Below are 96,750 nucleotides of genomic sequence, written 5' to 3' on the forward strand. Positions count from 1 at the left end.
GGAATAGACGCTTGAACGCGATCCGTATAGACTCTGCGCGCTTCCGGAACAAACTCCGCTGCGATTCGGGAGGCCTGCTCCTCCGGCAGATCACTGCACAGCCCAGTACGGACTACGGATTCGGGCGGCTTTGTGCCAGCCGTTTTTAAGAGGATCGGCATAATGATCCTCTGTGGAAACGGAAGCGCCGAAACAAACGAACCACCGCGCTTAGGAATGGCCGCACCGATGGCAATAAACCCGGCAACACGGCCTGTGAACCGGGATGCCAGTTCGATAGCCAAAACCCCGCCCAGGGAATGCGCAACAATGACAAACTTGTTCGTCCCCCACGCTCTCACCTGCTCCGCCATATGGTTTACGTAATCCTCCAGTCCCAAATGATGTCCGGATATCTCAGACCCGTACCGCAATGGGTAATCCACTTTCAAACACGGATGACCCAGCCCTTCCACAACGAAATCCCATATGCCTCCGTTCAATCCTGCTCCATGAATAAAAACAAATCCTAGCTCTTCTTTAAACTTGTCTTGTTTCATCCTATATTCTCCTCCCATGATAGCCCCTGTCCCAAGGATTCATCGTGAACCCTTGCTTCTTGAGAACATCATATCCTTTAAATAAGACAAATCTTGTCTTGTTTAGAGAATAAGATAAAATAAATGATACGAGATGGAGGTCGTTCTATGCAGAAATCCCAACGTCTGATTCAATTAATGATGATGATCAATGCAAAAAAGTCATTTACCGTAAAAGAGCTGGCCGATGAATTCGGTCTGTCCGTCAGGACCCTTTCGAGGGATTTGGATGAGCTGAGCGGGCTCGGCGTTCCCATCTACTCTGTGCAAGGTCGAGGCGGCGGCTACAGATTGCTGCAGGAACGGATGCTGCCGCCGATCAGTTTCACGGAAAGCGAAGCAATCGCCATCTTTTTTGCCTGTCAATCCTTAAGCTATTTCAGCACCCTGCCATTCGGTGATGGAGCCGCCACGGCACTCCACAAGTTCTATCATTATTTGCCGGCAGATACGAAGGAGCAGATCGACCGTCTTAAGGATCGCGTCATGATTCACAGTCCATTCCGTGCGATGTCGACCGAGATTTTACAAACGCTAATGGAAGCCGTCATGGTTCGGCAAGCGGTCACCATCTCCTATCGTGCATCCGCCGGAAGCAGTCAGCGGCATATTCAGCCTATCGGTTTGTATGCAAGCTCAGGCTATTGGTATTGTCCGGCCTACTGTTTCACTCAAGAGGATATCAGACAGTTCAGAGTCGACCGGATCATTGCGGCCAGTCCCAATGCGTCCATCACGATCCGTGAAGATATCGCTAACCAAACGCTGCGTGACATACCGGAAACCGGGAATGGGGAAATGAAGCCGTTTGAGGTACAATTAACTTCTAAAGGGGTTTGGCTGCTTGAAACAGATACTCGCCTCGGTCCCCACATCCATAAGAACAAAGATGGCAGCGGAGTCGTTCAGCTCGAAATACCAGCAACCAACGTCACCTTCTATTCGGAATATGTGTGGCGTCTCGGAGAGGAAGCAACCATCATCTCCCCAGCTGAAGCGGTTCAATGGACCCGAGAGAAAATTGAATCCATGAGGCTGAGATATACATAATGGTAAATCGATTCCGTATAAAATATATAAAGAAGGAGAACATACATGACTTCACAAATTGATTCTTTAATCCAGCGAATAACAGAAGAACTTCAAGAGGTGCCCGGCGTCATAGGGGTCGTACTGGGTGGATCCAGAGCTAAAGGAACCGCCAAACCGGATTCCGATATCGATATCGGCATTTATTACGATGAATCATTAGGATTCAAGGTGGAGAACATCGCTAGGGTGGCGAAGAAATTAGATGACGAGCATCGGGATGGGATTATCACTTCATTAGGTGAATGGGGTGCCTGGGTTAACGGGGGTGGGTGGTTAGTGATCGAGGGGTATCATGTGGATTTCTTATTCCGTGATGTACACCGCGTGTCCAGCATCATCGACGACTGTTCCGCAGGCTTGGTATCCGCTCATTACCAAACCGGACATCCGCATGCTTATCTGAATGTGATGTATATGGGGGAAATCGCGATTTCTCGCATACTGTGGGATTCGGATAACCGAATACAGACTCTGAAAGCCAGAACGGCTCCTTATCCAAAAGCATTAAAGGATGCAATGGTCGGCTTCTTTACCTTCGAGGCATCCTTCTCCTTAATGTTTGCGGATAAAACAGCTGCCAGCGATGATATCACCTATGTAACCGGTCACTGCTTCCGCTGCATTTCGTGCTTGAATCAGGTGTTATTTGCCAAAAATGAGTTGTACTGCATCAATGAGAAGCGTGCGGTGGCCATGATCGAAACCTTTCCCATCAAGCCGGCAAATTACAAGCAACGCTTGGACCAAGTAATCACACTGCTCTCATCAGATACAGAAAAAACAAAACAAGCCACTGCGCTGCTTCAGGAGCTTGTTGCCGAAACGGAAGCGTTATAGCTCTGCAGCCGTTATTTCTTATTCATCCATTTGTAAGACACGCGGTCTGCAAACCTTGGAAACAGCTGATACAGCCTGATGCCAAAGGAGGCAAGCCTCGGAAGATTGAGTTCTTCCTTGCGCTTTCTCACCAGCTTCACAACCTGATCCGCAACATATTCGGCCTTCATCATGAACCAGCTCACATTGTTGACATAACCGCCTGTCGGATCTGCCAAGGAAAAGAACGGGGTATCGATAGGACCCGGGTTTACCGTAGACACGATTATGCCCGTATTCCGCAGCTCCTGCCGGAGTGAATTGCTAAATCCAAGTACAGCATGCTTGGTAGCCGAATAGGCCGTGGATTTGGCCGTTCCGATTTTTCCGGCCATGGATGCAATGTTCACGATGTGGCCGTCAGCCCGCTTCAGCATCCCTGGCAGAACGGCTTGCGTACAGCGCACGATGCCCATATAATTAACGTCCATCATGTCTTGAAACTCTTCTTGGCGCATGTCCATAACAGCTTCGAACTTGCCGTATCCGGCATTGTTAATGAGCACGTCGATTCTGCCATGGCGACTAAGAAGGTCCTCCATGACAGACTGCACCTGCTCAGGGCTCTGAACATCCATGGTTGCAAGCTCATGGGGGCCCGGCATTCGCGTACCCACCGCCTGCAGACGTTCTACCGAACGGGCGCACAGCACCACGTATGCTCCTTCCGCAGAAAGCTTCTCTGCGATCAAAGCGCCAATTCCGCTGGATGCTCCCGTTACGACGACAACTTTATTTTTCAGCATGATTTCATATCCCTTTCTTTGCCGGCACAGCTCTTGATTCCTCATCAATTACAGAGCCTTATATACACGGCCATTGGGTTCATTACTCCTATTTTATGAAATCATGACTTGAATATCCAGCTCTCCGATTCCTTCCATTCTCAGCGGAATACAAAGTGCCTTCTTCTGAATAAGAGTAGATGTGCTATCCGACTTCATGACTTTGGGAGGTGTAATATCCACGCTGACTCCCTGGTTCGATAAAATGGTGCTGGCATTGCCGCTGATCATGTTGCCGAGCTCTGAAATTGCACTTTGTCCCATTTCATCCATCTCGGTAATGACATAGCCGCCCATCATCACTGATACCATCTGCAAGGCTACCTGCTCCTGAATCCCAAATACAATGTCACCGTTCATTTGGCCTGTCATGCCGATTTGGATCCAGATATGATTCTCCAAATATCCGATCTCTTTGACCCCAAGATTCCCCGTGGAAGGTGAAACCTGTATGACTTGTTCGATCACGTGTCGTGCGGACTCTAAAAAAGGATTGATGACTTCCGCTTTCATTCCTCATTACGCCCCTTTCACTGGGTTGTTGGTCAGGGTCCCAAAGTCCCACCTATATATTTAAACATTATAATGGATACCTTGTAATAAATCATCACAAAATAGCGACAGCCCTCATTCCAACAACTGTCTTGCCATGTCAGCTATCGCTTGAAACGCTTTAGTACGAAGATATTCCTTTCGCTTAAACGGGCCTTTGGTCTCACCTTTGTTCTATGTCTACTTTACTATTATCGGAAGGATTCCCCATCTTTTAATAATAATTAAATGGAAATTAAAATGTTTTTCATTTTTTCGGCCGAAAACGACCAGGTTTGCTCCCTTCGTTGCTCCACCGGGAAGAATAACCTATAATTTAAATAATACAGATTGCACGCGATAGATGAGCGGAAGAATATATCAAGTAAGGAGGAAGGCTATGAACATCAGCCAATTGGAAACACTTATTACCATCTCCAAAACGATGAGCTTTCGCAAAGCGGGAGAGCTTCTTAATCTGACACAACCGGCGGTATCCGCCCAGATCAAGAGCCTAGAAGAAGAATTTAAAACGGTGCTGGTGGACCGGAGTCAGCCCGTAACGTTAACCGACCGGGGGCAGGTCTTCGTGGACCATGCCGAACAAATCCTCGGGATCGTGGATGAGCTGAAGCAGCGGCTATCCGACCTTGATCAAACTCCCCAGGGTCATATTCAGCTGGGTACAACCACTTCCATAGCGATTCAGATCCTGCCACGGGTACTTTCCTACTTTCAGGATCAATTCCCTCATATTAAAACAACCATTCAATCCATGGCCTCATCACAAATCTATCACAGCGTAGAGAACGGGCTCATCGACATCGGGATCGGTTATCTGATTGAACGCAATCCCAACTTGAGCACATCCATTCTGTACTACGATACCTTTGAGCTTGTCGTATCCCCTCAACACCCACTAGCCAAACTCTCTACGGCAAGCATGGATGTGCTAGGTGGAACCCCCCTTATTCTGCTAACACGTGACACCGTCGGCCGCCGCTTCGCAGATGACGTAATGAAAAAGCACGGCATTGAGCCGCAGGTTGTCATGGAACTGTCAAGCAGTGAAGAAATTAAACGGATGGTCGAGATCAATTTGGGCGCAGCCATTATATCGAAGCAGTCCGTCGCGACGGAGCTTCGCAACGGCACCCTGCAGATTGTTCCCCTGAGCGAGCTTGAAGTTAGCCACCCTGTCGGCGTAATCTATAAGAGCGGACGATACGTCAGCTCCGCTATGCGTCAATTCCTCAGTGATCTGAAGGGCATGCCCGAGACACAGTTCATCAGCAGCGAATAACGCCCCATCAAACCTAGAATAATAACCAATCAAGCGATATGAAGGAGGTCAACATGAAATTTGATCTGCACACCCATCATTTCCGCTGCGGCCACGCAGACGGCAACATTCGAGATTATATCGAGGCTGCGATTGCGGCAGATTTACAGGTGATTGGAATCTCGGACCACACTCCATACTTCGGGAGCCCGGAAGAGCAGCCCTTCCCAGCCATCTCCATGGCAAAAGCGGACTTTGCGAAGTACGTACAAGAAGTTCTGGACTTAAAGCGGGAATATGAAGGTAAAATCAAAGTCCTGCTGGGCATTGAGTCCGATTATTTTCCGAATCATGCTCAGGTGTATCAGCAGGCGTTAACGGCCTACCCTTTTGACTATATCATCGGCTCCATCCATCACGTCAGGGATGTCAGCATCTTCAATAAAAACCGCTGGAAGAACCTGACGCCGCAGCAGCAGATTGCCGATAAAGAGGAATACTTCAATCTGATCCGCCAATCCGCACGAAGCGGAATGTTCCAGATCATCGCCCATATGGATGCCATGAAGGGCAATTATCCGCTGTTCTCCGAAATCAAGGCCGACGAAGCGATCGAGGAAACGTTGAAAGTCATCGCGGAATCGGGCCTGGCGATTGAGATCAACACTTCCGGCAAAACCAAGCTGTGCGGCGGCTGGTATCCATCGAGCGCCATCTTGGAGGTCGCGCACCATCACGGCGTTGACGTCACCTTCGGCTCCGACGCCCACAAGCCGTCACGGGTCGGAGATGAATTTGACGAAGTGGCCAAAGTGCTCAAAGAAATCGGATACACGGAATGGGTATATTTCGAACAAAAACAGAAAGTGACCGTACCTCTTTAAGAGGTTGTTCAAAAGGTCCGATTTTGATAAGAAAACCTGATCGATGTCAGTTCAAGGATGAGCGACCGCGATTCAAAGGTAGGCTTTCTTGTGATATAGAATTTCATCAGCTCTGCTGATAACGTATAATTTCTATATCTAACATGAAGTGAATCAAGAAGCAACTCGGCATCGAATCTTGAATTCAGCCGGGCCTTCCGGTGCTCACGTACAAACTACGTACGCTCCGCTCCTCACTCCCTAGCTTCATCCAACTCAAGCGTTTTGTAAAAACGCACGTCGGAAGCATAAGCTTCGGTGCTGAAAACCGACCTTTTTGAACACGTACTTTAATGGGGTACTTCCTTCTGTTTTTTTGCATTTACGTACGGGGTGCAGCAAAAAAGGGCAAAAAAAAGTGGACCCGTTACCGGGTCCAAAACATAATATATATTCTCAAAAGGGGGTCATGTGATAAGTTTAACCCGCGGCTGTTAGAGTTTGATAACAGGTATATTTCATTTGTGTAACAAATTCCAAGTGAGCCTTTCATCTTGACATGTTCAGATCACCGATTTCATTCCCTTCATGCCATTGAGCGCAAGGTGAGCACGGTAAGCTCCGGTTTGCATAAGAAACGAAAAGGCAGCTGCGTCATGCCAATTCCCCTGTTTACATAGAGCAGCATTCCATCCGAACCGATGGTATATAGACCTTGCACATAACGCTTTGCCCCGGGCGGCGTGATCACCTCTCCTATCCAGGGCAAACGGATCTGGCCCCCATGGCTGTGTCCCGATAGCTGGAGATGGAATGAATGGGCTGCCGTTGTGTCAGCATAATCCGGCTCGTGCATCAGCAGCAGCTTGAACATCCCGTCGGGTAAATCTTGAATGGCCGCTGCCGGATCCGGCTTGCCCCAGAAAACATCGTCCAAACCTGCCACTGCGATAACAGCACCATCCCGCCTTAGCTTCACGGCGGTGTTCCGCAGCACCTGAAATCCGGCCTCTTCCTCCATAGAAATCAGTGTCTCCACATCTTTGTAATCATGGTTACCCAATATAGAGAATAAGCCGAGAGGGGCCTTCAACTCGTTGAACGGTTGAATGGCAGCCCTCATATCCTCAGTGTTACCGTCCACCATATCCCCTGTGAAACAGATCATGTCCGGTTTCTCATGTTGAATCGCTTGTACCACACGGGCCACGTCTTTTACCCCGGTGTGAAAGCCCAGATGCAAATCGCTAAACTGAACGACCTTCATCCCATCAAAAGCCTTAGGAAGTGAAGGAAGCGCCAATGTCCGTCTCGTAATGTCCAATTGATGAGGCTCCCATAAAGACGCGTAAGCCCCGCCTGCAGCGCCAACACCAACCACGGCGGAAACACCGATCTTCAGAAATTGGCGGCGTGACATCTTCGTCTGCATGACGTCTCGCTTTGCCGCGTCATGGGCTGTACCATGGGGAGTCGACGAGGATGGATTTCTCATAGGTGGACTTCCTCCTATATAATAATAAAAGTGTACAAGTTTTAACGGCCTTACGGTTATTCATATATATGGAATAGCAAGAGAAAGGGGTTTACGTATGACTGATAACGATTCAATCACAGCATTAGTTTCAGCTCAGCGGCGTTTTTTTCATAAAGACATCACCAAGGAAGTGGATTTCCGACTGCAGCAGTTGACCAAGCTCCGCCAAGTTCTGATTGCCAGGGAAAACGATATCATGGAGGCCCTTCGCAAAGACTTGAACAAAAGCGAGCAGGAGGCCTTTACAACTGAGATCGGGATTGTCTATAAGGAGCTTTCCTTTGTCATAAAGAATCTGAAGCGCTGGGCCAAGCCACAGCGTGTCAAAACCGCGCTGACGCATGTAGGCAGCAAGGGAATGGTCTACGCTGAGCCCTACGGGACGGTACTGATTATTGCTCCCTGGAATTATCCTTGGCAATTGGCCATCTCTCCGCTGATCGGAGCTTTAGCCGCTGGGAACACCGCGATTGTGAAGCCCTCCGAGCTGACACCTAACGTATCCGGACTCATTACGTCCATCATCACGGAGACGTTTGAGCCGCAATATGTGGCTTCGGTGGAGGGAGGACCCGAGGTAAGCACGATCCTGCTGGAGCAGCCGATGGATTATATCTTCTTTACCGGCAGTACCCATGTCGGCAAAATTGTCATGGAAGCCGCCGCCAAGCAGTTGATCCCGGTAACGCTGGAGCTTGGAGGCAAAAGCCCCTGTATCGTCCACGAGGATGCCCCCCTGGCCCTGGCGGCTTCACGTATCGCATTCGGCAAATATACAAATGCCGGCCAAACCTGCGTCGCGCCGGATTATGTTCTGGTACACAGCAAGGTCAAGGAGAAGTTCATCGCGCACCTGAAGGACGCCATCACTTCGTTCTACGGCGAGAACCCGCTAACCAATCCCGACTATGGGCGCATTGTTTCGGAGAAGCATTTTGACCGGCTGTCCGGCTTTCTGAACAACGGAACCCTGCGCCATGGCGGGAACAGTTCAAAGGATCGTTTGCTCATCGAGCCGACCGTGCTGGACGATATCACTTGGGATATGCCAGTTATGGAGGAAGAGATTTTCGGCCCTCTGTGTCCGATCCTGACTTACGAGAATGTACACGAAGCTGTCCAGGCGATCAATCACCGCCCCAAACCGCTCGCCCTTTACTTGTTCACGGAGAATGAAGACGTTCAGGATTACGTACTCTCCTCGGTTTCTTTTGGCGGGGGATGTGTTAACGATACGCTGATGCATCTGGCCACTCCCTTCCTTCCATTCGGGGGTGTCGGTGAGAGCGGAATGGGTGCTTACCACGGGGAATACAGCTTCCAGACCTTCTCCCATAAGAAGAGCGTGCTGAAGCAAACCAATCGGTTCGATTTTAAATTCCGTTACCCTTCCAAGAATGGGCTCGGCATTATGAAAAAACTGATGAAACCGTAGCTGGAACTAAGACTTCACTGACTTGCCGTTTACTAAAATAAAGTTGGGGAACCACTCTCATGGCTTCCCCCTTATCGAACCGCACGTGCCCTACTGAGGCATAGTCCGGTGGGCTCTGAATTTCTGAGATTTCTTTGATCTGAATCTGATAAGTTCTGAACTTCTGAGGCATTCTTTTCTGGTTCATGGCTGCTACATCCCTAAAATTCCCGATTTTGCAGCTCTCGCTTAGCCGTTTCCTGAGAAAACACGCCTTCAGAGGTGATGATCTTCATCGGCAGTTCCTTGCCCTCCATTAAATCCCGCACGGCTTTCATAAGCTGGGGTCCGAGCAGCGGGTTGCATTCGACAGCCATATTCAATTTACCCGTAACCATCGCTTGGAACGCCGGACGCGTCGCATCGATAGAAATGATGACCATGTCCTTTCCCGGACGAAGCCCGTATTCTTCGATCGCTTGAATGGCACCCAGCGCCATGTCATCATTATGCGCGTACACGACATCAATAAGATTGCCGTGCTCACGCAATGCGGTCTCCATCATCTTCTTGCCGTCCTTGAAGGTATAATCTCCGCTATACGACTCCAAAATTTCGAAATTGTCGTACTGACGGATCACTTCCTCGAAGCCTTTCTTACGGCCTACCGCGGGTGCAGACTTCTCTGTGCCCTGCAGTTCAACGATGTGATAACGTTGCTGCCCAGTCAGTTCGCCTGTGAGCCAGTGTGCCGCCCTTCGTCCCTCATCGATCATGTCCGAGCCGATATAAGCCGTCCAAAGCGTATCGTCGCGTACATTCACTTCCCTGTCGGACAGTATAACCGGAATACCGGCTTCCTTCGCTTCCTGCAGCACTTCCTCCCAGCCGGTCTCGGTCTTCGGCGAGAAGGCGATGACATCTACTTTTTGTTTAATGAACCGGCGAATAATCTCGATTTGCTTCTCTTGCGACTGCTCCGCATTATCGTATATCAGATCAATCCCCGCCTCCTTGGCGGCGGCAATTACCGATTTCGTATTCGCCAGCCTCCAGCTGCTTTCGGTACCGACCTGGGCAAAGCCAAGCACAATAGACTTCCCCTCATCCTGCTTCTTCGTTTCACGTTTCTCCAGATTACTTCGATCTTTAGCCGAATCTGAATTTTTTGCCGACGTGGGTGTCTGGGCGGTAATTTTCTGGCTCCGCAATATCACTTTCTTCGGAATTCCTTTCTCTTTGTTCAAAATGTCAATGCCATAATTAACTGCTTCTTTGCCTCCGGTAGGACTTGTGAATGTACCCGTCAACCGATTTTCCGAAATTAACTTGAAGCTGCCATTTTCTGAATTGACTCCGTCGATCCCTATGATATCCATATTTCCCAGGCCTGCATGATGTGCGGCGCGATAAGCGCCTAACGCCATCGCTTCATTATGCGCAAACACCATATCGACCCCGCGATTTGCAGCGAACCACTCCGACAACAGATCCTCAGCTTTGTCGCGCTGCCAATCCGCATTAAATGTTGCGATGACGTCGATGTTCGTGGTTTCCTCCAGCGCTTCGCGAAACCCTTGGCTGCGCTCCTCAACGCTGGGCGATCCTTTTAGCCCCTGCACCTCGATGATTTTCCCGCCGGCCGGGCCCAATGTTTCAAGGGCAAATTCCCCCGCTTTTTTGCCAATCATCTCGTTATCCGTTCCGATATAAAGCGTATAATCGTAACCGGTTACTCCCCGGCCCATCACAATGACCGGGATTTTGCGATAAACATCGCTAATCGTCGGCGTTAATGCCACCGGATCGTCAAGCGAAACGATGAGCAGATCGATGCCGTATTCGAGCAGATTCTTCACATCCTCGGCCTGCTGACTGCTGCTCTGGCCGGCATCTGTGAAGATCACGCGAACATCGCTTCGCTGTTCAACCTCCTTGCGGATTTCATCATTCATTACCACACGCCAGGGCTCGGATAGATTCGGCTGGGAAACGCCGATTAAGTATCGAACATCGTTGCCTGCTTCCCTGCCGCTTACCTGTATGGAGTGCCAGATTAAAATACACAACAAAACGATCCCAAACCATATGCCGCAGGTCCACAAAGAAAGTTTCATCAGCGCTTCCCTTTCCGGAATATTAGCGGTGTGGATCCGGTCACTTTTTTAAAGGTATTGCTGAAATAATGCTGACTGCTGTAACCGACCATTTCGGCGATCTCGTAGACTTTTGCCGCAGGATCGTTCAACAACTGAATGGCCTTTTTAATCCGGACTTTGGTCAAATAATCGATAAAGGACAATCCCAACTCCCGCTTCAATTGTTTGCTTAAATACGCAGGACTCACCTGCACCCCGTTCGCCACTTCACTTAAGGACAGCTCCGGCTGGTGATAATTGCGGTCAATGAACTTTTTTGCCAGCACAACGACCGGAGATAAACTTCCTTTCGTTGTTAACTCATCGCACAGTCTCCGGTATGCTGCTGGAACTCCGGCAATTCCATCGTCTACTGCAGATTGATCCAACAAAACCACCTTTTCGAATATCGCTTCGAGCCTTTGTTGAATTTTATCGCCAAGCTCAGACCAATCCGTTGTTTCGGTTATCGTAACGAGTACGACGATGTGACCTTTCGCATCGTTGAAGACAGCTGCGGAATCAGATCGGACCACGTCTTCGGCCACATTTCTCGCGGCAAATTCCAGCAGTTCCCGGTCCCAAGCTCGGTGTGTGCCGCCGGTATCCAGATGGCTCATCACTTTCAGCAGCACGATGCCGAGGGTTGGTCTGAGCTGCAGCCCGAAAAAATCAAGGTTCTTCCGCACCTCATCCTCATCCATCAAATGATCGATCCATTTCACCAGAAACTTATCGCGAATAAGGATGGAGTTCGATTTCAGCTGATCATCCACCCATTGGTGATGCTCCTCATATTGCCTGGTATTCTCTAATGTTTCAATCGCCCTGGCTACTACCGATTCCAGTTGGTTCCTTACCACTGGCTTCAATATATAGTCGAACACTTTCAGCTTTAAAGCCTGCTGGGCGTAAGCAAACTCGTCATGGCCGGTAATTACGATCACTACGCAGCGCTCCAGCACTTGCTTCATTTTCTCTAACAGATCCAGTCCGTTCAAAAAGGGCATATTGATATCGACAAACAAAATATCCGGTTTCTGCTGATGGATCAAATCGAGTGCTTGCCGTCCGTCCTCGGCTTCCCCAACGACCTGGATATTCAGATCCTCCCAGGGCAGAACTTTCTTTAATCCTCTGCGAATTTTCGGTTCATCATCGGCGATTAACAGCTTCCACACGACCCTATCCCCCATCTAAATATTCACTAATGGTAGCCTTACTTCAACGACAGTTCCTTGTTCAGGAACGCTATGTATGGATATTCCGTATTCGGGACCGTGAGTCAGTTTGATTCTTTCGTTCACATTAAATAGTCCATAACCCCGCTCCCTTTCGGTTTGCCGCGTAACTCGCATATCTTCCCTCAACTGGATCAGCTTATCTTCCGGCAAGCCCACCCCGTCATCCTCAACAATCAATCGCAAAGCATTGTCATCCCTGAAGCCGCGTATCACGATTTTCCCCTTGCCTGGTTTGGTCTTGATGCCGTGGTAGATTGCATTCTCCACAAGCGGCTGCAAAATAATTTTCAACACACGGTATCGTTTGATTTCATCGGGAACCAGAATCTCATAATCCAGCTTATCTTCATACCTCGCCATCTGGATCACCAAATAACTTTCGACATGCTGCAGCTCATCCGTTAACGGAATAATCTCATTTCCTTTGCTAAGGCCAATCCGAAAAAGATTCGTTAGCGCAACGATCAATTCGACGATATCCTGGGCGTCTCGATCCTGCGCCATCCATTGAATGGTATCCAGTGTATTGTAGAGAAAGTGTGGTTTAATTTGGGCTTGAAGCGCTTTCAATTCTGCTTCACGCTTTTCTTTTTGTTCCGTATAAACCATGTTGATCAAATTTTCGATTTCTTCTACCATTTTGTTGAAACTGTTGCCGAGCTGTCCAATTTCATCATTTGTCTTAAAAGGAAATCTTAAATTCAATTCCCCTTCTTCAACTTTTCGCATCAAGCTGCGCAGCTTGCCGACAGGCCGTACAATCGAATTGGTAAAAAACCATGATGCGATAAAAGCCAAAAACAAAGTCACCATCGCAATGATCACGGTAACGGTTTGTAAATCAGACACGACTTTAAGTGATTCGCTGAGTGGAATGACTCCGACGATTCTCCAGCCGATATCCGGGAACGTGTTATAGATGATTTGATAATTACGGCCAAAGATCGGTTTGACCAGACTGCCTGTCGTACCACCCAGCCACTCGCCTGTAATTCGATAGACGATTCGGTTTACCGGTGAATATACGACCCCATTTTTTTCATCCATAATAAAAATAAATCCGCTTTTGCCAAGAGACACTGACTCGACGATACCCCGGATGAATTCAAGCTTCATATCGATCATCACGACGCCGATGATTTCATCCGTTACCGGGTCCTTCACCGCCTTCGCAACGGTCAGTACCTGATCCGCGCTTATGTTTTGCTTGAGTTTGATATTCCGTCCGATCGGATGGCTGAATAAGTGAAGGGTATCGGGATTACCCACCGCGGCTTGATACCAACGTTCTTCCGTCAGCGGGTCGCGCTGAATCCGCTCCATCGTATTGCTGGCTGAGGCATTATTCCGATTGACGGCCAGGATACCCGCAATCTCGGGACGTTGTCTTTCGAAAATCGCTTCCCTCCGCTCTACCTCGGCGCCCGTTTCAGCCAATGTTGCCCGATCTTGTTCGCCTGCCCGCATAAATTCAATAACGGCTTCTTCGGCTGCCAGATAATCAACGATGTTATCCATCTCTTTCAAATAGACCTCGATGTGATGTTTGACTTGATTCATCATCTGGATCGTATGGGAATTCGTCTCTTCTTCAATCGATTTCTTATAGAGATAACTCCCCAAAAAACCTAAGGTCAAGATAGACAGTGAAATAATAAAGATGAAATAAAGGAGCAGTTTGAATCGTATGCTTCGATTGGCAATGAAACCAATACGCAAAAGCATCAGCCCAATCTATCAAAATATGTAAAAAGGTTTGATCCTTATCATAAAGCAAAATGTGAAAATGCAAAAGAGTCAATCGCTCTTTTGCAGCTTCACATAGAGATTATTCATAAATAGTAATGAAAGAACGCTAGTATTTGCGGTTTGGCAGAGCATCGATCGCCTTTTGTCCGAAATATACGTCTTCTTCAGACTTAATCCATCGTGGAAGTTCTTTGCCTTCTTTATAATCCAATATCGCTTGCTTCAATTGCGGTCCAAGCAGCGGATTGCATTCGATCGTAACGTTCATTTTCCCTTGGGAAATCGCTTCGAAAGCCCCTTTAACGCCATCGACGCCGATGATCTTGATGTCGCTACCCGGCTTCAGACCTGCTTCTTCGATGGCTTGAACCGCGCCAAGCGCCATATCGTCGTTGTGTGCATATACGACTTGAATGTTCTTATCTTTTTTCAGATAAGCTTCCATCACTTCCTTGCCTTTGGCCCTGGTAAAATCACCGGTTTGGGAGTAAACGATTTTGTACCCTGCATGGCTTGCAATCGCCTCTTCAAAACCCTTTTTACGATCATTCGCCGCACTCGCGCCGACGGTGCCTTCAAGCTGTACGATATTTACTTGCGTGTCTGCGCCTAACTCGTCAAGCATCCATTTGGCCGCGTTTTGGCCTTCAAGCACAAAGTCGGAGCCTATAAAGGAGGTATACAAATCTTCATGACCTGCCGTGATGCTGCGGTCGAGTAGGAATACCGGAATACGAGCGTCTTTGGCTTCTTTTAACACCGTTTCCCAGCCGGATTCAACAACCGGAGCGAGCCCGATGGCATCTACTTTTTGAGCGATAAAAGAACGGATCGCCTTGATTTGATTCTCTTGTTTTTGCTGCGCATCGGAAAATTTCAATTCAAAGTTCGGGTCATTTTCAAACGTTTCCTTGATAGATGCCGTCTCGGCGTCACGCCAGCCGCTCTCTGCACCAATTTGTGCGAAACCCAGGACGATCTTTTTTCCCGCGGGTTTATCCGCTGGCGCTGCATTCGCAGGCTCGTTCGCAGGAGCACTGTTCCCTCCATTGGCGTCTTTCCCCGAATTGTTACTGCTGCAGCCCGCAAAGATGGAAGCAACCATTACCATCATAAGCAAGGTGAGCAGAAGGCTTCTTCTGTTTGTTTTCATATTCCAAGTTCCTCCCCTAAGATTAAGTTCTGATGCAACTTCACTATAACGATTTGAATTTGGGGTGTATTTACATTTTCGCGTCATTCTTTGCAATTTTCCGATCTATCTTGATCTTGCCTCCGGCTGCCGTTTCCTTCTTCATCACAATCAGTCTTTGCAAGGCCATGAAGAGAAACAGGAGGAACCCGACGGCAATTTTCGTCCACCACGAGCTGAGCGTTCCCTGAAAGATAATCATCGTCTGAATGATACCCGTACAGAGCACGCCCAGCGTTGGACCGACCAAATAACCGAATCCGCCGGTCAGTAAAATCCCGCCGATGACGCAGGCCGCTATGGCATCCATCTCCATCCCCATCAAATGCAGGGAGTTGCCTGACAACATATAAAAAGTAAATACGATGCCGCCAAGCGCAGAACAAAAACCGCTTAACGTGTAAACTACGATGGTAATACCGGCTGCTGGAAGGCCCATCAATACAGCCGAGCGTTCGCTGCCGCCAAGCGCGTAAACTGCCCTGCCGAAACCGGTGTAACGGCCGACGAATATTGCTATAAGAACGAATAACAGCGCGAGCACGACACTGATCGAAATAAAACTGTCCCCCAACAAGCGAATTTTATAACTGGAGATTTGCGTATAGATCTCGTTGGAAATGACGATACTTTTCGTCCCAATCAAATAAGCGATCCCACGGCCCAAAAACATTCCGGCAAGCGTAACGATCCACGGATGGAGCTCAAATCTGCTGATAAGATACCCTTGGCCGGCGCCAAACGCGATCCCGATCAAAAGCGAAATGACCATGACCAGATACGCGTTCATGCCTTGATTTAGCAGTGTAGCGGATATCATACTGACCAGCGCGACGACGGAGGCTACCGATAAATCGATGCCGCCAGTAATAATGACGAAAGCCATACCAGTGGCTATGATGATTAAGTACGCATTATCAATAAACAAGTTTAGAAATACTTGCAAGGAGAAAAAACCGTTATACATCATCGATCCTGTGCCATACAGCATGACCAGAAGGAGCAGCGTCGCCAATACAATGACATTGTTGCTGCCGATACGAAACCGGAACGAATTCACGACGCTGTCACCTTCCTTTTGACCGAAGTAAGCTTCTGTCTGAACACATCGGATTGGATCAAACATACAAGAATGACGACGATCGCCTTGACAAGCAAGATCGATTCCGGTGGAACGCCAAGGGAATAGATGGTCGTCGTCAAGCTTTGAATAAAAATGGCGCCCACCACGGTGCCGCCGAGATAAAATCGCCCACCGCGCATGGAAGTGCCGCCGATGACAACCGCCAGAATGGCGTCAAGCTCGTACCATAAGCCAGCGTTATTCGCATCTGCACTGCTCAGGTTGGAGCTGTAGATGATACCGGCTGCGGCCGCCAGTAATCCGCTAATTGCGTAAGCCGTCATAAAAATCACCCGCGGTTTGACACCGGCAAACTCGCTGGATTTCCGATTGGCCCCGGTGGATTCCAAAAATAATCCGAACGCTGTTTTTGTTTTGAGCAGGTACACCAGAATGAACACAGCGGCAGCAATGTAAACTGCAAAGGGAATGCCAAACAGATACCCTTTGCCGATGTATTCATAACGATCATTTGTCGTTGATAGAATTTGTCCATTGGTAATCAGCTGCGCGATCCCCCGGCCGACCGTAAGCAGAATGAGGGTCGCCACCATCGGCTGGATACCTAGAATCGATACCAGGATCCCGTTCCATAAACCGCACAGCAATCCAATCCCGAGTGCAGTCAGTATGGCCACCCATAGGGGACTGCCTTCCAGCATGAAGATGGCCATGGAGCCGGCGATAGCCAGCACCGAACCGACGGAGATATCGATCCCCTCTGTGGCAATCACAAGCGTCATTCCGATAGCCATAATGATAAGCGGCGTACCACGATTAAGTACGTCCACGAGATTGCCATACAGGTGGCCGTCGATGATATCAACTTTGAAAAAGCCGGGCATAACGATCAAATTGATCAAGTACAGGATAACAAGAGCTAAAAGCGGCCACATGATTTTGTGGCGTGTCGCTTTACGCGCCGGCGCTGCCAGATTTCGCAAATACTTCAGCTCCTTCCGCGATCATTTGCATAATTCGGTTCGCCTTCATCTCTGCACCGGTAACTTCGCCAATTTGAACGCGGTCGCGCAGGACCATAACCCTGTCACAGCAATTGACCAATTCTTCCAGTTCAGCGGAAATAATTAAGATAGAAATGCCGGAAGCGGCCAGCCGGAAGATCAGTTTACGAATTTCTGTTTTCGAACCCACATCGATGCCCCGGGTCGGCTCATCAAGAATAAGCAGCTTGGGCCCAGTCGCCAGCCATCGCGCGAGAACCACCTTTTGCTGATTGCCCCCGCTCAAGGTATCGATCCTTTGCTCCGTACCAGGCGTTTTGATATTGAGCATGTCGATGTACTCCTGGGCAATCTCTCTTTGCTTTTTGACCGGGATAAAAGAGAACAATCCTTTTTGGGCTTGCATGGCCAAGGCGATATTCTCACGAATGGTAAGCTCCCCAACGATCCCTTCTACCTTGCGGTCCTCCGGCAAGAACCCGAGTCCGCGTTGAATCGCTTTCTGGGCATACATCGCGGTGATCTTCTCTCCTTCGAGTTCCAGTACCCCGGTGTCGCTCTTGTCGATCCCGAATATCAAACGCGCTACCTCCGTCCGGCCTGATCCAAGCAATCCGGCGAGACCAAGCACCTCTCCTTTATGAATGGTCAGGTCAAACGGCTGGATAGAGCCCTTTTTGCTAAGTCCCCTCGCCTGAAGGAATACGTTAGTCTGATTTGGTTTATCGGCTTTTTCCCCTGACAGTTCCCCTGGATCCCATTCCCGGCCGATCATATGAGAAACGAGCTGTGTTTTGGGCAATGCCTCCGTCTTGAATTCTCCGACCAACGTTCCGTTTCGGAGAACCGTGATGCGATCCGTTACTTCATAAACCTGGTCGAGGAAGTGGGTGACAAACAGGACGCCCATACCTTCCTCTTTCAGCCTGCGCATAGCGGCAAACAACTGCTTCACTTCGTTCGCATCCAAGCTTGAGGTCGGTTCGTCTAAAATCAAAATGCCGCTGGAAATATCCACTGCGCGGGCAATGGCCACCATCTGCTGCACGGCAACCGAATACGCAGACAATGACTGTCTGACATCAATATGCAAATCAAGCCTTGCAAGCAGTTCCTCGCTAAGCCGGTACATCGTATTCCAGTCAATCCTGCCCCATTTGCGGGGCTGCCTTCCAATAAAGATATTTTCCGCAACGGACAAGTTCGGGCAAAGATTAATCTCCTGATAAACCGTACTGATTCCGAGCTGTTGAGCTTCCAGTGGGGATTTGGGATGAATCTCCCGTTCCCGAAGTTTGATCGTCCCGGCATCCTTTTTATGAACCCCGGTCAGCACTTTGATTAAGGTGGATTTACCCGCGCCGTTTTCTCCCATCAGCGCGTGAATCTCCCCTTTCCGCAAGAAGAAGTCTACATCCGATAAAGCTGCCACGCCGGGAAATTCTTTCTTGATTCCTTCCATTGCTAAAAGAATATCGGAACCCATATGCTCACCCTCTTTCTATACTCACGATCTAATTTTAGAAAGTCAGGGGTCTGATTGTATTTAGATTAATGAGTCTTTTTTTAAGCATTTCGGTCTTTCGTCGTCTTGTATTGCATACGGAGCAAAAGTACTGAGTGAAGGCTTTGCTTACCCAAATGCAAAAAAAAAGGAACCATGCATAAAAAGCATGATTCCATCGCATTGCATTATGGATTTTGTCCCTTCTGCGTACCGATTAATTTTTGATGTGCTTGCGCAAGACGTTTGAAATCCGCTTTCTCCACCTTGCGGTCATAAGAGAGCAAGCCGTTAATCTCCATTTCAACATCGGTGATTTGGGTATACACCGCAGCGCTAAGACCCGATTGCTTCAGTTCTTCCAGCTGCTTAATGAAGCTGATATAGCGATTGGTCAGTTTTGCTACGCTCTCCTGCTCCTCATAATTGAATACATTGGAATTCCATTCATGTCCAGGCACTTTCAGACCCAGTCCCCCGTATTCTCCGAGCACGGCTGCCCGTGTATCTGTTGGCTGCGGCATCGTCGGTGCCGGATAATTATGCGCGTCGATGAAATGACCCACGTTCTTATCTGTCCAACCGCTTGCATTATTAATGAGACGTGTCGGATCGTAATTCATCGCCCAATTGGTTAATCGCTCCGTATCATACTGCCCCCAACCCTCATTGAACACCGTCCAGACGACGATCGAAGGGTGATTGCGGAACTGGTCCATCATTTCCTTGAATTCCTTCTCTAAGTGGGTGCGGTTGTCTTCTGAGTCTCCAAATTTGCTCACCTGGTCCTGCCACACGACAACACCCAGCTTATCGGCCCAATAATACCAGCGATCCGGCTCCACTTTCATATGCTTCCGAATCATATTCATGCCGAGCCGTTTCACCGCTTCAATATCGTACTTCATGGCCTCATCGGTCGGCGCCGTGTATAACCCGTCCGGCCAATAACCTTGATCCAGCGGTCCAATTTGGAAAATAAACTTGCCATTAATGAGCGGACGTGTGACGCCGTCAACTTTGCCCAGTTTCATTTCCCGCATACCGAAATAGCTGGACACTTCGTCGACTTTAGTAGTCCCTTTCACCAAGTTCACCTTGAGATCATACAAAAACGGATCATCCGGCCACCATAGTTTCGGATTCGGAATCTGGATGGAGAATTCCTCACCGACGGCTCCGGACGCACGGGCTACTTCCTTCCCACCCTCCAAGACAATGGCTTCAACCGCTTCATCGGTGACCCCTTCACTTCCCGTTATCTTCATTTTCAGCGAATTGCTCGCAAGATCCGGCGTCATATCCAATTTATCAATGGACGCAGGAGCCACGGGTTCCAACCATACCGTTTGCCAAATTCCGGATACTGAGGTGTACCAGATGCCGCTTGGATTGTTTCGTTGCTTACCAATCGTATATCCGCCATCATCCGTCGGATCACTGACATATACGATTAATTCATTCTCACCAGCCAAGAGTTGCTCCGTAATATCGAAGCTAAAGCCTGTGTATCCGCCGCGGTGTTTTCCAACTTCGTGTCCATTAACATATACCGTTGCATCAAAATCAACCGCACCGAAGTGAAGCTGAACCTGCTTGCCATCCCAATCGGATGGCAGGGTAAACTGACGTTTGTACCACATCTTGTCTTCATGGCGCTCAAGTCCTGACAGCTGAGACTCGACGGCAAATGGCACAAGGATTTTCTCGCTTAACGTCTTACCCGTCGGAGGCGTCGTTTGCTTACTGGCGCTCTCAAACTCCCATTCACCGTTCAGATTGAGCCACTGGTCACGGACCAGCTGCGGACGCGGATATTCAGGCAGTACATTATTTTTGTCTACTTCGTCTGCCCAAGGGGATTTAATTAAAAATTCAGAGTTATTCGTCACCTTCGTCCCGACGAACGCGGATAAAGACTGACCGCCCGCATTCTTAATTTTGCCTTGCCCGTCATAGGTCACGATGATGGATTTATCCGGCTTATAGACAGGAACATCCCACTTCAATTGAAGAATAGACGGGTCATCTGATTTCAAGGTGGCACTCGTCGGAATATGACTGCGGCGACCTGCGATCATCGTGAAGTGCTTCGCTGCCCCCTTAGGAACTTTCTGCAGCTTACTGTTGAACTGCAGCTCAGCTTGCAGGCCGTCTTGCAGAATCATGCTGTGCTTCGGACTGTGGTTCACATATCCTGTTGGTAATAGAAAGGCCTCCTCAGGTACTGCTTGCTTTTGTAACGTGGAGTTGGACCATTTCAATTGGATATATGCCCCACCATAGTCCTGAAAGTACTCTAATTTAAAGCTAACCTTCTTGCCGGCCTCCAAATGAATGGGGGCACTCACCTGCTCGTTGTCCCAATCATTCACCCAATGGTCGATTGCCAGCTTATCATCTACCCATAAGCGGAATCCGTTGTCTCCCTTAATATAGAACTTGTAATCATCCGTTGTCGGTGCCATTAGTTGCCCTGTCCAACGGACGGCATTATATTCCTCCTGCCCTGTAAGCGCTTTTAAGATCGGTGTGATATCATCAAAATCAATATTGGCATCAACCGTTGTCATCTTAAGCTCTTTGAAATCAAATTGTCCTCTTCCTGAGGTTGTGTAATACTCCGCTTTTAAACCTTGGCTTTCCGAATTATCGCTTGGTTGATCGTTTCCTGCAAAAACCGAGGACACGCTGAAAACCTGCAAGATCATGATCAAGGACATCATAAGTGAAACAGTACGCTTTCTCATATGTTTCAGCTTCCTTTCCTGATTCTTGATTTGACGTGCAATGCCAATAACATGACGCTCATCATTTGGCTACGTTGATTCCCCCCTTCCTGTAAAAAGTATTTTACTAGGAAACGGATGGAATGTATTTGTAAAATTAGGTTAATAGTTGCAATTTTCCGCAGTGTTTTTTAATCGCCTACAGTCGCCGACTTATCCTGCCGCTGTGCTTCACGCTTACGCATTTGAGTCTGCTCATCCGACCTATGGGTCTCGCGATTTTTGCCCTAGATAAAGCTTCTCAAGCCGCACCAGAATGCTTGAGGAGGGAATCTTGTCCTCTAGGAAACATCCTTAACTCGCTAAAGTTACGACTGCCCGTCGCACATAAAAAGACGCACCGAAATAGTGCGTCTTTTTCACATAGAAGAATGTTTTCTTCGATGCGGTTTATTGGCCTTCGACTTCTCTTCCTTGTCATCCATCTCCAAGCCGTCATCGCCGGGCTTAAAGATCCGGCGCAGCGTCCCCAGCATGGACAGCGCATACGCAACGGTAATGAAACTGAAGGCAATCTCCATCACCACGACAAGCCGGGACGTATTATCGATTGGGGCTACATCACCATACCCGACCGTGACAAACGTCGCCATACTGAAATACAGGAAAGTAATGAACTGGCTCAGCAAATCCTGTCCGATATTCTCGCCTTCGAAGGAAGTGCCTCCGAACAGCTTATAAATTGACATATATACCATCGTGAAAAACAAAATGCACATCCCTGCGGCCATGCTGATCCGAACCAGGGTTGTTTTCATATCAACATGCTGATGGACGGAGTCTGCAATCTTGTCGAAAATATACAGCACATAGAAAATAACGGAGCATAATGCAAACAACAGGATCAGAGCGCGCATGCCGCCTTCGCCGGGCACCACGTTCATCAGATCGATCCACCCCAGCAAATCTTCAACCGATACCAGGACATAAATGAGCAGTGGAGCAAGCAGCAAAGGCCTGCTGGACCACTTCTTGTCCATACTGTAGAACAAATAAATCAACAGCAGGAAGCCCGTCAAATTGAGCAGCCACATCCACCATGACATCTTCAAGTCCCTCCTTTGGCTTGTGGCCCTCAAACGGCAGCCCGTACCATTACGTCTTTATTACCCTCGTAACGGTATTTATGCACCTGAAGGTCGCTGGTAGTCGGCCCCTGCTCGCTTTAAACTACATTCATCTCCACCTGATTTTTTGTTAAAAATAGCCCCAAAACACGTATATCGAGTCGAACGAAAGCTGTCCGACTGCTTGCTTTAGCATCTAACGGTTCTTCTCCAACCACTGCGCGGCATGATCCACCATGGCCCGTTGTTCTGCCAATACGCAGACTGCCTTTCCTACACGACCATGCTGATATGCATCGGGGCATTGCGCTTCAAACGAGGCTCCAATCGCTTCAAAATCGTCGGAATGATAGTTGATATCCTGGAATGCCTCCCACTCTGTTGTTCCCTGCAGCCTGCGTACTGGCGCGTGGGCCGTTACCACCTTCTTGCCTGCCCAATCCGCGCGGTATTCGCTAAGGTGAAAGGAAGTATTATTGCCATAGCTGCTGCCCAGCATAAGCACGTAAGCACCCGCTTCATATAATCGTGCTAGCGGCGAGGCTTCGCCCAAGCTATGATCGAGCGGATGGGATTGCATAAGTACCTTTGCGTCCCTGCCGCGAGCTGCAAACGAAACATGCGGATGACGGCTTCGGATAACCCCTTCTTGTTTACGAAACACTTCCGGAATAATCCCCATCCCTGATGTGATGGTCAGATCCGGATCATAGGGAGGCATGCCCTCACGGATCAAATCCCACCATTTCGGGTCGGCCGGCGGATTTCCCCATGTCTTCGGATCGGTTAAGTTCGCGGACTGCGTTGGCATTACCAGCGTCCCTTCTTCGCCTAACACGTCTTCCAGCGCCAATATAACCGCCTCAGGCCCCCCGACAATCCATCCGCCCACGCTCTTGAGCGAGGAATGGACGAGCAGGATCATTCCCTTCCGTACGCCCAGAGCGACCAGGTCATTACTTATATCCTTTATCGTAATCGGTCTTTCGATGATCAAGTGACTCATCTCCATTTTTAATTTCCTAATAAACACATGATTTATATCATACAACAAAAAAAAGCGCCTGTCCGAAGCCATGCCCCGGTCAGACGCCCTGGTGTTGAAGCTAAACCGATTAAACGCCAAGCCAGCGCTTAAACAGATGTTTGGTTGTGTCCTTGTTCATTTCCGCAATGGACGTCGTCAGCGGAATGCCCTTCGGACAAGAACGCACGCAGTTCTGCGAGTTGCCGCAGCCCTCGATGCCTCCGTCCTGCATCAGCGCTTCCAGACGCTCTTCCTTGTTCATCTCACCTGTCGGGTGAGCATTGAACAAGCGAACTTGGGAAATGGCGGCGGGTCCGATAAAGTCCGTTTTTTCGTTGACGTTCGGGCAAGCCTCAAGACATACGCCGCATGTCATACATTTGGACAGCTCGTAAGCCCACTGGCGCTTCTTCTCCGCCATTTTAGGTCCGGGGCCAAGGTCGTAGGTGCCATCGATCGGAATCCACGCCTTCACGCGCTTGAGGGCCGTGAACATACGACTGCGGTCGATAACCAAGTCTCTTACAACCGGGAACGTCTTCATCGGCTGAATCCGGATCGGCTGTTCCAGCTTATCGATCAGTGCCGCACACGCTTGGCGCGGCTTGCCGTTAATAACCATGGAGCAAGCTCCGCACACTTCTTCAAGGCAGTTGGAGTCCCAGCATACAGGTGCGGTGGTTTGACCCTGTGCATTTTTGGGATTGCGCTGAATTTCCATCAGCGCACTAATGACGTTCATGCCGGGACGGTACGGAATTTCGAATTCCTCAGTATAGGATTTCGTCTCCGGATTGTCCTGACGTGTAATGATAAATTTAACACTCTTTGAGGCGGCTGCCGTTTGAGACATCGTAAATCCCCCTTCCTTCTTACTTGTCTTTCGAATAGTCACGAATACGCGGCGGGATTAAGGAAACATCCACTTCTTCGTACGAAATCTGCGGTCCATCAGGCGTCCAGGTTGCTTTGGTTGTCTTGAGGAACTCTTCATCGTTGCGATCAGGGAAATCCGGCTTGTAGTGAGCGCCCCGGCTTTCGTTCCGGAGAAGCGCGCCCAGCGTCATGGCCTCGGACAACTCCAGCATGTTCCACAGCTGGCGTGTGAACGCCACTCCCTGGTTGTTCCAGCGGGAGGTATCCGTCATATTGATATTGCGGTAACGCTGCTTCAATTCCTTGATTTTGCCGATGGTAGCTTCAAGCTTGTCGTTGTAGCGAACAACCGTCATGTTGTTGGTCATCCATTCCCCGAGCTCTTTATGGATCACATAAGCATTCTCGGTTCCTTCCATTTTGAGCAGGCCTTCGTACTTGGTCGTTTGCTCTTTCGCTACGCGGTCAAATACGGTGGAGGAAACATCCTCAGCGGACTTCTTCAAGCCTTTGACATATTCAATCGCCTTCGGTCCGGCCACCATACCGCCGTAAATGGCGGAGACCAGGGAGTTCGCTCCCAAACGGTTCGCACCGTGATATTGATACTCGCATTCTCCGGCTGCAAACAGCCCGGGAATGTTCGTCATTTGGTTGTAATCGACCCACATGCCGCCCATGGAATAATGGACTGCCGGGAAGATCTTCATCGGGATTTTACGCGGATCGTCGCCCATGAATTTCTCATAGATCTCGATGATACCGCCAAGCTTTACGTCCAGTTCTTTCGGATCTTTATGGGAGAGGTCCAGGTAGACCATGTTCTCGCCATTGATCCCAAGTCCCATATCGACGCAGACGGAGAAGATTTCACGTGTAGCGATGTCACGCGGCACCAGGTTTCCGTAAGCAGGGTATTTCTCTTCGAGGAAATACCAAGGCTTGCCGTCTTTATAGGTCCAGATCCGTCCGCCTTCACCACGTGCCGATTCCGACATCAAGCGCAGCTTGTCATCGCCTGGAATAGCTGTCGGGTGAATCTGGATAAACTCGCCGTTCGCATAATGAACGCCTTGCTGATAAACGGCACTGGCCGCTGTTCCCGTATTGATCACCGAGTTGGTCGTTTTTCCGAAAATAATACCAGGACCACCGCTTGCGAGAATGACGGCTTCAGCTTTGAACGCCTTAATCTCCATCGAGCGCAGATCCTGGGCAGCGATACCGCGGCATACGCCTTCGTCGTCGATGATCGCATTCAGGAACTCCCAGTTCTCGTACTTGGTCACAAGACCCGCGGTTTCCCAGCGGCGAACCTGCTCGTCAAGCGCATAGAGCAGCTGCTGTCCGGTGGTTGCGCCGGCGAATGCCGTCCGGTGACGCTTCGTTCCCCCGAAACGGCGGAAATCGAGCAGACCTTCCGGCGTACGGTTAAACATAACGCCCATGCGGTCCATCAAGTGGATAATGCCTGGAGCCGCTTCACACATCGCTTTGACCGGAGGCTGATTCGCAAGGAAGTCGCCGCCGTATACCGTATCGTCAAAGTGCTCCCAAGGAGAGTCACCCTCACCTTTCGTATTGACGGCTCCATTGATGCCGCCTTGCGCGCACACGGAGTGAGAGCGTTTAACAGGTACAAGTGAGAATAGATGAACGTGAGCTCCTGCTTCTGCCGCTTTGATGGTTGCCATCAGCCCGGCGAGGCCGCCGCCCACTACAATAATATTAGATGCCATTTTTCGTTCACTCCCCTTAACTTAAGACTGTCTTAACTACATCGATCGCTGCTGTCGCCGCCTCGAATTCGGAACTGCGGAATGCTGTCATCGCCAGAACGAACAACACGCTCATCAATACGAACAAGCCCATGCAGATGTAAGTGGATACCTTCTGCGCGCGCGGACCGACGGTGATGCCCCAGCTAACGAGGAACGCCCACAGGCCGTTTGTAAAGTGGAAGACTGCCGACACAACACCGATTACGTACAGAGTAAACAGAATCGGATTGTTCATGATGCCGTGCATGGTCGCGCCCAAATCGTCATGCGTGATTTTGCCGATCATGATTTGGAAACGCGTATCGTACATATGCCAGATAACAAAAACGAACGTAATAACGCCGGTGATCCGTTGGATGGTGAAGCGGATGTTCCGTTCATAGTTGTAATTGCCTACGTTGTTATTCGCCTGGTAAGCGATGTATAACCCGTAGACGCCGTGATATAGCAGTGGCAGCCAGATCAGGAACAGCTCGAGGAAAAATATCAGCGGCATGCTGTTCAAAAAATGGACCGCGCTTGCAAAGCCTTCCTTTCCACCCTCGAAAGCCTTAAAGTTGGAAATCATATGGCTGAGCAAAAATGCTCCAAGCGGTATGACACCGAGCAAAGAATGCAGCTTTCTGGAATAATACCCTTTCATCAGTTGACGTTCCCCTTTCCAATGTGCAGCGTTTTCATTTTCAATCTTTCCTATTTTCAGAACAATTACACTTACCCTGTCCTAAAACCGATGCAACGACAAAAAGCTGCCTATTTCGGCAATCGTGTGAACAACTTGTGTCATGTTTCATGTTACTCCTTTTTTTCTTATAATGGAATTGCAATATAATTATTAATCGTTATAATCTATACGCATAAGCAATGTTTTGCACGCATGTCTATTTTATATAGGAGGAATTCCATGTTTGAAGAACTGGACATGTTCGCCGTCGTTGTAGAGCAATCCAGCATAAACCAAGCCTCCAAGCTGCTTAACTTGTCACAGCCAGCCCTGTCCAGGAAAATAGCCAAGCTGGAGGACCAACTCGGGCTGCAGCTGTTCAACCGCCGCGGCAAACGGCTGGAGCTTACCTCCATCGGACAGATTGTGTACACCTTTGCCTTGGAGCAGCGACAGCAGCAGATCAAATTCATGCAGACTTTGGCCCATTACCGGGAGGGGGATCAGATCTCGATCAACCTGGGGGCCAGCCTAACCACCCTTCAGACCACCTTGCCTCCACTCGTTAACGCATTCATGGAGCGTCATCCCGCGGCCGAAATCAAGCTGATCACGGGCAAGACCCATGAGATCGTTTCTTATGTAAGAGATAAACGGGTCGATGTCGGCATTGTCGCCTCCTCCATCAACCAGCCCGGTTTAAACTGCATTCCGCTGTTTGATGACCATCTTGAGCTTGTCATCCCATCTTCACACCCGCTGGCGGAGATCGAGGATGTCGGCATCGAGCAGCTTCAAGGCTTGCCGATGATCATTTTCTCAACCGGAACCTGGTACCGCAAGTTGACGGATGACCTGTTCCACCGCTGGGGCATTATGCCGGATATTCGGATGGAGATCGATTCCTTCGAAGCGATCGTCAGGCTCATCCCGACCTGCAAGGCAGCCGCGCTTCTGCCCAAATCCTATCTGAGGCCGCAGTTATTGTCCGATAACGGGCTTGTCGACATCCATATTCCGGCACTCATTGAAACCCGGCGCACAACTTCGCTGATCTACGGCCAAGCCTCGGAACTGAGCAAGGCGGCCAGCCGCTGGATTAACGAAACGGAAATCCTGTTCCGTAAGCTGGAGGAGGATAAAACGAAGAAAACCTGACGATAAACATGGGGACTGACCCCATGACCGTCAGGTTTTTTTCTTCTATATTTATTAGTTTTCGAGCATATTCACGACCTCAGACTCAAAGCGATCCACATTATCATTGGAGCCGATAACGACCATAATGTCGCCGGAGTTCACCACATCCATGGCTGTCGGCGCTACGATGATGCCGGATTGTTTATTCAGGGCCACCACGCTAACACCGTAGCGAACCCTCGTATTGAGCTCGCTAAGCGTTTTTCCGTCCATGCAGTCTGTGACCGTCATCTCCACAATCAGATAGTCCTTGGATAATTCGATATAGTCGAGCAAATTGGGCGTGACAAGCTGGTGAGCTACCCGGATCCCCATATCCCGTTCCGGAAAGATCACCCGGTCCACGCCCAGTTTCTCCAGCGCCCGGCCGTGCAGCACCGAAATCGCCTTGGCAACGACCATGGTGACACCAAGCTCTTTCAACAAGATGGCGGATAAGATGCTCATCTGAATATCGTTCCCGATCGCCACAATTCCGCAGTCGAAGTTACGGATACCGAGCGATTTAAGCACCTCTTCATCCGTAGCATCCGCCACCACCGTGTGCGTCAGCAGCTCGCTCATATCCTCAACCACCTCTTCACTTCGGTCGATGCCGAGCACCTCATATCCCTGTTCCATCAGTTCAAGCGCCAGGCTGGCGCCAAATCGTCCCAAACCGATGATTGCAAATTGCTTTGGTTTCATGTCTCTCCTGTACTCCTTATCCAATAATCATTTTGCCTTCCGGATGACGATATAATTCTTTACCCTTTTTTGGCCCTAATGCATAAGCAAGCGTCAAAGGCCCCAATCGCCCTGCAAACATCGTAATGCTGATCAAAATCTTCCCGAACCCCGTCAGATCAGGCGTTAAACCCATGGAGAGACCCACCGTACCGAAGGCGGATGTCGTTTCGAATAGGATCTCCAGGAAGCTCCCTTCCTCTGTCGTTGACAGAATCATCGATACGGTTAGAACGAGCAGCAAGGCCAGTAATGCAATGGTCAGTGCCTTCAGCACCCGTTCCTGGGCCAGGCGATAACGAAACATAACGATATCTTCACGCCCGCGCATCATGGCAATGACCGCCCCCACCATAATGGTGAAGGTTGTTGTTTTGATACCGCCCCCGGTTGACCCTGGCGATGCTCCGATAAACATCAAAATCACGATAAAAAATTGCGTGGCCTGTCTAAGCCCCGTAATATCTATAGTATTCGCGCCAGCTGTACGCGGCGTTACGGACTGGAATAACGCGCCGAAGAATTTTCCGCCCCAATTCAGGGAGCCGAGCGTCCTCGGATTGGTGAATTCAAATATAAGAATGACGATAAATCCAACCAGCAGCAAGGTAGCCGTCATGGTGAGCACCACTTTGGAGTGCAAGGAAAGTCTCCGCTGTTTCCGGAAATCAATCAGATCGGATAATACGATAAAGCCAATGCCGCCTGAGACAATCAAAAACATCACAACAAAGTTGACTACAGGATCGTAAACATACCCGGTCAAACTCCGAAAATCACCAAACAAATCGAAACCGGCGTTGTTAAACATCGTGACCGCATGAAAAGCGCCATAATAAATCGCTTGGCCGATCGGCATATCAAACGCCCAGCGGATCGATAGAATGACGGCACCGCAGGCCTCGATGATGAGAGAGTACAGCAACACTCTGCGAATCAGCCTTACGATTCCTTCCATCGAGGACTGATTCATCGCTTCTTGCAGAATGAGGCGATCCTTGAGCGATATGCGCCTTTTCAGAGCCAAGGCAAATAAAGTAGCCATCGTCATGAATCCGAGCCCGCCGATCTGGATCAGCATCATGATCACGACTTCTCCGAAGGAACTGAATGTCGTTCCTGTGTCCACCACAACCAGACCCGTTACACATGTTGCCGATGTCGAAGTGAACAAGGCATCGATAAATTCCAGCGGTTCACCTGTACTTGTGGAAATCGGCAGCATTAACAGCGCCGTCCCGATGAAGATAATAGCCGCAAAACCAAGCACGAGAATCTGCGGCGGAGACAACCTGAGCCAGTTCAATTTAGAGTTCAATCGGTCACCTTCTTAAAAAAAATCAAGAAAAAAAGACACTGGAAAACGCAGTGCCCTTTACGGTCTGGTTCCTGTGCAACAGCCTACGAGGTTAGCTGACGGATTCGGGCATTTCCACAGGTCGCCCTATTCATTATTCTAGGAATAATGAAATTCACCCCAATTACATGGTTCCCCCATTTTCAGTACGAAATTCGGCTGGAATATTCGGTTCCTTGAAGCATGATGTGATTATAACGCAATCCGGTACGTAACCCAATGCCGTTTTTCACCCAAAAAATCTTTAAAAGAGCGCGAATTGGGCATATTCAAGAATACAAGCATAGGGTTCTCTAACGTTTTCGAAACCTTTCATTCATTTTCATCGATTTGTTTCATTATTCCGGATATTGGGATAAGCTGCTTATGACTTTCATAACTATGTTATATTGACTCTATGCGTTCTTAATCAGGCATATCGAATACCAGTGGGAGTATAAAACTTTCCTAGAGGAGGAATTTCATGAATCGTGCAAGAGAGCCCTTGAAGCTGAAGCCCAATCTGAAGCAGCTCATCGCGCCTGCCGCAGTCGGCCTGATTCTGTTCCTATTATTTCAGGTGTTTCCGTCAACGAATCCGGATTCCGAGATGGCATCTCCGAATATCATATCCAAGGAGCAGGCTCGGCAAGCGGCTTCAAGCTTTGCTCAGGAGCATTTGCAGTTTACGGCTGCAAAAACGGATGACACATTGGTTACATATCAATCCAAATCGGAACTTTACGGATATCTGGCGAAGGAAAAGAAACTTTCGGAATACAACAAAACCTATGAAGCCAAATATCCCTATGACGTATACCGTGTTCGCTTTAGCGATCCGGGAGGCGATGCACTCAATGTGGACGTGCACATGCAAAATTCAGGCATCGTCGGCTTCTCTTATGATTTTGCCCGCTCCAGTTATGACCGGATTGAACTGAACAAGGGTAAAGTGCAGAAACAAATGCTCCTTGTCGTAGAGGACGGCATGACTTTGGCCGATAAGCAGCAGCTTGCCGAGCCTTGGCTCAAGCGTGCAGGCTATGACCTGTCGAGCCTTGAGCTGGTTACGCGGGAAGGGGAACCCCGGCTCCGATATGTGGACCCGGAATCCAAGATCGGCGATTCCCGATTGGAGCACCGTTTCACCTTCGAACATGGGAAATTACGCTCCTATGAGCCATCCTTCTCAGTCCCAGCCGCCCATTCCGCCTATGTCAACAAGCAGACTCAGGATGCAACGCTGCTGACACTCGTAGGGTATGGCCTGTTCACCCTCATCCTTGGCATTCTTGCGATTGTGTACAGCGTGAAGACCAGAGCTTATACGTCGTTTAAGCGCGGCCTGTTCCTATCGGTGCTGCTGTTTATCATTCAGATGCTGAATACGTATAATCTGATTCCCGTTTTCAAATCCGAGGGGATGTCGCAAACCGGTATACTCGGGATGATGATTTTCTATGCGGTCTATTCGCTCATCTTCTCTGCCCTGCTCTATTTCTCCCTGGTCGGGGGCAACGGGCTATGGCAAAAAGAAGACGGGCTCAATCCATGGCCACGCGCCAAAGAACCCGGATACGGACATTATGTACTGGACAGCATGAAGCTGGGATATATGTGGGCTTTCATCCTGCTTGGGGTCCAATCCATTATCTTTATCGTTCTGGGCTTAACCTTAAATACATGGTCCACCACGGATGCCACACAGTCTCCTTACAACATGCTCTATCCTTGGCTGTTTCCGCTGATGGCCTGGCTGGCCGGCATATCCGAGGAGGCCGTCTATCGACTGTTCGGTATCAAAATGGTGAAAAAGATCGTCCGCAATACGTTTGTGGCCAGTTTGATTACCTCGCTCATCTGGGCGCTCGGGCATACGCTTTATCCGATATACCCTGTAATTTCTCGGCCCATTGAACTGGTTATCATCGGCTTGCTGTTCAGCTACATCTTTTTGAAATACGGGTACTTGGCAGCCATGTTCTCCCATGTCATCTTTAATAGCATCTTGATGGGCATAAGCCTGGTCCTGCTCAAGGACACCACCAACTTGCTGATCGGTGCTTTTTACATGGTGCTTCCTGCGCTTGTCGCCTATGCGATTTACCGTTTCAATCCAACAAAAAAAGAGAAGCCGTATGTCACGACTCCTCCTCACGAAGTGCCTTAAGAATTTCCGTTGCTAATTTCTCACCGATTGAAAGGGGCTTGAAGTCTTCGACTGAAGCCTCTTTTATTTTTTTGACCGAGCCAAAATGCTTCAACAGCAGCTTCCGGCGCTTCTCTCCAATGCCCGGGATGGAATCCAGCTTGGAGGATACCATCGATTTGCCGCGCTGTTCGCGGTGGAAGGAAATCGCAAAACGGTGAACCTCATCTTGAATACGCTGCAGCAAATAGAACTCCTGGCTGTCCCGGGGCAGCGTAACCGGCTCCGCCGGGTCTCCGACCATGAGCTGCGCTGTTTTATGCTTGGCATCCTTTACAAGCCCGCAGACCGGGATAAACAATCCTAGCTCATTCTCCAGCACGTCGATGGCGGCGGAAATCTGTCCCTTCCCTCCATCGACTACAATCAGATCAGGAAGCGGCAAGTTCTCCTTCAAGACGCGCTCGTACCGCCGCCGAATCACTTCACGCATCGTATCATAATCGTCCGGTCCCAGCACGGTACGGATCTTGTACTTCCGGTATTCCTTCTTGTCCGGTTTCCCATTGGTGAATACGACCATGGCCGATACCGGGTTGGTCCCCTGGATGTTCGAGTTATCAAAAGCTTCGATCCGGTTCAACGACTGGAGGCCGATCACTTCGCCCAGATTCGCTGCTGCGACCGAGGTGCGTTCTTCATCGCGCTCAATCAAGCGGAATTTCTCGTCTAAGGATACCTTTGCATTATCCGACGCCATGCCTACCATCTGTTTCTTCAAACCACGCTGCGGCACATGCACCTTCACGCCGAGCCATTCCTGCAGGGCGGCAGCCCCTCCGGCTGCATCCACGATGCCCGCAGCTTCGGCCTGCTGCTCCTGTGCCTGGGCAAGGGCTGCCTGCTGCTCATCAGTTGTTCCTGTGGAAAGCGTATTCGCCGAATCCACGGCTTCCTCTGCGCTTAGCACACCTTCATCCGCAGCCGTTCCAGCAACCGACTCTGGAGCAGCCTCGTCTATCGACAGGGGCTCAGGCAGCAGAATTTCCTGCGGCAATGCAGGATTATCACTGTAATACTGGGCAATAAAAGACATGAAATCACTGTGCGCATCACCGTAGAACGGAAAAACGGACTTGTTGCGCTGTACCATTTTCCCTTGGCGCATGTACAGAATCTGTACGCACATCCAGCCTTTATCCACAGCATAACCGAATACGTCGCGGTCCCGCGTATCCGTCGTCGTAATCTTCTGCTTCTCCATTAGCGTATCGATATGGATGATCTGATCCCGCAATTCTTTGGCACGCTCGAAATACAAATCCTCCGCGGCCTCCTGCATCTTGCGCTGCAGTTCCTTCTTGATCTCCTCATGCCCACCGCTCAGGAATGAATTAATCTCCCCCGTGATCTGTTCATAAGCAGACTTTGGAATTTCCTTCACACATGGAGCCAAGCATTGTCCCATATGATAGTACAAGCACACTTCCTTTGGCATGACGCCGCATTTGCGTAAAGGGTACATCCGGTCCAGCAATTTTTTGGTCTGCTGTGCCGCATACGCATTCGGGTAGGGGCCAAAGTATTTGGCTTTATCTTTAAGCACCCTTCTGGTTACTTCCAGACGGGGATGCTCTTCATTCGTTATTTTAAGATATGGATAGGTTTTATCATCCTTCAGCAGCACATTGAATCTCGGCTGATGGGTTTTGATCAGGTTGCACTCCAGAATCAAGGCTTCCATGTTGCTGCCGGTCACAATATATTCGAAATCGCGGATTTCCGAAACAAGCATCTGGGTCTTCCCGTTATGGCTTCCGGTAAAATAAGAGCGTACCCGATTCTTCAGCACTTTAGCCTTGCCCACATAAATAATCGTGCCTTCATCATTCTTCATCAGGTAACAGCCGGGCTGGTCTGGCAGCAATGCCAGCTTGTGGCGGATATTCTCCATCGCCTTCTCCTGCTCCTGAAGCTGCTTGGCAAAATCGTCCATGCTATTCCTCCTCTCCAAGGAGATTATATAGTATTAACCATAAATATAAACCATTATAAATAACCACACAAAGCGCCTCCGGGTTTCACCGAAGGCGCTTTATGAAAGCAGATTGCAGTCTCTGACCCATCCTGCTTATTGATGTTTTGCAATGATGCCCTTCAAGGCTTCTTTGGAGTTCAAACCTACCACTTTATCGACAGGCTGGCCGTCTTTAAAGAAAATCATAGTCGGAATGCTCATCACGCCGAAACGTGCTGCGGATTCCGGATTCTCATCCACGTTCACCTTTGCAATTTTTACAGCATCACCAAGATCTGCGGACAGCTCTTCCAAAATCGGGGCAAGCATTTTACAAGGACCGCACCATGGCGCCCAGAAATCAACTACAACCGTTCCTTGACCTTCCACTTCACTTACGAAGGATTGATCGGTAACGTTTACGATAGCCATTATATTCTCCTCCTCACGGATAATTTTACATATAGTACGAACATCATTGTCGAACGGGTCGACGAATTTAGTATACCACAATCGGTCGGAAAAAGTGAAATATACTCACCTAAAGAAAGAGGATTTCAAGGGTTTTTTATGCAATCTTTACAAATGATTTGCGCATTGGGTATACTATCAGTAACAAGTCGGGTGACTGTCAAGTTTTTCGTGTTGGCACGGCATGTTCACCTTTTGAGGAGGCAAGCACCATGGATGTAAACGTACGCGTTAACGATCCACGGGAGCACATCAATGAAGAACCACGCAATGACTTTGGCGATTTGATGATGGGCTTCGTGGGGATGTTTGGTTTCATGACCATCATCTTTTTCGGATTCGTCATTATCAAGTTCTTGGTTGGCTAATTATTGATGACTCCTTGTGCGCAAATAAAAAGTCTGATCCTGCAGCGTTCCATACGCTAACGGGATCAGACTTTTTACAATTCAGGGAAAGCTTGTCCATAGGAAGTTTGCTTGCCATGCTAGAATTTCCCTCTCTGGTTCTCGCCGAATAAATGAACGACATCGACAAAAGGCGCAATTCGGTTCATCAACCGCTGCCCTTTGTGAGCCTCCTCCCCATCCTTGCTCGTGAAGCTCAGATGCTGTTCAAGCCCGTCGAGCGGGTAGTTCGACGTATAGAAGGTCGGCAGCCGGTTCATCCGGAAATTCAGAATGGAACCGAGGACATGATCCCGAACCCACGGATTCAAATTCTCCGCTCCGATATCGTCAAAGATCAGGAGATCGCAATGCTTCATCGTCTCCACCATGTCCTTCAGCTTCTGGCCGTCCTGCATCATCGTCTTCAGATCTTCCACGAAATCAGGCATATACACGATAACGCCCGAATGGCCCGCTTTCGCGAGCTCATGCATCAGGTAGCCCATCAGGTAGGTCTTACCCGTACCAAACGAACCGGTGAGATATAGACCGCGCGGGGACAAGCCATTCTCCTTCGTTTCCCGGATGTACTTAAAGACCTGGTGCACCGCCGGTGCCCGCAAGCGGTCCTTCGCCATAATCTCCATGTTGTCATAACCTTCGTTCAAGGCATGCTCATCGACATAAAAGCTGCGAATCCGTTTTTTGATCTGATCCTCATTGGTCTTCGCAATCTGCAGGGAACAGGGCGCCTTACGCTCATAGATCTCCACGGTTCCGTTCGTCCGCTGGATATCCAGCTTGCTGAAATGTCCTTGGAAATCATTCGGACACCGGTCCAGACCAGGACACGCCTTGCAGTGGGCCTGATCTCCCGCATATTGATACAGTTTGCTTAAATTCAATCGTATGACCCGATCATCGATCTCCGGGTATTCGCTCCGCAATGCTTGAATCAGAGGATTCCTAAGCAAATCTTCCGTAATCTGTTCGGTTCTGCGCCGCAGCGCAGGACTTTTCATGCTTTCCAGCAGTTCACCAAGGGACTCCATCTCTTGTTCCCTCCTCTCTTCAGCAGGATTTCTTTATCCGCCCTTCTTGTTGCCAGCCTGCATTTCTGCCGCAAATCGCATCATTTCTTCGAATTCCTCATCCGATACGGCTTCCGCCTGATCGGACTCCAGAGCCACTGGAATTTCCGGCTTCACCTTTCCGCCTTTAGCGTATGTACGCGTACGTTGTGTGGTTGCCTTCTGCTTGCCTTTCATCTTAGCTTGATCACGTATATACTGAACAGCTTTCTCATAGCTGTTAATCTGCTTCAGCAGCATATTGGAAGCAATGGCCTCCACGAAATTACGGTTGATGCGCTGCTCGCCGCCTGCGGCCATGAGTGACATTAAATAATGAATGAGCACGTTGATGACTTCACCCGGCAGCTTATAGCTCAGGTCGATCTTTTCGAAGATGTCCAGGAATTGCGCTGGGACCGAGCCCGGAAAGAAGGTCTGCAGCAGCCGGGTATACGGCTCGTTGCGGAGCATCATATTATATTGGTGAATATCGCATTTCGATTGGAACTGGGCAGGAACTTCTACATAGTATTCCATCTCTACCGCATGCTCCTGTGCAGGCTCTTCCGGATCAGTCGTCATCTCCTGATGCAGGGCAACGACCTTGCCCGCCGTAATCTGCCGCTTCTCCTGCATCTTCATTCCCTGCCTAAAGTGAAGGCTGGCCTTGTGCTGCAGATCATCCAGCACGACCTCGCCATGCTCGGTAAATATGCCGTCCTCATCCAACAGGCGGCATAAATCTTGCGTGCTGAGATCGTATTTGCGCACCACGTAATTCACAATGCCCATCTGTTCATGGTCGTAGCGAAGACGCTCCACAAAGACCCGATTACGGGATTCACGCGGGAAACGGAGAATAATGTCCGCATAGTTCAGACCCTCTCCTTGCGGATTTGGCGGCACCACGGACTTTCGTGACACCGCGACCTCTTCCAGCGCTTGCTCCAGTTCATAATCAATGACATGCGTGTTCAGCTCAAAAATATCATAAAAGGGAACCGAAATGTTCTCCTTGTTGAAGGAAATACCGGACCATTCATGGGGTTCCTTGCTCCAGAGCTCTTCTCTTAACGATAGAACGGCGAATTTCCCCACCTTGTCGCGAAGCAGAAGCGTCAGATGCTGGGTGTTGAAGAACTCCGCTGGACTGAGCGGTGCTTGCAGCTCATATTCATAGATATGGTCGTCCGTTTCCGGGACAAACATCCGGCTTGTCTGCAGTAAACCTACCGCTTCCAGCTTGGAGGTTTGCTCGATGAGAAAGCGGCGTCCTTTTTCACTAGGCTCAAGTCCTAATGTCAGAAATAATCTTCGCTGCTGTTCAATAGCCGAGTAACCCACCTTCTCCACCGGCACATGCGATACGAGAAGACGGTACAGACTGATCGCAAACGCGCCAACCATCGGTTGATATATCGAACCAAGCATTTTGTCATCCAGGCCGCTTAAGCAGAAGTCACGGTATACGCAGTAACGGTGGTTCTCGGTAAAATGTAAAAAATTAGTCATGCGCATCGTTTATGCTCCCCCTGTCGCCCAAAAATAGACTTCCTCTATTCTATCATAAATCCGTCGTTTCGAAGTCGGTTCTTTCGCATCAAAAATTCTGGAATTCATGCGCCTACCATTTGCATGCTTTCACAAAATAATAAATGACGGCCCCCAGATATTGCAGAGCCGCCATCAACACTACATTCAATTTGCGCCAAGCGCGTTAAAACATTCTAAAGCCTTTAATACGCAATGTCTTAATGGTCCATCCGCTCATGTAGGCACCAATCAGACCAGCAACTCCCGTTAAGTAATCCACCAATTGGAATGATCCGACGTGAGTCCAAAACGACATGTGGCCCCGATCCCACAAGCTGTATACAACGACCGGCAAAATGACAATCACGAACAGATAGCAAGGAAACCAAGTCGTCTTCATCAACATATTGAGGATAAAACCGATACCGAACATCATGACAAAAAACAAAATCATCAGCACGAGCACAGGAATAAATTGAAGCATGATCGCTGTTTTCACCTCTTCTTTATCACCTACGCGTAGCAGCTATTCTACTTTATTGCAGCAAGAAACAGCACACCAAGCTTTAGCTAATAGCTAGTTTACTAAAAATAATGTCACAGATCAACGAACAATCGTGAAATCATTGTGTCGGCGTTTGCCCTTCCGACTGCGCTTACAGTACAATATAAGAAGTTAATGCAAGCGGCCATCCGCTTCTATAATAACGAACATAACGTTTAGGAGTGATCACATGAACGAAGCTGCAATGACGCTTGAGGGCTGGTATGCGCTGCATGATTTCCGCACCATCAATTGGCCGGCCTGGAAAGCTGCAGATGAAGAAGTACGTGCTTTTGCGCTGGACGAGCTGAATGCGTTCCTCGAGGAATGGGATGCCGTCGAAGCTGCCCAGAAAGGCAGTACCGCTGTATATACCATCGTCGGTCAGAAAGCCGATTTCGTATTCATGCTTTTGCGCGAGACGCTGGAAGAGCTGAACGCGATCGAGAACGCCTTTAACAAAACAACGTTTGCCCAGTTCACCACCAAGGCTTATTCGTATGTAAGCATTGTCGAGCTGAGCAACTACCTGGCCGGCTCCTCCGATGAGGATCCGATGCAGAATCCGCATGTCATTGCCCGTCTGAAGCCGGCTCTGCCAAAATCAAAGCATATTTGCTTCTATCCGATGAACAAAAAGCGGGATTTGTCGGACAACTGGTACATGCTGAGCATGGATGAACGCAAATCCATGATGAAGAGCCATGGGATGATTGGCCGCGGATATGCCGGCAAGGTCAAACAGATCATCACCGGTTCCGTTGGATTCGACGATTGGGAATGGGGCGTAACCCTGTTCAGTGACGACGCGCTTCAGTTCAAGAAGCTCGTGTACGAAATGAGATTTGACGAGGTAAGTGCGCGTTTCGGCGAGTTTGGTCCGTTCTATGTTGGCAACCTGCTCGATCAGGCTTCGTTTACAGATTTAATGAAGGTATAATTCCTTCTAACGCATAGATAACATGTACAAAAAAGGGATGCTCTCTTCCATGAGAGCATCCCTTCTTCTATTACTCACTGTCGTCCATATTTTGCTCTTGCTTGCGCAAGGTTTCAAGATATTCAGCCGTCGCCCGGTCCCGGGCACGTCCCTTATCCTTGAGCCGCTCAATAGCAGGAAGTATGAGAATGTCGACCTCCTGCTGAATGGTGTAAGCCAGATCGTACCGCTCTTGCGACTCCAAATAGGAGCCGACCTCCATCAGCGCGTTATAACGATCCAGCTCATCTCTTGTGAGCAGCCCCCGTACTTGAACGCTGCAGTGTCTCATTTATAGAAACCTACCTTTTTTCAGGACGAGCGGAATCCCTCCAATAATGAAGAGGTAGCGCAGATCAACCAATTTTTTTAGCTGAGCCGCTTTCCATCCCTGATATTTCTTATCGCCGACAACCGCAATGCCTTCGCCCCGGCCGAGGGAAGCAACCGTGCCTTTATTATGGAACTCGAATTTGCGCATGGACTTGTCCCGAATCGCCGCAACGATATTTTGGGCACAACACACACCCTGCTGCATCGCCATTTGAGCGGTCGGCGGATAAGGTCTACCTTCCTCATTAAAAATCAGGGAGTTATCGCCGATAATATAAATGTTCTCATATCCGGGAGCGCGCAAATATTCATCCACCTTGACGCGGCCTCTCATCGTTTCGAAACCGGCTGCTTCCACCAGACGGTTCCCACGGATGCCGCCGGTCCATACCACCGTTGCCGCTCTAATCTCTTCACCATTGTTCAGAACGACACCCCCTGGGAGGCATTCCTTAATCGCAATGCCCATCTTGAAGGTAACGCCTTTCTTCTCAAGAACGTTCATGGCGTACTCCACCAGCTCCGGTGCAAACCCAGGTAACGCGGCAGGCGCGGCTTCAACATTATAGATATTCACCAGCGTCGGATCCACGTCATATTCCTTGCATAGTCTCGGAATGCGGTCCGCCAGCTCGGCTACAAACTCGATGCCGCTGAATCCGGCCCCGCCAACCACAAAGTTAATGCGCTCTTGCGGTCTGCGCTCATTTTTATATAAAGCAAATTGATACTCAATATGCTCACGAATCAATCGTACCGAGTTGATGCTTCGGATCGTCATCGCATGCTCTGCGAGTCCTGGAATGCCAAAGGTTTCCGGCTCTCCGCCGAGTCCAATGACAAGATAGTCATAGGATAACGTTCCATCTTCAAGAATAACCTTCTTATCGTGAAGGCGGATTTCCTGAACCGAGGATTTGACCAGGTCGATTTTGAATTCGTCTATCAACTTGGATATGGATACCCGGGTGTTCTCAATGCTGTCTGTTCCTGCTGCCGGCATATGCAAATGCGTTGTAATATAATGATAATCATGGCGATTCACCAATGTAACATCGGCCTCATTATAATTCAGCTCTTTTTGCAGCCGCTGCGCTGTCAATATGCCCCCGTAACCCGCGCCAAGGATTACGATCTTCGGTATGCTGCTCATTCTATTGCTCCTTCCAGCTTACTCTTTATATATACAGTATGGTACACATGTTAACATTCTGTGAAAATGCATCCAAAAAAAGAGAAGAGCCCTTATCAGAGCCCGTTTCATCATTTGACCTGAAGGTTCATTAAGGTTCAAAAACAGCTGAAACACTAAGTTTCCTTACTGCTGCTGCAGTTGATAATATATGGGACTACCCTGTAATGAACACAAGTTATCACGTTAATCATATGCATAAACTATGCAAATATCAAGATTTTTTTTGCCATATAATGTCCAAATAATTCCGGCATTTATCCTCCTACTTACTAAGTAAGCGCATCCATTCCAATGTTAGGTATTTTAACTGGATTCTCGTCTTTTCATGCCGCTTCGGGGCGATTATAATAGGAAAGGAATTCATGAATCAGCTTTATCCGGACAAGAACGTCTGTCTGATTCGAATATAAACTCATTTTATGGAGGTGCTTACCGCATGACAACGATGCCACAAGACAGCAATATGACGGATCTTTTGATTATCGGTGGCGGACCTGCAGGTATGTTTGCTGCTTTTTACGGCGGAATGCGCCAAGCTTCGGTAAAACTTATCGAGAGCATGCCTCAGCTTGGAGGCCAATTGGCTGCGCTGTATCCTGAGAAATATATTTATGACGTAGCAGGCTTTCCGAAAGTAACCGCTCAAGAGCTTGTGAACAATCTGTCTGCTCAAATGGAGCTCTTTAAAACGGACATTCGTCTTGAAGAGAAAGTACAGGCTGTGGAAAAACTCGAAGAACGTCATTTTGTCGTAAAAACGAATCTGGGTGAACACCACGCCAAAGCTGTCATCATTACAGCCGGTGTAGGAGCGTTCCAACCCCGTCGACTGGAGATTGAAGGGGCAGAAGCATACGAAAAGTCCAACCTTCATTATTTCGTCAACGATCTTAGCCGCTTTAGAGGCAAGAAGGTTCTCATCAGCGGCGGCGGCGACTCTGCGGTAGACTGGGCGCTTATGATCGAGCCGATCGCCGAGCAGGTTACACTGGTTCATCGCCGTGACAAATTCCGTGCCCATGAGCATAGTGTTGAACAGCTGATGGCATCGAAGGTGAACATCATTACGCCAACCGAGATCACCGAATTGCATGGTGATGATACCATTACGAAGGTTACGCTTTCGCATATTAAGACCAAAGAGACGCAAGAGATTGAAGTGGACGATGTCATTGTCAATTTCGGGTTTGTGTCCTCCCTCGGTCCGATCTCCGAATGGGGCATCGCCATCGAAAGCAACTCCATTGTGGTAGATTCCCGTATGGAAACAAGTATCCCGGGTATTTTTGCAGCCGGCGACATCACCACCTATCCGGGCAAGGTCAAACTGATCGCTGTTGGATTTGGCGAAGCACCTACCGCTGTAAACAATGCCAAAGTTTACTTCGATCCTGAGGCCAGATTGGCTCCGGGCCACAGCAGTAATATGAAATTGTAGAGCCGTTCGGATTTTAACTTCATTTACATCTATATCCATAGAAAAAAAGGTATCTTCATTCCGAGGGGGTATGCACCGCCCCGGAATCGAAGATACCTTTTCTATTCTTCAAACCATATGTAGAACTTGGTTGAAAGCTCCCACATTATATACGTATCATGTCGTAAGTTATCTATTCTATATACGAAAAATCTGATTAATGCAGGATGCTGCCGGAATCGGTGTCCAAGTTCCGTTTATGAATTTCGGCTAGCAGTAGAGTGATGAACTCTCGCTCCAACTTCAACTCAATAGCCATATGATAGGAATCGAGAAGCATTTCATCCGTCAACATAGCCATCCCTCTCACACCCCTTCCTCAAATTTCCTGAATCTATCATATCAGACATGCCAAAGCGGAACAACTGTTCGCTTATCCACAACCTCTTGTGGAAATCCTGTGTATAATTTGTTGGTAAGTGTAAAAAACAGGGTCATATCAAAGTGGATTATGGGGATAAATGTTATACACAGGATATGGGGGAAATCTACCATAAAAAAAATTGATCAATTATAATATCGGTAGATTATGGTTATTTTTTTATTACCCTATTAAAAAATCATATAAACGGCTGCATTTGGGAATATTAAACAAAAATTCAGCTTGGTCTTGTATTAACCTCCAAAATCCAAATCTTGCCCTCATTGTCTAATCCGTAATCAAATCCCAGTTCGCCGATCCCTGGAAAACGGGCTTCCAGTATTCCAATGCACTGTCTGGTTACTTGGCGCATTTCATCGCGCTTTTCCTTCGCATTAATATGGGGCAGTGACAGCCGGAGTGCATGACCACAACGAAGCAGCGTCCCTCCTTTACAAATATTCGTCACAAAAAGCCCTGGACTCGCGAGCTTCCCAAGCATGGCCCGGAATTCCCATCTCCCTCGATTCTTGACCACCTTTACACGGTAATCCAGCGGACGTCCCTGAATTTTAGCCAAATGAATACCCTGCTGTATCATGTAGCGCCGTCTCAGTTTTATTCTGCTCAGTACGTATAACAGGGAATTCAATGTATCTACATGAACAGTACGCCTCTTATGGGTTACCAAATATCCCGTTCCGTCTTTCTGTATTCGGATGACTCCGTTACCACCGGTTCCTACAATCGGCTTGATCACGACCATTTCGTGTTCGGCCAGCATTGAGACCAGGGTATCCCCTCCATACGACTGAGTAGCCGGAATGTAGGGAGCAACCTGCGGATCGGTCAGCAGCGCTTCCGTTTTCAACCACTTGCTGGCCAGTTGTCTTCCCGCCATGCTGCTTTCGCCTCCTTTTATTCATGACATACGTTATCCTATTCCCCTATCCGCACTTTGTCTTGGATGATTGTCCGTGATGGTATGCCTAATAATTGGGGTTCTTGCGGCCTCAAGGCAGCCTCCCTTTGCAAATGGTGTGATCTATCGTATAGTAAGAACAGAGCTTTGTCCGTAATAAATCCATCACCTTGGATAACGATAAAGGAGGCTTTGTCACCTTGGCAGCATTGTTTGAAGTTTTATACTGGATCGCCATTGTCGGCATGTCGATTGCCCTTGCAGCCGTAACCGTTCTTATCTTTGCCATGGGCTTCAAGTTCATCAAGGATAAGCGCAGAGGGCTCGGAGCGGGCTGCATCGTATTTTCGCTTGTGGCCGCCGGCATGATCGTGCTGATGCTGAATGATACCTTCTTCTTCCCGGTCTGAATAGGAAGAACCCAAAAAAAGCAGCCCTCCCTTATCGCGGAGTTGGCTGCTTTTTTGGTTTCATATAGCTATAGCGGATGTTCCCGATAACGCAAAAAAGACCTCTCCGACAAGATTGTCGGGAGAGGTCTTTCACTGTTGGACTCAGGCTTTAACCCTTGAGAGAGTTCTTATTAGCAAGGCTCCTCGTTCGGTTTGCCCGCATCCGTTGCCGTACGGAATGACGAACCGCAGCCGCACGTTACGGTGGCGTTCGGATTGTGGATGGTGAAGCCGCCAGTCATGCCGGATTCCTCAAAATCAATCTCAAGACCATTCAGGTATTTCAAATCGTCCTTCTCAACAACGACCTTCATATCCTGCAGATCCATATATACGTCAGCTTCCGTTTCATTATCGTCAAAGCCCATTGCATATGAAAAACCACTGCAACCGCCGGCAGTGACACCCAGTCGAAGGAACATATTGGGCGTTTCCTGTTCAGCAAGCATTTCTTTCAAACGTTCTGCAGCTGAGTCGCTGATTGTAATCATAGGTCACCCTCCTTTTCGTTCACTCCTTAAGTATACTCCTCTTCGCGAATTCGCTCAAGGTTGTTATGATGGCTTTTGATACGTAATGAATAACCTATTTTCAATTCCTCTATTTGTATTGCTACCCCGCGGGGTCAGGTTTATAATAGGGAAGGAACATGGGCGGCAACTGTTGGATAATTGTCACATCCCTCAGCTAAAAAGCGGCAAAGGTTATGGCTGGTCCACAGTTGTATATTTTTTCACAAACTTATTTATTTATTCAGCCCATTATTGATGCTTGTTGTTATACCACTATAAACGGACCGTTCCCTTAGGGGAGTGATTCACTTTATGATCGCTTTTTCTGCAGAATCTTCTAAGCAGATCAAGTGTGAACAGGAGGATTGAACATGTCCACAATTGTGACACCATTTACCGATCAGAGAATGGCTGAGATCGTTGCGAAAGTCCAAAGCGGCGAACGCCTGAATCTTGAAGACGGTGTGTATTTGTACCAAACCGATGACCTGCTGACCCTCGGGCAGTTGGCTAATGAAGCAAATTTGCGCAAGAACGGGAAAAAAGTTTACTTCATTGAGAACATGAGTCTCTATTTCACGAATGTATGCGAATCCTACTGCGCTTTTTGCAATTTCCGAAAAGATCAAGGCGAGGAAGGCTCCTATACCCTCTCTGGCGCTGAGATGATTGAGTATGTCGAGCAGCATATTCATCCCGGCATTCGTGAATTTCACATCGTTGGCGGACATAATAACCATGTGCCGTTCCAGTACTATGTAGATTCCCTGAAGGCATTGAACGAGCGTTTCCCAGAAGTAACGCTAAAAGCGTATACGGCGGCGGAGATTGAATTCTTCACTCGAATTAGCGGACTTAGCACAAAGGAAGTGCTCCAGGAACTGCAGAAAGCAGGTCTTCAATCCTTAACAGGCGGCGGCGCCGAGATTCTGTCTGACCAATATCGTCAGAAGATGAAGGTGGACAAAGCCAACGTGGATCAATACCTCGACGTTCACCGTACCGCGCATAAGCTTGGCATGAAGACACACACCACCATGCTGTACGGATCAATCGAGAGCCACGAGGACCGGATCCGCCATATGCTGCAAATTCGGGATCTTCAAGATGAAACGAACGGATTCATGGTATTCATTCCTCTATCCATGCAGCCGAAGAATAAGAATGCAGGCATCATGCGCCGCAATTCGGCCTACGAAGATTTGAAAACCATTGCCATCAGCCGTTTGATGCTCGATAATATCGATCACATCAAAGCGTACTTCATTAATATCGGGGCGCAATTAACTCAAGTTGCTCTCAGCTTCGGCGCTTCCGACGTCCATGGTACGATCCTCAAGGAACGTATTAGCCATGCAGCGGGAGCTTTAACACCGGAAGGGCTGACACGCAAAGAGCTCGTCTGGCTCATCCAAGGCGCAGGCCGGATTCCGGTTGAACGCGATACCTTCTACAACGAGATCAAGGTTTACGAATAAATCTTACCAGCAGGGAATTAAGCAAACGAGAGACGTTCCAAAAAACGGAAAACAGGTTAAAGAGATAATATAGCGTGGGTAACCTAAGCCGCTTCTAGCGGCGTTTTTCTTGCGAATCGGCGCTCACCTTCTTATCTCTTGAGAAAGGAAGAAATTTATGAAAAAGCTCGTCATTCTCGGCGGAGGCTATGGTGGTCTTGCCCTAATTCAAGAATTATTCAGCGGCTATCTTCCTCCGGACGTGGAGGTCGTGCTCATCGACCGCATGCCATACCAAGGACTCAAAACCGAATATTACGCGCTGGCAGCAGGCACCGTGGCCGATACCGCCGTTCGTGTTAAATTCCCGGTGTATGACCGCCTCCAAATTGTATATGGTGAAGTCACATCCATTGATCTAGAGAAGAGGCTTGTTAACCTGACGAACAACGATCCCGTGGAATACGATCAACTCGCCATTGCTCTGGGATGTACGGACCGTTACCACGGAGTACCGGGCGCTGAAGAATTCACGTTCAGCCTGCAATCTTTCTCTGCATCCCGGGAAACCTATTTGCACCTGAACAACCTCAGACCTTATGGTCATGTTCATATCATTGGCGGAGGCTTAAGCGGCATCGAGCTCGCTGCCGATCTTCGTGAAAGCCGGCCTGACCTTAATATCGCCATCTTGGACCGAGGACAACGGGTACTTTCTTCTTTTCCTAACCGTTTGTCTGCTTATATTCATCGCTGGTTTGAGGAACACCATGTGGATATCCACAGCGGCGTTTCCGTATCCCGAGTTGAGAAGGATGCCGTATACAATCTGGATGTGCCAATCGCAACCGACCTGGCTGTATGGACGGCGGGCATTCAGCCCGTAAAGGTCGTACAGGATCTGGATCTGCCAAAAGACCGCAGCGGACGCATTCTGCTAAACGAGTGGTATCAGGTTCCATCCCATCCGGAAGTGTACGTGATCGGCGACTGCGCCAGCCTCCCGTTTGTCCCAAGCGCGCAAGCGGCCGGGGCTCAAGCCGAGCAAGTGGGACATGTCATGAAAGCTTTATGGCGGGATGATACACCAAAGGTATCTCCGCTGAAGCTCAAGGGAACCCTCGGCTCCCTTGGCAAACATGCAGGCTTTGGACTCATGGGCAGCACTTCGGTGCTGGGCCGGGTACCAAGGATATTGAAGAGCGGCGTTCTCTGGAAATCCAAGCGTCACTACTAGCACTGAGCAGGCTGCAGACGGGTTGTAGATCCTAACGTAATATGCCAGTCGTCAGCTTTCCTCTTCGCTGTCCTGAAAGCTTTCCAGTTTGCGTATGACAACGTCAAGCAGCTCTTCAGCCGTGGGGGCCTCGACCCATTCGCCATCCACATAAGCGAAGGGCATCAGGTAGCACTGGCCGCAGCTGGTTAGGCAGCCGTATTCGATGACTTGACAATCATACTTGACTTCAAGCGTCTGTAGAACTTTATCCGTGCCGAAATAGGAATTGCTTGTGCAAAACTCAATGATAATGGACATTGTGATTAGACCTGCCTTAAGATTGGCATTTTATTTTGCCGGTTTATGTACTATAATATAGGGAGGAAAGGAGTTGAACAAGATGAGTGAAAACACGCAAACCACTGTATATGATGAAGTGGCTGAAGTGCTTGATAAACTTCGTCCGTTCCTGCAGCGCGACGGCGGTGACGTGGAACTGGTTGACGTTGAAGACGGCATCGTTAAGCTGAAATTGATGGGTGCATGCGGTAGCTGCCCTAGCTCCACCATTACTCTGAAGGCAGGGATTGAACGCGCCCTGGTTGAAGAAGTAGAAGGCATTCAAGAAGTAGTTCAAGTATTCTAAATCTTCTTTAACTATAAAGAGTCTTGGTTTCCCTCGTGGAACCAAGACTCTTTTTTTTGAGATAAAAGCATGTATAAGTTTTCAGCGAAGCGTAAGCCATTCTTTAATCGCGTTTATATGTTTTGGGGTCCCCGCAAAGTATTTGGAATAAGCATCGAAGCATAGACTCCACTTTGTGGGGGTATTTTAGGTTATTCCGGCTTAATCAACGGGCGGATCGGGTCCAGCCCACCGGATATATCCATGATATTGCCGGTAATGAAATCCGAATTATCCAGGCATAAATATTCGATCACCCTGGCGATGTCCTCCCCGCTTCCCGATCGTCCGCGCGGGGTCAACCCATCTTGAATGCCCGAAACTTCATCGATGGTCTTCTCTTTATTGGCTCCGCGGATGTCCCCCGGACAGATCATATTCACAGTGATTCCATATGGTGCTTCTTCCACCGCAAGCGTCTTCGTAAAGGAGACCAGGCCCACTTTAGCAGCCGCGTAGGCTGAACGCTGAGGCCACGCGCGGGCTTCTCCCGCATGTCCGAATCCAAAGTGGATGATGCGTCCCCACTTCTTCTCCCGCATGGCAGGCAGAACGCGGTGGTCCAGCAGCATGACGCCGGTTAAATTGCCATTCACCATATGGACGATTTCGTCGCGGCTATACTCTGAGAACAGACGACGCTCCCGAATGAACGGGCCCGCGTTGTTCACCAGGATATCGACGCTTCCGAGCTGCTCCTCCGTCTGATCCACCAATGAATACAGCTCACGCTCGCTGGCGATATCGGCTTTAATCGCCATAGACTTCACGCCAAACCCCTCGATTTCACGGGAGAGCGCCTCCGCTTCATCCTTGCTGTTTACATAATTTATAGCCAAATGACATCCCTGCCGGGCTAACGACAGCGCCGTCATTTTCCCCAAACCTGTCGCACTGCCTGTAATCAGCGCCACTTTTCCCTTCAAGGCTTTCCCTCCTCAGATGGATATCCTTCCTTCAGTATAAAAGATTTGATAGGGCCTAACAACTTGAAACCCAGCATAGATGGCCACCACACAAAAAAAGAAAGGGTTTATCCATAAAGACCCACGGTCTTTTGAATAATGCCCTCTCTTCACGGATACGATGAACTAATCTACAGCATCATCGACCCTTTGGTCCTAGAATTAGAATGCCGGAATTACAGCACCTTTGTATTCTTCTTCGATAAAGGTCTTCACGTCCTCGGAAGTCAGTGCCTTCGCCAATTTTTGAATGGCGTCGGAATCCTTGTTATCCGGACGAGCTACCAGCAGGTTGGCATAAGGGTTCTCTTTGTCTTCGATAAAGAGCGCATCCTTTGTTGGGTCCAGTCCCGCTTCAAGCGCGTAGTTCGTGTTGATGACAGCCAGATCCAGCTCATCCAGCATACGCGGCAGCATGGCGGCTTCAACTTCCTTGAACTCCAGGTTCTTCGGATTTTCCACGATATCCTTAGCGGTAGCTTCAAGTTTCGTTTCATCCGCCAGCTTAATTATGCCATTCTTGGATAGCAAGGACAGTGCACGGCCCCCATTCGAAGGATCATTCGGGATAGCTACAACAGCTCCGTCCTTCAGCTCATCCACAGATTTAATCGTTTTGGAGTAAGCACCCAGCGGTTCTACATGAACCGCGATTACGGATTCAAGATTCAATTTACGCTCTTTGATTTGGTTGTCCAGGTAAGGCTTGTGCTGGAAGAAATTCGCGTCGATTTCTTTGGAGTCCACTTGCGTATTTGGCAGAACATAATCCGAGAATTCCACGATTTCCAGGTTCACGCCCTCTTTTTCAAGGGCTGGTTTAACATGCTCCAAAATTTTGGCGTGAGGTGAAGGCGAAGCGCCTACTTTCAAGGTTACGGACTCTTGAGTGCCGCCTCCTGTTGTTCCCCCTGGCTCAGCGGCTTTATCCGCAGGCTTGCTGCCGCAGGCAGCCAGCACCGTAACCAATGTCAAGCTGATCAATGCCAATGTCCATTTTTTCATTCTAAAAACTCTCCCTCCGAAAATATATTTTTTTATATTGTCTTCCTTGATGCCTCATCCATCCCGTTATTTTCTTGTAAAATGTCGGACCAGACGATCTCCTGCCATTTGCAGCAGCTGTACCAGTACAATCATTAATACAACGGCCAGAATCATGATCTCGGTCTCATAACGGTAATACCCATACTTGATGGCCAAATCCCCCAAACCCCCGCCGCCGACTTGACCGGACATCGCGGTATACGATACCAGGGTTACAATCGTGATGGTCATCCCAGCCAGCAAGCCCGGACGAGCCTCCGGGAGGAGAACCCTCCAGATGATCTGGCCTGTCGAGGAGCCCATGGCATGAGCCGCTTCAATGACCCCTTTGTCCACCTCATTCAAGGCGGTTTCCACAAGTCTGGCGAAGAATGGTGCCGCGCCGATCACGAGCGGTGGAATGGTTCCCAGCACGCCATACGAAACACCCACAAGCGATTTCGTAATCGGGATCATCGCAACGATCAGGATAATGAACGGAATCGAACGCAGGATGTTCACAATGAACGACAGGATCGAGTAACCGAAGCGTACGAGGCCGGATGTGGATCTAGCGGCCATGTAGAGCAGCACGCCAATCGGTAGTCCGATAATGAAGCTGAACAATGCCGATGCCCCCAGCATCCGAAGGGTATCCAAGGTTGCCGTCCATATTTCTTTCCAATCGATCTGGGTAAAATCGAGTTCGAACATTAATGAATCACCTCCACGTCTAATCCTTGTTCAAGCAGCTTCCGGATCGTATCTTCAATGGCGCCCTCTGCCCCTTCAAAACGGACAATGAGTTGGCCGTACGGCGTTTCTTTGATCGTGGAAATCGTGCCCTGCAGAATCGCAAAATTCACGCCCGTCTCATGGACGGTATGGGACAGAATCGATTCGTAAGTTTTTGATCCAAGGAACGTAATCTGCACCGCCCTTGAAGGTCCGTTCACCTGGCCCTGAATGGCCAGACGGAAAGCTTCGCCGCTGTCCATCTCCTGCCGGATAAATTCCTGGGTCACTTCATGTTTCGGCTTCAGAAACACTTCCGTTACCGGCCCTTGCTCCACAATGCCGCCCTGATGAATGACTGCGACCTTGTCGCATATACTCTGAATCACGTGCATCTCATGGGTAATGAGTACGATCGTTAGATGAAACTTTTTGTTAATGTCCAGCAGCAGGCGCAGGATCGAATCCGTGGTCTGCGGGTCAAGCGCCGAAGTCGCTTCGTCGCACAGCAGCACTTCCGGATCGCTTGCAAGCGCTCTGGCTATGCCGACCCGCTGCTTTTGACCGCCTGATAGCTGGGACGGGTATTTATCCCGATGCGCTTCCAAGCCGACCAAAGCCAGCAGTTCGGATACTTTGCGTTCCATTTCATCCTTCGGCGTCTTGGTCAGACGGAGCGGAAATGCAATGTTATCGTACACGCTAGCGGAAGACAGCAGGTTAAAGTGCTGAAAAATCATGCCGATTTTGCGGCGTTCCGCCTGAAGCTGCTTCTTGCCAAGCGACGTTAAGTTCTTACCGTTCACCCACACCTCGCCCGAGGTGGGACGCTCCAACAAATTGATACAACGGATCAATGTACTTTTACCTGCACCGGAATGTCCGATCACTCCGAAAATTTCTCCTTTTTCAATCGACAAATCCAATTTGGACAACGCAGTTGTTAAGGTTCGGGCTTTTCCGTACTGCTTCGTCAATTGCTTGAGCTCAATCAATCCGATAATCCTCCTTTTTCCATAGCCTCATATCTATTTACCCAAAAGAAAAGAGCCTCTTTTTGTAGAATCAAAAAGGGCTCTCTTTACGTAAAAGTCAACGCCTTTTCTCATCTGTCAAAGCTAAAGGATATCCTGTAGCTTTGAAGGAATTAGCACCATGTCACTCCATGCGTCATTGCGTTAAGCAATGATACGCTGGAGTCGGTTGCCGGGCTTCATCGGGCCTGTCCCTCCGCCTCTCTCGATAAGAAAACATCGATATGAAATTTTTCCGATTAATTTGATCTGATTTAATAACATTTAATGAATGCAATAGTTAGTATAGATTCTTTTCAGGTTTTTGTCAAAAGGAATTTCATGGCGATTTTGTGCCTAGGCCCTGACTCCATTTTTCGTCCAAAGCTCGTTTGTATATTTATACGAAGCCGCCAGGCTCCGGCATACCATATCAACGCCCTGTTTGAGTTCGTCCAGGTGCTGACCGATATCCTCCAGCTCGATTTTGTCCGACAGCCCTTGATGACGCTGCCATAAATCATCCTGCATCTCGGAATTCATGTAATGGATTTCGGCGTTGCGCCGTTTCCGGAGCGAGTTCAGCGGCGTTTTGTAACGATCTTTGATCGCTTCCAGCTCTTTGGCCAGCTCTCCGTGCGCCTTCAGGAATTTAAACTGCCGCAGGACCGTAAAATATGAGAAATGCGCCTTCACTTTGGAGGTATGAAGATCGTACAAATCGTTCAAAACCGTCCCCAGCTTGTCAAGAATCGAGAATACGCGAATGAAGCCGTTTTTGTAAAAATACACATACCGTTGATATTCCCCTTGCTCCTGAATCGACATGTCATCGATGTAACCCGATTGGATCGACTGACTGAAATGTCTGGCCGCATTCCAGCTCTGTTCCAGCTCATCCAGGGAAACGATCAGCCCCCGGGTCCAAATCTCAAGCTTGCGAAAGTCATGCGTCGGATCCTGATTTTTCTCCATTTCCTTCTGCAGCAGCCGGGTTGTCTTGACCATCGACTCGATGGCTACCTCAAGCAGGCCGTTATTTTGCCGGGGCTGTTCCCCAAGTAACATACGAAGCATGGCGGTACCCCCTCGCGTCATCAGATTAACCTTGGTTCTTGGATCGCTATTTGCCAAAATTATGATTCCACTGCGTTTCAACCGTCTTCACGATATCCTCACGCAGGAATAGCTCTTCCCGGGTATCCTGGTTTCATTCGTGTTTCAATGACCAGAGGATTGTTCTTATAGGATGCCCCCGAAACGACCAGACAACCCTCACAGAATGGAGCGACTTGAGATATCCTTGGGATATCGCCTTCGTCATAACAGCGGCGACAGCTTGCGAATTCGAATGGCTGATTGATTCCCATAATCACGCCTTACTGCGATGATTGAGTTCGCCTGTATAGTCCATGCGATGTCTCAATAAATATAACCTAATCTGTTGCCGGATCAAACCTTTTCAATACTGCTCCCAGCGTCTCCTTGATATCGGACAGGTCGAGCGGATCGTTTGGCTATCATCGTCTCCCCTCCTCACTATACAACGAAGCCCTCGAACGCTGGTTCGGGGACTTTGCATAAACGCTGTTGCCTTAAATTCGATCTTTTTGGTTAATGATTTTCGCTTCTTTCTTATACAATCTTTTCACGAGACACGCTATGATCCGTTTGCATTTCAGCTTTAACCGGCTTGCTGAGCTGCCATACCCTGACACTTAAATAACAGAGTACGCCGAATAAGGCCGAGATCAGCAGTGTATGTCCCAGTGCGGAGAATACGTAAACCTCCTCGTTATGCATCGTTGCCATAATGAGGGCACCGCTAAACACTTGCAGCAAGCAGAGCACGGTTGCCGAGATGCCCAGCATCTGTATCTCCCGGTTATCGCGGTTACGCCAATATGCAAAATGCCCCATCACCGCAACCACGAACAGCAGGAGAAGCGCTGCCACCCGGTGCATAAAGGCGATGCCGACCCCACCGCCCAGCTCCGGGATCACTTCCCCGTTACACAGCGGCCAGCCCGAGCAGCCTTCCCGGGAATCGGTATGGCTGACGAATGCGCCAATATAAACAACGATGTAGCTATACAGGGTTGTACCCCAGACTAAATTGCGGAAACACTTGCTTACCCGGGGCAGACGTTCCAAGTCTGCGGGCCCCTTCGCCTGTTCTACCCGCCGCATTCCCAGAGCCAGCATGACGGAGCTAGCAAAAGCAATCAGCGAGAAGCCAAAATGCAGCGCCATAATCGCAGCCGATTGAGGCTTAACCACCGCAAGCGCACCCATGATCGCCTGCACTACAACGAATACCGAGGTCCCGATAACATAAGCCATCAAATCCCGGCGATCCCGCTTGTACTTCCAGAACGCAATCAGCGAAGCCAGCGCGGCCAACCCCGCCATTCCGCTGACAGCCCGGTGGGAATACTCAATCATGGAGGATATCGTGTAAGCGGGAACAAATTTACCGTTACACAGCGGCCATTCCTGGCCGCAACCGAGGCCCGAGCCCGTCTTTGTCACAACCATGCCCCCGAACGTCGCGCAGAACATAATTAAGCATGTTATGTAACTCAGCCATTTTAATTGTTTATCATTCACTTATCTCACCTGCTGCTCATAATCATTCACTATTTAAACCTTTACAGGATCGCATCGTACACAGTCCACATTTCATTATACCTGATTCTACCGCTACGGTCACTTGAGCGATTGTGACAAAATGTTCAAAAATGAGAAAAACCTTCATGATACAGGTACTTGACTTCTTCACCCTACCTCGAACTGATATGTAAAACAACACCGCCGCCAGTTATAGATCAAGGCGGCGGTGCTATAGTCACTCTTACTTATGAATCGTACTGTATACGTCCACGGCACGCTGCAGGAAATCTTCAATCTCCTGGCGCGATTTGCGGAGTTTGTTAACGTAGCGAACCAGCTCGCGTCCATCGGAATATGCAACAAAGCTAGGGATACCCATAATATTTTGCTGCTGACTCACGTCACCGACAGCATCGACGTCAACCTCTACCAGAGTCAATTGGTTTGAGAACTTTGTCTCAACCTCAGGCATGAATGGATCGATAAACTTGCAATCGCCGCACCAGTCTGCTTTAAATACGGCAACAGTCAGTCGCGGAGACTGGATTGCAACCTGAAATTCTGCTTCTGAAGTGATTTTTTCCATTGATTATCTCCCCTTTACGTCGAGTTCCTTCACCCTTAGTGAATCAAAATGTTGAGTGGAAGTCAAATTTTAGAGCATACTGACATTATGATGCTCACAGACTGGGATTAACCATCAGAAAGTGCAGGTGACCCCCCAATGCACTCGAATGGAGTCAATGATAAAAAAAACCGGGGCAAGGATGTATGGTCATGGACGGCAACCATTCCGCAAGCCCTGACCGAATCATGGTCGGGGATGATCGCGTCGTGGCGATTCTCTTTAAAGCTCCGGACTAGCAGACACGAATTGCGTTGGGACTACACAACCGTTAGAACAATTCGCAGGCAGCTCAAGGACATCCTCTCCTCCCATCCCTATCTGCAGCAGAGCGTTTCCCCGTTTCCGCTCCCTTCCATGCAAGGGTATAGCGATATTCGGATTCATGAGCCCGGTGCAGATGTTCAGCTATCTCCAGAAGAGCAGGAATTGATTCATCATATTCAAGAGGCCACAGCTGCAGCCAACCGGAGTAACGTAACCCGTACGCAAGCCTATTGGGACTGCTATGTATCACATCCTGAGCTGCATTGGGCCTTTCTGGCCCACATGGTATCGCGTAATGCCGGGTGGAATATGAGTGATCTGAAGGGCGGATTGATGTCGGATCTTATGGATCCGACATTTAAGAACAACCTGTATCGCTTCCTGGAGCGCTGTAATGCACTGATCTTCCAGGACGCCTACCCCCAACTGCTGCTCTATATACACAGTCGAAAAAAAGGTAAGCCCCTATTTCATTTGCTCCCCCACTTTCATATTTCAACGTTCATGACACCGTTCTGGGAGCAGTTCTGGCAGGATCGGAGCAGTTCGCTGCTTACGGTTGCCCTCATCATTAATGAGCAGAACTATATTGAGGGGCGTGTGGCGAGACATCCTTTTTACCAACAGCATATTCTAAAGGATCCTTTCTTTCGGATGCATGAGCTGACCCGGTTGAATCAAATCGTGTTTCCGCTGGGTCAAGTCTATCGAACAGAGTCGGGCGAAAGCCCTTCCCAGAAGCCCCAATCCCCAGCCAGGCCGCTGGTCGGACTTACCCTACCCAAGTTTGACGACCTGTCCATTCGGATCAAGGCAGGCCGTTCGCTGTATGCTTTATTGTTTGGGTATGAGGAGATATACCGCGCCGTGCTGGCATTCGCACGATCCACCAAGCACCTGGGATCGCGCGCCGAATATTGGCCGGCCTTATTTACGCCGACCCTTGAGCAAGCCATGAATCATGGCCACGCGGGATCTGACCTCATCACATCAGAATGGCTGCCCGATGGTCAGCGTATGTACAGCCCTTATCTTGAGGAGATCTGGGAGGATGAGACCCCCGAGCCGATTCCCCGGTACGACTGGTATCAGGGCCGGGCTATGTTTAGGCACATTCGTAAGCCAATACGACCGCTGCTGCCGGATATAACCCACGCCCATCGGGCCGCTCTGGAGAAAACCTCTATCGTGCATGATGTGTCTGATCTGTTCCATCGGCATTAAAATGGAAAGAGACCGTCCCAATACTGCAAGGAGGGTCTCCGTTCCGTTCTATTCACACGATAAGTAAAACTATATGTCTTTATCCCCGCTCCCGCATACGTGCAGGCTGCAGTCTCATAAGCGGACGGAACACTTTCTGCAAAAGGCGCGGGTAACTGCTCAGCTCCGATTGCCGCAATACGCCAAACACCACCAGCAGGACAAGATATATAATGACCACGGCCACGCCTACAACCAGGCAAGTCAGCAGGAAGGCCAACCGTGCCGGCATGATATCGACCATTTGAATACCGGCCAGATTCAGGCCATATCCGATTCCTCCGGCGGCAATCACCGTCAATACGAAGCCCGTCCAGCGTTTGCCTAGGATGGAGAAGGATACAATCGCTTTAATCGATCTTATATTGAGTATCGTAATGACAAGGAAACAGAGCGCCGTGCTCCCTATGATCCCGTAGATCCCAAAGAACGGAGCAAGCAGGAAGCTGGCTGCTAGCTTGATCGCAACCCCGATCATCACATGAATCATCGAGAGTTTGGCCTTGCCGATTCCAAGAAGAATGGAATTTGTAGTCATCATCGTGATCTGGAAAATCGTACCGAACGTCAGAAATCCAATAATCCCGCTGCCGCCCAAGGAACTAAACAGCAAACCATTAATGGAATAGGATGCCACGCATAGCGCGATCACCATCGGCATGCCCGTCAATATGGCTATACGCATCGCCAGCGATACTTGCTGTTCCAAATGCTCCTGATCCTTCTTCGCAAAAGCCGCAGAGATGATCGGAATGAGCGAGGTGCTGAGAGCAATGGCTAGAATCGGCGGAATCCCCGCCACGCTTTGGGCCCGGTTTCCCAGCACCGCGAGGGCTGCTGTCGCCTGATCCAAACCAATCTGCCCGATCAACAGCGGCTTCACGATGGAGCTGTCAATGAAGTTAACAGCCGGAACCGCCAGGGAAGACAGCACAATCGGTATAGACAGCGTGAATATATCCCGGTATATCCCGCCAAGCGGAATAGAGCGGTCCGCCGCCGGCATCTTGAGCTCACGATCACTTCGGCGAAGTTTTACCGTAAAGTACAACATGACTGCAAATGCGCCGATACTGCCGAGTACGCCACCGAAGGAAGCTCCGGCCGCAATCCAGGTATCGTCGTATCCCATCCGCAGCAGCACATAGGCCAAGCCGATCGCTGTCACAACCCGTGCGATCTGCTCGATGATCTGCGATATGCCACCAGCCACCATGTTATTACGTCCCTGGAAGTATCCCCGCATCATCGCGATGGCCGGAAACAGCAGCAGCGCTGGAGCCAATGCCTGAATGGCCGCGGCTGCCTCCGGCTGCTTAGAAATATGGGTAGCATAAAAAGGAGCTCCGAAATAAAGCAGCAGCGTCATGATAACGCCTGCTGCGCAGGCAAAAATAAGTGCAGCATGATAGACACGCCGAGCCTCCGCAGGCTTATTTAAAGCATGACGTTCTGATACCATTTTGCTGAGTGTGCTGGGAATGCCTGCCGTTGCTACCGTTAACAGCATTAAATATACGTTATTGGCGATCGTAAATGAGGCATCCCCTATATCGTTCAGCATATGCTCCAGCGGCACCCGCTGGACAAGACCCAGCACGCGGGCTACCAGAGCAGCAGCGGCCAAGATGATCGTGCCTTTAATAAATGACTCTTTCTTTGACAAAACCGTACCCTTCTTTCTCCTCCAAAGCGCCTCTTACAGCGATTCCTAAGCGTCTATTAGAAAATCCAAATGAAGAAAATAATAATCATCGCAAGCTGTAAAATAATCTTCACCGCAATGCTGCTGAACAATCCTAAGACTGATCCGAAACCAACCTTCATGGATTTGCTTGGTCCCGAGCCTGCCAGCATTTCACCCAGAAATGCCCCGAGGAATGGTCCAATTATCAATCCAAAAGCGGGAATAACGAACGGTCCGATAATCAGTCCGATGGTGCTGCCCCATATCGAGGCTTTGGAACCACCAAGCTTCTTAACTCCCCAGGCGTTAACCGCATAATCGGCAATGAAGAGCACCACCAGAATGATGGTCTGGATTATCCAGAACCATGCATTGTAATGCTCGAACGTAAAGAACCAGCCGTAAACGAACAGCGCCAGGTAAATGGCGATAACCCCCGGCAGAATAGGGTATATCGCCCCGGCCATCCCAATGATAAACAGAGCGATGACGATAATCCAGCCCAATATGTCCATCAACATCTCACCCTTCGATCAAAATATGATCCCTGATGACTTCGACAATACCGTCCTCATTGTTGCTGGAAACCACAAGGTCCGCTTCATCCTTTACGGTCTGCTGGGCATTCCCCATGGCCACGCCGAGGCCGGCCTGTTGAATCACAGCCAGGTCGTTCAAGCTGTCTCCCACGGCTACGACTTCGGACATGCTAATGCCGAGCAGCTCACACACCTGTCCGATTCCGGTCGCTTTGTTAACGCCCTGCGGATTGATTTCCAGGTTATCCGGCGAGGAGTTCGTGATCTCCAGTCCGCCCATATCCTGCAGTCGCATCATGATATTGTGGCGTACCTCATGATCATTCGTGTTGTAACCGAATTTCAGCCATTCCTGATTCGCAACATCGTCGGTCCAGTTCTCAGAGTTATACAATCTTTCTACTGAATACGCCCAGAACCATGATCCGGTTTCAATCGCGAGTGCATGCATTTGTTCCACGAGTTTGCTGTCGAGCAGCGCGCGGCGATGCAATTCATATGGCGCACGCCATACTTCGCCGCCGTTCACCGTTACCATCGGCGTCGTCAGTTCAAGCTGCTTGGCATACGGATAGGCATCCTGAAACGGCCGACCTGTCGAGAGGCAGACGTGAATGCCGTGCCGTACCGCTTCCTTGATCCACTTCACCGTTTCCTCCGACACCTCATGATCGTCCTGCAGCAGCGTACCGTCCATATCCAGTGCCAACAACCGATATTTATTATTCATGGTATTAACCCCCTTACGAATTGCGAGCAAACATAACGACATTTTACCACAAAAGGAAGGGCGCCAAAACACTCCCCCGTATCGACGGCCCCTAACAGATCAAAACTGAGGAAAAGCCTAAGCCTTAAGCAAGTCTTCCCAGGCACTCGAACAAACACATGGCACTTGATATAAATGAGCAATGTATAAGAAAAAATATGATTTCCTTTATGCTACGATGTTTACTGAAGACAACCCCGAAAGGAGTCATGAATCATATGACCAAGCTCAATGAGAACCCCGTCGTAACGGCTGAGATGCTGATTCGAAGACCGGTTTCGGAAGTATTCGAGGCTTTTATCGACCCTGAGATTACAACCAAGTTCTGGTTTACCAAAAGCAGCGGCAAGCTTGAGGAAGGCCATCATATCCGCTGGGATTGGGAGATGTATGGAGTACATGATGACGTGTACGTTCAACATATTGAAGTGAATCGCCGCATCACGATCGAGTCTTCAGACCGGACCCAAACCGAATGGACATTCACGCCACGGGGCGATCATGAGACCTTCGTAACCATTACCCACTCCGGCTTTACAGGCAGTGATGATGAGAATGTACAGCAGGCTATTGATTCCATGGGCGGTTATACCATGGTGCTCTGCGGCCTCAAAGCGCTGCTGGAGTTTAACGTCGTCTTGAATCTGGTAGCGGACAAAGCCCCTGACGCCCATGTGTAATGGATAAAAAACGGCAGCCACCCCATCGAGGGCTCTTGGCTGCCGTTTTAGCAAATATCCTCTTATTGGTTACTGCCATCCCCATTCTCACCCTCGGTTTTTTTAGGGTGAGGCGTACCGTCCAGTCCGTAAATCTCGTCATACGCGTCGAAAATTTTACGAGCAACCGGCGCGGCACTCTGGGAACCGAAGCCTGCTTCCGGAATGACCACGGCGACGGCCAGCTTCGGATTTTGCCGTGGAGCAAAGGCAATAAACACCCCGTTTTCTACCCTGATCCGAGAACCGTTTTTATAAATATCCTGCTCGGATGTTCCTGTTTTCCGTGCAAAATCATATTTAAAATCTTCAAAAGCTCGAAGTCCCTGCGTATTCATCCCTGCAATGACTTCATTCCAGTACTGCTGCGGGAATTCCTCTTTATTTAATACTTCGCGTTTGAATTCCTTGATCACCTTGCCGTCCTGATCCACAATCTTGCTCGCAAGCTGCGGCCGGATGCGTTCTCCCCGATTGGCAAGCGTGCTGGCATACTGAGCCAATTGGAGCGTCGTATATTTACCGGATTGCCCGAAAGAAGCGTATGCCATGGCCGCCAGATAACTTCCCGCCTGCTCGATATTGGTATACTCGATGATTCCTTTATGCTCCTTCGGCAGACCGGATTCAGTAGATACCCCGAGCCCGAATTTCCTCATGTATTCATCCCATACATCAACGGATTTGGAGCCGTATTTGTTATACAGTCGTTCCCCGATCCAGTCAACCATAAAGGCATTGGAGGAGTGCTCAATCGCTTGTCTCGCATTCAGGGATCCGTAGGCTCTACCGCCCGAGTTCCGGACTCTCGTATTATCCTTACCGAAGAATGCTGCACCGCTATCATAATAATAATCGTTCGGCCCAAACAATTTTTCATTAAGTCCAATTAATACCGTCAAAGGCTTCATAGTGGAACCGAGCAGCACAACCGATTCCAGATTGTTGCCGGATCGACCGGAACTGTATGGAGAGATCGTCCCGTTGCCGTAATACTTCATGACGGTTTCCCAATTAGTATCATCGGTCCCATTCTCCCACACATTCGGGTCATAATCCGGCATACTGGCCATGGCAACAATGTTTCCGGTGTCCACTTCCATCGCTACGGCATAACCGGTTTGCGCATTCGGATGCGTTTTACCGGAAACCGTATTGGTATGAAGCCACTTCAGCTGATCCATGATCGCCTGCTGCGTAACCTTCTGAATATCCTTGTGGATCGTCGTATGAATATTGTAGCCCTTCTCCGGGGCGATCATGGTTGGCACCCCGTCCGCCATGTTCTGCGGATTAATCGGAATCCCGATATATCCGTTCTTGCCACGCAGCTCATCCTGGAACATCATTTCAAGTCCGTCTACACCAACCTTCTCCTGCTCCGTGTAGATGAGTCCCGGATCTTTTTGTTTCTTGTTCTGCTCATCGATCTGTTTATATTTATCCAGTGTCTTATTTCCGCGGAATTCTTTCAAATAACCAATCGTTTGAACGGCGATTTTGTCCGGGTTGTATTGACGCTGGCTCTCTTCGACAACCTCGACTCCAGGATATTCATTCTTATGCTCCATAAAGTAAGCCACTTCTTTAGTCGAGAGATCTGCCTTAATGCGTCTCGGCTCATAACCCGGCTGCTTGTTGAATTCCAGGTCCATCGCTTTGAGCACATCATCCACCGTCAACTTTTCGGCTTTTGGATCACCATGTTGTTCGAAAACCTTGACCATTTCCTCGGCCAGCTTTTCGATCTCCGGACGGTTCTTCTTCCCTCGTTCGGATGAACTGTAATCCTTTAACAGCGTTAAATACAGTGCTTGGGAGGGTGTCGAGTAGGCAAGCGGCGTTCCGGAAGCATCAACGATGCTGCCCCGGATCGGTTGAAGCGGGAAATTTTTAACCTGCCCACCGGTTTCGAGTTCTTTTAGCTCAGGTCCTTCAACAAACTGCAGTATAGCAAGACGTATAATAACGACACAGAATATGATAAAAGTGCTGAAAAAAAATAGATTAACCCGCAAGTTAAACTGACTGCCGGCATCTCGTTCTTCTTGTTTGCGCTTATCCGGCCTAAACCCTTTCACGTATGCTTCTCCCCTTTATCCACAATCACATAAACCCATATTAACATAAACGCCCCCCCACTTCATCTGGAAGGCCCCTCCTGACGGGCAAGGGCGAACTTCCCTTGCTCAAAGTCCGCCCTTCTCCGTATCAACACATCTATCAAAACACCTGCTCTTTAATATGCGTCTCATTGAAGCGCGGCGGGTTAAACCAGTTTCCGCTCTGTGCCCAGGTCGGGTCCAGCGGTATCCATCGCTTCTCTTCACTCAAGTAGACCTCATTCCAGGCATGGGGACCATAACCACCCTGACCATTATATCCTCTGCCGGTTACGACCCGGACTTTCATATCCTGAGACCGGGCCATCATGGCGTACAGCCGGGCATAATCAATGCATACGCCTAATCTGGTATCGTACGTATCCTGTGGTGTCTGCTCTTTCCATATCCGCTGCTCTTCATACAAGGTCACTTTATCGTGATCGTACGTAATCCGGCTGCCAACCCAATCATAGAGTTTTCGGGCTTTCTCTTCATCGGTTGACGCACCCTTCACGACATGGGCTGCCGACTGCTCAATGCCCTCGGGAATCTTATGGTCGATGACCTCATACTTCCGCTGAATGATCCCATTCAGTTCTTCCTGAACCGATTGGGTAAAGACCGGCAGCTTCTCGCGGACGAGAGAACCCGACAAAGGCTCTATTACAGCCCTCGCTCCCTGCTGATAAACCGGTGAAGCCTCAACGTACCGGCTAAAGCCGTGATCGGGATTCAGACTGACGTAGATGAATAAGATCGCAATCACAATAATGCTCCGCGCTGCACCCATGATGACGCCAATTCCCGCACCTGTTAGGCGGCTCAGCAGCGATGCCGATGTATCCTTTCTCGTTCCGAAGAGTCCCAGCCTCCCTCCCATGATCAGGGAAACGAGCAGACGCAGCATAAATACGATAAGGGCGTAACTTAACATAAAGAGCACCGCAAACCGCAGCAGCGGGAAATCCGCCAGCGATTTGACGGCTGTATAATAAATCTGTTCCCAGAAGCGCAGCTCTCGATTCGGTAAAGTGGAGACCGTACCCAGCCAATCGCCTGCCTTAGGTGATAACCATAATGTAAAAGGAACGGAGATCGCTAGCCCGACCAGGCGCAGCACCGCATCCCCCAGAAAAAAAACAAGCTTCCCGGCTGACCGGGAGGCTCCGCGTCTCCATCCCTGCAATAATGAAAAAGCCACAATCAGCAGCAGCAAGATGGTGATTCCGTTCCCATCAAGCACACTATCCTTCCATGCCGACATCAACGGTATCCCCTCCTCTCCCATGATGTCTTGTCAACCGATGTAATCGAGCTGCAGCACGACAACGCTGCGCTCTCGTGCATTCGGATCCGATTGCGTTTCTTTTATTTAGAGGCCGTATTGCTCTTGGCATCGTCGATAAAACTCTGAATCGTATCGTTGATATCCCACTTGCCTACCGAAACTCCTCGGAAAGTGACTTCAACCTCTTCGGAACCGGCACTTCCTTTCAGCTCCAGATTGGGAGCTTTAATGGAGTAGGTACCGTCCCCATTCGAAGTATATTTTGCTTCCTTCGCTTCTTTCATCATCATGTTCAGCGCTTCTTTTTTTATCGTGTCCACCGTTTCTTCCTTCACCGTGGTTACAACCTCGCCGATTTTATCCAATGAAATTCCGCTATACACCAACAATCCCACGATGATGAGTACAGCTAGCGCCCACTTAATGACGGTTCTCACCACATTCAGCACAATAAACAAGATAATTAAGGCGATGGCAATGACCAGCCAGTTTTGTTTAAGAAATTCGATCCAGACCTGAGTATCCAATTCAATTCACTCCCGTTCATCGTTTCAAAAGCGGCGGTTCATGGCCGTCTTATTAATTATACATGATACCCCGCAAAGCTGTCAGCCAACCTGGTCTTTTCACAAAAAGGTATAAGCTTGCCCTTTCGAACGTACAAGTAGTAGTACCATATCAACTTTTGCCGGATAGGAGGGTGCCATATTGAAAACCGCTTTATGGCTCTATATGTTTTTGTTTCTGGCGTTTTTTGATTTGCATGCTCAGTATCCAGTACTGACGCCCTTTGCCATCTCCCTTGGCGCAGCCCCTACGTTTATCGGCTGGATGATGGGCATTTATGCTTTAACCCATCTGCCTGGCAATCTGCTTGCAGGCAATCTGATCGATCGGCACGGCAGCAGACGCTACATTATTTTCAGCTTAACTGCCGCTGGTGTTATCCTGCTGCTCCAGGCTCATGTCCAACTGCCCTGGCAGCTGCTCGTGCTCCGCTCGATCAGCGGCTTCGTCTTGGCCTTTTTGTCACCTGCCTGTCTGGCGCTGCTTGCGTCTCTCTCCCGGGATCCTGTTACGCAAGGCAAATATATGTCCGGTCATGGCGTGATACACACCCTTGCCTCTGTCTTGTCCCCGGCCGCCGGCGCTTTCATTGTAGCCAAAGCAGGATTTTCCGGTACATTCCAGAGTCTGGGCTGGCTTTTGATCTTCACCGGCTTGATGGCGTTTCTCAGTCTCCCGAAACCTCTGTCAGCCACCGCTAAAGATAAAGGGCAGGCTGTTCCGGTCAACAGCGGAACACCGGCGCGGCTTCCTTTTAGCTTGCGCTTATATCTGATTCCCTTTGCTATCGCATGCTCTCAAGGAATCCTGTTCTTTGAAATACCGCTGCGGGAAAGCGGGCTGGCAAGCATTATGTCCACCGGGCTTCTATTCTCCGTCATTAGTCTTGGAGCTTTGGTCACATTAAGCATGCTGTTTCTCAATCGTTATGCGCCCTATATCAGGGTAACCATCGGCGTATTGGGTTTGGCTATATGCTTCTATGCCCTGGCTGCAGCGGACCATGTACCGATTACGATCATCCTGTTTGCACTCGGGCTTGCTAAAGGGTTGCTGTTTCCGGCATTATCCTCACTGTTTATTGAGCTAAGCGGCGGAGGCAGGCTCGGGAAAGTGTTCTCATTGCAATCCATTGCCATGTCGCTGGGCTCCTTTGTAGGCCCTATTGCGGCAGGACAGCTCCGGACGGTGGTGTCTCCTTATTTTATCGCGTTTTTGATGCTGATGACCGTGCTGCTGCTGCTCCCCAAACGCAATCGTGAAGCACCTTTAACAGCCGTCTCACCAGAAACCCCAATCTCACCCGTCTAAGATAGCTGTACCGGGCTAAAGCCAGCGCCCAAAAGGATGCAAATGGGCCAATGCACAATCCATATGGGTAAAACCACATAAGATACAGTGTGGCAAATGACCACGTACATCTAACCAAGGGGTGAAGTTATCATGAGTCATGTTCATCATAAACATTGCCATGGGGGCTATGGAAATTCAGTCGGAATGATTCTTGTATTGTATATTCTGCTCGTCATTATCTTGAGCTGTTTCTAGAAAACACGGGTTAACTTTGTTACGGCCATCCAAATGGATGGCCGTTTATTTTGCCCGCTTTGCATGATCGGTAAAAAACAAGTTACACTATACATACACCATTCGACGCAACCATCATTCGACGGCAGATTATCATTTCCCGGGGAATGCTGCCAAAGATCTCCGTATCATGACAGAGGTGAAAAAAATGCCGATATTCCTCATTGTAGAGGGCAAGAACGACCGGAGCCGACTACGCCGATTGCTGACATCGGATATTACCATCCTGTGCACATTTGGAACGCTAAACACCGCCAAGCTGGAAAGCCTTCATAAACAGGTGAAGGATCAAGAGGTGTATCTTTTTATGGATAACGACAGCTCCGGCAAGAAAATTCGCGGTGCCCTGCGCGACATCTTCCCTGATGCCGAACAGATCTATACGCGCCGGGGATACGCCGGTGTTGAAGGAACCCCTGACGAATATCTGATTGCCCAGTTAGAGAAGGCCGGGCTGGAAGAGTTCATCATTTACCCGCCTCCTGCTATAAACAACGCAGATCAGAAATCGTTATTTTAAATAAAAAAGGCGTCCTCCATCTTTAACGATAGAGCGCGCCTTTTGGTTTTACCTATAGGTTTATTCCTTAATTAAGGTCTTAATATCCTTCACAATATCCTCGGTCTTCACTTGGGCCGGGTCCGCTGCATTATAGGTCTTCCGAATATTGTTATTCCGGTCAACCAATGCAATGGAATTGCCATGCGTGAAATTCGTCGAGTTATTGCCGAGCAGCGGGATTTTGAAAGAGTCCTGCATCAGCTTCCGTGTTTCCTCCTGATCTCCACGAAGGAAGTACCAGCCGTTATAATCCGCATAGAAACGGTCCCCGAACTCCTTAATTTTCTCTTTTGTATCGGTTTCCGGGTCAAAGGAGATGGACACGAAGTTAACTTCTTTACCGAAGATGCCCTCTTTCTTCAAGTCTTCCTGTATTTGCGAAAGAACCAGTGTCGTAATCGGGCATACATCCGGACAGCTGGTGAAATAGAAGTACATGAGCTTCACCTTGCCCTTGGTATCGTCCGATGTGATCGTCTTTCCATCCACATTTTCCATGGAGTAAGCGGCTACCTCACGAACGATTGGAAACTTTTCTTTTCCGAATCCTAATGAGTTGAATACCAGGTAAATAGCTGCTATTACGCAGACAGCGAGTAATACCCAAGTCCATTTGTAACGTTTGAATGCATTCATGACCTTCCCCGTTCTCCCTTCGTCTCAGGCAATCCCTGTTCTTGCCAGGTTTAGTGCAGCGTTAAAGCCCTTCCACCTATTAAAAAGTGGTATTGAGTATGAGAACGATCAGGCTCAAGGTCAAGTAATTGATGGAGATAATAAATACTTTTTTGGACCAAGCTTCATCGTCCTTAGCACGGAAACCTTGGAGCGCGGCGTAGAGCCACCAAACAGCCAGAAGGAGTCCGATAACCAGAAAGAATATACCGGCGTATCCATACGTGTACATCAGGATGGGGATCGGTATAAGCAGTACCAGATAAGGGATCATCTGATACTTCGTGCGTTTAATTCCTTTAACTACCGGCAATAACGGAAAACCCGCTGCACGATATTCTTCAACCCGGCGAATGCCCAGTGCCCAGAAATGAGGCGGCTGCCAGAGAAACAGAAGAGCGAACAGCAAAACCGCAGCCATATCTACGGTTCCTGTCACGGCAACATAGCCGATCACAGGAGGCATCGCTCCGGAAATAGCGCCTACCGATGTGCTCCATGTTGATGAACGCTTTAACCATAATGTGTATACCACAACGTATACGAACATTCCGATCGCTCCGAATATACCTGCCAATACCCCTGAGAACAGGAATAACATGGCTAGTCCAACGACCCCAAGAATGATGGCATACCAAAGAACAACCTTTGGTGTCAGCCGTCCGGTTGGAAGTGAGCGGTTCCGTGTACGCTCCATCTTCATGTCAAGCTCTCTGTCGAAATAGTTATTGAAAACACAGGACGAAGCCATAACGAGCACGGTTCCGAGAAGTGTCATAATCATCAATCCGAATTGGATATCCCAACGCGATGCTAGCCAAAATCCGGCAAAAGCCGCTATCAAATTTGACCGGATGATTCCGGGCTTCGTTACCGTGATAAAATCTTTCCAAGTCCCCGCCTTATCGGGAGGTGCAGGCGCTGCCGAGGCAAGTGCTGCGGATTCTGAAGGAGCTTGGTATCTCAAGTGATTATCCACGTGTAAACGTTCCTCCTTGTATCTGTCGTTATGGAGGAAGTACTGCCTCCGCTATAAAGTTTATCATATCATTAGTAAAAAGTGTTTAGCAATCCTTCGGAATTCGTTCCATCTATATGACAATTCAGTGACATTTGGATGCGATATATTCTTGACGTTATGCCGTTGTTTAAGGCACAATTTGTCTATGTAGCAAAGATGGGTGTCGATCCCTTAATATGAATACAAAGCCCGGAGCGCAATGATAGCGCTCCGGGCTTCCATACTCACGTTATGAGAAAAAGATTACAGCGTGCGGCCAGACCCCTGAAGAGCCTGTTCTGCTTGCTGTACCAAACGTTTTGTAATGTATCCACCCAGGGATCCTGTTTCACGGGAAGTATAGTTACCATAGTAACCGTCCTGAGGAATCGTTACGCCTAGTTCTTGAGCAGCCTCGAGTTTCAAACGTTGTAATGCTGCAGTTGCTTGAGGTACAACCAAATTGTTGCTGCGGCGTGCCATATTAAATATCTCCCTTCACTGAATGTCTGTTATTCCAGTGCAAGCTTGCAAACTTATTATGGCTCCTTCTTGCAACGTTATACGTATTTTTTCAATTTTTATCTTTGGAGGTTTTTTTCATATGAGTAAAGGCTTATCCCTATGGTTTGCGGTCTCTTCGATCGTCCTGCTGACCGCATCGGCCATATCCATCAGTTACAACGGATTTCTGGCCGTCGGTCTGGCTCTGCTCTCCATTCTCAACATAGGCTGGGGATTCATTATCAAATCCAAACGCAAGCCTTCTTAGGAAGAACCCTGCTTATTTACGAGCCAGAAAGCCCATCTTGTCCTTGACGCCATCCAGTATTTGAGTTGCAGTCCTCTGTGCCTGCTCTGCTCCCTTGGCCAGAATGTCATGGATTTCACCGGTTTGGCGAATTTCGTAGTATCTGTTTTGGAGTGGCTCCAGAGCGGCTACTACAACTTCGCCAAGCTCCTTCTTGAATGCCCCGTACATCTTCCCTTCAAAACGCGCCTGTACTTCCTGCAAGGACACACCAGCACACTCCGAATAGATGCTCATCAGATTGCTAACTTCTGGTTTAGCGGACGGGTCATAGACCACTTCGGCCCCGGAATCAGTTGTAGCTCTACTGATTTTCTTGCGGATTTGGTCCGGCGTATCCAGCATAGCAATATAACTGCCCTCAACCGGATTACTTTTGCTCATCTTTTTAGAAGCATCATCCAGCGACATAATTCGTGCTCCTACTTCCGGAATGAACGGTTCCGGCATATTGAAATAGGAACCGAACCGATGATTGAACCGTGCAGCTAAATCGCGCGTGATTTCCAAATGCTGCTTTTGGTCATCTCCTACCGGTACCAGATTGGCATTATATAGCAATATATCTGCAGCCATAAGCGCTGGATAGACAAACAAACCGGCTCCTACGGAATCTTTGCCTTCCGATTTGTCCTTAAATTGTGTCATCCGTTCCAATTCGCCCATATTCACCATCGTTGTCATGATCCATCCCAGTTCGGCATGCTGAGGAACATGGGATTGCAGAAAAATATTAGCACGATTCGGGTCGATTCCGGCTGCTACGTACAGTGCCGCAACCGATTCGGAGCGATCTCGGAGCGAGCTTGGCTCCTGCGGTACCGTAATGGCGTGCAGATCGACGACCATAAAGTAACAATCATGCTCGTCTTGAAGCTTAACAAAATTTTTAATGGCTCCAATGTAGTTGCCCAGTGTCAAATTACCGCTCGGCTGAATTCCCGATAATACTGTTTTCATGACTAACCCTCCATTTATTTAAACATTCTTTAATCCAAAGTCTGCCCCGCTCAAGGGAACATATATGAACGCAAAAAGGCCTCACATCCGCAAGGGACGTGAGACCGTGGTGCCACCCTTATTCGCTGCAGTAACTCTAATACTTAAGCTGCAGCCTTCCATTCTTGTAACGGAGAATACCCGGCCGGCATATTAAGGAATAACAAAATAATCCCTGTTCAGCCTGGCACTCAAAGGTCCATTCAGCAAAGCGGATCCACCGGTTCACATCAACCACCGGCTTTCTGAAGGATGGGCCGCACCTGCTTACTTGTCCTTGTCATCGTGTTTCAATCATTTTGGATCACTATTACATGCAATGATAAAACTCTTGCTCTGCCTTGTCAATTCCATTTTGGAATCAAGCCGTCCAATGTTTTGAAGCATTTCTTTTACCCTTTCCGCAAAAATCTGTTATGATGTGGTTAATCGTCAAGACCATGATTTCTGTTAGTAAAGGAGCATCGATATGAATCAAGTGACCAAAGGCCAGTGGAATGGTTACGACACCTATATTTTAAACAGCGGCCGTCTTGAAGTGACTCTCCTTCCTCGTCTAGGTAACAATGTCATTGGAATCAAAGACCTTAAAAACTCACGCGAAATCCTTCGAAAACCAGATGAAAGTGAGCTTGCATTCTATCTTCAGAAGCCCTACCACTTCGGCATCCCGATGCTCATTCCGCCAGGCCGGATTTCCAAAGGCCAGTTTGAGTATGGCGGAACATCGTATCAATTTGATCAAAATACAGCGAACGACAATCATATCCACGGTCTCCACCGATCACAGGCTTGGTGTGTCAGCGACATAGAGGAAGATGATGATGGGTGCGCCGTTTCGACAGAGTTCATATCATCGGATGATCCGAAATGGATTGCCCAATTCCCAGTACCGCTGAAACTGGAAATGACCTTCCGTCTTCAGGGTACCCGCTTATCGCAGAGTCTTCGTGCAACGAATCTGGGTTCCAGCCCTGTGCCGTTCGGTATGGGTTACCATACGTGGTTCCTGCTTGATGGTGAGCCGCATCGCTGGACGCTGGATCTGCCTGTAGAGGGAATCTATACCTTGAATAATGAACTGATTCCAACCGGAGATCTTTCACCGCTTGGCCATCTGGAACAATTGAATTCCGGACTCAACCTGAAGGAAGCCGACCTCGATACGATATTGAAAATCCCGGAGGGCAAACCAGCCGAAGCCATGCTTCAACGGGATGATGGTTATCAAATTCATTATTCGGCAGACCGCGCCTTTTTCAAGCACTGGGTGCTCTATACAAAAGGCGATGCAGAGGAATTCCTCTGCATCGAGCCGTATACCTGGCTTCCGAACGCGCCCAATTTGAATCTGCCGAACGAAGAAACCGGCCTGATTCATCTGGAACCGGGACAGACCGTGAACCTGAATACCCAGATCAGCGTCCAAAAAACGTCACCGGAGGCAGAGCAAGGGTAGTTAAGCCATTTCATGTGAGCCATAAGATCTTTATATACTTAATGTTTCAACAAGAGCAGCCCTTTGAAATCAAAGGGCTGCTCTTGTTTGTCTAAGATAACGGCCATTCCAGCGATACGGATAATTTTACCATCAAATGATCTGCCACAAGCACGAATGAGATTCCTAGGATTCAGTCATAATATCCATATACAACATCAAAGGAGGTGACATGACATGGCTCAAGGTCGTTCTTCTAACAATCTTGTCGTACCTCAAGCAACTGCAGCTCTTCAACAATTGAAAGTAGAAGCAGCTCAAGAACTGGGTGTAACGCTTCCTCAAGACGGTTACATGGGTAACTATACTTCCCGTGAAACCGGTTCTTTGGGAGGTTACATCACCAAACGTCTGGTACAATTGGCTGAGCAGCAATTATCGGGTCGTTCGAACCAGTAATTCGCATCTCTTCCCTCCAGCCGTAATTAGAAAGAGGCGATCTTCTCCCCAAAGATCGCCTCTTTCGTTATATATTCTATATGATAAATGATTTCAGGATTCCGAAGCAGCTTCGGCATATGTATTACGAGGGTACCGAATCATCAAGTTGGCCATGTTATAGTTGGATTCAAGTATAGCATCTACAACGACAATGCCTTGTCGTACCATAAATTCATAACTGATTTCGCCGTGTGTCCAGTGGCGTTTATGTTTCAGACTTTCAAGCGCCATCGTACGAAAAGAGAGTTGTTGAGCTTCACTTAGCCCCTCCTCAAGTGGAGCTATGACCCCGTTACGCCCAGCCAATGGATTATGCCGTATGCCAAATTTACCAATTACATTGTTTCGTATTTGTACAAATACTGTCCCTGAACTTAGACCTCCCAACTCTTCTTCCAGCTCTTTAAAAACGATGTCCAATTGTCTAGCCAGTGATAATTGATCTAGTTTTACCATCTCTTCTCCCTCCTTTATTAGTAAATTATCCCTATTACTAGGGCTTATGACTCATTATAGGGTAAAGGAATCAATGTATCAACAATATTCAACACATTTGGGTATTTATTACTAAAATTGCACAAATAATTTAGTTTTCAGCTCCTTTATTGTGTCAACTTTCATTCTTTTACGACAAAAAAAGAAGCCCAAGCGGGCTTCTTCATAGGTTGGAATTTGCATATACTGGGGAGGCAAAATCCTCTAGCAAATTCTTTTATCTGTTATTCCGATGAAAATCAACAAATCACGCCATATGTTCCGTCATTTGCAAGAATTGTCTAATATCAGATACGCAAGAGTCGGCTGCACTTTGCCAGAATTCGCGCTGGGTCAGATCCACGTTCAGATGTTTCCTTGCCAGATTCTCCACGGACATCACGCCGGTGTCACGAAGTAGGGCATCATATTTATCTGCAAAGGTCGGACCTTCTTCCAATGCCCGAACATAAAGGCCGGTACTGAACATATAACCGAAGGTATATGGGAAATTGTAGAACGGCGTCCCTGTGATATAGAAATGAAGCTTGGATGCCCAGAAATGCGGATGGTATGATGTCAGAGCATCACAGTAGGCTTCCTTCTGCGCCTCCACCATCAATTCCGAAATTTCCTCGCTGCTGAGCAGACCGCTCTTCCGTTTGTCATAGAAGCGGGTTTCGAACAAGAAACGGGCATGAATATTCATAAAGAAAGCTACGCTGTTCTGAATTTTCTCTTCCAGCAGTGCCAGCTTTTCTTCTTCGCTGCCGGCACCCTTCACCATGGCATCAAAAACAATCATTTCAGCAAAAGTAGATGCCGTCTCGGCAACATTCATCGCATACTTTTGGTTAAGCACCGGAATTCCGCCCATCAGATGCTGATGGTAGGCATGGCCCAGTTCATGCGCCAGGGTCGAAACGTTCGAGGCTGTTCCGCCAAACGTCATGAAGATTCGGGTCTGGCCGCTAGCCGGGAAGGAAGTGCAGAAACCACCCGGTCGCTTGCCGGCGCGATCTTCGACCTCAATCCAGCTCTTATCAAACGCCATTTGCGAGAAATCCGCCAATCTCGGGCTAAACTTACGGAACTGCTTCACAATGTTAACAGCGGCATCGTCATATGAGATTTTGGTTGCGGAAGTACGCAGCGGGGCATCTACATCAGTCCAAGACAAGCCTTCCAGACCAAGCAGCTTCGCTTTACGGTTTAGGTACTCCACAAGCACCGACTTGGTGTCCTGGATAACAGCCCACATGGTATCAAGCGTCTCACGGCTCATACGGCCAATCGCTAGCGGCTCCTTCAAGATATCATCCCAGCCGCGATTTTCGTACAGCTTCAGGCGGTAGCCGGATAAATGGTTAAGGGTATCCGCACAGTAATCAGCGGAGTCTCCCCATGCCTGCTCCCACTTTTCGAACATGGATTGGCGTACTTCCCGGCGAGGATCATGCATTTTATTGAATGCCTGTCCTGCGGACAACATGACCGTCTTACCGTCTTCCTCATACGGAATCTGGATTTTCTTAACGATGGTATCGTAGAACTCTCCCCATCCATGATAACCGTCTACGCCAAGCGATAGAGCTAAGCTCTCTAACTCAGGGCTCATCTTATCCTTTGCGAGATTACGGCTTTCGTTCAATACGAAATCGAGCTCGGACACCTTATCCGTACCGGTCCATGCGGTCCAGACCTCATCGTTCATTCCGCGAAGCACGTTATCGAATTGGTTCTTAACCGATTGCAGGGTCGCGGACAACGACGTTACCCGTCCGGATAATTGAACGGCCTTCTTGTCATTCACATTTTGCGCGGTCAGGCAACCCACGAATGCAGAGACTTCACGGATACGGGCATAGGCGCTCTGGAACTGCTCAAGGAAGCGTTCAAGGCTGGAGGCGCCCTCCATGGTTTCCGGAACGGTCAATGCTTTAACGGCTTGCTGAAGATTATGTACATCCTGCTCAAGAGACTCAAGAAAGCTGACGAGCTGCGGTGAGGAAGAACCTCCGGGAAATATCGATTCCAAATCCCAAGTTTGTTGAAGTGCCATCGAACATTCATCACCTTTCAAAATAAAATATGAATTCAAGCGGATTACCATTTGTGTGGACTTAGGGAAAAGTGTATAACTATATATAACTCAATTTATGTTATCCCTGCTACAACCAATTTACTGCTGAAGGAGCCAAAAGCCATGAGACCTTTGCAAATATCACCGGAGACGGCCGTTACACTATCCAAGCAGCTGGGCGTTCCGCTGGAACAGCTGATGCATATGCCTCAGCATATATTAATGCAGAAAATTGCCGAGCTTGCCAAGAATGAGGAAGCGAAAGCAGCGAAACAAGATGATGAGTCCCCATCATCGGAGAACTCATGATTCCTTTTTCCAATACTTGGCCTTATGATGTCGTTGGAAACGATGTGTATGTACACAGCTGCCCATTCTGCGGAACCGACAATGTATTGCTGCCGATGAAACCCAAGGAACTAATAAGCGTAAGGGAAGGGAAAAAGAAGCTGCTGATCTTCCCCTGCTGCCACAACAAAGTAACCGTGCTGGACAGCGACATCGACTACTTGCTCACGGATCAGCGATTACGCTGACTTCACCGTAGAGCATGAGTTCAGCCTATTCGTGTTTATCCAAATAGCCTGCTGACCCACCCTTCAGCGGGCTATTTGCATTAGGACATTAGGACTCTGCCTGAAGTGCCGTGTTCTTCTGCTCCCGAATCTGCTCGGATATCAGCTTCCACTGCTCTCTGGATGCGCGTATCATCGCGGCATCCATAATCTTGTCATCCTGGACCACTCTGGAGAACCATTGAACCGCCTCCTGAAACTGTCCCAGCCTTCTGTGGATCTCCCCGATCAGATACAGCAGCCTTGCATCATTCGCCCCTACCCCTTCCAGCTCAAACACTCGGACATAGGATTCCAGGCTATAACTCAAGAACCGCTTCTCTTGATCCTCGTTGCCCTGATAACGGTACAGCCAAGCGATATGATGCAGCAGGCTGGCCACAATACGATCCCGCTCCCCGATCACTTGCGCACAGAGGAGAGCCAGCTTGTACGACTCGAGAGCATCCTCCAGATTGCGCGAGCCGCTCATATCCCTCTTCTCCCAGCGGCATCCGACTTGCTTATAAAAGAGCGCCTTCTGCCGTTCGTTCAATTTCAGGGTCGAGTTTTCCGTGGAGGCAAAACCGCATTCAGGACAGATCCGCACCACGTAAAAATCGGGATTTTCCGATTTATAGTAAGCGCAAAAATCCGTATCTGTACGGTATGCCTTTTTAAAGCTGGGTCTCACCCTGGACGTTACATATTCATGCTCACAGTGCGCACAAATCACCTTGATGGAATACAAGGGTTCCAATTTCACGCCATTCGCCATCCCTTCATTCGTGTCTAATTCCTGTTAGATGTAGGTATATGGCACTAAGGAGTATTCACGAAATGGTGGGCGGGGCCGGACAGTCGCTGCAGCACAAAATCACGTAATTCATCCTCCACGCCAATTTCGATTAGGGCTCCTCCCATGCAGCCAAGCCATTCTTCGGCATGGCGATCCGTAATCGGGAATTTCATGTGCCTGGCCCGCATCATCGGATGTCCGAATGCTTCCGAGAACAAGGCTGGCCCTCCAAAAAACTGGCTCAAGAACATATATTGCTTCTCCATCACCGGCATAATGTCTTCCGGAAACAATGGCGAGAGCAGCTCATTTTGCTGCACTCTCGGATAAAAAGCTTCGACGAGCGAACGTACACCCTCGGCACCCCCGAGGTTATCATAGATGCTTAAGTTCGGATCCATATCCGCTAATTCTCCCATCTGTTTTTATGATTCGCTTTCGATTGGATGTACCTATCCATTATACCAAAAAACAACAAAAAAAGGCGCTAAGCAATGGTTAGCACCTTTTAGAACTTATTAATAACTGCGCCAGTCCTCTTCACTCTGGACGAGAGAAGCACGTATGACATAAACGAAGGCGCATACTAGGATACCTGCGACTATGCTCATGATCATCACTCCATCCAAACATAATACGAAAGATGTGCTTTGATGTTTTTTATTATAGCACAATATCCCCGAAAATAAAGCATTAATGTAACCGCTTTCTCGTGTTTTTTTATACTGTTTGTCCTATATCCTGCATAGATTTTTAACAACGGACCTATATTTCTATCATTCACATCGATGCCAGGGGGCGTATTCCTTATTATGACCATGAAAAAAATGGGCTGGCTCTTGCTTGTGACGGCACTGCTCAGCGTAATTGTCCTAATGGCTTTATTTCCCGAAGCGGCGCTTCAATCTGCACTCCGTGGCCTTTCGATATGGTGGGACGTGCTGTTCCCTTCCCTATTCCCGTTCTTTGTTATTTCAGAGGTGCTGCTGGGGTTTGGTGTAGTCCACCTGATTGGCACGCTCCTAGACCCTATGATGAGACCTTTGTTCCGTATTCCGGGGGCAGGCGGATTCGTTGCAGCGATGGGATATGTTTCAGGATACCCGGTCGGTGCCAAATTAACCGCCAAACTATGGGAACAAAAAATGGTAAACCGGGAGGAAGGTGAGCGGCTGGTTGCCTTCACCACCTCTTCTGACCCTATATTTCTAATTGGAGCGGTCTCTATCGGCTTCTTTCATGACCACAAGATTGGTTTGATCCTTGCCTTGTCCCATTATGGCGGAGGTTTCCTGGTGGGTTTGATCATGAGATTTCATGGCAGGCATGAATCCAAAACAGCAACCGATTCACTCCGCCTGTCCCAGGCTAAAACGAGCAGACTCAAGTCCGCCCTTCATGCCATGCATGCGGCGCGTGAGCAGGATGGCCGGGACCTCGGCACCTTGGTAAGACAAGCGATACAGTCATCGCTTCAACTCATTATCGTTGTCGGCGGGCTCGTTGTTTTCTTCTCCGTATTTCTTGAACTCTGGACCCGGGCCGGCGCCATGCCAGCGCTAACAGAAGTCATCAGTTTGCTGTTATCTCTGGTTGGGATGCCTGAATCCTTATCCACTGCCATCGTAGGCGGATTGTTTGAGGTTACACTCGGTGCTCGATATGCCGGCGAAGCGGGGGCGGCAATTCCATTGCCATACAAAGCGGCTGCGGCTGCCTTTATATTGTCATGGGGCGGCTTGTCCGTTCATGCCCAGATCATCAGCATCCTGAACTCTACCAACCTTAGATATTTCCCTTTTGTCATTGCCAGATTGATACATGGTGTGATTGCCGCGACCGCTGTATTATTGCTGTGGAGAAGTGTCATGGGATCTTCGATACCGACCATGGCCTTGCCGGCTGTTTCGGATTCTGCCCTAAACGGGTATACCCATATTATGACGGTTTTCTGCATCCTGCTCGGTTTCCTGATTGCGGTTGCGTTGTTTATTCAGATCATTCGAGGACTGCAGCAGAAAATCCGCAAATTCCCAAGGTGAACATTGTGTTCTTCTCCAAGATTGATTATCATCTTTATATAACCTTACAAAGGAGCTTATCAACTTGAGATATTATGTTCTGGACCGCGGTGACCCATTGTCTGTCGAGCTGACCCAGCAATTTCACAAGCTGGCGGAACAGCGGGGGTTTGTGCTGGATGCAGAATCTCCGGAGATTGTGGTCTCAATCGGCGGAGACGGTACGATGCTGCATGCTTTCCATACTTTTATTGACCGTATTCCTGACCTCGCTTTTGTCGGTGTCCACACGGGCCACTTGGGATTCTATGCTGATTGGAAGGCCGATGAACTGACAGAGCTAATTGATCATATGAGCGGAGAAGGCGAATACGGCAACGTGAAGCCGCGCCTCGTCAAGTACCCCCTGGTTCAACTGGAAATTCATAAGAAATCAGGAACGTCCTCTTACATTGCCTTAAACGAATTTACGCTTAAAGGCGTTGACGGTACCGTTGTCGCGCAGATTGACATCAACGACGTAACCTTTGAGATGTTCAGGGGAGACGGAATCTGCGTGTCCACGCCGTCCGGCAGCACAGCCTATAACAAAAGTGTCGGCGGAGCGATGGTTCATCCTTCCATCGATGCTCTGCAGATCGCGGAAATCGCCTCGATTAACAATCGGATTTTCCGTACGCTGGGCTCACCGCTGCTTCTGCCTAAGCATCATCATTGTGATATATTCTCGCGTAAAGAACAGCGTTTGCTGCTTACTATCGATCATGTGAATATCTCGATTGACGACCTCGTATCCGTACGCTGTCAAGTGGCGGAACAGCAGGTCAGTTTTGCACGCTATCGGCCGTTCCCGTTCTGGAATCGTGTCCGTGATGCATTTCTTGGCTAAAAAAAGAAGAACGGCCACCTGGCTTACTGGTGACCGTTCTTTTTTATTGCGGCTGTTCAGCCGGAGGATTAGGCTCCTTGGAAGGCTTTGCTTCCTTCTCTTTGGACTCCTTAGCATCCTTAGGATCACGTGGCTCGCGTCTGGAATCCTTCGCTTCGCGCCGCTCGCGTTGGTCCTTGGGCTCCTTGCCCGGATTAGGCTCCTCCTGCAAGGCTTCCTTACTTCCCTTCGCTTCCCCCTCACCCTTGGTTTCCTTGGGGGATAATTCACGAATCTCCACAGGCTCTTTGGAACTGGATTGCTCTTTGCCATCCTTCTGCTCCTTGGTTTTCTGAAGCACGAAGTGAGCACAACCAAAATTGCAGTATTCGTTAATGTAATCGGACATGCTGGAGAAGGTAGAATCCTTGGCAGCCTTAGGATGATTATCCCGATAGAAACCTTTAAGCCGAAGCTGATTGTAACCCCAGTCTCCCACGATGTAGTCATAACGGTCCAGCACCTCACTGTACCGCTCCCGGAAAGCTTCCAGATTCCAGCCGTTTCGATGGTCCTTTAACACTTCATAACTCTTGTTTCCGATAACGATCATTGAAAGCTTCCCCTGCCTTTCCAAAGGTTAAGACTGTACGGCCTCTTCCTTGTTGCGTTCCGCAGATTTCACTTGCTCGTGTGCATGATAGGAGCTGCGCACCAGAGGACCGGACTCCACGTGGCTGAATCCGCGCTTCATTCCCTCTTCCTTCAAGATCGCAAACTCTTCCGGCGTATAGTATTTTTCCACATTCAGATGCTTCGGCGAAGGCTGCAAATATTGGCCGATTGTCATGATATCGCAACCCACGGAACGCAGGTCGTCCATTGCTTCCAAAATCTCATCCCATTGTTCGCCGACACCCAGCATAATGCTGGATTTGGTTGGAATATCAGGCTGCATGGCCTTGGCATTCTGCAGCAATTGCAATGAACGGGTGTACTTGGCTTTGGCGCGAACCCGATCCGACATTCGCTCCACCGTCTCAATGTTATGGTTCAGGATGTCCGGTTTCACATCCATGACGATCTTAAGTGCTTCTTCGCTTCCCATAAAATCCGGAATCAGCACTTCCACCGAGCAAAGCGGCAGACGTCTGCGAATGGCTTTAACCGTTTCAGCGAATATGTAGGCTCCGCCATCTTTCAGATCATCCCGTGCCACGCTTGTTACAACGCAATGACGCAGGTTCATCTGTTCCGCCGCTTCCGCTACGCGTTCCGGCTCCTGAAGATCCAGTTCCGTTGGAAGTCCCGTATTGACAGCGCAGAATCGGCAGGCGCGAGTACAAATATCACCCAGAATCATAAAGGTTGCGGTACGATTAGCCCAACATTCATAAATATTCGGACAGCGAGCCTCTTCACACACCGTGTGTAGTGTCTTGGATCGCATCATGCTTTTGATTTCTTTATAATTATCGCCAGTAGTCAGCTTGATTCGAATCCAGTCAGGTTTTGGCTGTTTGGTTTTAGACAAAGAAAAAACCTTCTTTCGAATTTATTGATGTAACTCAAGACATACCCCATCGTTTGCTGTCCCATATTATATCATGAAAACCATCATATTACTTGTTTCGCATCGATATGAGATTGATCTAGTTGCGGCATGGATAAAAATCCTTGTTTTGATTCACCCTACAGTGTAGGCATGACTGTCCGTCCTTAATTATGACAATCCAAAAGGAAGGAGAAGGACACATTGAGGATTTTTCAACCATTGAGCGCAAGCGGCATCATGATTCGCTGCACTGCTGCAGCTGTGGCTGCCTTGACAGCTGCCTGCTGCATGTGCGGGCCTGTGTCCGCATCCGCCTCAATTTCGGTCAGCGCCGCTGACGATACGGTAAAAACAATGGATGCTAGCGCCATTTTCGCAGATCGGAAGTCGTTATACGATGAGATTTCCACCGTTACCCAAATTCCTTGGTATCGCCTGGCTGCCATTGACCAATATGAGCGGACACTAACTAGAGTCCATCCCAAGGATCGCAAGCATCCGGACCGGACGCTCAGCATCTTCATCCCCTCCACAAGATGGGCCGGGGCGTTAAATCCCAATCAGGAGGATGTAAATCCGATGTCGATCAGCGTGTTTTCCGGCATTGGGTTGGATGGTGATGGGGATGGCAAGGCAGACCGGAATAATGATATCGACCTGCTATATACCGTTGCGGCAAGGCTCTCCCCCTACGGACATGCCGCTGATGATTTCAGCATCGGGCTCTGGTCATACTACCAGAACACGCGGGCTGTACAGCGTGTCATGCAATATGCCAAATTGTATGAAACCTATGAGAAGCTGGACTTGTTTGACCATGCATTTCCTCTCCCGGTCAACAGCAACTACTCCTACCGAAGCACATTCGGAATGGGACGCAATTGGGGAGGAAGAAGAGTTCATGAAGGAACGGACTTGTTTGCCAATTATGGAGTCCCTGTCCGGAGTACGTGTTACGGCGTTGTCGAAATTAAAGGCTGGAATAAATATGGCGGGTGGCGCATCGGCATCCGTGATCTGAACAATCATTATCACTATTACGCCCATCTGCAAGGCTTTGACAAAGGGATCTCGCTCGGGGATGTCGTTACACCGGGTCAAACCCTCGGCTGGGTTGGCAGCTCCGGTTATGGCAAGCCGGGAACCCAGGGCAAATTCCCTCCACACCTCCATTACGGCATCTACCGGGATACCGGATTGAACGAATGGGCATTCGATCCTTACCCGCTGCTGAAGCACTGGGAAATGGAAGAAAAACGCTCGAAAAAAACGCGCCCCTGAGGTCAACCCAAGGGCGCGTTTTCTCCGTAAGGCTACATAACTGGCCAACTGAATCATGGTGCAGGCTTCCATACGCTGGCGCCAAAATGGAATTAAACAGGGACTCTTAGCCTCCGGTGTTGTTTCCCCCCGTTTGTCCGGATAAGTCCGCTGCGCCAGGTGAAGGTTCAAGAGGGGGTGTTGTTCCGTCTGGAGGATGATCCGGCGTTGTTGCAGGCGGGATTTCCTGCTGTGTATTATGGCTGTTCTCATTCGTAACGGGAGGCGGTATCGCTATGCTCGGCGCACTTGCCTTGTTCTCACCGACGGCCTTTCCTTGCCCGTCATAATAATACATCGGCACATCGCCGACCACGAGCAGATAAGAGATGGGAATATCGGTTTCCACAATCTGCGGTTCCATGTCAAAAGGAACAACAACCGCTACTTCCGTTACAATGTGGACGAATACCTCCACCAGAATCATGTTGATGCCTGCACCCTGCTGCCTGGTGTCCAGTTGAACCTTCACCGCTCCCTGCGGCTCGATCTTTAATGGAATTTGCGGACCGAATGACGCGATGATTGGGCTTTTTAACACCTGACCAAGCGGAATATGCTCCTTCCGCTTATGGATATCGTCCAATGTGCTCTGAACAACCTCCGTTGTATGGGACGTGATTTTTAAATGCTCGGCATAATTCAGCATGAATCCCGTCACTTTGCCGGAGCTATCCGTTTTCCAATTGACCAGATTATCAAAATCCTTGCCCTGCGTCACCTGCGAGGTGATCGCTTTATTAATGGCTTCAGTGGCAATCTGTTTGACCCTGATTTGGGCTAAATGCATGATCGGCGGCCGCAGATTCTGTTCAATATACATAAAAAACTCAACGATCCCAAACACAAGGAGCAAAGCGCCGATGAGCCACCATTTTTTCACGCTGCGTCGTTTGGCAACCTGAGGACGCCCTCGGCTCTGCGGTACGGGCCGGAAACCTCTGCGCGGTGGTTTATAAGCTCTCCTTGGTTTGGGCCATGACAGGGACGGAAAGGATAAACGTCTGCTTCCCCATCTCTTTCGTCTCATGCTGGGTCCCCCCTATTTACTCCCAGAGGAGCATGTTTACCATGGCAAGCTATCCTTGTATAGAGGGTATGCGGACAAACGTCAAAAAAGAAGAGCAAGGTTGGCTTATCCTCACTCTTCTTCCTTATAGATACTCATTACGAAGAAAGACTGCATCAAGAATCTACTTATCGTTCTTTGGATGGTCTTCTTGATCTTCCACATAATATTTCAGCATCGACAGCTTATTCTCCCAGAAGCGGTCGAAATAAGCCAGCCAATCCTTTAACTCCTGAAGCGGCTCTACATCCAGCCGATAGCGGGTTTCGCGTCCAACCTTGCGGTCCTGCACAAGTCCCGCTTCCTCCAGAATTCGGAGATGCTTGGAGACAGCGGTCCGCGTCATGGAGAAGTGCCCTGTAATTTCTTTAACCGGCATTTCCTTATCACTTAACAAGCCAAGCAGCTTACGGCGTGTCGGATCTGCGATCGCTTGATAAACATCATGCTTCGGAGCAGCTTGCGACATAGATTAGGCCTCGACGTATCCCACAAGCTTCTGAACAATGCCTGCCCAGCCTTTGTCCATACGGCCCCGTACGATATCGTGAGCTTCCCCGAACTCGGTCACTTGATCCGCTGTCCATCCGCCGTGAATGAGCGTGAATTCCGTATGATCTCCCTGCTGAATCAGTTCGAACGTAACACTCCAATCCTTGCCCCAGTTAAAAGACAAACGGTTAGGCTCGTCAATAAGCGTGACCTTGCATGGAGAATTCCCCCATGGGCCTGCATTCAATTGAAACTCAAAGCCTTCCACTGGCTCAAAATTGTTAGGCATAAACCAGGCTGAAATCCCTTCAGCCGTTGCTACGGCTTCCCACACCTTCTCGATGGGCGCTTTCAGCACAAGCGTATGGCGAATATCCGGCAGCTTGCCGTTTGATGGGTTGTCCATATCACATTAACCTCGCTTATGTTTAAATTATGAAACCATTTGGTTTCCCTTATTGCATTATAGGACACCAAATGGTTTTACGTCAAATACCAATATTCACCTTATACCCATTCCGCGCACCCTAAGTCCAGCTTCCCTTAAAGCCAGGCAAACCAGACATCTTGCCAACATCTCATGACTTGAACTCACTAGGTCTGATCCGGGTAAGTCTTGTTCAAGAAGGCGATCGATTCCCGAATCAGCTGCATTAGGACCTCCATATCAATGTCCGCCACTTTATTAATATACACGCAGCCTTTTCCCGCCGTATGTTTACCGAAACTCGTCAACAGCTCCTCCCGCTGCTCATCGCCCGGCGCAAAATACAAACTGATCTTCGCTTTGCGCGGCGAAAAACCTACAAACGGCGCATCTCCTTCATGCCCGGTAGCGTAGCGGTAATGGTAGGAGCCAAAGCCGATGATGCTGGGTCCCCACATCTTAGCCGGAAAACCGCTCGTCTCCTCAAAGACCTCCAGCAAACGATAAGCATCCTCCCGTTTTTTTGACGAATCCACTTGCTCTATAAACTCCACCACGCTGTGATCGGTTTCTTTTGTTTTTTGCTCGTACATGGGGTTTTACTCCTTTCGAACACTCTGTTATTATTACCAGCCTTATCAAAAATAAGAAAAACGTCATCGACGTATTTGCATAGAAGACAGACCGCATTTAGCGGAAGTTTTTCTTGCGAGATAAGGAGGTTAAGCCTGTAAGCCCCTGAAGTTTATGCTTTCTTATCTCTTAAATAAAAAAAGCCGGATATGATTAGCAATTGCTTTCTAATCACTTCCAGCCTTGTCGAGCCGCTCCTGTCTTTATTGACCGGCGTACTCTCTTTGCCGTAAAGCCTCATACATCAATACTGAAGCAGCCATAGCGGCATTCAACGATTCGGCTTTTCCCGGCATGGGAATACGAATCGCATCGTCCACAAGTTCCGCAACCTCAGGTGAGACACCGCGCCCTTCGCTTCCGATCACGATCCAGCTTGTCCCTTGGAAATCATACTCGAAGCAGGAGCGATTCCCTTCCAGCATGGTTGTGACCAATCGAGCTCCCCGTTCCCTGGCTTCCGGCAAAATGCTCAGCAGATCACCCTCCAGCACCGGTAGATGAAACAGGGATCCCATGGTAGAGCGCAGCGTCTTGGGGTTATACAAATCCGCACAGCCGTGTCCCAGAACCACGCCTGCAGCCCCTACAGCATCTGCGCTTCGTATGATGGTTCCCACATTCCCCGGGTCCTGAAGACCGTCCAGAACAACAACCAAACCGTTCTCGCGCAGGATTAGATCCTGCCATTGACGTGCTTCTTTGCGAACCACGGCAAACACCTGCTGCGGTGACGGCGTATCACTGACCTTCGAGATGACGGCATGGGATACGCCAATCCATTCGGCGCCTTGTCCTGTATCCGATATATGACGGAGTTCTTGAGGAATGCCCTTCTCCACATCATAAGCAACACACTCGATGTCCGCTCCGGATGACAGTGCTTCCTGTACGAGATGAATGCCTTCGACCACATACTTGTTCTGCTTGTCTCGATGTTTTTTTTCCTGCAGCTGTGCCCAGCCCTTCACTTTGGCATTCTGCGGCGATAGTATCTCCATGGTAATCCATCCGTTCTTTACTTATATATAAAACCGAGTCCCGCTCAACCCAGCATACCTGCTAGCGGACAGCATTACTTCGGATAAGCAAGCTCCAGCTTCGTCAAGTCGTTCTTGTGCCCCACAATAATGAGAATATCGCCTTCCTCAATCCGGTCATCCGGACTTGGCGAAATGTTCATGTCCGCATCACGTCGAATCGCCATGACATTGCAGCCGAACCGTGCCCGAATATCCAGCTCTATCAGATTATGACCGACCAGATCGCCTGTAGCAAGCATCTCCATAATGCTGTAGTCGTCCGACAAATCGATGTAGTCCAAAATATTCGGTGACACCAGATGATGGGCAACCCGCAGCCCCATATCCCGCTCAGGGAAAATCACCTTATCTGCACCGATTTTGTTCAGCACTTTTCCGTGCAGCTCATTCTTCGCTTTCACGATAATGGCCGGAACGCCAAGATCCTTCAAGATCAGCGTAGTCAAAATGCTGGATTGAATATCCTCCCCGATCGCCACGACAACCACATCAAAATTCCGTATGCCCAGCGCCCGAAGCGCTTCTTCATCGGTTGAATCCGCCGATACGGCATGCGTGACCATACTCGCGATTTCCTGAATGCGCTGTTCGCTCGCGTCTACGGCTAATACATCAAATCCCATGCTGCTCAATTCCTTGGCAACACTCGTGCCAAAACGCCCCATACCGATTACTGCGTACTGCTTCTTAGCCATTTATATATCCCCCCACGAGCCTAGGTCATCCATCATCATAATGATAACAGTATATCATACTGTCCCAAATACTTGAATGTAACTGCCCTGGAACGGGTACATTACACAATGACCCTTTCATAACAAGGAGGAACATGTCCATGTCCATATTGTTAGATCTAAGGCAGGCCGTCATTCATAAAGTCCACAATCAGGACGAAGAAGAGCTGCGCTCCATGATCGAGGGTTCCGTTGACGGGCCTGAAGCTGCCCTGCCGGGACTTGGTGTAATGTTTGAAATGATGTGGAAAGACATGAATGCTTCCCAGCAGAACAGCCTTGTCTCTTCCCTGCATGATCATTTGAAAACCGTTACGCCTGGCAAACTTCAAGGATAATCCCATAGTCAACAAAAAAGAACAATCCCCTAAGCTGTGAAGCTTAAGGGATTGTTCTTTACATTGCATATTTATAACATCGCTTACGGAGCGGTCTCAAGAAACTGAGCGGTTGGATTCTTGTCGATAGCGGTTCTCATCGCATACTCATTTTCGAACAAGACAACATAGTTATCCTTCTTGTCTTTGACCAGTGTTGAGTTAATCCGGAACTTGGACGGATCAATATTGTCATCCACGATCCACCGAGCGAACTGATACGGCATCCGTTGAAGCTGGACATCGACGCCGTATTCTCCCTTCATCCGGTACTCGAAGACTTCGAACTGGAGCTGTCCCACAACCCCGAGAATGGTCTCATCGAAACTCACGGTACGGAATACCTGAATGGTCCCCTCTTCCGTCAGCTGATCAATCCCCTTCTGATACTGCTTATGCTTCAGTGCATTCTTCACCGTTACTTTGGCAAAGATTTCCGGTGAGAATGTTGGAAGCTCGTCGAATACAACTTCACGCCCTTGACTGAGCGAGTCCCCAATCCGGAAAATGCCCGGGTCAAACAGACCGATAATATCGCCAGGGTATGCCTCCTGCACAATATCTCGATCCTGCGCCAAAAACTGCTGCGGCTGCGCCAGCTTGATTTCCTTGCCTACCCGAACATGCTTCACGCTCATACCGCGTTCAAACTTGCCCGATACGATTCGCAGGAAAGCGATACGATCCCGGTGAGCCGGATTCATATTGGCTTGAATCTTAAAGACGTATCCGGAGAACTTCTCTTCGGTGGGTTCCACCAAACCGTCCTTACTATGGCGCGGCTCCGGCTTCGGCGCAAGCTGAAGAAAGTTCTCTAGGAAGGTCTGGACGCCGAAATTATTGATCGCACTGCCGAAGAATACAGGTGTTAACTGACCCTGCATAACTTTCTCCAGATCAAATTGGTCTCCGGCAACATCCAGCAGCTCGAGGTCTTGACATAACTGATCATGCAGGTAATCGCCTGCCATCTCGCGAATGATTGGATCCTCATAGCCCTCGACCTTCTGTACTTTAATCGTGGAATGGTCGTCGCCCTGGAACAATTCAACTTGATTCTTAACCCGGTCGTACACGCCGCACAGGTCACGCCCGGAGCCGATCGGCCAATTCATCGGTACAGAGCGGATGCCGAGAACCTGTTCAAGCTCCTCCATCAGATCAAACGGGCTGCGCCCTTCGCGGTCGAGTTTGTTGATAAAGGTAAAGATCGGAATGCCCCGCTTCGCACACACCTGGAATAATTTAATCGTTTGAGCCTCGACCCCTTTGGCTACGTCAATCAACATGACGGCGCTATCAGCAGCTGTCAGCGTACGATAGGTATCCTCACTGAAGTCTTGGTGACCCGGCGTATCCAATATATTAATTCGATGCCCTAAATAATCAAATTGCATAACAGACGAGGTAACCGAGATTCCCCGCTGCTTCTCGATCTCCATCCAGTCACTCGTTGCATGCTTGCTCGCTTTACGAGCTTTAACCGATCCAGCCAGACGAATGGCGCCCCCGAACAAGAGCAGCTTCTCGGTCAGTGTTGTTTTACCGGCGTCAGGGTGGGAAATAATCGCGAACGTACGGCGCTTATCCACTTCCTGCTGCAGTTCATCTATTAGCTTTGCCATTTCACTTATCCCTTCGTAACTAAAGTCATGTATATCATTGTACCACAATTCATACGCAAATCATCCCCATGCGCCGTGCGCATGAGGATGATTTTTAATACGTAAATTTTAGAAAATGATCTTAGTTTTTCAACCACACCACATTATCCTCGAGCTGCCCGTTAACCGGCCACCAGTGGAATCCGTCTTCCTTCAACAGCTCATCTGCCTTGGCAGGTCCCCACGAACCCGCAGGATACGATTCCAGCTCGCCCTGGTTCTCTCTCCACGCGCTGGCAATACGATCCACGAAGGACCATGCCGAAGCCACTTCGTCCCAGCGTGTAAAGTAAGTGGAATCCCCACGAGCAGCATCATGCAGTAGACGCTCATACGCTTCAGGAGAGTTAATGCCCACGATGCAGCTTTGGCAGAAATCCATCGCTACAGGAGCGATCTCGGATTCAGATCCTGGCTTTTTCGCATTTATCTTCACGTAAATGCCTTCCATCGGATTCACGCGGATGACAAGCAGGTTAGGCTCCAGGGAATGCTTTTGGCCCAAGTATACGTTGGTTGGCATCCGTTTGAACTCGACAACCACCTCGGTTGTCTTAACCGGCAGACGTTTGCCCGTGCGGATATAGAACGGTACGCCCGCCCAGCGGAAGTTGTCCACGAATACTCTGGCCGCAAAATAGGTTTCCGTATTGGATTCCGGATTAACCTTGTCCTCTTCACGGTAAGCCGGCAGATCTTTACCGCCCGCTGAACCGCTTGTATACTGACCACGAACTACGTTGTTCTTCACTTCTTCATGTGTGGCATACGGACGCAAGGAACGAAGCACTTTTACCTTCTCGTCGCGAATATCCTCTGCGAGCAGACGGCTAGGCGGTTCCATCGCAATCATGGTTAGCAGCTGCAGCATATGGTTTTGACCCATATCCCTTAGTGCACCGGCATGATCATAGTATCCGCCGCGCTCCTCGACACCAACCGTCTCACCAAGCGTGATTTGGATATTGGCGATATGCTTGTTGTTCCACAGCGGCTCAAAGAAAGCATTCGCAAAACGCATAACTTCGATGTTCTGTACCATTTCTTTGCCAAGATAATGGTCAATCCGGTAGACCTCTTCTTCCTTGAATACTTTACGGATTTCTTCGTTCAGCTTGGCAGCCGATTCCAAATCGTAGCCGAATGGCTTCTCGATCACAAGACGGTTCCAGCCTTCTCCGTCGAGCATACCGCCCTTCATCAGGTTAAACGATACGCTGCCGAACAATTCCGGTGCAAGTGCCAGATAAAACAAGCGATTACCCGGTATATTAAATTTCGTTTCCAATTGCTCCGTTTGTTCACGAAGCTCACGGAAACCGTCAATATTGTTAATATCTAAAGATTTATATTCAAAATGCTGTGCAAATGCATTCCATTCACTATCCTGTTCCGAACTGTATCGGCAGAATTCCTGAATCGAACGATACACGTCCTCACGAAACTCTTCCTGTGTACGCGGACGCCGCGCCACGCCGATTACCGCAAAATCCTCATCCAGTTTTCCTTCACGATAAAGACTGTAGATCGCCGGAAACAACTTACGTCTTGCCAAATCACCAGTCGCCCCAAAGATGAAAAATACAGCTCCCGGTGTCTTCATTGTATCTAGATTTTGATTTTCAGCCATGGCTCCTCATTCTTTCTATGAATTATAGTGTATTTTTATGCATCGTCACATAACTCGATGTGATGACATTTTAGCATATTCATTTCAAGTATGCTATCTCATTCCGCATTTTTTCATCGGACTTTCAGAAATCATTTTCAGTATTCTATTGTAATGACGGGAAATCCGATCGTTATTCTACTACTTTTCTTCATCGAATCTTCATGCACTGCGATCTGCATATGAATCGACGTATCGCCACTCATCACAAAAGCACCCAGTGAAGGAACCTCATAAGAACGGCTTTGTGTTTTGTCATCTGCATAATCCTCAACAGAGCGAAGCGGGAGTTTTTGGGCTACAGCCTCTTCTACCTGAGCCATCGTCGCATCAACGCTTGCGGTCTCCGTTGCATACCCTTGAATGGAGGCATTCCATGTGTTCGGTACGCCTGCTTGCTTCATCATTTCTTGAATCTGCTGCTGTAGGGCCATCATTTCCCGGGTCTGCCCAGCCGCTTCTCCAACAAGCATGGCTCTGATATAACTATGTTCCTCCTTTGTGAGGGCCCAATCCAGTTGCACGGATACACCTGAGAGCACGCCTTCTGCTTGGAACACTTCATTTCCTTGAAGTTGGGACGTCGTAATTCCGGAGAGCCCCATTGTACGAGCCAACTGCTCAGCTGCTTTCTTAGCTTGATCCTTAGGAATAGAATTTATCATTTCACCTTGAATTTTTACCGTGAGCTTTGCTGAAGGCTCCATATGCTCTTGCCCGAGCACTGTCAGAAGCGTTAGATCGCTTTCTTCTGCAGCTAGCCGGACTCCAGTTGTTCCATCGATATCTTTTTCTCCTGTTCCACCTGAAACTGAAGTTGACGCTTCTCTCGCATGCGGAGCTGATTCATTTCGATTGCTTTCCGTTATTCCCGCAAACCCCGCCATCATACCAGCTGCCCCGCACAGCAACAACATCATCACAATGATCTGTAAACGCATCTTCCGCATGGTCAGTCACGCCTCCCCGTTCGAATCTATCAATCTAGTAAAAAGGATGGCCTCATCATCGCGGATTTATACCTCGCCTTTTAAAAAGATCCTTCAAACAGGCTGTATGTAAATCTTCCGGCTTCCCCGTTCATAAATAAAAGACTCCCGATCCGGGAGTCTTTAAGCCTGCCTCTCCTTGTTTACATGGATATGTTCATACCGCACGCATCGAATCATGGATCGGTTTATGCTACTCTCAATTTTTTGGATCTGTTTATATCACGATCATCTCATCGCATAAAAAAAGAGCCGGCACTCTTTACTCAGCCAGCCCATTTTTATAAGCGTAGATGGCAGCTTGGGTCCGATCCTCTACCCCCAGCTTGCCTAAAATATTGGTCACATGAAACTTCACGGTTTTGATGCCTATAATCAAATCATCAGCAATATCCTGATTCGACTTGCCCTGCGCCACCAGTCGCAGCACTTCCATTTCCCGGTCCGTAAGATCGTTATGCGCCGGAGCTTCATTTTGCGGATGACGGAAACGGTTCATCATCTTCGAGGCTACCTGAGACTCCAGCACCGATTGCCCGCGTGCGGCTGCACGTATAGCATCAGCTACTTCAGAAGCACGGGATGTCTTCAATAAATAACTGAACGCACCTGCTTCAATAACCGGATACATCTTCTCATCGTCCAGATAGCTGGTCAGTACAATGACCTTAAGATTCGGAAACTGATTCATCAATTGGCGCGTCGTCTCGATTCCATCCATTCCGTCCATCACCAAGTCCATCAGCACCACATCAGGATGATATTCCTGCGCTAAGCGTATCCCTTCCTCGCCGCTGCCCGCTTCACCAACCACCTCGATGCCGTCCTCTGTACCAAGCACAGCCGCTAAACCGATCCGGACCATCTCATGATCATCCACCAGCAGCACCTTAATCGGCGTTTCCATCTACATCCCCCCGTTTACGTTCATCATTTATGAGTGGCACAACGATCTCAATTCGAGTCCCTTTACCCGGTGCTGTTATGAATTGTACCGAGCCCCCGATCTCCGTCACCCGTTCCTGCATCGTCGATAGACCGTAGGAAGTCTGTTTCTTATCATCCAATTCAAATCCGATCCCATCGTCCCGCAGCATTACCCGAACAGTATTCTGCCTGCGGTGAATTCGGATGTCCATTTTCTCCGCTTTCGAGTGTCTGAGGGTGTTCGACATGGCCTCCTGGATAATACGGAACAGATGATTTTCGATCCCTTTAAGCAAATGTATGTCATCGTCCATCTCAAACGTAATTTCCATAGGTACTTTAATCCGCAATTCCTTGATCAGATCCTTCAGCCCTTGCTCCAGTGCTTTCCCTTCAAGATAAACCGGCCGCAGATGAAGAAGAAGCGCCCTCATCTCGGACTGGGCCACAGCCGACATTTCCTCGATCAGAGCCACCTGGCGCTGCGCTTTGTCAAAATCCTTATCCAATGTCCTGCCCACAGCGGTTGCCGTCATCGAGATGGCAAACAGCTGCTGAGAAACCGCATCATGAAGCTCGCGCGCCAGACGCTGCCTCTCTTCTACAATTGCTGTTACCCTGGCCTGCTCGGCAAGCTGGGCATTGTTCGTTGATAACCGCTGCAGAGAAGACACTTGATCCTCCCAGCGTTTGCTGATCTTCACCAGCTGTTCTCCAAGCCGTCCCACTTCGTCTTCGCCGATGTCCGGCATCACGTCCGTAAGGCTGCCTTTTTCCCAGTTCACCAGTGTTTCCCTTACAAGATCAACTCGTCGTTTTACCCGGTATCCCTGGAAGAAGCCATAGATCGCACCCAGCCCGATCGGAAGCAATACCAGAGTGATGCCAGCTTCGATCCGGTTCTTCCACGTCTCAAACGGCCTGAGATAACCATATGTATATAATAAATATAGGACAACGAGCATGACAACCAATCCCAGAAGGGTCCCCTCACGCATACTTCGGGTAATCATATTTGCTTTCTTTTCCGTTTCCACGGGGCAACCCTCCTGAATGGTTTACACAAGACATACGTTTATTATGTCATTTTTATATTCAAATCTCCGCCTAAATAAGAAACAATAAATTTCACTTTATATTCACTGGTCTCGTAATTTGGTGATAAATACCGCACGCGATTTAATATGCCGGTTTCCTTCCGGTCGTCCATATGGATCGAGCCAAACAGGATCGAGGCTTCGATCTCCACCCCATAATAGTCCGGGATCATCAGATCAATATCCCCCAGCATTCCATGGAACATAAGGACCGTTTGACGTTCCTCCGGAAGCGCCAGGGACAGATCCACATCCGCTTCTCCAAGTACATGCCACACACTCAGACTGCGCATCACCCATGGGGCACGGTCCCAATCAAAGTTGGACATAAAGTTCTGCTTCTGAACGTACTTTGTCGTCGTATGGGCTCGCTTGGACTTGCCATAAAAGATACCTAGCGATATCAAGCTGATGCCGATTATCAACATGAGATGCTCCAGCAGCAGCAGTACGGCACCTACTCCGAGCAGAATGTATCCCTTCTTCACATGACCTTGTCTGATTTGAAGGACACCTGCGAACATGAGTAACAGGGCGACAATGGTGAAGAAACCAAACCATCGGCCGAAAAGCATAATAAAACCCAAGCTGATTAAACCAACTGCTATCCAGCGGTTTCTGTCCATGTCGCACCTCCTTGATGACCAAGATATAAGCTCGGAAAAGCCATAGCAGTGTGAGACGTTCCCCACTGTATGGCTTTGCCTGTACTATACGACAATCTCATTCGTATAGCATATCATATGAACATGGTGTTCGAATACGGTTTAATCTTATTTTGCTGACTTGTTAAGGAATTACTCGGACTTCGAAGAATTCCCCATTTTGTTTTTCAACGCTTGCAGCTGCTCATCGACTTTCAATTGCTTCTCAGCATCCACTGGGCTTGTGTATACTGCATTGTTAGGACGGTATGGGGCGCGAAGCACATCAGCTTCTGCTTCCATTTGCATGATTTTTTCCTCCATGCGGTGGAAGCCCATCGAAGCACTGCCGCTTTCGATCGTGTGCAGGCTGCTCACTTGAGACATTTGCTTCTTCGCTTTAGCCATTTGAGCGCGAGCTACAAGCTCATTGCGCTTGTTGCGCATTTTGTAGAACTCGTCTTTCATTTCATGCAGCTGAGCTACAAGTTCTTTCGCTTGAGCCTCGGATTGCAGGTGCAATTCCACGTACTCGGATTCTTTTTGATCGAAATAGATTTTTTCTTCAAGCAGCTTGCGAGCCACTTCTTCTTGACCATTTTTCAGAGCCAATTCAGCTTGAGCTTCACGTTGTGCCGCCATCTTCACAGCCTCATCGACGCGCTGCTTCATACGACGCTCGTTAGCCATTTGCTTCGCAACCGTTACCTCTGCTTCGTGAATTTCTGCCTCCATGTCGCGCAGGTACTGGTTCAACATTACGATCGGATCCTCTACTTTATCCAGCAGTTCATTCACCGATGCCTTCGTCATATCTTTAAGTCTTTTAAATACTCCCATGTTATTTATCTCCCTTCTCATAGTTCGAAAGTTTTTTCTTCAATTCTTCGATTTCTTTTTGCATTGCTTTTCTCTCAATATCCTTCATCATCGCATCCAGGTCAGAATCCGCAGACGCGTTGTTTCTTGTGCCATTGGGACGGTCATATTTGGGACCAAAACTTCCATGCTCATTAGGATAGCCTTGACGTCCATAAGCATCGTTATAGCTGTTGTAGCCTGGTCCCGGGCCCGGATGATCGTTGTAACGGTATCCGCCACCATGTCTTCCCTGTGGACCATACGGGTCGTGATAATACGGCTCCTTAGGTACGACAAGGGATGCAATCAGATAGATCAACAGCGTTGTACCGCCTGTGAAAAAGATACTGACTACAAATATGATTCTAAGTAGGGTAGATTCGACTCCGAAATGATCGGATATACCGCCGATCAACCCTGTGAACATCTTGTCTCGGGTGGAACGGTACAATCTAGTCATGGTTACTCCTTTCCGCTGTTATTCAGCTTTTGCTTCAGGCGGGCAAGTTCTTTCTCCAATACAGTGGAGACTGTTTCACCAGCCTGATCCATGTATTCCTGCCCCATGCGGCGTAAATCGCGAAGACTTCTGGCTTCCAGTTCCCAGTCGCTGATACGGTCTTCGAGACGATTGAACATCTTCGGTACATCAGGACCGCCGCCATAGGAGCCTGTACGTTCATTCATTTTTTGCTGAAGACGAAGGGTTTCCACTCGGGCAACATAATACTGACGTTTGCTGTATACCGTCTGATATTCCATCCGCAGCTCGCCGAGCTGCTCCTCGATTTCTTTTAACGACTCCAGGCTTGAGGACAATAGGCCTTGATACTGCTCAATCTTTTCCTCATAGATCAGCTTCTCCTGCAATGCCAGCTTGGCAAGATGTTCTTCGCCGGCCTTCAGTGCAAGCAGTGCCTGCTCTTCGCGTTTATATCGCATGGTTTCTGCTTGATCCACCTGCTGCTTCAGCTGTCTGGAATGTACTTGACATTGCTGCTGCAGCTTCTCAGCCTCAGCAATGTCCTGTCTGGTTGAATGTAGGAACTGGTCGATCAATCGAACCGGATCCTGGCTCTGCTCGAGTTTTTCATTCAATGTTGCTACGGTTATGTCTCTTATCCGCCGGAAAACACTCATATTCGCTTAGCCCTCCTCATCTATCATGATCTGTTGTTTTTGCATGTTATTTAATGTAGTGGTTTTTATCAATAACGGGGTCTACCATTCTTCAATCGGGACACCCCGTAGATGATCAAGATGATTCCAAGGATCGGACCGATCAGCCAAGACAGTTTACCCATCAACCAGATCACACCGATACCGAGAATAACCCATCCCATCAAGGTGTTACCTCTCCGGATCCCGTAGTATCCCAAAGCGACCATCAGGATTGGAATTACAAGACTGAACAACCATCCAAGCAGAGGACCAAATACTCCCAGGAGAACCAAGATCCCTACACCAATCAACAGGACACTCATTCCATTTCCTTTTGAATTTCTCATTTATACACCGCCTTTCTGTTGTTTGATCGTTGTTTCATTTGTTCAACCTTATGACTCTATTCTAGGTAATTTCGAGTTTCACTAAAACGGCCTGGGGACGGTTTTTGCACCTAGACCTAAGGCGGGGCCTCCTATAGACCTGCGTCCAACCCTACACTGGATCAATTATTCAATGGGCTGACCTATGTAGATGAATCCTCTGGTATCCTTGCTTTTGTTTTACCTAATAAAGAGATGTGGTTCCTCATGTTAGTTTAGTTTAAAGACTGTAGCTTCAGCTCTAAGGCGATAGTGGTAAAGCCTGGGGGAACGGTAGTTTGAGGTAGCGGTAGGATGAAGCAGGGAGTCGGATAGAAAATCACGAAGAAGGACTCCATCATGGGAAATAGGATTGATCTAAGGAGGTTACATCCAAGAAGTTTGCATAGGATTAAGGTGCATTGCTTGCGAGTTATAAAAATGAGGGGACATAACACTTAGGTTCATCACGATTAGCCTTTTATCATGAAGAGTAACGGATCAGATTAGCTGCTACCGAGAAACGAAGCTATCGATGTAGATGCAACGAAAAAAGGAATGCAGACGTTTATAGTCTACATTCCTTTTGGATGATGCCGGTGAAGGGACTCGAACCCCCACGGTTTCCCTCACGATTTTGAGTCGCGCGCGTCTGCCAATTCCGCCACACCGGCTTACTTTATGGCGTGCCCTAAGAGATTCGAACTCCTGACCTTTTGATTCGTAGTCAAACGCTCTATCCAGCTGAGCTAAGGGCACATAAATTTGTTATGGAGGCGCCACCCAGATTCGAACTGGGGATAAAGCTTTTGCAGAGCTGTGCCTTACCACTTGGCTATGGCGCCAGAAATAAAAATGGAGCGGACGACGGGAATCGAACCCGCGACCCTCGCCTTGGCAAGGCGATGCTCTACCGCTGAGCCACGTCCGCAAACATAAAAATCAATGGCTGGGGATATAGGATTCGAACCTATGCATGACGGAGTCAAAGTCCGTTGCCTTACCGCTTGGCTAATCCCCAACATTTTTTAAAAAAACTATGGGGCGACCGATGGGTCTCGAA

At 48.9% G+C, this 96,750-nt stretch carries 96 protein-coding genes, 5 tRNA genes, 2 riboswitches and 1 other annotated feature (1 of these 104 only partly in view); of the genes, 27 read left to right on the plus strand and 74 right to left on the minus strand.

Going from position 1 to position 96,750, the window contains the following annotated elements:
- A protein-coding gene (locus tag ABEW73_RS26725) for an alpha/beta fold hydrolase (protein ID WP_430163530.1) crosses the window boundary here: on the minus strand, positions 1-539 show its 5' portion. 214 nt of this gene lie to the left of the window's left edge; the window shows 539 of its 753 coding nt (coding positions 1-539); it begins with the start codon at positions 537-539; its stop codon lies off the left edge, out of view.
- Positions 540-686: 147 nt separating this feature from the next.
- Here ABEW73_RS26725 and ABEW73_RS26730 point away from each other — a divergent pair, with 147 nt between their 5' ends.
- Positions 687-1,628 (plus strand): helix-turn-helix transcriptional regulator, encoded by a 942-nt coding sequence (locus ABEW73_RS26730; protein ID WP_430163533.1) that lies wholly within the window; start codon positions 687-689, stop codon positions 1,626-1,628.
- A gap of 45 nt (positions 1,629-1,673) precedes the next feature.
- Positions 1,674-2,507 carry a nucleotidyltransferase domain-containing protein gene (locus ABEW73_RS26735; RefSeq protein WP_430163536.1) on the plus strand — a complete coding sequence of 278 codons (834 nt, stop codon included), beginning with the start codon at positions 1,674-1,676 and terminating at the stop codon, positions 2,505-2,507.
- 11 nt (positions 2,508-2,518) lie between these two features.
- Here the strand turns inward: ABEW73_RS26735 and ABEW73_RS26740 are convergent, their stop codons facing one another.
- Both ABEW73_RS26740 and ABEW73_RS26745 read right to left on the minus strand, forming a co-directional pair.
- Positions 2,519-3,292 carry an SDR family NAD(P)-dependent oxidoreductase gene (locus ABEW73_RS26740; protein WP_430163539.1) on the minus strand — a complete coding sequence of 258 codons (774 nt, stop codon included), beginning with the start codon at positions 3,290-3,292 and terminating at the stop codon, positions 2,519-2,521.
- Between the two features lie 93 nt (positions 3,293-3,385).
- The gene (locus ABEW73_RS26745) at positions 3,386-3,844 is read right to left on the minus strand and encodes a chemotaxis protein CheX (RefSeq protein ID WP_430163542.1); all 459 of its coding nucleotides are present in this window, start codon (positions 3,842-3,844) and stop codon (positions 3,386-3,388) included.
- 418 nt (positions 3,845-4,262) lie between these two features.
- Here ABEW73_RS26745 and ABEW73_RS26750 point away from each other — a divergent pair, with 418 nt between their 5' ends.
- Both ABEW73_RS26750 and ABEW73_RS26755 read left to right on the plus strand, forming a co-directional pair.
- Positions 4,263-5,165, plus strand: a complete 903-nt coding sequence (locus tag ABEW73_RS26750; protein WP_071222421.1) for a LysR family transcriptional regulator — start codon at positions 4,263-4,265, stop codon at positions 5,163-5,165.
- A gap of 53 nt (positions 5,166-5,218) precedes the next feature.
- On the plus strand, positions 5,219-6,028 hold the full coding sequence (locus ABEW73_RS26755) for a histidinol-phosphatase (protein WP_430163545.1): 810 nt from the start codon (positions 5,219-5,221) through the stop codon (positions 6,026-6,028).
- A 565-nt stretch (positions 6,029-6,593) separates the two neighbouring features.
- On the opposite strand, the gene ABEW73_RS26760 is transcribed toward ABEW73_RS26755, so the two are convergent.
- Positions 6,594-7,502, minus strand: a complete 909-nt coding sequence (locus ABEW73_RS26760; protein ID WP_430163548.1) for a metallophosphoesterase — start codon at positions 7,500-7,502, stop codon at positions 6,594-6,596.
- 97 nt (positions 7,503-7,599) lie between these two features.
- On the opposite strand from ABEW73_RS26760, the gene ABEW73_RS26765 reads away from it, so the two are divergent.
- Positions 7,600-8,979 (plus strand): aldehyde dehydrogenase, encoded by a 1,380-nt coding sequence (locus tag ABEW73_RS26765; protein ID WP_430163551.1) that lies wholly within the window; start codon positions 7,600-7,602, stop codon positions 8,977-8,979.
- A gap of 200 nt (positions 8,980-9,179) precedes the next feature.
- Here ABEW73_RS26765 and ABEW73_RS26770 read toward each other — a convergent pair whose 3' ends face one another.
- The 13 genes from ABEW73_RS26770 to ABEW73_RS26830 all read right to left on the minus strand — a co-directional run bounded on the left by ABEW73_RS26770 (position 9,180) and on the right by ABEW73_RS26830 (position 27,056).
- Positions 9,180-11,075, minus strand: coding sequence for a substrate-binding domain-containing protein (locus tag ABEW73_RS26770; protein WP_430163554.1), 1,896 nt, complete (start codon positions 11,073-11,075; stop codon positions 9,180-9,182).
- Positions 11,075-12,277, minus strand: coding sequence for a response regulator transcription factor (locus ABEW73_RS26775; protein WP_430163556.1), 1,203 nt, complete (start codon positions 12,275-12,277; stop codon positions 11,075-11,077). The genes ABEW73_RS26770 and ABEW73_RS26775 overlap by 1 nt, the downstream gene beginning before the upstream one ends.
- Before the next feature lie 15 nt (positions 12,278-12,292).
- The gene (locus ABEW73_RS26780; protein ID WP_430163558.1) at positions 12,293-14,059 is read right to left on the minus strand and encodes a cache domain-containing sensor histidine kinase; all 1,767 of its coding nucleotides are present in this window, start codon (positions 14,057-14,059) and stop codon (positions 12,293-12,295) included.
- Between the two features lie 136 nt (positions 14,060-14,195).
- The gene (locus tag ABEW73_RS26785; RefSeq protein WP_430163561.1) at positions 14,196-15,242 is read right to left on the minus strand and encodes an ABC transporter substrate-binding protein; all 1,047 of its coding nucleotides are present in this window, start codon (positions 15,240-15,242) and stop codon (positions 14,196-14,198) included.
- A gap of 70 nt (positions 15,243-15,312) precedes the next feature.
- Positions 15,313-16,341 (minus strand): galactofuranose ABC transporter, permease protein YjfF, encoded by a 1,029-nt coding sequence (gene yjfF / locus ABEW73_RS26790; RefSeq protein WP_430163564.1) that lies wholly within the window; start codon positions 16,339-16,341, stop codon positions 15,313-15,315.
- Positions 16,338-17,348 carry an ABC transporter permease gene (locus ABEW73_RS26795; RefSeq protein ID WP_430163567.1) on the minus strand — a complete coding sequence of 337 codons (1,011 nt, stop codon included), beginning with the start codon at positions 17,346-17,348 and terminating at the stop codon, positions 16,338-16,340. Before ABEW73_RS26795 ends, yjfF begins: the two co-directional genes overlap by 4 nt.
- Positions 17,320-18,855: a sugar ABC transporter ATP-binding protein gene (locus ABEW73_RS26800; protein ID WP_430163570.1), complete on the minus strand. Its 1,536-nt coding sequence runs from the start codon at positions 18,853-18,855 to the stop codon at positions 17,320-17,322. Before ABEW73_RS26800 ends, ABEW73_RS26795 begins: the two co-directional genes overlap by 29 nt.
- A gap of 206 nt (positions 18,856-19,061) precedes the next feature.
- Positions 19,062-21,623, minus strand: a complete 2,562-nt coding sequence (locus ABEW73_RS26805) for a sugar-binding domain-containing protein (protein ID WP_430163573.1) — start codon at positions 21,621-21,623, stop codon at positions 19,062-19,064.
- Between the two features lie 398 nt (positions 21,624-22,021).
- Complete coding sequence (locus ABEW73_RS26810; RefSeq protein ID WP_430163576.1) at positions 22,022-22,708, minus strand: potassium channel family protein; 687 nt, start codon at positions 22,706-22,708, stop codon at positions 22,022-22,024.
- Positions 22,709-22,925: 217 nt separating this feature from the next.
- Positions 22,926-23,726, minus strand: a complete 801-nt coding sequence (locus ABEW73_RS26815) for an aminoglycoside N(3)-acetyltransferase (RefSeq protein WP_430163579.1) — start codon at positions 23,724-23,726, stop codon at positions 22,926-22,928.
- A gap of 118 nt (positions 23,727-23,844) precedes the next feature.
- Entirely contained in the window at positions 23,845-24,609 is a 765-nt protein-coding gene (gene sdhB / locus ABEW73_RS26820; RefSeq protein WP_076324823.1) for a succinate dehydrogenase iron-sulfur subunit, read from the minus strand.
- 19 nt (positions 24,610-24,628) lie between these two features.
- Positions 24,629-26,371 carry a succinate dehydrogenase flavoprotein subunit gene (gene sdhA, locus ABEW73_RS26825; protein ID WP_076324824.1) on the minus strand — a complete coding sequence of 581 codons (1,743 nt, stop codon included), beginning with the start codon at positions 26,369-26,371 and terminating at the stop codon, positions 24,629-24,631.
- A 16-nt stretch (positions 26,372-26,387) separates the two neighbouring features.
- Positions 26,388-27,056, minus strand: coding sequence for a succinate dehydrogenase cytochrome b558 subunit (locus ABEW73_RS26830; protein WP_430163582.1), 669 nt, complete (start codon positions 27,054-27,056; stop codon positions 26,388-26,390).
- Between the two features lie 261 nt (positions 27,057-27,317).
- Between ABEW73_RS26830 and ABEW73_RS26835 the strand changes: the two genes are divergently transcribed.
- Positions 27,318-28,235, plus strand: a complete 918-nt coding sequence (locus tag ABEW73_RS26835) for a LysR family transcriptional regulator (RefSeq protein WP_430163585.1) — start codon at positions 27,318-27,320, stop codon at positions 28,233-28,235.
- 54 nt (positions 28,236-28,289) lie between these two features.
- On the opposite strand, the gene ABEW73_RS26840 is transcribed toward ABEW73_RS26835, so the two are convergent.
- Together ABEW73_RS26840 and ABEW73_RS26845 are read right to left on the minus strand one after the other, a co-directional pair.
- Positions 28,290-28,964, minus strand: a complete 675-nt coding sequence (locus ABEW73_RS26840) for a potassium channel family protein (RefSeq protein ID WP_098748857.1) — start codon at positions 28,962-28,964, stop codon at positions 28,290-28,292.
- 16 nt (positions 28,965-28,980) lie between these two features.
- Positions 28,981-30,321, minus strand: a complete 1,341-nt coding sequence (locus tag ABEW73_RS26845) for a TrkH family potassium uptake protein (RefSeq protein WP_430163588.1) — start codon at positions 30,319-30,321, stop codon at positions 28,981-28,983.
- Positions 30,322-30,386: 65 nt separating this feature from the next.
- Positions 30,387-30,531, minus strand: a riboswitch (cyclic di-AMP (ydaO/yuaA leader).
- A gap of 292 nt (positions 30,532-30,823) precedes the next feature.
- Here ABEW73_RS26845 and ABEW73_RS26850 point away from each other — a divergent pair.
- The gene (locus tag ABEW73_RS26850; protein WP_430163591.1) at positions 30,824-32,509 is read left to right on the plus strand and encodes a CPBP family intramembrane glutamic endopeptidase; all 1,686 of its coding nucleotides are present in this window, start codon (positions 30,824-30,826) and stop codon (positions 32,507-32,509) included.
- Here ABEW73_RS26850 and uvrC read toward each other — a convergent pair.
- Positions 32,481-34,484 carry an excinuclease ABC subunit UvrC gene (gene uvrC / locus ABEW73_RS26855; protein ID WP_430163593.1) on the minus strand — a complete coding sequence of 668 codons (2,004 nt, stop codon included), beginning with the start codon at positions 34,482-34,484 and terminating at the stop codon, positions 32,481-32,483. The two genes, ABEW73_RS26850 and uvrC, sit on opposite strands and share 29 nt — an antisense overlap.
- 135 nt (positions 34,485-34,619) lie before the next feature.
- Positions 34,620-34,937 (minus strand): thioredoxin, encoded by a 318-nt coding sequence (gene trxA, locus ABEW73_RS26860; RefSeq protein WP_430163596.1) that lies wholly within the window; start codon positions 34,935-34,937, stop codon positions 34,620-34,622.
- A 251-nt stretch (positions 34,938-35,188) separates the two neighbouring features.
- Between trxA and ABEW73_RS26865 the strand changes: the two genes are divergently transcribed.
- On the plus strand, positions 35,189-35,344 hold the full coding sequence (locus tag ABEW73_RS26865) for a hypothetical protein (RefSeq protein ID WP_006212594.1): 156 nt from the start codon (positions 35,189-35,191) through the stop codon (positions 35,342-35,344).
- A 119-nt stretch (positions 35,345-35,463) separates the two neighbouring features.
- On the opposite strand, the gene dnaI is transcribed toward ABEW73_RS26865, so the two are convergent.
- From dnaI to ABEW73_RS26880, 3 genes are all read right to left on the minus strand, one after another.
- Positions 35,464-36,417: a primosomal protein DnaI gene (dnaI, locus tag ABEW73_RS26870; protein ID WP_430163599.1), complete on the minus strand. Its 954-nt coding sequence runs from the start codon at positions 36,415-36,417 to the stop codon at positions 35,464-35,466.
- A gap of 33 nt (positions 36,418-36,450) precedes the next feature.
- The gene (locus ABEW73_RS26875; RefSeq protein WP_430163602.1) at positions 36,451-37,956 is read right to left on the minus strand and encodes a helicase DnaB; all 1,506 of its coding nucleotides are present in this window, start codon (positions 37,954-37,956) and stop codon (positions 36,451-36,453) included.
- Between the two features lie 199 nt (positions 37,957-38,155).
- Positions 38,156-38,455, minus strand: a complete 300-nt coding sequence (locus ABEW73_RS26880) for a YuiB family protein (RefSeq protein WP_430163742.1) — start codon at positions 38,453-38,455, stop codon at positions 38,156-38,158.
- A 250-nt stretch (positions 38,456-38,705) separates the two neighbouring features.
- Here ABEW73_RS26880 and hemQ point away from each other — a divergent pair, with 250 nt between their 5' ends.
- Positions 38,706-39,455, plus strand: coding sequence for a hydrogen peroxide-dependent heme synthase (hemQ, locus tag ABEW73_RS26885; protein ID WP_098748863.1), 750 nt, complete (start codon positions 38,706-38,708; stop codon positions 39,453-39,455).
- Positions 39,456-39,525: 70 nt separating this feature from the next.
- On the opposite strand, the gene ABEW73_RS26890 is transcribed toward hemQ, so the two are convergent.
- Together ABEW73_RS26890 and ABEW73_RS26895 are read right to left on the minus strand one after the other, a co-directional pair.
- Complete coding sequence (locus ABEW73_RS26890) at positions 39,526-39,786, minus strand: hypothetical protein (protein ID WP_430163605.1); 261 nt, start codon at positions 39,784-39,786, stop codon at positions 39,526-39,528.
- Positions 39,787-40,980, minus strand: a complete 1,194-nt coding sequence (locus tag ABEW73_RS26895; RefSeq protein ID WP_076324836.1) for an NAD(P)/FAD-dependent oxidoreductase — start codon at positions 40,978-40,980, stop codon at positions 39,787-39,789. It lies immediately after the preceding gene.
- A 478-nt stretch (positions 40,981-41,458) separates the two neighbouring features.
- Here ABEW73_RS26895 and ABEW73_RS26900 point away from each other — a divergent pair, with 478 nt between their 5' ends.
- On the plus strand, positions 41,459-42,460 hold the full coding sequence (locus ABEW73_RS26900) for an NAD(P)/FAD-dependent oxidoreductase (RefSeq protein ID WP_430163608.1): 1,002 nt from the start codon (positions 41,459-41,461) through the stop codon (positions 42,458-42,460).
- A gap of 196 nt (positions 42,461-42,656) precedes the next feature.
- Here ABEW73_RS26900 and ABEW73_RS26905 read toward each other — a convergent pair whose 3' ends face one another.
- On the minus strand, positions 42,657-42,800 hold the full coding sequence (locus tag ABEW73_RS26905; protein ID WP_098748866.1) for a sporulation histidine kinase inhibitor Sda: 144 nt from the start codon (positions 42,798-42,800) through the stop codon (positions 42,657-42,659).
- A 298-nt stretch (positions 42,801-43,098) separates the two neighbouring features.
- Entirely contained in the window at positions 43,099-43,761 is a 663-nt protein-coding gene (locus ABEW73_RS26910; protein ID WP_430163610.1) for a YheC/YheD family protein, read from the minus strand.
- Positions 43,762-43,982: 221 nt separating this feature from the next.
- On the opposite strand from ABEW73_RS26910, the gene ABEW73_RS26915 reads away from it, so the two are divergent.
- Positions 43,983-44,192, plus strand: a complete 210-nt coding sequence (locus ABEW73_RS26915) for a hypothetical protein (RefSeq protein WP_098748868.1) — start codon at positions 43,983-43,985, stop codon at positions 44,190-44,192.
- A 173-nt stretch (positions 44,193-44,365) separates the two neighbouring features.
- Here ABEW73_RS26915 and ABEW73_RS26920 read toward each other — a convergent pair whose 3' ends face one another.
- A complete protein-coding gene (locus tag ABEW73_RS26920; protein WP_076324840.1) occupies positions 44,366-44,725 on the minus strand; it encodes a HesB/IscA family protein in 360 nt (119 codons plus the stop codon).
- Positions 44,726-45,117: 392 nt separating this feature from the next.
- Here ABEW73_RS26920 and mqnE point away from each other — a divergent pair, with 392 nt between their 5' ends.
- Together mqnE and ABEW73_RS26930 are read left to right on the plus strand one after the other, a co-directional pair.
- Positions 45,118-46,224, plus strand: coding sequence for an aminofutalosine synthase MqnE (mqnE, locus tag ABEW73_RS26925; protein ID WP_098748869.1), 1,107 nt, complete (start codon positions 45,118-45,120; stop codon positions 46,222-46,224).
- A 157-nt stretch (positions 46,225-46,381) separates the two neighbouring features.
- Positions 46,382-47,440 (plus strand): NAD(P)/FAD-dependent oxidoreductase, encoded by a 1,059-nt coding sequence (locus tag ABEW73_RS26930; protein WP_098748870.1) that lies wholly within the window; start codon positions 46,382-46,384, stop codon positions 47,438-47,440.
- Positions 47,441-47,491: 51 nt separating this feature from the next.
- Here the strand turns inward: ABEW73_RS26930 and ABEW73_RS26935 are convergent, their stop codons facing one another.
- Positions 47,492-47,740 (minus strand): YuzB family protein, encoded by a 249-nt coding sequence (locus ABEW73_RS26935; protein WP_430163613.1) that lies wholly within the window; start codon positions 47,738-47,740, stop codon positions 47,492-47,494.
- Between the two features lie 82 nt (positions 47,741-47,822).
- Between ABEW73_RS26935 and ABEW73_RS26940 the strand changes: the two genes are divergently transcribed.
- The gene (locus ABEW73_RS26940; RefSeq protein ID WP_006212609.1) at positions 47,823-48,068 is read left to right on the plus strand and encodes a NifU family protein; all 246 of its coding nucleotides are present in this window, start codon (positions 47,823-47,825) and stop codon (positions 48,066-48,068) included.
- A 191-nt stretch (positions 48,069-48,259) separates the two neighbouring features.
- Here the strand turns inward: ABEW73_RS26940 and ABEW73_RS26945 are convergent, their stop codons facing one another.
- The 7 genes from ABEW73_RS26945 to ABEW73_RS26975 form a co-directional block, all read right to left on the minus strand.
- Complete coding sequence (locus ABEW73_RS26945; protein ID WP_430163616.1) at positions 48,260-49,033, minus strand: SDR family oxidoreductase; 774 nt, start codon at positions 49,031-49,033, stop codon at positions 48,260-48,262.
- A gap of 201 nt (positions 49,034-49,234) precedes the next feature.
- Complete coding sequence (locus ABEW73_RS26950; RefSeq protein WP_430163619.1) at positions 49,235-50,077, minus strand: MetQ/NlpA family ABC transporter substrate-binding protein; 843 nt, start codon at positions 50,075-50,077, stop codon at positions 49,235-49,237.
- A 66-nt stretch (positions 50,078-50,143) separates the two neighbouring features.
- The gene (locus ABEW73_RS26955) at positions 50,144-50,812 is read right to left on the minus strand and encodes a methionine ABC transporter permease (protein WP_430163621.1); all 669 of its coding nucleotides are present in this window, start codon (positions 50,810-50,812) and stop codon (positions 50,144-50,146) included.
- Complete coding sequence (locus ABEW73_RS26960; protein ID WP_430163624.1) at positions 50,812-51,828, minus strand: methionine ABC transporter ATP-binding protein; 1,017 nt, start codon at positions 51,826-51,828, stop codon at positions 50,812-50,814. Before ABEW73_RS26960 ends, ABEW73_RS26955 begins: the two co-directional genes overlap by 1 nt.
- Positions 51,829-51,935: 107 nt before the next feature.
- Positions 51,936-52,082: riboswitch (SAM riboswitch) on the minus strand.
- Between the two features lie 121 nt (positions 52,083-52,203).
- On the minus strand, positions 52,204-52,923 hold the full coding sequence (locus tag ABEW73_RS26965; protein WP_430163627.1) for a Cthe_2314 family HEPN domain-containing protein: 720 nt from the start codon (positions 52,921-52,923) through the stop codon (positions 52,204-52,206).
- 558 nt (positions 52,924-53,481) lie between these two features.
- Complete coding sequence (locus tag ABEW73_RS26970) at positions 53,482-54,456, minus strand: COX15/CtaA family protein (protein ID WP_430163630.1); 975 nt, start codon at positions 54,454-54,456, stop codon at positions 53,482-53,484.
- Positions 54,457-54,700: 244 nt separating this feature from the next.
- Positions 54,701-55,045 (minus strand): thioredoxin family protein, encoded by a 345-nt coding sequence (locus ABEW73_RS26975; RefSeq protein WP_076324850.1) that lies wholly within the window; start codon positions 55,043-55,045, stop codon positions 54,701-54,703.
- Positions 55,046-55,183: 138 nt separating this feature from the next.
- Between ABEW73_RS26975 and ABEW73_RS26980 the strand changes: the two genes are divergently transcribed.
- Positions 55,184-56,575: a DUF2515 family protein gene (locus ABEW73_RS26980; RefSeq protein ID WP_430163633.1), complete on the plus strand. Its 1,392-nt coding sequence runs from the start codon at positions 55,184-55,186 to the stop codon at positions 56,573-56,575.
- A gap of 79 nt (positions 56,576-56,654) precedes the next feature.
- On the opposite strand, the gene ABEW73_RS26985 is transcribed toward ABEW73_RS26980, so the two are convergent.
- From ABEW73_RS26985 to ABEW73_RS26995, 3 genes are read right to left on the minus strand one after another with little or no spacing between them, the layout of a single operon-like run.
- Entirely contained in the window at positions 56,655-58,280 is a 1,626-nt protein-coding gene (locus ABEW73_RS26985) for a putative polysaccharide biosynthesis protein (RefSeq protein ID WP_430163635.1), read from the minus strand.
- Positions 58,281-58,336: 56 nt separating this feature from the next.
- The gene (locus ABEW73_RS26990) at positions 58,337-58,816 is read right to left on the minus strand and encodes a DUF456 domain-containing protein (RefSeq protein WP_430163638.1); all 480 of its coding nucleotides are present in this window, start codon (positions 58,814-58,816) and stop codon (positions 58,337-58,339) included.
- A gap of 7 nt (positions 58,817-58,823) precedes the next feature.
- Entirely contained in the window at positions 58,824-59,570 is a 747-nt protein-coding gene (locus ABEW73_RS26995) for a Cof-type HAD-IIB family hydrolase (protein WP_430163640.1), read from the minus strand.
- 257 nt (positions 59,571-59,827) lie between these two features.
- Here ABEW73_RS26995 and ABEW73_RS27000 point away from each other — a divergent pair, with 257 nt between their 5' ends.
- Positions 59,828-60,289, plus strand: a complete 462-nt coding sequence (locus ABEW73_RS27000) for an SRPBCC family protein (RefSeq protein WP_430163642.1) — start codon at positions 59,828-59,830, stop codon at positions 60,287-60,289.
- Between the two features lie 62 nt (positions 60,290-60,351).
- Here the strand turns inward: ABEW73_RS27000 and ABEW73_RS27005 are convergent, their stop codons facing one another.
- From ABEW73_RS27005 to ABEW73_RS27015, 3 genes are all read right to left on the minus strand, one after another.
- On the minus strand, positions 60,352-62,409 hold the full coding sequence (locus tag ABEW73_RS27005) for a peptidoglycan D,D-transpeptidase FtsI family protein (protein ID WP_430163645.1): 2,058 nt from the start codon (positions 62,407-62,409) through the stop codon (positions 60,352-60,354).
- Between the two features lie 142 nt (positions 62,410-62,551).
- The gene (locus ABEW73_RS27010) at positions 62,552-63,700 is read right to left on the minus strand and encodes a transglutaminase domain-containing protein (protein WP_430163648.1); all 1,149 of its coding nucleotides are present in this window, start codon (positions 63,698-63,700) and stop codon (positions 62,552-62,554) included.
- A gap of 101 nt (positions 63,701-63,801) precedes the next feature.
- Positions 63,802-64,248 carry a hypothetical protein gene (locus tag ABEW73_RS27015; protein ID WP_430163651.1) on the minus strand — a complete coding sequence of 149 codons (447 nt, stop codon included), beginning with the start codon at positions 64,246-64,248 and terminating at the stop codon, positions 63,802-63,804.
- 181 nt (positions 64,249-64,429) lie between these two features.
- Between ABEW73_RS27015 and ABEW73_RS27020 the strand changes: the two genes are divergently transcribed.
- Together ABEW73_RS27020 and ABEW73_RS27025 are read left to right on the plus strand one after the other, a co-directional pair.
- Positions 64,430-65,599 carry an MFS transporter gene (locus tag ABEW73_RS27020; protein WP_430163654.1) on the plus strand — a complete coding sequence of 390 codons (1,170 nt, stop codon included), beginning with the start codon at positions 64,430-64,432 and terminating at the stop codon, positions 65,597-65,599.
- A 424-nt stretch (positions 65,600-66,023) separates the two neighbouring features.
- Positions 66,024-66,395, plus strand: coding sequence for a toprim domain-containing protein (locus ABEW73_RS27025; protein WP_339268005.1), 372 nt, complete (start codon positions 66,024-66,026; stop codon positions 66,393-66,395).
- Between the two features lie 60 nt (positions 66,396-66,455).
- On the opposite strand, the gene ABEW73_RS27030 is transcribed toward ABEW73_RS27025, so the two are convergent.
- The 3 genes from ABEW73_RS27030 to ABEW73_RS27040 all read right to left on the minus strand — a co-directional run bounded on the left by ABEW73_RS27030 (position 66,456) and on the right by ABEW73_RS27040 (position 68,595).
- Complete coding sequence (locus ABEW73_RS27030) at positions 66,456-67,073, minus strand: SCO family protein (protein WP_430163656.1); 618 nt, start codon at positions 67,071-67,073, stop codon at positions 66,456-66,458.
- Positions 67,074-67,152: 79 nt separating this feature from the next.
- Entirely contained in the window at positions 67,153-68,091 is a 939-nt protein-coding gene (gene cyoE / locus ABEW73_RS27035; protein WP_430163658.1) for a heme o synthase, read from the minus strand.
- Positions 68,092-68,376: 285 nt separating this feature from the next.
- Complete coding sequence (locus tag ABEW73_RS27040; RefSeq protein WP_430163660.1) at positions 68,377-68,595, minus strand: small, acid-soluble spore protein, alpha/beta type; 219 nt, start codon at positions 68,593-68,595, stop codon at positions 68,377-68,379.
- Positions 68,596-68,716: 121 nt separating this feature from the next.
- On the opposite strand from ABEW73_RS27040, the gene ABEW73_RS27045 reads away from it, so the two are divergent.
- Entirely contained in the window at positions 68,717-68,884 is a 168-nt protein-coding gene (locus tag ABEW73_RS27045) for a hypothetical protein (RefSeq protein WP_009592873.1), read from the plus strand.
- A 12-nt stretch (positions 68,885-68,896) separates the two neighbouring features.
- Here ABEW73_RS27045 and trpS read toward each other — a convergent pair whose 3' ends face one another.
- The gene (gene trpS, locus ABEW73_RS27050) at positions 68,897-69,883 is read right to left on the minus strand and encodes a tryptophan--tRNA ligase (protein ID WP_430163663.1); all 987 of its coding nucleotides are present in this window, start codon (positions 69,881-69,883) and stop codon (positions 68,897-68,899) included.
- An 89-nt stretch (positions 69,884-69,972) separates the two neighbouring features.
- Positions 69,973-70,215 (minus strand) — a binding site (T-box leader).
- A 176-nt stretch (positions 70,216-70,391) separates the two neighbouring features.
- Here trpS and ABEW73_RS27055 point away from each other — a divergent pair.
- Entirely contained in the window at positions 70,392-71,381 is a 990-nt protein-coding gene (locus ABEW73_RS27055; protein WP_430163665.1) for an aldose 1-epimerase, read from the plus strand.
- Between the two features lie 216 nt (positions 71,382-71,597).
- The gene (locus tag ABEW73_RS27060) at positions 71,598-71,819 is read left to right on the plus strand and encodes an alpha/beta-type small acid-soluble spore protein (protein WP_076324864.1); all 222 of its coding nucleotides are present in this window, start codon (positions 71,598-71,600) and stop codon (positions 71,817-71,819) included.
- A 93-nt stretch (positions 71,820-71,912) separates the two neighbouring features.
- On the opposite strand, the gene ABEW73_RS27065 is transcribed toward ABEW73_RS27060, so the two are convergent.
- Both ABEW73_RS27065 and ABEW73_RS27070 read right to left on the minus strand, forming a co-directional pair.
- Positions 71,913-72,317, minus strand: coding sequence for an O-methyltransferase (locus ABEW73_RS27065; RefSeq protein ID WP_076324865.1), 405 nt, complete (start codon positions 72,315-72,317; stop codon positions 71,913-71,915).
- A 286-nt stretch (positions 72,318-72,603) separates the two neighbouring features.
- Positions 72,604-74,397: a M3 family oligoendopeptidase gene (locus ABEW73_RS27070; RefSeq protein WP_430163668.1), complete on the minus strand. Its 1,794-nt coding sequence runs from the start codon at positions 74,395-74,397 to the stop codon at positions 72,604-72,606.
- Between the two features lie 144 nt (positions 74,398-74,541).
- On the opposite strand from ABEW73_RS27070, the gene ABEW73_RS27075 reads away from it, so the two are divergent.
- Both ABEW73_RS27075 and ABEW73_RS27080 read left to right on the plus strand, forming a co-directional pair.
- Complete coding sequence (locus tag ABEW73_RS27075; RefSeq protein ID WP_076324867.1) at positions 74,542-74,727, plus strand: YycC family protein; 186 nt, start codon at positions 74,542-74,544, stop codon at positions 74,725-74,727.
- On the plus strand, positions 74,724-74,954 hold the full coding sequence (locus ABEW73_RS27080; protein WP_071222370.1) for a hypothetical protein: 231 nt from the start codon (positions 74,724-74,726) through the stop codon (positions 74,952-74,954). Before ABEW73_RS27075 ends, ABEW73_RS27080 begins: the two co-directional genes overlap by 4 nt.
- Positions 74,955-75,042: 88 nt before the next feature.
- Here the strand turns inward: ABEW73_RS27080 and ABEW73_RS27085 are convergent, their stop codons facing one another.
- Positions 75,043-75,738 carry a DUF2225 domain-containing protein gene (locus ABEW73_RS27085; protein WP_430163671.1) on the minus strand — a complete coding sequence of 232 codons (696 nt, stop codon included), beginning with the start codon at positions 75,736-75,738 and terminating at the stop codon, positions 75,043-75,045.
- A gap of 56 nt (positions 75,739-75,794) precedes the next feature.
- Positions 75,795-76,172, minus strand: coding sequence for a globin (locus ABEW73_RS27090; RefSeq protein ID WP_430163674.1), 378 nt, complete (start codon positions 76,170-76,172; stop codon positions 75,795-75,797).
- A 411-nt stretch (positions 76,173-76,583) separates the two neighbouring features.
- Between ABEW73_RS27090 and ylbJ the strand changes: the two genes are divergently transcribed.
- Together ylbJ and ABEW73_RS27100 are read left to right on the plus strand one after the other, a co-directional pair.
- Positions 76,584-77,813 carry a sporulation integral membrane protein YlbJ gene (ylbJ, locus tag ABEW73_RS27095; protein WP_430163677.1) on the plus strand — a complete coding sequence of 410 codons (1,230 nt, stop codon included), beginning with the start codon at positions 76,584-76,586 and terminating at the stop codon, positions 77,811-77,813.
- A gap of 64 nt (positions 77,814-77,877) precedes the next feature.
- The gene (locus ABEW73_RS27100) at positions 77,878-78,681 is read left to right on the plus strand and encodes an NAD kinase (RefSeq protein WP_430163680.1); all 804 of its coding nucleotides are present in this window, start codon (positions 77,878-77,880) and stop codon (positions 78,679-78,681) included.
- 43 nt (positions 78,682-78,724) lie between these two features.
- Here the strand turns inward: ABEW73_RS27100 and ABEW73_RS27105 are convergent, their stop codons facing one another.
- Positions 78,725-79,273 carry a YutD-like domain-containing protein gene (locus tag ABEW73_RS27105; RefSeq protein ID WP_430163683.1) on the minus strand — a complete coding sequence of 183 codons (549 nt, stop codon included), beginning with the start codon at positions 79,271-79,273 and terminating at the stop codon, positions 78,725-78,727.
- Between the two features lie 27 nt (positions 79,274-79,300).
- A complete protein-coding gene (gene lipA, locus ABEW73_RS27110; RefSeq protein ID WP_430163686.1) occupies positions 79,301-80,194 on the minus strand; it encodes a lipoyl synthase in 894 nt (297 codons plus the stop codon).
- Between the two features lie 258 nt (positions 80,195-80,452).
- On the opposite strand from lipA, the gene ABEW73_RS27115 reads away from it, so the two are divergent.
- Positions 80,453-81,496: a M23 family metallopeptidase gene (locus ABEW73_RS27115; RefSeq protein WP_430163745.1), complete on the plus strand. Its 1,044-nt coding sequence runs from the start codon at positions 80,453-80,455 to the stop codon at positions 81,494-81,496.
- Positions 81,497-81,602: 106 nt separating this feature from the next.
- Here ABEW73_RS27115 and yunB read toward each other — a convergent pair whose 3' ends face one another.
- From yunB to ABEW73_RS27145, 6 genes are all read right to left on the minus strand, one after another.
- Positions 81,603-82,565 carry a sporulation protein YunB gene (gene yunB, locus ABEW73_RS27120; protein WP_430163689.1) on the minus strand — a complete coding sequence of 321 codons (963 nt, stop codon included), beginning with the start codon at positions 82,563-82,565 and terminating at the stop codon, positions 81,603-81,605.
- Positions 82,566-82,728: 163 nt separating this feature from the next.
- Complete coding sequence (locus ABEW73_RS27125; RefSeq protein WP_213643225.1) at positions 82,729-83,073, minus strand: ArsR/SmtB family transcription factor; 345 nt, start codon at positions 83,071-83,073, stop codon at positions 82,729-82,731.
- Between the two features lie 3 nt (positions 83,074-83,076).
- Complete coding sequence (locus ABEW73_RS27130; protein WP_430163692.1) at positions 83,077-83,502, minus strand: SRPBCC family protein; 426 nt, start codon at positions 83,500-83,502, stop codon at positions 83,077-83,079.
- Between the two features lie 188 nt (positions 83,503-83,690).
- Positions 83,691-84,116: a DUF1801 domain-containing protein gene (locus tag ABEW73_RS27135; protein ID WP_430163695.1), complete on the minus strand. Its 426-nt coding sequence runs from the start codon at positions 84,114-84,116 to the stop codon at positions 83,691-83,693.
- 243 nt (positions 84,117-84,359) lie between these two features.
- Positions 84,360-85,157 (minus strand): TrmH family RNA methyltransferase, encoded by a 798-nt coding sequence (locus tag ABEW73_RS27140; protein WP_430163698.1) that lies wholly within the window; start codon positions 85,155-85,157, stop codon positions 84,360-84,362.
- Positions 85,158-85,231: 74 nt separating this feature from the next.
- Positions 85,232-85,894, minus strand: coding sequence for a potassium channel family protein (locus ABEW73_RS27145; protein ID WP_430163701.1), 663 nt, complete (start codon positions 85,892-85,894; stop codon positions 85,232-85,234).
- Positions 85,895-86,034: 140 nt separating this feature from the next.
- On the opposite strand from ABEW73_RS27145, the gene sspI reads away from it, so the two are divergent.
- Positions 86,035-86,271 carry a small acid-soluble spore protein SspI gene (sspI, locus tag ABEW73_RS27150; RefSeq protein ID WP_076324880.1) on the plus strand — a complete coding sequence of 79 codons (237 nt, stop codon included), beginning with the start codon at positions 86,035-86,037 and terminating at the stop codon, positions 86,269-86,271.
- 83 nt (positions 86,272-86,354) lie between these two features.
- Here sspI and ABEW73_RS27155 read toward each other — a convergent pair whose 3' ends face one another.
- The 15 genes from ABEW73_RS27155 to ABEW73_RS27225 all read right to left on the minus strand — a co-directional run bounded on the left by ABEW73_RS27155 (position 86,355) and on the right by ABEW73_RS27225 (position 96,708).
- Entirely contained in the window at positions 86,355-87,935 is a 1,581-nt protein-coding gene (locus tag ABEW73_RS27155; RefSeq protein ID WP_430163704.1) for a peptide chain release factor 3, read from the minus strand.
- A 121-nt stretch (positions 87,936-88,056) separates the two neighbouring features.
- Complete coding sequence (gene zwf / locus ABEW73_RS27160) at positions 88,057-89,604, minus strand: glucose-6-phosphate dehydrogenase (protein ID WP_379407337.1); 1,548 nt, start codon at positions 89,602-89,604, stop codon at positions 88,057-88,059.
- Positions 89,605-89,741: 137 nt separating this feature from the next.
- Complete coding sequence (locus ABEW73_RS27165) at positions 89,742-90,593, minus strand: YwmB family TATA-box binding protein (protein ID WP_430163706.1); 852 nt, start codon at positions 90,591-90,593, stop codon at positions 89,742-89,744.
- Between the two features lie 301 nt (positions 90,594-90,894).
- Positions 90,895-91,539 carry a response regulator gene (locus ABEW73_RS27170; protein WP_006212655.1) on the minus strand — a complete coding sequence of 215 codons (645 nt, stop codon included), beginning with the start codon at positions 91,537-91,539 and terminating at the stop codon, positions 90,895-90,897.
- Entirely contained in the window at positions 91,523-92,596 is a 1,074-nt protein-coding gene (locus tag ABEW73_RS27175) for a histidine kinase (protein ID WP_430163709.1), read from the minus strand. Before ABEW73_RS27175 ends, ABEW73_RS27170 begins: the two co-directional genes overlap by 17 nt.
- Positions 92,597-92,637: 41 nt before the next feature.
- Complete coding sequence (gene liaF / locus ABEW73_RS27180; protein WP_430163712.1) at positions 92,638-93,282, minus strand: cell wall-active antibiotics response protein LiaF; 645 nt, start codon at positions 93,280-93,282, stop codon at positions 92,638-92,640.
- 171 nt (positions 93,283-93,453) lie between these two features.
- Positions 93,454-94,140 (minus strand): PspA/IM30 family protein, encoded by a 687-nt coding sequence (locus ABEW73_RS27185; protein WP_430163714.1) that lies wholly within the window; start codon positions 94,138-94,140, stop codon positions 93,454-93,456.
- A gap of 1 nt (position 94,141) precedes the next feature.
- On the minus strand, positions 94,142-94,621 hold the full coding sequence (locus ABEW73_RS27190; RefSeq protein ID WP_076324887.1) for a PspC domain-containing protein: 480 nt from the start codon (positions 94,619-94,621) through the stop codon (positions 94,142-94,144).
- A 2-nt stretch (positions 94,622-94,623) separates the two neighbouring features.
- Positions 94,624-95,301: a PspA/IM30 family protein gene (locus tag ABEW73_RS27195; RefSeq protein WP_076324888.1), complete on the minus strand. Its 678-nt coding sequence runs from the start codon at positions 95,299-95,301 to the stop codon at positions 94,624-94,626.
- 68 nt (positions 95,302-95,369) lie between these two features.
- Positions 95,370-95,669, minus strand: a complete 300-nt coding sequence (locus tag ABEW73_RS27200) for a hypothetical protein (protein WP_430163717.1) — start codon at positions 95,667-95,669, stop codon at positions 95,370-95,372.
- A 612-nt stretch (positions 95,670-96,281) separates the two neighbouring features.
- Positions 96,282-96,361 (minus strand) — tRNA-Leu (locus tag ABEW73_RS27205).
- Between the two features lie 8 nt (positions 96,362-96,369).
- Positions 96,370-96,446, minus strand: a tRNA-Arg gene (locus tag ABEW73_RS27210).
- 12 nt (positions 96,447-96,458) lie between these two features.
- Positions 96,459-96,532, minus strand: a tRNA-Cys gene (locus tag ABEW73_RS27215).
- 11 nt (positions 96,533-96,543) lie between these two features.
- Positions 96,544-96,618, minus strand: a tRNA-Gly gene (locus ABEW73_RS27220).
- A 15-nt stretch (positions 96,619-96,633) separates the two neighbouring features.
- A tRNA-Gln gene (locus ABEW73_RS27225) sits at positions 96,634-96,708 on the minus strand.
- Positions 96,709-96,750: the final 42 nt, after the last annotated feature.

It is taken from the genome of Paenibacillus lautus (assembly GCF_050482385.1).
GTDB classification, from domain to species: domain Bacteria; phylum Bacillota; class Bacilli; order Paenibacillales; family Paenibacillaceae; genus Paenibacillus_AQ; species Paenibacillus_AQ lautus_B.

Bases quoted from the DNA above. Each gene is read 5' to 3' on its own strand.
- ABEW73_RS26730 (WP_430163533.1), top strand. From the start codon at position 687: ATGCAGAAATCCCAACGTCTGATTCAATTAATGATGATGATCAATGCA.
- ABEW73_RS26735 (WP_430163536.1), top strand. From the start codon at position 1,674: ATGACTTCACAAATTGATTCTTTAATCCAGCGAATAACAGAAGAACTT.
- ABEW73_RS26740 (WP_430163539.1), bottom strand. From the start codon at position 3,292: ATGCTGAAAAATAAAGTTGTCGTCGTAACGGGAGCATCCAGCGGAATT.
- ABEW73_RS26745 (WP_430163542.1), bottom strand. From the start codon at position 3,844: ATGAAAGCGGAAGTCATCAATCCTTTTTTAGAGTCCGCACGACACGTG.
- ABEW73_RS26750 (WP_071222421.1), top strand. From the start codon at position 4,263: ATGAACATCAGCCAATTGGAAACACTTATTACCATCTCCAAAACGATG.
- ABEW73_RS26755 (WP_430163545.1), top strand. From the start codon at position 5,219: ATGAAATTTGATCTGCACACCCATCATTTCCGCTGCGGCCACGCAGAC.
- ABEW73_RS26760 (WP_430163548.1), bottom strand. From the start codon at position 7,502: ATGAGAAATCCATCCTCGTCGACTCCCCATGGTACAGCCCATGACGCG.
- ABEW73_RS26765 (WP_430163551.1), top strand. From the start codon at position 7,600: ATGACTGATAACGATTCAATCACAGCATTAGTTTCAGCTCAGCGGCGT.
- ABEW73_RS26770 (WP_430163554.1), bottom strand. From the start codon at position 11,075: ATGAAACTTTCTTTGTGGACCTGCGGCATATGGTTTGGGATCGTTTTG.
- ABEW73_RS26785 (WP_430163561.1), bottom strand. From the start codon at position 15,242: ATGAAAACAAACAGAAGAAGCCTTCTGCTCACCTTGCTTATGATGGTA.
- ABEW73_RS26800 (WP_430163570.1), bottom strand. From the start codon at position 18,855: ATGGGTTCCGATATTCTTTTAGCAATGGAAGGAATCAAGAAAGAATTT.
- ABEW73_RS26805 (WP_430163573.1), bottom strand. From the start codon at position 21,623: ATGAGAAAGCGTACTGTTTCACTTATGATGTCCTTGATCATGATCTTG.
- ABEW73_RS26810 (WP_430163576.1), bottom strand. From the start codon at position 22,708: ATGTCATGGTGGATGTGGCTGCTCAATTTGACGGGCTTCCTGCTGTTG.
- sdhB (WP_076324823.1), bottom strand. From the start codon at position 24,609: ATGTCTCAAACGGCAGCCGCCTCAAAGAGTGTTAAATTTATCATTACA.
- sdhA (WP_076324824.1), bottom strand. From the start codon at position 26,371: ATGGCATCTAATATTATTGTAGTGGGCGGCGGCCTCGCCGGGCTGATG.
- ABEW73_RS26830 (WP_430163582.1), bottom strand. From the start codon at position 27,056: ATGAAAGGGTATTATTCCAGAAAGCTGCATTCTTTGCTCGGTGTCATA.
- ABEW73_RS26835 (WP_430163585.1), top strand. From the start codon at position 27,318: ATGTTTGAAGAACTGGACATGTTCGCCGTCGTTGTAGAGCAATCCAGC.
- ABEW73_RS26840 (WP_098748857.1), bottom strand. From the start codon at position 28,964: ATGAAACCAAAGCAATTTGCAATCATCGGTTTGGGACGATTTGGCGCC.
- ABEW73_RS26850 (WP_430163591.1), top strand. From the start codon at position 30,824: ATGAATCGTGCAAGAGAGCCCTTGAAGCTGAAGCCCAATCTGAAGCAG.
- uvrC (WP_430163593.1), bottom strand. From the start codon at position 34,484: ATGGACGATTTTGCCAAGCAGCTTCAGGAGCAGGAGAAGGCGATGGAG.
- trxA (WP_430163596.1), bottom strand. From the start codon at position 34,937: ATGGCTATCGTAAACGTTACCGATCAATCCTTCGTAAGTGAAGTGGAA.
- ABEW73_RS26865 (WP_006212594.1), top strand. From the start codon at position 35,189: ATGGATGTAAACGTACGCGTTAACGATCCACGGGAGCACATCAATGAA.
- dnaI (WP_430163599.1), bottom strand. From the start codon at position 36,417: ATGGAGTCCCTTGGTGAACTGCTGGAAAGCATGAAAAGTCCTGCGCTG.
- ABEW73_RS26875 (WP_430163602.1), bottom strand. From the start codon at position 37,956: ATGCGCATGACTAATTTTTTACATTTTACCGAGAACCACCGTTACTGC.
- ABEW73_RS26880 (WP_430163742.1), bottom strand. From the start codon at position 38,455: ATGCTTCAATTTATTCCTGTGCTCGTGCTGATGATTTTGTTTTTTGTC.
- hemQ (WP_098748863.1), top strand. From the start codon at position 38,706: ATGAACGAAGCTGCAATGACGCTTGAGGGCTGGTATGCGCTGCATGAT.
- ABEW73_RS26890 (WP_430163605.1), bottom strand. From the start codon at position 39,786: ATGAGACACTGCAGCGTTCAAGTACGGGGGCTGCTCACAAGAGATGAG.
- ABEW73_RS26895 (WP_076324836.1), bottom strand. From the start codon at position 40,980: ATGAGCAGCATACCGAAGATCGTAATCCTTGGCGCGGGTTACGGGGGC.
- ABEW73_RS26900 (WP_430163608.1), top strand. From the start codon at position 41,459: ATGACAACGATGCCACAAGACAGCAATATGACGGATCTTTTGATTATC.
- ABEW73_RS26905 (WP_098748866.1), bottom strand. From the start codon at position 42,800: ATGGCTATGTTGACGGATGAAATGCTTCTCGATTCCTATCATATGGCT.
- ABEW73_RS26910 (WP_430163610.1), bottom strand. From the start codon at position 43,761: ATGGCGGGAAGACAACTGGCCAGCAAGTGGTTGAAAACGGAAGCGCTG.
- ABEW73_RS26920 (WP_076324840.1), bottom strand. From the start codon at position 44,725: ATGATTACAATCAGCGACTCAGCTGCAGAACGTTTGAAAGAAATGCTT.
- mqnE (WP_098748869.1), top strand. From the start codon at position 45,118: ATGTCCACAATTGTGACACCATTTACCGATCAGAGAATGGCTGAGATC.
- ABEW73_RS26930 (WP_098748870.1), top strand. From the start codon at position 46,382: ATGAAAAAGCTCGTCATTCTCGGCGGAGGCTATGGTGGTCTTGCCCTA.
- ABEW73_RS26935 (WP_430163613.1), bottom strand. From the start codon at position 47,740: ATGTCCATTATCATTGAGTTTTGCACAAGCAATTCCTATTTCGGCACG.
- ABEW73_RS26940 (WP_006212609.1), top strand. From the start codon at position 47,823: ATGAGTGAAAACACGCAAACCACTGTATATGATGAAGTGGCTGAAGTG.
- ABEW73_RS26950 (WP_430163619.1), bottom strand. From the start codon at position 50,077: ATGAAAAAATGGACATTGGCATTGATCAGCTTGACATTGGTTACGGTG.
- ABEW73_RS26955 (WP_430163621.1), bottom strand. From the start codon at position 50,812: ATGTTCGAACTCGATTTTACCCAGATCGATTGGAAAGAAATATGGACG.
- ABEW73_RS26965 (WP_430163627.1), bottom strand. From the start codon at position 52,923: ATGCTTCGTATGTTACTTGGGGAACAGCCCCGGCAAAATAACGGCCTG.
- ABEW73_RS26975 (WP_076324850.1), bottom strand. From the start codon at position 55,045: ATGGAAAAAATCACTTCAGAAGCAGAATTTCAGGTTGCAATCCAGTCT.
- ABEW73_RS26980 (WP_430163633.1), top strand. From the start codon at position 55,184: ATGCACTCGAATGGAGTCAATGATAAAAAAAACCGGGGCAAGGATGTA.
- ABEW73_RS26990 (WP_430163638.1), bottom strand. From the start codon at position 58,816: ATGGACATATTGGGCTGGATTATCGTCATCGCTCTGTTTATCATTGGG.
- ABEW73_RS26995 (WP_430163640.1), bottom strand. From the start codon at position 59,570: ATGAATAATAAATATCGGTTGTTGGCACTGGATATGGACGGTACGCTG.
- ABEW73_RS27000 (WP_430163642.1), top strand. From the start codon at position 59,828: ATGACCAAGCTCAATGAGAACCCCGTCGTAACGGCTGAGATGCTGATT.
- ABEW73_RS27025 (WP_339268005.1), top strand. From the start codon at position 66,024: ATGCCGATATTCCTCATTGTAGAGGGCAAGAACGACCGGAGCCGACTA.
- ABEW73_RS27030 (WP_430163656.1), bottom strand. From the start codon at position 67,073: ATGAATGCATTCAAACGTTACAAATGGACTTGGGTATTACTCGCTGTC.
- ABEW73_RS27040 (WP_430163660.1), bottom strand. From the start codon at position 68,595: ATGGCACGCCGCAGCAACAATTTGGTTGTACCTCAAGCAACTGCAGCA.
- ABEW73_RS27045 (WP_009592873.1), top strand. From the start codon at position 68,717: ATGAGTAAAGGCTTATCCCTATGGTTTGCGGTCTCTTCGATCGTCCTG.
- trpS (WP_430163663.1), bottom strand. From the start codon at position 69,883: ATGAAAACAGTATTATCGGGAATTCAGCCGAGCGGTAATTTGACACTG.
- ABEW73_RS27055 (WP_430163665.1), top strand. From the start codon at position 70,392: ATGAATCAAGTGACCAAAGGCCAGTGGAATGGTTACGACACCTATATT.
- ABEW73_RS27060 (WP_076324864.1), top strand. From the start codon at position 71,598: ATGGCTCAAGGTCGTTCTTCTAACAATCTTGTCGTACCTCAAGCAACT.
- ABEW73_RS27065 (WP_076324865.1), bottom strand. From the start codon at position 72,317: ATGGTAAAACTAGATCAATTATCACTGGCTAGACAATTGGACATCGTT.
- ABEW73_RS27070 (WP_430163668.1), bottom strand. From the start codon at position 74,397: ATGGCACTTCAACAAACTTGGGATTTGGAATCGATATTTCCCGGAGGT.
- ABEW73_RS27075 (WP_076324867.1), top strand. From the start codon at position 74,542: ATGAGACCTTTGCAAATATCACCGGAGACGGCCGTTACACTATCCAAG.
- ABEW73_RS27080 (WP_071222370.1), top strand. From the start codon at position 74,724: ATGATTCCTTTTTCCAATACTTGGCCTTATGATGTCGTTGGAAACGAT.
- ABEW73_RS27090 (WP_430163674.1), bottom strand. From the start codon at position 76,172: ATGGATCCGAACTTAAGCATCTATGATAACCTCGGGGGTGCCGAGGGT.
- ylbJ (WP_430163677.1), top strand. From the start codon at position 76,584: ATGACCATGAAAAAAATGGGCTGGCTCTTGCTTGTGACGGCACTGCTC.
- ABEW73_RS27105 (WP_430163683.1), bottom strand. From the start codon at position 79,273: ATGATCGTTATCGGAAACAAGAGTTATGAAGTGTTAAAGGACCATCGA.
- ABEW73_RS27115 (WP_430163745.1), top strand. From the start codon at position 80,453: ATGATTCGCTGCACTGCTGCAGCTGTGGCTGCCTTGACAGCTGCCTGC.
- yunB (WP_430163689.1), bottom strand. From the start codon at position 82,565: ATGAGACGAAAGAGATGGGGAAGCAGACGTTTATCCTTTCCGTCCCTG.
- ABEW73_RS27125 (WP_213643225.1), bottom strand. From the start codon at position 83,073: ATGTCGCAAGCTGCTCCGAAGCATGATGTTTATCAAGCGATCGCAGAT.
- ABEW73_RS27130 (WP_430163692.1), bottom strand. From the start codon at position 83,502: ATGGACAACCCATCAAACGGCAAGCTGCCGGATATTCGCCATACGCTT.
- ABEW73_RS27135 (WP_430163695.1), bottom strand. From the start codon at position 84,116: ATGTACGAGCAAAAAACAAAAGAAACCGATCACAGCGTGGTGGAGTTT.
- ABEW73_RS27140 (WP_430163698.1), bottom strand. From the start codon at position 85,157: ATGGAGATACTATCGCCGCAGAATGCCAAAGTGAAGGGCTGGGCACAG.
- ABEW73_RS27145 (WP_430163701.1), bottom strand. From the start codon at position 85,894: ATGGCTAAGAAGCAGTACGCAGTAATCGGTATGGGGCGTTTTGGCACG.
- sspI (WP_076324880.1), top strand. From the start codon at position 86,035: ATGTCCATATTGTTAGATCTAAGGCAGGCCGTCATTCATAAAGTCCAC.
- ABEW73_RS27155 (WP_430163704.1), bottom strand. From the start codon at position 87,935: ATGGCAAAGCTAATAGATGAACTGCAGCAGGAAGTGGATAAGCGCCGT.
- zwf (WP_379407337.1), bottom strand. From the start codon at position 89,604: ATGGCTGAAAATCAAAATCTAGATACAATGAAGACACCGGGAGCTGTA.
- ABEW73_RS27165 (WP_430163706.1), bottom strand. From the start codon at position 90,593: ATGCGGAAGATGCGTTTACAGATCATTGTGATGATGTTGTTGCTGTGC.
- ABEW73_RS27170 (WP_006212655.1), bottom strand. From the start codon at position 91,539: ATGGAAACGCCGATTAAGGTGCTGCTGGTGGATGATCATGAGATGGTC.
- liaF (WP_430163712.1), bottom strand. From the start codon at position 93,282: ATGGACAGAAACCGCTGGATAGCAGTTGGTTTAATCAGCTTGGGTTTT.
- ABEW73_RS27185 (WP_430163714.1), bottom strand. From the start codon at position 94,140: ATGGGAGTATTTAAAAGACTTAAAGATATGACGAAGGCATCGGTGAAT.
- ABEW73_RS27190 (WP_076324887.1), bottom strand. From the start codon at position 94,621: ATGACTAGATTGTACCGTTCCACCCGAGACAAGATGTTCACAGGGTTG.
- ABEW73_RS27195 (WP_076324888.1), bottom strand. From the start codon at position 95,301: ATGAGTGTTTTCCGGCGGATAAGAGACATAACCGTAGCAACATTGAAT.
- ABEW73_RS27200 (WP_430163717.1), bottom strand. From the start codon at position 95,669: ATGAGAAATTCAAAAGGAAATGGAATGAGTGTCCTGTTGATTGGTGTA.